The following is a 111,317-nucleotide window of genomic DNA, read 5'->3' as shown; positions in this document are numbered from 1 at the left end:
CGCGGCCGAGCCGCCGCTGGGCCTGACCGCCCGGCTGGCGGTGGCCCTGGGTGCGGGCGCGTTCGTCGGCGCCTTCATGTGGCTTTCCGCCTTCATCCTGCTCGGCTCGCGCGGGCTGACCATCGGCGGCGAGGCCGAGCCGGTCGACTCGGCCGAGGTGCCGGTTCCGGTGCTGCGCCGGGCCGATGCGCATCCCGATGCGCCGCCGCGCCCGCCGCTGCTCGCGACCCGCGACCTGGGCAAGCCGTTCCTCGAGATCCGCGCCGGCGCACCCGCCGTGCCTGCCGAGCCCGAGGACGAGCATGTCGATTTCGACGTGATCTTCCCGCCGCGCCCGATCAGCGCGCCGACGCCGACCGTGGTGCCTGCCGTGGCGCCGGAGCCGGTGGCCCAGGCCGCGGAAGTTTACGAACTGCACACTACTTCGGCCCCTGAACCGGCTCCCGAGCCCATCGCCGCATCCGCGCCGCAGCCGCTGATCGAGCAGGACATGCCGATCGATTTCGACCAGCCGCTCTCGGCCTTCGATCCGCAGGCGATCCCGGCCGTGCCCAAGCCCGCGCCGGTGCCGCTCGCGCCGCTGCGCCGCACGCCGCGCCCCTCGGTGTTCGATGCCAGCGAGCGGTTCGAGATCTTCGAGCTGACTCCGCCGGTGCGCGCGCACGTGCCGCCACCGCTGCCCGAGGCACCCGAGCCGGTGGCCATGCCGCCGCGCGAGCGGATCGTCCGGCCGGAGACCGATGCCTCGGTCCATGCCCTGCTCGAGCGGCTCGAGCGCGGCGTTGCCGACAAGCGGATCGCGCCGACCTCGCGCGCGGAAGCGAAGCAGCAGGAGCGCGGGCTGGAAGAGGCGCTGGTCACCCTGCGCAACCTGGTGCGGCGGACGGCCTGATTTCCCAGGCCGTCATTCCCGCGAAGGCGGGAATCCATTCTTCCTGAGAGTCGGAAAAGAGCCGCACCCGCAGCGGCAATGGATCCCCGTCTGCGTGGGGATGACGGGAGAGGGCGAAGGGGCGAACCTACCGCCCTTCCTCCACGGTCAGCACCTCGATCGACACCGTCACCCGATCCGCCGCGCGGCGGACATGCTCGACCGCGAGATCGGCGACCAGATGCCCGCGCAGGCGCAGTTCCGCCTCGGGCAGGCGCGCGATCCAGGCGTCGAGCGCGGGCGAGGGCGGGGCGGCCAGCTTGAGCAAGTGGCGCGCGCCGGTGAAGGTGGCGCTGGCCCAGCGGTTCCAGTCCGATTCGACCAGGGACACCGGGCAGCCCGCAGCTTCCGCCTGCGCCTCCAGCGCGCGGCGGAGCAGCGTTTCCGCATCGGGGCCGCGGCTCATGGACGGAGCCCCTGCTGGCGCTGGGCCTGCTGCGCGGCGAGGAACGCCTCGATCCGCGCGCTGATCCGCGGGCCGAGCTCGCGGCCGCGACGCAGGTCGTGGACCAGCCGCGGATCGCGCACCGAAAGCCGGCCGAATTTGGTGGGCGGCATGTCCGTCGCCCGGAGGAATTTCTCGATCTTGCGATGCACCGACATGCACTGGTCTCCCATCCGATTCGCTCAAGATCGTTCCTAATTTGTTCTCTATTTCCTACTTGTCTAGGAAAAATCCTAGATGTATTGCGCCACTATGGATCCGGATGCGCAACGAGCCGCGCTGGAGGCGCTGATCGCGGAGCAGGGGGCGAACCTCTCCGAGCTCTCGCGGCTGCTTGGGCGCAACCTGGCCTATCTCCAGCAATATCTGGTGCGCGGCACGCCGCGGCTGCTGGCCGAGGCGGACCGATCGCTGCTGGCGCGCTATTTCGGGGTACCCGAGGCGCGGCTGGGAGGGCCGGAGCCGCAGGGAATGGTCGAGGTGGCGCGGCTTGATGTCGGCGCCTCGGCCGGGCCCGGCGGGCTGGTCGACGGCGAGGCGCGGCGGCGGCCGGACCAGTTCAGCCCGGCGCTGCTGCGCGAACTGGGCGTGCGAGCCGAAGCGGCTTCGGTGATCCGGGTGAAGGGCGATTCGATGGCGCCGACGCTGGCGGACGGCGACCGCATCCTGGTCGACGGCGATCGGCGGCGGGTGGAAGGGCGCGGCGGGGTGTTCGTGATCCGGCTCGACGGCGAACTGATGGTCAAGCGGCTGCGGGTAAGCGTCGGCGGGATCGAGGTGATCTCGGACAATCCGGAGTGGGATGACCGGGTGGTGCCGGCGCGGGCGGTGGAGATTGTGGGGCGGGTCGCCTGGCTGGGGCGGGCGGTTTAGGCGGCGGCGCCTTGATATGCTTTCCCCGGCCTTCGCCGGGAAAAGGAAAGCAGCTGACCTTACCGCCCCACGCGCACGCGATCGACGACCCATATCGCGATCAGCAGCGCCAGCCCTACGCCGAGCCCGATCACGAAGCCGAACGAGGCCTCGCCCTTCGCGATGCCGGCGAACACGCCGACGAGCAGGCTGAGCGCGAGCAGGAAGCCGCCGGCCATCGGCGTCTTGGAAGGGGTCTTGGTCATGCGGTCCTGTCTGCCACGTCCCGGGCCGGGACGCTACCTGTGCCATGCCGGGGCACGCGGCACGGCGATTCCGGGATGGTTACCGCGAATTGACTCTCGTGTGGCGCGGAAACTGTTGAATCGCAGGAAGTTGGCACGCGTCGTGAGTCTCTCGCGCGCATGGATATGATGCCCTATCTCGGTGATCGCCGCGAAATCGCCGACGCCAATGAACTCATTGCCTGCTTCGGCGAGCGTGCCGGCAGCGAGGCAGCCGCGCGTGCCGATCGCAGCCGCGACCTTGGCAACCACATCCACTTCTGTCGCTGGCGCCAGATCGAGCGGCTGATCGTGCTGATGTCGGTGGGCAGGGCCGTGGGGACGGTGCACTGATTTCCTTCCCCTCCGTGAAAGGGAGGGGCTAGGGGTGGGTAGGGTCCTGGCGATACCGCCTGGGTGAGCCTTGCCGGCTTCGTAGCGCGTACATCCACCCACCCCCGACCCCTCCCTTTCAGGGAGGGGAGAAGAAGGCACGGACCCGAAACCATCGCGTGGCGTTCTCCCATGCGATGAACACGCCCCAATTGCTCTCCGTCGGCGTGCTCGCCGGCATGATGCTGCTCTTCATCTGGGGAAAATTCCGCTACGACATGGTTGCGGTGATCGCGCTGCTCGCGGCGCTGGCGCTGGGCATCGTCAGCCCGAAACAGGCATTTACCGGCTTTTCCGACGACATCGTGATCATCGTGGCGAGCGCGCTGGTGCTGTCGGGCGCGGTGCAGCGCTCCGGGGTGATCGAGCGGGCGATGCTGGTGCTGCAGAAGCGGGTCACCCATGTCCGTTCGCAACTGCTGCTGCTCAGCGCCTCGGTTGGCTTCGCCTCGGCACTGGTCAAGAATATCGGCGCGCTGGCGATGATGATCCCGGTGGCGCTGCAGATGAGCAAGAAGGCCGGGGTGTCGCCGGCGGCCTATCTGATGCCGATGAGCTTCGCTTCGCTGCTCGGCGGGCTGATCACGCTGATCGGCACCTCGCCCAACATCATCGTCAGCCGGGTGCGCGAGGAGATGACCGGCCAGCCTTTCGGCATGTTCGACTATGCCCCGGTGGGGTTGGGGCTGACCGTGGTCGGGCTGGTGTTCCTGCGCTTCGGCTACCGGCTGCTGCCGCGCGACCGCCGGGCGGCGCCGACCCTGGGCGAGGCGATCGACATCCAGGACTATGTGACCGAGGCGGAGATCCCCGCCGGATCGCCGGCGGTGGACGAGACCGTGGCGGCGTTCCGCGAGCGGCACGACGGCGAGGTGATGGTCACCGCGATCCTGCGCGCGGGCATCCGCTCGACGCCGTTTCCGGACGCGGTGCTCAAGCCCGAGGACGTGCTGATCCTCGCCGGATCGCCCGACAGCCTGGAGCGGGTGATCGCCAGCGACCGGTTGGAACTGGAAGGGGCGCATCGCGAGGCACCCGACGGGGCGAGCAGCGAAGTCGGGGTGATCGAGGCGGTGATCGGTACCGAGAGCCCGCTGATCGGGCGGACCGCCGGACGGCTGGGGCTGCACGAGCGCTTCGGGGTGAACCTGATCGCGGTGTCGCGCCGCGGTGACCGGCTGGCGCGGCGGCTGGGCGACGTGATGCTCGAGCCGGGCGATGTGATCGTGCTGCAGGGGCCGCTCGACCTGCTGTTCGAGCGGCTGGGCGAGCTGGGCTGCCTGCCGCTGGCACAGCGCACCCTGCGGCTGGGCAGCGCGCGCAAGGGGCTGCTGCCGATCGCGATCCTGGGCGCGGCGATGCTGGCGACGGCTTTGGGCTATGTGCCGGTGGCGGTGGCGTTCTTCGCGGCGGCGGGGCTGACGATCCTGAGCGGCGCGCTGCCGGTGCGCGAGGCCTATGACCATATCGAGTGGCCGATCCTGGTGATGCTCGGCGCGCTGATCCCGGTATCGGATTCGCTGCGGACAACCGGCGCCAGCCAGATCATCGGCGACTGGCTGGGGCAGTTCGCCGCGACGCTGCCGCCCTGGGGCGCGGTGGCGCTGATCCTGGCGGCGGCGATGGCGGTGACGCCGTTCCTCAACAATGCGGCGACCGTGCTGGTGATGGCGCCGATCGCCGCGACCTTCGCCAGCGAGCTCGGCTACCGGCCCGAGGCGTTCCTGATGGCGACGGCGGTGGGCGCGGGCTGCGATTTCCTCACCCCGATCGGCCACCAGTGCAACACGCTGGTGATGGGCCCGGGCGGATACCGGTTCGGCGATTATGCGCGGCTGGGGGCGCCGCTCTCGGTGATCGTGCTGGTGGTCGGCACGCCGCTGATCCTATGGGTGTGGCCGGTACATTAAAGGAGTCGCGTGATGGAACGGATGGCACGGATCGAACGGACCGGCGGGCCCGAGGTCATCCAGTGGGTGGATGTCGAACTGGCGCCGCCCGCACCGGGCGAAGTGCGGATGCGCAACACGGCGGTGGGGCTGAACTTCATCGACACCTATTTTCGCTCGGGCCTCTACCCGGTGCCGCTGCCGAGCGGGCTGGGCGGCGAGGCGGCCGGCGTGATCGAGGCGGTGGGCGAGGGCGTGACCGATTTCTCCGTCGGGGATCGCGTGGCGACCTTCGGGCCCGGGCTCGGCGCCTATTCGACGGCGCGCAACCTGCCGGCGGCGAACCTGTTCGCGCTGCCCGACGACATCAGCGACGAGACCGCGGCGGCGGCTTTGCTCAAGGGCGGCACGGTGGAGTTCCTGGTCGAGCGCTGCGCCCGGGTGGAGCCGGGCTGGCATGTGCTGGTCCATGCCGCGGCCGGCGGCGTCGGCCAGATCGCGGTGCGCTGGCTCAAGGCGATCGGCGCGACCGTGCTGGCGACGGTGGGTTCGCAGGAGAAGGTGGCGCTGGCCGAGGCGGCGGGCGCGGACCATGTGCTGGTCTCGCGCGGCGACGGCGTGGCCGAATGGGTGCGCGGTATCACCGGCGGCGCGGGCGTGGAAGTGGTGCTCGACGGCGTCGGCAAGGCGACCTGGGAAGGCTCGCTCGCCAGCGTGCGGCGGCGCGGGCTGGTGGTGAGCTTCGGCAATGCCAGCGGCCCGGTGGAGGGCGTGGCGCTGGGATCGCTGGCGCGCGCCGGATCACTCTATGTCACCCGGCCGACGATGTTCGATTATTATGTGACGCCCGAGGAGCGGGCGCTGGGCAGCGCGCGGCTGTTCCAGATGCTGCGGAGCGGCGCGGTGCGCGCGGACATCGGCCAGCGGTTCGCGCTGGAGGATGCCGCCGATGCCCACCGCGCGCTGGAAGCGGGCAAGACGACCGGATCGACGGTGCTGGTGCCGTAGTGCTTCCCTCCCCGGGCGGGGAGGGAAGGCGGTCAGATGCTGTTCGGATCGACGCGCTGCTTGATCGGACGGCGCTCGACGATCTCGGTGGTGGTGCGGGTTTCGCTCTGGCCGCCCCGGGTGATCGTCTGGGTGACGACCCTCGCGCGGCGGCGGACGTCGCCGGCGGTGTCGATTGTCACCTTGATCGTGCCCGAGACCTGGTCGGCGGCACGCGCCTTGCGGGCGGCCTCCAGGGTCAGCTTCTGGCCGTTGAGCTCGGCCAGGGCGACATCGCCCTTGGCCAGATCGTCGCGGAGGCGCGCGGGATCGATCGCCAGCTCGGCGGTGAAGCCCTTGCCGTCGGGCTTCGCCTTGAGCGGCACCGGGCGCTGGGCCTGGGCATCGGTATAGGGCGCGCCGTCGGCGAGCCTGATCTGGCCGATCGCGAAGGCGTCGATGGTGCGCAGCGCGGCCTCGGGGTCGCACTCGATGCGGAAGCTGTTCCAGCCGGCGACCCAGCGGCCACAGGCGGCGCGCGTCAGGTTCGCGCCCTTGAGCCAGCTGTCGATGCGCGTTTCCAGCTCGGCGCGGTTGCGGAGCTGGAGCGGGCCGGACTGCGGCTGGAAGACGCGCAGCGGGAAGGTCCAGTCGGCGGAGCGGCTGCCCGGCGGCAGGCTGTATTCGAGCTCGACCCCGGCGGGCGTGACCGAGACCACGCGCTCGACCAGCGCATCGCTGTTGCGCGAGCTGCTCATCGCGCCGGCGCTGCGCTGCTGGGTCTCGGTGGTGCGGACGAGCTGGAACTGGTCGCCCGCCTGCTGCGCCATCGCCAGCGACGGCGCGAGCAGGGCGGCGAGGAACAGGGCGGTCCGCATCAGGCGAGCGCGCCCACCACGGCCTTCACTTCCAGGAACTCGGCCAGGCCGAACTTGCCGTGCTCGCGGCCATTGCCCGACTGCTTGTAGCCGCCGAAGGGCAGGTTGGGATCGGGCTGGCCACCATTCACATAGACCATGCCGGCGCGCAGCCGCGGAGCGACGCGCCGGACCGCCTCGCCGCTGCCGAACACCACCGCGGACAGGCCGTAATCGGTGTCGTTGGCGATGCGGACGGCGTCTTCCTCATCCGCATAGGGGATGATCGTGACGACGGGTCCGAAGATCTCCTCGCGGGCGATCGTCATCTCGTTGGTGACGCCGGAGAACAGGGTCGGGCGGACGAAATAGCCGGTCTCGACGCCGTCGGGGCGGCCGGGGCCGCCGGCCTCGAGCTTCGCGCCTTCCTCCATGCCCTTGGCGATCAGGCCCTGGACCTTCTCCCACTGGGTCTTGTTGACCAGCGGGCCGATATGGCGGCCTTCCTCGGCCGGATCGCCGGTGTGGGTGGCCTTCATCACTTCGGTCGCGACGGCGGCGACCTGGTCCTGCAGCCCGGCAGGGACGAGCAGGCGGGTGGGCGCGATGCAGCTCTGGCCCGAATTGAGCAGCACGCTGAACAGGGTGGTCTGGACCGCGCGGCCCATGTCGGCGCCCTCGAGCATCAGCGAGGGCGACTTGCCGCCCAGCTCCTGATGGACGCGCTTCACGGTCTCGGCGGCATTCTTGGCGACCAGCACGCCGGCGCGGGTGGAGCCGGTGAAGCTCACCATGTCGACGCCCTTGTGGCGGCTGAGCGCGGTGCCGACGCCGGGGCCGTCGCCGTTCACGAGGTTGAACACGCCCGCGGGCACGCCGGCGGCGGCAAGCACTTCGGCGAAGATCATCGCGCAGCCGGGCGCCTCTTCCGAGGGCTTGAGCACCATACAACAGCCGGCGGCGAGCGCGGGGGCGACCTTGGAGACGATCTGGTTGAGCGGCCAGTTCCACGGGGTGATCATCGCCACGACGCCAATGGGTTCATGGACCACCAGCGAGTTGCCGATCTGCTCCTCGAACTGGAATTCCCTGAGCGCATTGGCGGCGGACATGAAATGGCCGAGGCCCGAGCCGACCTGCGCGGTCCTGGCCAGGCTGATCGGAGCGCCCATCTCGAGGCTGATCGCCTCGGCCATGTCGCCGGCGCGCTTCTTGTACTCGACCAGGATCGCCTCGATCAGCGCGATGCGTTCCTCGACGCTGGTGCGCGAGAAGCTCTCGAACGCCGTGCGCGCGGCGGCGACCGCCTTGTCGACATCGGCTTCGGAGCCGAGCGTGATCTCGGTGACCGCTTCCTCGGTCGCCGGGTTGATGACTTCGTGGCGGGTACCGCCGACGCTATCGACCCATTCGCCACCGATGAACTGCTTCAGATAGCTGCGCATCACTCTCGCCTCTCCGATTCGAACTTGTGGTATGGAGATGGCGGGGCGGGAGGCCGGTTGCAAGCCGCAACCGGCCCGGCGCCTGTTCAATCCATGCGGCGGAGCCAGATATAGGCGCGGCCGTCATTGTCCGAGAGCGACATGACCATCTTGTCGCCGTTCGGGCGGTAGTTCATCACCAGCTTGGAATCGACGAGATGCACCTGCTTCTCGTTGATCTCATAGTCTTCGGTCTCGTCGGGGGACTCGAATCCGCTCGCCTTGCGATAGGTGAGCAGCTCCATTTTCTTGGTGAATTCCATCCGGTCGCCGCGATGGATGTCCTCGAAGCCGGTCGCGCCGGTGACTTCCCAGCGGCCGACCACGGCAAGGTGGCGCATCGCCTTGGGCAGCTCGCCGCCATAGCCGGAATAGAAGGCGGCCTGGGCGCGCATGTTGCCGACCAGCTTGGTCTCGTCGTCCATGCCGGGCAGCGATGCCGCCTCGATGCGGCCGGCCAGCCCGTCGAGCAGGGCGAAGGCGGCCTTGGGGTTCTCCTCCTTGTGATAGGCGACCGAGGCGTCACGCACCGCAAGGAACTCGTCGACCAGCAGGTGTGCCGACTGGAGCGCCACGCTGGCCTTGCTTGCCGGCGCCAGGGCGGCGGCACGGTCGGTGCCGGGCGCGCCGGTCTTGGCGTCCTTCCAGCTCACCGACACATCGAGCACCGGCGTGCCGGCCGCGAGCTGGGCGACGGGAAGATCCCGGCGGTCCGATGCCTTGGCCAGCGTGGCGAAGATGCCGCCGCCATTGGTGCTGAGGAAAACAGTGGGCACGCGGACGGTGATCGTGCCCTCGGCGGTTTCCTCCATCACATCGGCGGGGACGCCGAACACGCCCGAGATCCGGTAGCCGGCGGCTGGCTTGAGCGTGAGCGCCAGATCGTGCGCGACTTCGGTGCCCATCGTATCGAGCTGCTTGTCGAACACGCTGGCGACTTCGGCGGCGTCCGCGATGAAGAACAGGTTGCCACCGCGGGTGCTCGACACCCTGGTGGCAAGCGCGGCATCGAACTGCACGCCGACGCCGATCGTGGTGAGGCCGATGCCCTTGTGCGAGGCTGCCTCGGCCATGCCCATGAAGCTTTCGGCGTCGGAGGCGCCGACATTGGGCTGCTCGTCGGTGAACAGCATCACGCGGGTGTTGCCCTTGAAGCCGGGCGCGTCGGCGATGGCGGTATCATAGCCGAGGCGCAGACCCGATTCCATGTTGGTCGCGCCGTCGATGTCGATGGCGCGGATCGCGGCTGCGATGCGATCGCGGTTGCCGGCGAAATCGAGCGGCTTCAGGTGCACATGCGCATCGTTTCCATAGAGGATGATCGACATCCGGTCGCCGGCCCGCATCTGGCCGAGGATCTTGAGCAGGCTCTGGCGGACCAGTTCGATCGGCTCGTTGCTCATCGAGCCGGACTGGTCGACCACCGCCACCAGATTGAGCGGTTCGCGCTTCCACTGGCTGGCATCGAGGTTGGATGCGAAGCCGACGCCGACGAACAGCTTGTCGTCCGCGCGTAGCGGCAGGGCAGCAGGCATCGATTCGGCGACGATGCAGAAGAGCTGGCGGCAGGCGGCGCTGCTGGGAAGGGTGAGGTCGTGCTCGCCCATCAGCCCCTCGACCGTGAGCCCTCCGGGAAGCGGCAGGCCGGCAGAGGCGGCGGCTGCACGGAAATGCTTGATGTCCTGCGCGCCGCCCTGGCGCACGCGCATCGAGCCGGTGACGATCAGCACCTCGGCATCCTGGCTCTGGTCCTGCTGATCGTCCTGCGGCGGCGGGGTGCTGGTCTGGGCGAAGGCCGGGGAAAGCGGCAGCGCAAGCGCGGCGAGGGCGATGCCCGACACGAGGGACAGAGACTTCATGGCAGTCCTCCCATTTTATTGCGGGAGCAGAATAACCTATCCGGGCTGGATCATGAAGATGCTGCCACCGATATCGACCAGATAGAGATTGCCGGCCGAATCCTCGCCAAAGGAGGACAGGCTGTTGATCGTTCCGGCATCCGGGGTGAAGTCGAGATTGCGGCGTTCGTAATTGGTGCTGGCGAAGAGCTGGCCCTGGACGAGCGAGGTGGCCGGCACGGTCCAGATATTGCCGCTGACGAAATCGCCGAAGACATAGCTGCCCTGGAGCGACGTGACCGGCCCGCGATAGACATAGCCGCCGATGATCGACGCGCCCTGCTTGGGACCGGAGCCGTGCGTATATTGGGTGACCGGCGCGGTGAGCCCGGCGGGCGCGGTGCCGCTGAACGGGTTGGTGCCTTCCAGGAACTTCCAGCCGAAATTGAGCCCGGGCTGGTTGGGACGTGCGACGTTGACTTCCTCGATCGCGCCTTCGCCGACATCGCCGATATAGAGCCGGCCATCGGGACCGAAGCTGTTGCGGAACGGGTTGCGCAGGCCGATCGCGAAGACCCACGGATCGCCGCCGCCCGCGATATAGGGATTGCCCGGCGCCGGCATGTAATAGCTGGGCGCGGCCCCCGCATAGGGATCGGGATTGGGCGCGATGCGCAGGATCTTGCCGAGCCGTGAATTGGGGTTCTGGGCGTTGTTCGACGGATCGCCACCGCCGCCGCCATCGCCGATCCCGACATAAAGATTGCCGTCCGGCCCGAAGCCGAGCCAGCCGCCATTGTGATTGTTGTTGGTCGGATGCGGGATGCTGACGATGTCGATCTGTGGCCAGGACGTGCCGTTGCGGGCGATCCGCGAGATCACGATCGTGCCGTCGGTGACCGTGCGGTGGATGAAGAAGGGGCCGTCGGTGGCGGTGCCGGCCTGGGGCTGGACGCCCTGGCCGAGCTGGGGCTGCACCGCCAGGCCGAGCAGGCCGCGCTCGCCATCGGTGGACAGGCCGGTGATCGTGGTGAGCAGCGTCTTGGCGCCGGTGGCCGGATCGAGCAGCCAGATGCCGCCGCCCTTCTCCGTCACGATCACCCGGCTGTCATTGGGAATCGCGGAGACCATGACCGGCTGGGTGAAACCGGTGCCGACCCGCTTCACCGCAATGCCTTCGCGGCTGTTGGTGACGGTGACGGCCAGGTCCCGCGTCGACGAAAGCGTTCCGTCGCTGGCGCGGAGCTGGACCTGGTAGACATTGTCGGCATCCGCATCGGCCGGTGCTTCGAAATTGGGGGCGGCGACGAAGCTCAACGCGCCGGCCGCGGTGATCGCGAAGCGCGCGGCATCCGCGCCGCCCGCAATCGTGAAGGTGATCGGATTGCCCTCGGCATCGGTCGCGGCCGCCTGATAGGCGGCGGTGGTGTTCTCCACCACGCTCGCGGTCGCGCCCGAGGTGAAGCTGGGAGCGGTATTGGTCGGAGTCGGCGTGGGCGTTGGCGCAGGACTACCGCCGCCACCTCCGCTGCTGCACGCGGTGACGAGAAGCAGGGCGGAGATGGTCGATAAGCTACGCATGGCCATCACCTTAGAAGCTATTGTTAAACTGGTGAGACGCGATTTCGCTCCGTGCCGCGGAAACGCGACCGTTTCGGGGTGATCGGACAATGTAAGATTTCGTTGCGCCGCAACATGGCTGTCATGATCCCGGGCCATCGGCCCTGATCAGGGGGCAGGGGAACGCTCCCGCAACAACAGGGAGCACATCATGTCCATCCGCTACGCGCTGCTCGCGCTTGCAAGCCCGATTGCCCTGCTCGCCGCCACCGACGCGGCCGCGCAGGAAGCCGCGCAGCCGGAAGCGGCCACGCAGAGCGAGGGCAGCGAGATCGTCGTCACCGCGCAGCTGGTCGAGCAGAAGCCGATGGACGTGCCGTTCGCGCTGACCGCGCTGCAGGGCCAGTTCCTCGACGACCTGGGCATCACCGAATTCGATCGGCTCGGCCAGTTCATCCCGGGCTTCGACGTGCAGAATCAGTCGCCCAACAACCCCGGCTTCGTGATGCGCGGCATCACCTCGGACTCGGGCGCGGCCTATAGCGAGCCGCGCGTCTCGGTCTTCCAGGACGGCGTTTCAATCTCCAAGTCGCGCGGCTCCTATGTCGAGCTGTTCGACATGGAGCGCGTCGAAGTCGCCAAGGGGCCGCAATCGACCCTTTATGGCCGCGGCGCGCTGATCGGCGCGGTCAACCTGGTCCAGGCCAAGGCCGACCCGAAGAACGCCTATGGCTATGTCTATGGGCAATACTCGAACTTCAACGGCTATCGCATCGACCAGACGGTGAACCTGCCGCTGAGCGACGATCTCGCCATCCGCGTCGCCAGCCGGATCAAGGAGCGCGACGGCTTTGTCACCAACCTGCTGGGCGGCGACGATTTCAACGGCATCAAGTCCGAGGCGGTGCGCGGATCGCTGCGCTGGGCGCCCGGCGCGCTCACCTTCGACCTGATCGGCAACTACCAGCACGACAAGGCGACCGGCACCTCGTTCAAGTCGATCGCCTACAATCCCACCAACCCGACCACCGGCGCGGTGATCGGCGATCGCGGGCGCAACAGCGGCGCGGCGCTGGCCAGCCCGTCGAGCTTCGAGCGCGGGCGGCCGCTGGGTCTCGACCGCGACGTGTGGGGCGTGACCGGCATCGCCAATTACGACTTCTCGCCCAACCTCTCGCTCAACGCGATCGGATCGTATCGCGAATTCGCCGGCATCGAGATCTTCGACGCCGACGGCATCTCGCTGCCGGCGCTTACCGCGGCCGAGGACGCGCAGGGCGACCAGACCATGGGTACGCTGCGCCTGACCTGGAAGAACGACCGGATGACGGCGTTCTTCGGCGGCACCTATTTCCGCGAGAACGGCTTCCAGCGCGCGCCGTCGCAGTTCGACGAGCGCGTCGCCCTGGCCCGCCTGACCAACACGCTGAACGGCGGCGGCGCGATCCCGGGCCGTGCGGCGAGCGACCCGGCGCCGCTGGCGCTGTTCTCGAACACCGCCTTTACCGGCCAGCTGCTCCAGGGTGTGGCGGGTGCGTACGGCGTGGCGCTGCCCACCGCCCAGGCCCAGGCGATCGCGGCGAATCTCAAGTCGGCGCATCAGGAAACCACGACGAACTACGGACGCACCGAGAGCTGGGACCTGTTCGGCGATGTCAGTTTCAACGTCACCGAGCGGCTGGAACTGGGTGCCGGCCTGCGCTGGAGCCATGACGCGAAGACCACCGGCTTCTCCTCGGCGGTGAGCAACGGCCGCTCGATCCTGGGCGGGTTCATCGGCGCGCTCGGCCAGCCGGCGGCGACCCGCACCGCGCTGCTCGGCGCGCTGGCGGCGCCCGGCGCGGCGAACATCCCGACCTCGGCGCTCTATCCGGTGCCGCTGTTCGGGTTGGGGGCACAGCCGACCGGCACCAACGGCCAGCTCTACAGCGCCGATCACAATGACAGCGGCTTCACCTGGCGCGCGGTCGCCAAGTACGAGCTTTCGCCCGAAGCGAATATCTACGCCAATTATGCGCGGGGCCGCCGTCCCGAGATCCTGGCCGTCGGCGCGCCTTCGGCCCCGGGCGGCGCGGCACGCTTCAACGTGCTGCCGTCCGAGACGGTGGACAGCTATGAGGCGGGCGTGAAGACCGCGCTCGCCAACCGCACGCTCTTCATCGACGGCTCGGTGTTCTATTATCGCTACTCGAACTTCCAGACGACCGAGCAGCAGGGCACGACCTTCGTCACGATCAATGCCGGCCGCGCCGAAAGCTATGGCTTCGAAGGGCAGGTCAACTGGCGCCCGGCCGACTGGGTCAACCTGTTCGGCAGCTATGCCTATAACCACAGCCGCTTCAGCGCCGGCGCGCGCGAGGGCAACCGCTTCCGCCTGTCGCCCGATCACAGCGCCGCGGTGGCGGTGCAGTTCAAGGTGCCGGCCGGCCCGGTGAAGATCGACTTCACCCCGAGCCTGACCTGGCAGTCCAAGGTGTTCTTCGACGACGACAACGACCTGCCGGCGCTGCAGGTGAACAACCTGGTACCCGACCTGGTGCAGGACGAGGTCCAGGGCAGCTATGCGCTGGTCGATGCGCGGCTCGGCTTCGAGACCGACAATGGCCGCTGGCGGATCGAGGGCTTCGTCACCAACGCCTTCAACCAGAAGTACATCAAGGACGCCGGCAACACCGGCGACGCGCTGGGCATGCCGACCTTCATCGCCGGCGAACCGCGCATCTATGGCATCGCCGCGAGCCTGAAGCTGGGCACGCGCTAACGGGTAAAAGGGGGAGCGCCCGGTATTCCGACAGGGAGCCGGGCGCTTATTTCTTCGGGGCCGGCTTTGGCTTGGCGGCAGTCCTGGGCTTTGCCGCGGCCTTGGGCCGGGGCGCTGCCCTGGCCGGCGGGGCGGCGCTGGCCAGCGTTTCCGGCGCGGGCTCGGGCTGCGTCACGGTGGCGGTCCGCGATATTGCCAGTGCTTCCTCCGCCACCGCGTTGGCGATCGCGGCATGGGCATCCATCAGGTCGTCGCTCATAGCCTGTCTCCTGCTGCCTGAGGCCGGCCTAGGCCGGGGCGAAGTGCTCGAGCGTGATCGCGCCCGTGGCATCGAGCTGCAGCCCGACTTCGCCGGGCTCGTCCGGCTCGCGCGCCGCGAAATGCGCCGTGCCGCCATCCTGGGCAAGCCGGGCGCGATCGAGCGAGGCACGGGTCAGGAACGCCTGGGCCTGATCGAGATGCGCATCGACCAGTGCCTGGCCCGCTGTGCCGGTCTCGCCGCGATAGCCGCCATGGACGACAAGCTGCCAGACGCCGCGCGACAGGCGGGGGAAGCCTATCCGGCGGCCCGTGCGGATCCATCCGGCGACCGCCCCGGCAACGGCTTCCGGCGCGACGAAGCCAGCGACCGCCGGGCAGTCGAGCGCATCGAACAGCATCGGCGCCACCGCGGCGAGCGCGGCGCGGGCATCGTCGGCGCCCAGCGGGGAGGTGCCGGTGGTGAGCGCGAGGAACGCGCCCAGATAGTCGACGAACTCGACCGGGCCATAGGCCCAGTCGATGGCGAAGCGGGCCGCGGCCTTCTGCGCCGCGGCGGCCGGTGCGCCATCGGCGGCGAGCTGGGCCTTGAGGTCGAGCAGCGCGATCCGCTCGCCCAGCGACAGCGCCTGGAACAGCGGGGTGCCCGCCACGCCGAGCGACTTGAGCAGCGTATCGACCGCTGCGAGATCGGCGGCGGTGTACAGCGCCTCGCCCGCCAGCAGCGTCTGCGCCGCGGCGGTGGTGGCCGCGTCCTCGCTGCCTGCCTCCACCGCCATCAGCAGCCGCAGGTCGGCGGCGGACAGCGCGATCAGCCGCGCCGCGCCGGCCAGCAGCCCGAGCTTTGGAAGCAGCACCAGCGGCATGCCGTGCAGCCCCTGCTGGGCGGCGACGACGAGCGCCATCTCGTCCTCGAACGCATAGACGCGCGGCGCCTGGATCGCATGGGCGAGCCATTCATTGCCGCCATCGATGCAGCTCAGCACGAGCAAAGCGGGCTGCGACAGCCCCGCCGGCTGGAAGACCGGCTTGGATGCGACGATCAGTGTCATCCCGGTTTCTCCTCAGGCGCTGGGAAAACCCTTGAGCGCGGTGGCGGCGGCTTCGCAGATCGTCGCATAGCTCCGCACCGCAGTGTCGAGCGTGGCCTGCGCCGCGGCGAGCGTTTCCCGCGCGCCGGCATCGCCCTCGAGCATCTGCGCCATCGCCACGCCGATCGCGGTAGTGGAGACGGTGGAGACGTTGCGCAGCATGTCGGTCGCGTCCTGCACCGCGATCGCGGCGGAGGCGGCGACCGACTGATAGGCACGCCCGGCACCGCTCGCCAGCAGCACCTGCGGCCCGAGCGTGGCATTCTGGGTCTGGTGGATCGCGTCGAGGATGGCGGGATCGATCGTGGATGCCTGGGGTTCGGCTTCGGTTTCGTCAGCGGCCATCGTTCAGCCCTCCTTGCTGGCGCGCGGGGCGGCGGATGGGGCAGGAGGGGACGGGGGCACGGGTGCCGGCGCGACGACCCTGCGCGCGGCGAGGATGCGCGTGCAGGCCGCGGTGGCGGCCGCCGCACCCGATATCGCCGATTGCTGGTGGCGATGGACCGCGCCGTGGAGCAGCGTGCCCAGCGCGTGGGCGGCGGCGAGGTCGACCATCGCCTGCGCGCCGGCCGGCGCGTGGCCGACGACGAGCGTGCTGGTGGCGGCGACGGAATCGACCACCTGGGCGTTCAACGTTGAGCTCATGATCGTGCTCCTGGGCGCAGTGCCCGGCTCAGGCCGACAGGATGTCGTGCGTCGCGATGCCGCTGGTCGTCGTGTCCAGCGAATAGAGCGTTGCCACGCCCATCGTCGTCGCGGCCTGGGCCGTCACATAGTTCTGCTGCTGAGCGTTGGTGGCGTTGTGCGCGGCATTGGCCAGCGCCTGCGCCGTCGCCTGGTAGAGATTGCCGAGCGCGATGGCCGGCGCATCGCCGAGCACCTTGACATTGGCCTGGGTAACGCTGTCGGTGATCTGGTCGTTGACCGAAGTGGGGAATGCCATCTTCCTGTTCCTTTCTGCGTTCAGGCCGCCGGGCGAAGGGCGTGGAGGAGATCCGTCAGCTCGACGCCTTCGGCGGTGTCGAGCGAATAGAGGGTGGTCACGCTCATCGTCGTAGCCGCCTGGGCGGTGACCCAGCTCTGCTGCTGGGCGGTGGTGGCGTTGTGCGCGGCGTTGGACAGCGCCTGCGAGGTGGCGACGAACAGATTGCCCATCGCGATCGCCGGGGCGTCGCCCAGCACCTTGGTGTTCGCCTGGGTGACGCTGTCGGTGATCTGGCTGTTGATTGCCGTGGGAAATGCCATGGGAGCTTCCTTCCTGGGCTGGTCTGGGGCGGGGTAAGCGGGCGATCAGGCGGGGCGGGCAGCGAGGGAAAGGCGCGCATGCATGTCGATGGAATCGACGATCTGACTGTCGAACCGGTTCTTCTCGGTCACCGCGATCCTCCCCTCTGGCGGCAGATGACGGATCCGTGGATCCGCAAGGCAGCAGCCAAATATCTGCAACTTTCAAATGGGTTCTCGTCGTTCGAAAGACTCGAAGCGTCATTCATCAAATTGCGGTGCCGAAACTATTCCACGGAAGTGGATTTGCAAGCTGGATTATATAATTGACGCACCGTTCATCTATTTGATGAAAATGACGCCATTTCGGTTTGAATGTTTTATTTCATCGGCATGTATGGTCGGAGCAAAGAAAAGGGGCGCAGGGATCGGATCCCGGCGCCCCTTTTTCCTTTTGTCCCGCTGGCTTACCAGACGTGGACCCGTTCCTCGGGCGGCAAATACAGCTTGTCGCCGGGCTTCACGCCGAAAGCGGCATACCATTCGTCCATGTTCCGCACGATGCCGTTGACCCGGTACTCCTCCGGGCTGTGCGGGTTGGAGAGCAGCTGCGCCCGCAGCGCGCCCTCGCGCGCCTTGCCCTGCCAGCTCTGCGCATAGGCGAGGAAGAAGCGCTGGTCGCCGGTATAGCCGTCGATCACCGCCGGTTCGCCGTGGCGCGAGACATAGCGGCGATAGGCGGCGTACGCCGCCTCGAGCCCGCCCAGGTCGCCGAGATTCTCGCCCAGGGTCAGCTGGCCCTTGATATGGACGCCGGGGATCGGCTCGTAGCTGTCGAACTGCTTGACCAGCGCCTGGGCATGCGCGGTGTAGCGATCGGCCGACTCCTTGGTCCACCAGTCGCGCAGCCTGCCGCTCGCGTCATATTGGCGGCCCTCGTCGTCGAAGCCGTGGCCCATCTCATGGCCGATCGTCGCGCCGGTCTCGCCATAGTTCACCGCCGGGTCCGCCGCCGGATCGAAGAAGGGCGGCTGGAGCTGCGCGGCCGGGAAGGTCACCTGGTTGAGAACCGGGTCGTAATAGGCGTTCACGGTCTGTGGCGTCATGTCCCACAGCGTGCGGTCGACCGGCTTGCCGAGGCGCGACAGCTGGAGGTTCCAGTCGAACCGCTCCGAGGCAAGGTTGTTGGCCAGCGGATCGGTCCGGCTGACCGGCATCGACGAATAATCGATATATTTGACCGGCCCGCCCAGGCGCGGATCGAAGGCGGCGAGCTTGGCGAGCGCTTCCTTGCGGGTGGGTTCGTCCATCCATTTGGCGGCGTTGATCTTGTCGGCATAGGCGGCCCGCAGGTCCTCGACCAGCTCGTTGGCCTGGGCGGCGGCTTCCCTGGTCCAGTGGCGCTCGGCGTAGATCTTGCCGATCGCCTCGCCGAGGCTGCCGTCAAGCAACCGCACGCCGCGCTTCCAGCGCGGGGACTGGGTCTTCACGTCGTTGAGCGTGCGGCTGTAGAAATCGAAGCGGGCGTCGTCGAACGCCTTTGGCAGATACTGGGCGTGATCGCTGACGAAGCGATAGGCGAGCCAGTCCTTCCAGGTGGCGAGCGGCACATCGGCCATGCGCTTGCCGGCGGCGGTGACGGCGGTCGTCTCGCGCACCACCACGGTCGGCATCTTCGCCAGACCCATATGCGCAAGCGTCGCGTCCCAGTCGAACTCGGGGGCGAGCTTCGCCAACTGGGCGCGGGTCATCGGGTTATAGGTTTTCTGCGGGTCGCGGCGCGCCTCGGGCGTCCACTGGTCCTGCGCCAGCCGGGTCTCGAGCGCCAGGATGGCGTGCGCCTTTGCCTCGGCATCCGCGATGCCGGCGAGCTGCTGGATCTTCACGACATAGGCGCGATAGGCCTTGCGGATCGTGTCGTACTTCTCGCCCTGGAGCAGGTAATAGTCGCGGGTCGGCAGGCCGAGCCGCGCCTGGCCGGCCATCACGGTGTACTGGGTCGGGTTCTTCTCGTCGGCCGAGATGCCGATGCCGATCGGTGCGGCATAGCCCGGCTCGGCCATCAGCAGGTTGAGCGCCTTGCGGTCCTTCACCGCCGTAATCCGCCCGAGATGGGACTTGAGCGGAGCGGTGCCGCGCGCCTCGATCCCGGCCTCGTCCATCCACGCGGCGTAGAAGTCGCTGACCTGGCGCATCACCGGATCGGCGGGGTGCGCGCCGGCACCCTCGACCAGGGTGCGGACCTCGACCTCGGTTTCGTCGGGCAGGTCGTAATTATAGCCGGCGCGCGACTTGTCCGGCGCGATCGGCGCATCCCGCAGCCAGCTGCCTTCGGCGAAGCGGAAGAAGTCGTCGCCCGGCTTCACGCTCTTGTCCATCGTCGCATAGTCGACGCCCCAGCTGCCATATTTCGGCTTGGCGGGGCTGGTCTGGGCAAGGGCGGGCATGGCGAGCGCGGACGTGCCGAGCAGCAGCGCGGCGGCGGCGAGACGGGATAGACGCATGCGGGGAAACCTCCGGGTGATGCAGCGGGCTATCACACTGGAACCGGCCCGATCAATCGCTCCCGGCGTACCGCGCAGTACGGCAAATGTTTCCGAAAAATGTCCCCGAACGAAGCTTCGTCCCGGATCGGTTCTATAAAGTCAAAATTACAAGAATTGCGCATTTAATGGGGAAGGGGCCGAAGTGAAATTACGTTACCTGTTGCTTGCCTTCGCGGCGAGCTGTGCTGCTACGCCTGCGCTGGCGCAGACCGAGACCGCGCCGAAGGAAACCGACGCGGCCAAGCCGGCCAAGCCTGCGACGCAGGATGTGTTCTCGACCGGTGTCGCCAAGGGGCGTGACCGGCTCGACAGCGCGACCTCGACCAGCGCGCTCAAGGCGAGCGAGATCGAGAAGCTCGGGCCGCGTCCGCTTGGCGATATCCTGCGCACCATGCCCGGCCTGCGCGTCGAATCCGCGATCGGCGAGGGCAATGCCAACTACACCGTGCGCGGCCTGCCGCTTGCGGCTGGCGGCTCCAAGTACATGCAGCTGCAGGAAGACGGCCTGCCGGCGCTCGAGTTCGGCGACTTCTTCAACTTCGGCGGCGACGTGTTCCTGCGCGCGGACTTCAACCTGGCGGCGGTGGAATCGATCCGCGGCGGCTCGGCCTCGACCTTCGCCTCGGACTCGCCGGGCGGCCTGATCAACCTGATCTCGAAGACCGGCGATCAGCCGGGCGGCGCGGTGCAGGTCACCCGCGGGCTCGACTATGGCGAGAACCGCATCGATGCGGACTATGGCGCGAAGCTCAGCGAGAATCTCCGCTTCCATGTCGGCGGCTTCTATCGCTGGGGCGAGGGCCCGCGTGAGATCGGCTTCACCGGCTATCGCGGCGGCCAGATCAAGCTCAACGTCACCCGCCAGTTCAGCAACGGCTATATCCGGCTGAACGCGAAATATCTCGACGATCGCTCGCCGACCTTCGCACCCTATTATTTCAAGCTGACCGGCACCGATGCCGATCCGGTGATCGCCAACCTGGCGAATTTCGACATTCGCAGCGACTCGGTGCTCTCGCCGAACATCAGCCCGGTGACGACGCTGGACGGCAAGAACCAGCTGCACCGCTTCCCGGTGAAGGACGGCATGCATCCCAAGTCCAAGTCGATCGGGCTCGAGGCCCAGTTCGACTTCGGCGGCTGGACGATCAGCGAGAAGGCGCGCTTCTCGAAGAACTCGGGCGACTTCCTGCGCGTCTTCGCCAATAGCGCGGACACGGTGGCGAACTTCGCCGTATCGCAGGGCGGCGCCGGCGCGACCGCGCGCTATGCCACCGGCCCCAAGGCCGGTCAGCTGGTCCCGGCCAACGCCAATGGCAACGGCCTGCTCGCGCTCTATTACATGGCCGAGACCCGCGCCCGCTCGCTCGACAACTTCACCAACGACCTGCGTGCCACCCGCGTCTGGGGCGTCGGCAAGGGCAAGCTGACGATGACCGCCGGCGTCTACAAGGCGATCCAGACGCTCAATTCCGAGTGGCTCCACTCGGCGATCGACGTCGATGTCGCCGGCAATGGCGAGACCGCGATGGTCAACATCTTCAACGCCGCCGGCGTGGCCCAGACCCAGGACGGCTTCTACGCCTATGGCCGGGGCCGCAGCAGCAAGTTCCGCCGCATCTTCGACGTGAAGTATGATGTCACCGCGCCCTATGGCTCGGTCAACTATCATGTCGGCAAGGTCGCGATCGGCGGCAGCCTGCGCTACGATATCGGAAAGGTGCGCGGGTCGCTCTACGGCGCTGATCTGGGCGGTCGGGGCACCGGGCTGATCTCGTACGACGTCAATGGCGACGGTACGCTGAGCGTGCCCGAGCGCAGCGTCGCCTGGCTGCCGCTGAGCCAGCCCGCGCCGGTGAACTATGACTATGGTTATCTGAGCTATTCGGCCGGCATCAACTACCGCGTCGCCGAGCCCTTCTCGCTGTTCGCCCGCTACAGCAAGGGCGGCCGCGCCAATGCCGACAAGATCCTGTTCACCCCGGTGGTGAGCACGACCGATGGCAGTGTAGCGAATGACAGCGACAAATATGACGCGGTTCGCCAGCTGGAAGGCGGCTTCAAGTTCCGCAAGGGCGGCGCCAATTTCAACGCCACCGCATTCCTCGCGCATGCCGATGATCACAATGTGCTCAACGGCTCGGCCAACCAGACCATCCGCAGCTACCGGGCCTATGGCCTGGAGATGGAAGGCGGCTTCCGCCGGGGTGCGTTCAGCATCACCGCGGGCGCGACCTATACCAAGGCGAAGATCACCGAGGACAAGCTCGACTCGACGCTGACCGGCAAGGAACCGCGTCACCAGCCGGCCTGGACCTTCGAGGCGACGCCGCAGTTCGAGACGAAGCACTTCACCGTCGGTGCGAACGTGGTGGGCCTGACCAGCAGCTATGCGCAGGACAGCAACCTGCTGCGGATGCCGGGCTTCACCGTGGTCAACGCGTTCCTGCAGGTGCGCCCGCTGCCGCGGGTCCAGCTGATGCTCAACGCGAACAACCTGTTCGACAAGATCGGCTTCTTCGAGATCTCGCAGAGCACCGTGCCGGCCAACGGCATCGGCTCGGGCCGCGCGATCAACGGGCGGACGATCTCGGGTTCGCTGCGCTACGACTTCTGAGGCGCGGCGCATGGGGGAGGGGCGCTCGGGAGACCGGGCGCCCCTTTTTTCATGCCGGGCGGATCAGGCGGCGCCGAGCTTGCGCGCCGCCTCGAGCAGTTCGGTGGGGAACATTGCGACGATCGTCGAATTATGCTCGACGCCGATCTCGGTGAGCGTCTGCAGCCGGCGCAGCTCGAGCGCGCCCGGGCTGGCGGCGATGACGTTCGCGGCATCGGCGAGGGTGCGGGCGGCTTCCTGTTCCCCCTCGGCCTTGATGATGCGGGCGCGCTTCTCGCGGATCGCCTCGGCTTCCTTGGCGATCGCGCGCTGCATCTGGGAGGGGATGTCGAGGTCCTTGATCTCGACCGCGTCGATCGCGACGCCCCAGCGCTCGCAGGTCTGGGCGAGCAGCTCGAGCAGGCGCTGGTTGATCGCGGTGCGGTCCTTGAGCATCCGGTCGAGGTCGCTCTGGCCGATCGCGTCGCGCATCGCTGTCTCGGCGGCCTGGATCACGGCGCTGCGCCAGTCGGCGACGGTGGTGACGACGCGTTCGGCCTGCGCGGCGCGGAACCATAGCACCGCGTTGACGCGCACCGCGACGCCGTCGCGGGTGACGGTCTCCTGCGTGTCGAGCGCCCAGGTGAGGGTGCGCAGGTCGACCTTCACGATGCGGTCGGCCAGCGGGATGCGCCAGAACCAGCCCGGCCCCTTGGTCTCGTGGAGCCGGCCGAGGCGGAAGACGACGCCGCGCTCATATTCCTGGTTGATGCCGAAAGAATTCAACGCAAACGCAAGCACGATCACCCCGATCGGGGCGAGAATTACCAGCGATGTCGGGAGCATTTCGAATGCCTTCGATGCCGCTTGCACGCGGCGAGGTGCGGCGATTGCCGCAGGCACCATTTACGCTCGTTGCGAAGACGAACCAAGCAGCGTCACGCGGATTTGCGGTTGCAGGAAATGCATGTTGCCGTTGCGGCCTGCCGGTGGATCAGAGATTGATCGGCGGCGTTTCCGGCAGGCGATTGGCGGGGAATCCGGCACCGGTCAGGATCGCGCGGACACCGCCCCAGAGCGCACCGGCGATCGCGTTCCACGCCTGCTCGATCGTCAGCGCCGACAGCATGACGACCGACTTCGCGGCGTTCTCGGCATTCTGCTGAAGGCCCTGGAGGAAGAACGCGAAGAGCTCGTCATCGTCCTTGAGCGATCCGGTGGCGCGCGAGGTGGCGATGTTCTCGGCCTGCCTGGCAAGCAGATTGCCCTGACTCTGCACGAAATTGCTGATCACCGAGTAGCCCTGGCCCAGTTCGCCCTTCAGCGCGGCGACCATGTTGCCCAGAATGTCCTGACTATTCATGGCTTCCCCCTTAGCGCTTCAAGGCGTTCTCGACGGTGAGCGCCTGGGCGATCGCCGGATCATAGTTGCCGCGGAACAGGACGACGATATCGGGCTGGAGACCGGCGCTCTTATGGGTGTCCCGCATCCGGCGGAAGGTGCTCAGGATCTGCGCCAGGCTGGCCGGCGAAGTGTTCACGCAGGCGGTGGGATCGGTTTCGCTCTTGCAGAGCTTCTCGACGAGTTTGAGCCCGGAAAGCCGCCTGGCGAGAGGCGGGATCTGACGGGTCATCGCCTGCTGGCGGAGGGATTCGAACTGGCCGATCAGCGCGGCATAGCGCGGCGCATAAGTGGGGAATTCCGAGGCCGGCGAGCCGGTTTCCAGCTCGGCGAAGAGCGTGAGCGCCTGGGTGTTGGTCTGGTCGAGTCCCTGGACCAGCGCCGGATCATAGGCGGGTGCCAGCTGGACCGTGCAGGCCGCGAGCACGAAGGCCCATAGCAGGACAGTGCGCTTCAAGATTGCCGGAACCATCATGCCCACCCCCCAAGGATGCCTCGATTCATCACAGGCGTGCTGCCGGGGGAAGCGGTTATTTGGCCAATTCCGTGCAATCGGCGGCGAGCGGATACGAAAACGCCCGGACCTTCCGGCCCGGGCGCTTCGCTTCTGGTCTGTCCGTAGGGATCAGGCCGAATAGTACATGTCGTACTCGACCGGCGACGGGGTCATCTCCCAGCGAGCGACTTCGCCGCGCTTGATGTCGATATACGCCGCGATCTGGTCCTTGGTGAACACGTCGCCCTTGAGCAGGAAGTCCTGATCGGCTTCCAGGCTGTCCAGTGCTTCGCGGAGCGAACCGCAGACGGTCGGGACCTGCTCGAGCTCTGCCGGCGGCAGGTCGTACAGGTTCTTGTCCATCGGGTCGCCCGGGTGGATCTTGTTCTGGATGCCGTCGAGGCCGGCCATCAGCAGCGCCGCGTAGCAGAGATACGGATTGGCCAGCGCATCCGGGAAGCGGAACTCGACGCGCTTCGCCTTGGTGCCCGCACCGTACGGGATGCGGCACGAAGCCGAGCGGTTGCGCGACGAATAGGCGAGCAGCACGGGAGCTTCATAGCCCGGGACCAGGCGCTTGTAGCTGTTGGTCGACGGATTGGTGAAGGCGTTGAGCGCCTTGGCGTGCTTGATGACGCCGCCGATGAAGTAGAGGCACGCGTCCGACAGGCCGGCATAGCCGTTGCCCGCGAAGGTGTTGGCACCCTTTTCCCAGATCGAGATATGGGTGTGCATGCCCGAGCCGTTATCTTCCTTGATCGGCTTCGGCATGAAGGTCGCGGTCTTGCCATAGGCGTTGGCGACCTGGTGCACGACATACTTGTAGATCTGCATGCGGTCGGCAGTCTGGACGAGCGTGCCATAGGTCAGGCCGAGCTCATGCTGCGCCGCGGCGACTTCGTGGTGGTGCTTGTCGCAGGGCAGGCCCATTTCGAGCATGGTGGCGACCATCTCGCCGCGGATGTCGACGGCCGAGTCGACCGGCGCGACCGGGAAGTAGCCGCCCTTGGCGCGCGGACGGTGGCCGAGGTTGCCGGCCTCATATTCCTTGCCCGAATTGCCCGGCAGCTCGATGTCGTCGATCGCGTAGTACGAGGTCGAGTAGCTGTTCTCGAAGCGCACGTCGTCGAACATGAAGAACTCGGCTTCCGGACCGACATAGACGGTGTCGCCGATGCCGAGCGACTTGAGATAGGCCTCGGAGCGCTTCGCGGTCGAGCGCGGGTCGCGGGCATAGAGCTCGCCGGTCGAGGGCTCGACGATGTCGCAGACCAGGATCAGCATCGGGGTGGCCGAGAACGGATCGATCCAGACGGCGTCCAGATCCGGCTTCAGGATCATGTCCGACTCGTTGATCGCCTTCCAGCCCTCGATCGACGAACCGTCGAACATCAGGCCGTCGGTCAGCTCGTCCTCGCCGATCACCTTGGCGACCATGGTGAGGTGCTGCCACTTGCCCTTGGGATCGGTGAAACGAAGATCGATCCACTCGATCTCGTTGTCCTTCACCATCTTCAGAACGTCGCTGGCCGAATTCGCCATTGTTGAACCCTTTCGCTCTCTTTCGTTGACCCGACGAATCGGGAAAGAATCTTGCCCCAGAGGGGTGCTACATCGACGCTATGTTGCGCCGCGTCAAATCGCGTTTTCGTTGCGCTCGCCGGTGCGGATGCGCAGCGCGGTCTCCACCGGGATCACGAAGATCTTGCCGTCGCCGATCCGGCCGGTCTGCGCCGCGGCGGCAACCGCCTCGACCACGCGATCGGCAAGCGAGTCCTCCACGACGACCTCGAGCTTCACCTTGGGAAGGAAGTCCACGACATATTCTGCGCCGCGATAGAGCTCGGTATGGCCCTTCTGACGGCCGAAGCCCTTGGCTTCGGTGACGGTGATGCCGGAAACGCCCACTTCATGCAGCGCTTCCTTCACTTCGTCGAGCTTGAACGGCTTGATGATCGCTTCGATCTTTTTCACGGTTTCCCCCGAGGCACATGAGGCTTGCCTGTCCGCGCGTCTGGCAAGGTTCGTGCCAGTGCGGGACTCGGCTTGCTCCCTCGGATGCACGCCGGGCAAAGCTTTAACAAGTGCCTATCAATTGAGCAGCGGGGCCCGTGGTGCCGGATTTGGGGGCAGCAGCTCGGTGCGAGGCTGAAACGGGGCGACCGGCAGGTCTTTTTGGGAACCGGCAAGGCTGGTCGCGGGTTGTACGCTGCTTGAGCGTACCGGGGTGTGACCCAAATGCAGACAATGCCGATGAACCTGCCCGCCGAGTTGCATCGGCGGGGAAGCGATGTGCCGGGTGGCGACGTGATCGTCGCCCGAGGGCCGCTGGTCATCATGGCGCAGGGCCTGCTCGCGCTCGACCCCGAAGCGCGCAAATGCTGCTGGATTCACAGCGAGGCGGGTGACCTGGACGCGGCCGGCGCCGAGGAGCAGCTCGAAGGCTGGGGCAGGCTGCCGCATTGAAACGCCCCCGGAAGCGCGGGCTTCCAGGGGCGTCTCGTAACCTGAAAAGGCAGGATCAGCGGGTGGCGGGGCCGCCGCCCGGGATCTGGACGTTGAGCGGCTCGGTGGTGAACACCTTGTACTCGCGGCCCTGTTCGACGATCGCGCTCTTGCCGGTGACGAAGGCGCCGAACACGCCGACCGCCACCGCCGCACCGACCGCGGCGCCGGTATTGCCCTGGCCCTCCTGGCGGAAATGGCCCTTGAGCGGGATGCGATTGCCGTTGAGCTCGATATGAGTGATGTCGAACTCCATCTTGGCCGACTTGCCGAACGCACCCTTGCCGGTGCGATAGGTGACGATGCCAAAGGCCGGCGTGCCCTTCGGGATCACCACAAAGTCGCCGATCATCACATTGTTCGCGACGCTCAGGTCGAACTTGTGGCCTTCCTTCTTGAACTTCTTCGAGTTCAGCTCGGCGTTCATGCTGACGGTGACTTCGGTGTTCGGGGCCAGCGTGGCCGTGGAGCCGGCGATGGCGGTTTCGATCGGGCGTGCGACGATCGGTGCGGAGCCCCCCGGCGTGGCGGTAACCACCGCAGGCGTGGTCTGCGGTGCGCTCTGCGGCGCATCCTGCGTGCCGGACACGAGCAGCATCATCCCAATAACGATATTCATGATTCCCCCCAGTGCAAAGAATTGCCCCCAATTGGTTGCGCGGGTCGTTGCAAAGGTCAAACAATATTTGGTCCGCGTTCCATGCGGTTAGATGGTTACCCCGCAGTTGCGAAAGAAAAGCGGGCGTGAGGACTGGTCCGCTTCGGTTCGAACCGGTATTCGGTCCTGCGACCCCAAAGGGGCGGTCGCTTTCCTTGAAACAGGGCAGGAAAAACCGATCATGAACCTCCGCATGATGTTCGGTGCGGCCGTTGCGGCCGGACTTCTCTTTTCCGTGGCGCCGGCACAGGCGCAGTTCGGCAGCATCGGCAAGCTGGTGAAGAAGGCCGGCGTGAGCATGCCGAGCCTGCAGAAGGAGCCGATCACGACGAGCCTGCCGGACGCGAAATGGGGCGATCCGAGCCAGGACGGCTTCGTGCCGCGTGAACCCAAGAAGCCGCTTTCGCAGTTGCAGCGCACGGCGGCCGGCGGGTTCGTGCTGCAGCCGGGCTATTACAGCTTCCACGACCAGAGCTATTGCCTGAAGGCGGGCACCCACGGCCCGGGCGGTGGCGACGGCTATCTCTACGCGCCGCCCAAGGGACCGGCCGAGGATGTGGTGCTGGCGATCGTGCGCAATTCGGTGAGCCATCCCGAGATCGACCAGCACATCATCCAGACTTTGCTCTGGGCGATCATCGCGCGGGCGAAGTTCGAGGATCTGTCGACCGAGCACAAGGCGGTGGCGGCACAGCTGCTCACTCCGCGCCAGCTCGCCTCGCTCAACCGCAGCGCGCTCGACCTGCTCAACCAGGGGCCGATCGCCGACAATCTGCCGAGCGGCGTGCGCCAGGCGCTGCGCGCCGAGGCGGACCTGCGGCGGATGCTGGCTTCGGGCGGCAGCTATGCCGATCTTGAGCGGGTGGCGGTGCTCGCCGGCGCGGCCGGCGTGGGCGAGGGCAGCGAGGACGTGCCGAGCGGGCGCTGGAGCAAGCACCCGGACGGCTATTTCATCCGCTACCTGCCGCAGAGCTACACCAACACGATCGTCGAGATCTGGGTGCCGCAGGGCAGCCCCGCCGCGGGCCGGGAATATGACCCGGCGACGCACATTGCGGTGCCGGGCAACACCAACCGCCAGAGGCTGATCCAGTCGGGCCGGCCCTACAAGTCGTGAGATGAGGGGAGGGGCGGTGCGGACCGCCCCTCATTCCCCGCGCTTCAATAGGGCGGGTGGTCGAGGCCCTTGGGGCTCTTCGTGAAGATCTCGCAGCCGGTTTCGGTGATGCCGATCGAATGCTCGAACTGGGCCGAGAGCGAACGGTCGCGGGTGACCGCCGTCCAGCCGTCGTCGAGCAGCTTCACGTCGGCGCGGCCGATATTGATCATCGGCTCGACCGTGAAGAACATGCCGGGGCGCAGCTCAGGGCCGGTGCCGGGGCGGCCGACATGGACGACCTCGGGCGCGTCGTGGAAGACCTGGCCAAGGCCATGGCCGCAGAAATCGCGGACGACGCCGTAGCGATGCTTCTCGGCATGGCGCTGGATCGCGTGGCTGATGTCGCCGAGATGATTGCCGGGCTTGGCCTGCTCGAGGCCGAGCATCAGGCACTCATAGGTCACGTCGACCAGGCGGCGCGCCTTGATCCCGACATCGCCGACCAGGAACATGCGGCTGGTGTCGCCGTGCCAGCCGTCCAGCATCGGCGTCACGTCGATATTGACGATGTCGCCGTCCTTGAGCGCCTTCTCGCTGGGGATGCCGTGGCAGACGACATGGTTGCTCGAGATGCAGCAGCTGTGCGTGTAGCCGCGATAGCCGAGCGTGGCGGGGACGCCGCCGGCGGCGATCGTCATCTGGCGGACGATGTCGTCCAGCTCGGCGGTGGTGACGCCGGGCACGACATGCGGGACGAGCGCATCGAGGATCTCGGCGCCGAGGCGGCCGGCGCGGCGCATGCCCTCGAAGCCCGCCGGGCCATGGAGCTTGATCGCGCCATCGCGGGCCTGCGGCATGTCGGCAGTAACGGTCACATATTCGGTCATCGGGGCCATATAGGCCGATCGGCCGGGTTTTTCGAGAGGCAGAAACGCTAGGCGCGGGCACCGCATGCGGCTATGCCGGTGCCATGGGAGAGCGCATCTGGACGGCTGGGCTGGTGGTGATCGGCGACGAGATTCTCTCGGGCCGCACGCAGGACAAGAACATTGCCCAGATCGCGACCTGGCTGAACGTGCAGGGCATCCGCCTGGCTGAGGTGCGGGTGGTGCCGGACGTGCAGGAACGCATCGTCGAGGCCGTGAACGCGCTCCGCGAGCGCTACGATTATTGTTTCACCACCGGCGGCATCGGGCCGACGCATGACGACATCACTGTCGATGCCATTGCCGTAGCCCTGGGCGTCGGCGTGGTGATCCATCCCGAGGCGCGCGCGGTGCTGGAGCGCTATTACGAGACGCGCGGCGGCATCACCGATGCGCGGCTGCGCATGGCGCGGGTGCCCGAGGGCGCCGAGCTGATCCCCAATCGCATGTCCGGTGCGCCGGGCATCCGGGTGGGCAACCTCTTCATCCTGGCCGGCGTGCCGCATATCACCGCGGGTATGCTCGACGCGCTGACCGGCACGCTGGAGGGCGGGCGCCCGGTGCTGTCGCGGACGATCGGATCCTGGGCGGCGGAGAGCGAGATCGCCGACATGCTGGCCGCTACCGAACGCGCGCATGAAGGCGTGTCGATCGGCAGCTATCCCTTTTTCCGCGACGGCAGGATCGGCGCGAACTTCGTGGTGCGGGCGACCGAGCAGGGGGTGCTCGATGCCTGTGCGGAAGACCTGATCGCGGGGCTGGCCGCCAAGGGGCTGGAGGCAGTCGACGGCGGCATCTGAGGGGGACGGGCATATGGGCGAAGGCAAGCGACCATTCGGCTTCTGGACGGCGGCGGCGCTCGTCGTCGGCGGGATGATCGGATCGGGGATCTTCGTGCTGCCCGCCCAGCTCGCCCCGTTCGGCTGGACCGGGGTTGCGGCCTGGGTCTGCGCGATCGCCGCTGCCGCATTGCTCGCTACCGTGCTCGCCGCGCTGGCCAGGGCGATGCCCGAGGAACCCGGCGCGGTGGCGATCTGCGCGCGCGCGCTGGGGCCGCTGCCTGGCGTGCTCGTCGGCTGGGCCTATTGGGTGGGCGTGTGGTGCGCCAATGCGGTGATCGCGCTCACCGCCATACGCTATCTCGGCGTATTCTGGCCGGCGATGACCGCGACCGCGCTGTCGAGCGCGCTCTGGGCGGTGGCGCTGATCTGGCTGCTTACCGCGCTGAACCTGCAGGGCGCCAGGGCGGCGGGCAACTTCCAGCTGGTGACGACCGCGCTCAAGCTGCTGCCCCTCCTCGCCGTCGTGGCGATCCTTGCCGGGCTGGCGCTGTCCGGCGGCAGGCAGTTCGGCACGGAGGCGCATGCGCCCTTCGCGGCGGGCCAGCTGACGCCCGCAATTACCCTGGCATTCTTCGCGCTGGTCGGTTTCGAGGGGGCGAGTGTCGCCGCCGAGCGGGTGCGCGATCCGGCGCGCAACGTGGTGCGCGCGACCCTGGCCGGGCTGGCGCTGACGGCACTGCTCTACCTTGTCATCTGCTCGGGCATCATCTTCGCCATGCCGGTGGCGGCGGTGGCCGAAGCCCAGGCGCCGATAGCGCTGTTCGTCGCGCATTATGGCGGTGCCGCCGCGGGCTATGCGGTGGCGGGGTTCGCGGCGGTGGCGGCGATCGGCTGCCTGAACGGCTGGGTGCTGCTGCAGGGAGAAGTGCCGCTGGGAATGAGCCGGGCGGGACTGCTGCCGCGCTGGGTGGCCGTGACCAACAAGCGCGACGTGCCGGTGGGCGTGCTGCTGGCGGCGAGCACGCTGGCCTCGCTGCTGGTGCTGAGCAATGCCACCCGCTCCACCGGTGGCCTGCTCGACTTCATGCTGCGGCTGACCACCGCGGCGACGCTGTGGCTCTATGTCGGGGGCTGCCTGGCGGCGATCCGGCTGGATGTGGCGCGGCCGGTGGCGGTGCTGGGGCTCGGCTTCGCGCTGTGGGTGCTGTGGGGATCCGGGCTGGAGGCGGTGCTGCTCAGCATCGGACTGATGCTGACGGCGGTGCCGCTCTATTTCCTCGCGTTGCGGCGGGGATCAGCCGAACAGCCGGCCTAGCAGGCTGCGATCGCGCAGGATTTCGTGCGCGGCATTGTGCCCCGGCGCGCCGGTGACGCCGCCGCCGGGATGGGTGCCGGCGCCGCACATGTAGAGGCCGCTGATAGGCCCGCGATAATCGCCATGCCCCAGCACCGGCCGCGCGGCCCAGAGCTGATCGAGCGACATGTGCCCGTGCATGATGTCCCCGCCGATCAGGCCAAACTTGCGTTCGAGATCGAGCGGGGAGTGGAGCTGGCGCGCGATCACCGATGCCTTGAAGTTCGGAGCATGCGCGGTGACCGTGTCGATGATCCGGTCGGCGGCTTCTTCCCGGCGCGCGTCCCAGTCGAGGCCGGGGGCGAATTGCTGGCAGAACAGCGCCGCGACATGGCAGCCCGGCGGGGCAAGGCTGTCGTCCACCGTGCTTGGGATCGTCATCTCGACGATGGGTTCGTCGGACATGCCGTTGGCCTTCGCGCTGGTATAGGCGCGGTCCATGTAATCGAGCGTCGGGCAGATCATGATGCCGGCCGTGTGATGCTCCCCGGTGCCGGGAAGCACGGTGAAGTCGGGCAGCTCGGAGAGCGCGACGTTCATCCGGAAGGTGCCCGAGCCGGTCTTGTAGTGGTCGATGCGGCGAGCGAAGTCGGCGGGCATGTCGGCGCGGTCGACGAGCTGGCGATAGAGCAGGGCCGGGCCGACATTCGCGGCGACCACCCCGGACGCGATCTCTTCGCCGCTCTCCAGCCGGACGCCGGCGACCTTTCTCCCATCCACCAGCAGCTTCGCGACCGGCGCTTCCACGCTGATCTCGACCCCGGCCTCGGCGCACGCCTCCGCCATCAGCTGGGTGATCGCGCCCATGCCGCCGACCGAATGGCCCCAGGCGCCCTTCTTGCCGTTCACTTCGCCGAAGACGTGGTGGAGCAGCACATAGGCGCTGCCCGGCGTGTCGGGGCTGGCATAGTTGCCGACCACCGCGTCGAAGCCGAACGCAGCCTTGATATAGTCGTTCTCGAACCAGCTATCGAGGAAGTCGCGCGCCGACTTGACGAACAGGTCCATCGTGTCGCGCTGGGCCTCCAGCGACATGCCGGCGAGCTTGCGGCCCTGCGCGGCGGCGGCGAGCAGGGCGCGGATGCCGCCGCCGGCATTGGGCGGAGTCTTGAGCGCCATGTCGCGCAGCACTTCGGCGACGCGCTCCAGCGCTTCCTCGTAGCGCGGAAAGGCCTCGGCATCCTTCGCGGAAAAGCGGGCGAATTCGGCGCGGGTGCGCTCAAAGCCGCCGCCCAGCTTCAGATAGCCGCCGTCATGCGGCAGGAAGTTGGAGATCTGTCGCTCGACCACGCGCCAGCCCCGGGCGTGGAGCTTCATGTCCGCGATCACCTTGGGGCGAAGCAGGCTGACCGTGTAGCTGGCGGTGGAATTGCGGAAGCCTGGGTGGAATTCCTCGGTCACCGCCGCGCCGCCGACGATGTGGCGCCGCTCGAGCACCCGGACCTTGAGGCCGGCGCGGGCGAGGTAGAAGGCGCAGACCAGACCGTTATGGCCGCCGCCGATGATGAGCGCGTCGTATCTGCTGGTCATGCCGGCCTATCCCCTTCCGGACGCAGTAGACGGCGAAAGCGGACACGCCGCAAGCCGGCTATCCTCGCTTTCTCCTTGGCTTCTGCACAACGGCGCAGGCGATCCGTGCCATGATGCGGGCAGGATGGATTGTGGAAGGCAGGCAGATGACGGGATCGCGGGAATTGGCCGGTGCCGGCCCCTGGAATGGCTGGCGGATCGCCCGCTGGAGCGTGGCGGTGGCGCTGCTGCTGACGCCGCTGGTGATGATGCAGATCAGCGACGAATGGCATTGGGAAGCGGGCAGCTTCGTGATGGCGGGTATCATGATCGGCGGGGTCGGGCTGCTCTACGAACTGGCCGAGCGGGCGAGCGCGAGCCGGGCCTATCGCGCCGGTGCCGCCGTCGCGCTGATTGCGTCGTTCCTGAGCGTGTGGGCGGTGTTTGTCCGCGATGACGGGACGGGGATCGGCTATTTCCTGGTGGTGATGGCGGCAGGCGTGGGCGCCTTTGCCGCCTGGTTCCGCCCGGCCGGCATGGCGCGGGCGATGCTGGGCGTGGCGGTGATGCAGGCGCTGCTCGGGCTGGCGATCTCGACTGCGCCCGACACCGCGCGCGTGGCGGACGGGCCGTTCAAGGCGATGGTGTTCGGCGGGGTGTTCGCGGCGCTTTGGCTGATCTCGGCGCTGTTCTTCCACGCTGCGGCGAAGGGGGCGAGCCGGTCCACGGGATAAATGTACGCTGAAACCCGCCCGGACGAACGGGTCATCTATATTTCAAAGTTTGCAAGTCACCCATTTTGGCGAAACCCCGGGCAATTGGTTACCCAAAATTAGCCCTTCGGCCCCTAGCCGAATTGCCAATGGTGCAATCTCTTTCTTCCGATCAGAGCCGTGCGGTGGCCGCCTGGGCGGCGATCTCGCGCTCGCAGGCGATCATCGAATTCGACCTGCGGGGCAATATCCTGTGGGCCAACGACCGGTTCCTTGCGACCCTGGGCTATACGCTGCCGGAGATCGCCGGGCGGCACCACCGGATCTTCTGCGCGCCCGATATCCTCGGCTCGCAGGCCTATGCCGATTTCTGGGCCAAGCTCGGCAACGGCCATTATGATTCCGGCGTCTATCCGCGGCTCGCCAAGGATGGCAGCGCGGTGTGGCTGCAGGCGACCTACAACCCCATTCTCGACGCGCGCGGATGGCCCGAACGGATCGTGAAGTTCGCGATGGACATCACCGACCAGGTGGCGCTGCGCGATGCGCTGGGCGAGCAGAAACAGGCGCTCGAGGAGACGATGGGGCAGCTGGCCGAGATCGTCGGATCGATCAGCGACATTGCCTCGCAGACCAACATGCTGGCGCTGAACGCGACGATCGAGGCGGCGCGTGCCGGCGATGCCGGGCGCGGCTTCGCGGTAGTGGCGGGCGAAGTGAAGAAGCTGGCGGGGGATACCAGGCTGGCGACCGAGCGGGCGACGCGGATGATGGCAGCGCGCGCGCTGGCTGCCTAGGGGCGGAAGTCTGAGCATTCTTGCTCCCCTCCCTGCAAGGGAGGGGTTGGGGGTGGGTTGCGCCTCCGGTCTTCCGGAGGCGCCCGGCGAGACGGCCTGCGGAAACAGAAAAGGCCGGGCATCGAGCCCGACCTTTTCTAACCCACCCCTAGCCCCTCCCTTGCAGGGAGGGGAATTGAGTATCGCCCTCTCTAGGTCGCCCGCGGCCGCCGCGACCACCCGGCAGGCGGTGGCCGATGCAGCCGCGCTTCGGGGATCAGGCCGCGGATCTTCCGCGCGAAGCTGCGCAAACACACCTCGCTGTCGCCGATCGGGCCGACCGTGTAGCTTTTCGAGGCCATGCCCGTCTGGACGTTGGTGATCAGCCAGGTGTCCTCGGCGTTGACCATGCGATTGATCCGCCAGTTGGCGTAGCGGACCAGCTTCATCTCGCGGCTGTCGTCGGGCAGGGCGAAGGCCATCTCGCGCAGCACGCAGCTGGTGGGGCCGGTGGGGAGCCACTGCATGAAGTCGATCTGGTCGGCATAGAGGTCGAACGCCTGGTTGGGCCAGAGCTTGTAGTAGAGCCATAGCCGCTGGTGGCTGTCGGGCAGGTGCGGGGCGTGCGGCAGGCGCTCCTGATAGAAGCGCTCCCAGAAGTTCGAACGCGGACTGTCCGCCAGATAGCCGGACATGCGATCGACCCAGGGCATCGCCTCGATCCGATAGCTCTTGCCGAACAACCGGGTGAGGCCGGGATGGGCTACGGGGATGTGGAGCCCGTCCGAATAATTGTCGCCGACATTCTTCCAGTTGACCGCGCGGTCGCGCAGGCGGACCGGGCTGATCGTGCGCATCTCCTCGAAGCGATAGGGTGCGATCTCGGCATCATAGGGCGCCATCATCTCGGCGACCGAGGGCCCGCCGCGATCCTCCAGCCGGACAAAGACGAAGCCGCGCCAGATCTCGACATCGACCGGGGCGAGGCCGTGCTGTGAGGGATCGAGGGTGGAATAGTCGGCGCGCGAGGGGACGCCGCTAAGGCGGCCGTCGGTCTCATAGGTCCAGGCATGATAGGGGCAGACCAGCTTCCTGGCGCAGCCGCTCGGGCCCTCGACCAGCCGCATCGCGCGGTGGCGGCAGACATTGGTGAAGGCGCGGACCGCGCCGTCCTGGCCGCGGATCGCGATGACGCTCTCGCCGAGATAATCGAGCGTGTGGAAGTCGCCCGGGCCGGCGATATCGCTTTCATGGCAGACGATCTGCCAGGACGGGCGGAGCACCGCGTCGAGCTCGACGGCGTAATATTCCGGATCGGTGTAGAGCCAGCCGGGCAGGCTCAGATGATCGTCCGGATCGGCTCCCACCGACGCGAAGCTGTGCGCCACCTTCGGTCTCCCATCACTTCGTAAGGCCCTTGAGCAGGAGCTTGTAGTACACGATCGAGGGCGCGATTTCACTGAGCGGGGTGCGCTCGTTGAGGCCGTGCGCGAAACTGTCCGACCCCTTCATGAAGATCGGGCTGACGCCGTAGCTCGGCACGCCCTTGGCGCGGAACCACATCGAATCGCTGGCGCCGGCCGACATGGCGGGGACGATCGGCACGCCGGGGAAGCGGGCATGGATGCCCTCCGCCACCAGCTTCATCAGGTCCGGGCGCAGCGGCGAGGCCGGGCTGGCGATGCTGCCGCTGTCGAGCGTCTTCAATTTGAGCTCGGGATCGCCGACCACCTTGGCGAGCGTCGCGGCGACGGCCTCGACCGAGGTGCCGGGGAAGATGCGGCAATTGATGTTGGCGGTGGCGCGTTGGGGCAGGGCGTTGGTGGCGTGGCCGGCATTGACCATCGTCGCGACGCAGGTAGTGCCGGTCTGGCCGATCAGGCCGGGCTCGGAGCGCAAGGTGGCGAGTGCCTTGGGGTCCTGCTGGTTGGCAAGGAAGGCGCGCATCGCACGGGCCATCTCGGGATCGGCGGTCTTGGCGCCCTGGACGAAGCCGGCGCGGGTGATGTCGTTGATCTCGCCGGGGAACTGGTAGGCCTCGATCTTCGCCAGCGCATGGGCGAGCGAATAGATCGCGTTGCTGGCGCCGGGCGCGCTCGAATGGCCGCCGGGATTGGTGAAGGTCAGCTCGTAATCGGCATAGGTCTTCTCGGCGCCCTGCAGCCCGAAGATCTCCGGCTTGCCATTCTCGTCGAGCCCGCCGCCGCCGCCATCGACGTTCAGCAGCAGCTCGGCGTCATGGTACTGCTCGGCCATGGCGGCGGTGGTCTTCATGCTGGTCTCCTCGTCGCCCGAGGCGAGGAGGATGATGTCGCGGGACGGCTTATAGCCTTCGCGCTTGAGCTGGATCAGCGTGGCGACGACCGTGGACAGGTCGTACTTCATGTCGGTGGCGCCGCGACCGAAGATATAGCCGTTCTCCACGATCGGCTTGAACGGATCGCGGGTCCAGTCCTCGGGCTTGGCCTCGACCACGTCCATATGGCCCGAGATGTAGATCGGCTTGGCGGTCTTGCCGGTGCCCGGATAGCGGGCGGCGAGCCACGCGGTGTCGCCCAGCTTCTCGATACGGATATCGGCTGGATCGAAGCCGCCGGCGACCAGCTGCTCCTTGAGATAGGCGGCGTATTCGGGCGTCTGGTTGCCCGGGCCGGCGACAGTGCGGAAGGCGATGCCGCGCTTGAGCAGCTCGAGCGCCTGGGCTTCCGCCTGGGGGTTCTGCTGCGCATGGGCGTGCCCGGTGAACGCCATCGCGACCAGCGCCGCACCTGCCAGAACCCGCTTCATTCGTATCTCCTTGCTGTGCGGGCAGGCTAGCGGGCGTGAGGTCAGGGGGGAAGCCGTCATCCCGACGAAAGTCGGGATGACGGTGGTGGCGCAGCATGATGGGAGCTACACCGCGACCTTCTGGGCGATGCGGCCCTCCTCGCCGAAGATGCGCAAATAGCGGGCGATCTCGGCCGGATCGCCGGTGGCCTTGGACGGGTTGTCCGAGAGCTTGACGGCGGGGCGGCCATTGGCGCTGGTCACCTTGGCGACGAGCGAGATCGGCTCGAGGGCGTGACCGCCCGCCGGATCGCAACCGCGGAAGTCGTTGGTCAGGTTTGTGCCCCAGCCGAAGCTCATCCGGACGCGACCGTGGAAGTGGCGATAGGTCGCCTCGATGCTGTCGACGTCCATGCCGTCGGAGAAGATCAGCAGCTTGGTGCGTGGATCGCGGCCGCGCGCCTGCCACCAGGCGATGATCTGCTCACCGCCTTCGATCGGGGGCATGGAATCGGGGCGGAAGCCGGTCCAGTCGGCGACCCAGTCCGGAGCATTGCGCAGGAAGGCAGTGGTACCGAAGGCATCGGGCAGGGCGACCAGCAGGTTGCCGTCATAATGCGCCTGCCATTCCTCGAGCACACGATAGGGTGCGGCTGCGATCGCTTCGTCGGTTTCGGACAGGGCGGCGAGGACCATGGGCAGCTCGTGCGCGTTGGTGCCGATAGCCTCCAGGTCATTGTCCATCGCGAGCAGCACGTTTGAGCTGCCGATGAAGCGGTTGCCCAGGCCTTCCTTCAAGGCCTCGACGCACCAGCGCTGCCACAGGAAGCCGTGGCGGCGGCGCGTGCCGAAGTCCGAGATGACGAGATCGGGGAGCTGGCGTAACCGCTCGACCTTGTCCCACATCTTGGCCTTGGCGCGGGCATAGAGCACGTCGAGCTCGAACCGTCCCTTGCCCTTCAGGGCGGCGCGCGAGCGTAGCTCGTTGACGATGGCCAGCGCAGGAATCTCCCACATCATCGTGTGGGTCCAGGGGCCAACGAAATGCAGCTCGAACTGGCCGTCGACCTTGTGCAGGTCATATTCCGGCAGCTGGAACTCCGCGAGCCAGGCGATGAAATCCGGCGCGAACATGCGCTGTTTGCCATAGAAGCTGTTGCCGGCGAGCCAGATCAACTCCTTCTTCGAGAAGCGCAGCGTGCGGGCATGATCGAGCTGGGCGCGGAGCTCGGCCTCGTCGATCACCTCGGCAAGGCGGACGCTTTTGCTGCGGTTGATCAGCGAGAAGGTTGCTTGCACGTCCGGATGAAGGTGGCGGATCATCTGCAGCATCAGCAGCTTGTAGAAATCGGTATCGAGCAGGCTGCGGACGATCGGATCGAGGCGCCAGCCATGGTTGTAGACGCGGGTGGCGATGTCGGTGACGGGCAAGGCTTCCTCCGGGTTCGGCCGGTGACGATAGACGGGGCAGTGCGGCTCAGCGAGGGGCTTCGCCGGGCGGGTGGTAGCGATAGAGCTCGGCGGGGCGGAACGAGGCACCGGTCTCACGCTCGCCGGTTGCCGCCAGCCAGCCGCGATCGAGCATGCGGCGGCGGAAGGCGGGCTTGTTGAGGCGCGTGTCGAGAATCGCCTCGTACACGTCCTGCAGCGCGCGCAGGGTGAAGCGCTCGGGAAGCAGCGCGAAGGCGATGCCCGAATAGTCGAGCTTGCCGCGCAGCCGCAGCATCGCGACGCCGAGCATCGCGCCATGATCGAAGGCGAGGGTGAGTATCTCGCCCTCGGCAAGCCGGGCCTCGACCAGGCCGCCGGCCGGGACGGTCAGTCTGGCAAGGGCGAGTTCGGGCGCGGCCCGGAGTGCGGCGGCGAAGACAGTGGCGGGGATCAGCGCGAAATAGGCGACGCTGATGATCCGCATGCGCGGATCCCGGTCCACCGCGCCGAAGGTGTAGAGCTGCTCCACATACGCATCGGCCATGTGCGCCTTTTCGGCGAGGATACGGTGGGCGGCCGCGTCCAGGCTCTCGCCGATGCCGACGAACCCGCCGGGAAGTGCCCAGTCACCCTGGAAGGGATGCTGGTCGCGCCGGGTGAGCAACACCGCGGGTGCACCCTCGACCACGCTCATCAGGATCAGGTCAACCGCCACCGACGGACGCTCGAACGCGGCCGGGTCATAGCTTTCGAGGAAGGTCGCTTCGTCCATCGGTGGGGCCTTATATTCACTGTGCGCTTTACTTATGTGCGAATCGGATATATGTCAAATCCGGAAAGTGAGATGGATCATGCCGAACTTCGTGATCGTGGTGGACATGCAGCGGGACTTCGTGGCGGCGGACGGTGCCTTGCCGGTGCCGGGCGCTGAGGAGATCGTCGCGCCGATGCAGGCCTGGCTGGCCGGGCTGCATCCCGGGGACACCGCCGGCGTGCTGTTCACCTTCGATACGCATGTACCCGAGGTCTATGCGGTATCCGAGGAAGCGAAGCAGTTCCCGCCGCATTGCGTGCAGGGGACGCCGGGCTGGGAACTGATGGTGGATCCCGGCGCGGTGGGTCCCGCGATCCCGGTGCTGCGGCTGGAGAAGGGCGTGTTCGACATGTGGGCCGAGCCGGGCCTTGCGGTGGAGCGGATCGGCGGCGGGGAGGCTGCGGACCGCGACGGCTTCTTCGCCGGGCTGATCGGTGCGGGGATCGAGGAGGTGACGGTGATCGGCGTCGCGGCGGACTATTGCGTGCGCTGGGCCGTGGAAGGGCTGATCGCGCGGGGCTTCCGGGTGACCGTACCCATCGGGCTGACGCGCGGTATCGCCCGGCCGATCTCCCAGGTCGCCGCCGAGGAATGGCCGGGCGCGGCGGTGGCGATCGAGGAGGTGGCGTGATGCGTGCCGACCGCGTCCCCTCTTTATGGGAGTGGCTGTTGCTCTGGGTTTGCCTGAAGCTGCTGTTCCGCAAGCGCCGGCCGCCGCTGCATCACCTCAAGCTGCGGCACTGAGCGGAGCCGCTTGACAGAATCGGCAAAAGCGGGGATTTCGGCGGGCCCGAGCGGGTATGGTGAAATGGCATCACAGGAGCTTCCCAAGCTTCTAGCGCGGGTTCGATTCCCGCTACCCGCTCCAACTTCCCCACGCTTCAGTCGATCACCCGGCCTTCGCCGATGAAGCGGCCTTCCCACAAATAGAAATGGCCCGCTTCGCGCAGCGCGCGGACCGCGGCGTCGCCCGAGAGGAAGACGAAGCCCAGTTCGCGGGTCTCGCCGGGATGCAGCGGCGCATCGCGGAGCAGCGGCAGCGCGTCCCAGCCGACCAGTGGCTTGGTCGTCTCGGTCATCACCGGGCAGGTCCAGCCCGGCTGCGCCGGGCTCTCAAGGCCGCCTTCGGCCGTTTCGTACATGCGCACTTCCGCCGTCAGCTGGGGCGGCGCGACGCGCTGGAATTCGGCTCGGGACATAGGGGCTCCAATCTTCGACCCGCCGGTTGGCCCACCCGGGCGATCGGCGCAAGCTCGGCCTTCCCACGGGCTAATAACTCTGACTATTGTGCAGGTCATGCTTCGCTGGCTCACCACGCTCGCCCTTTTCCTTGCCACCCCCGCGCTCGCGCAGGCGCCGCATCTGGAGGGGGGGCGGCTGATCGTGGACGGCAAGCCGTGCCTGATCCGCGGGGGCGAGCTGGGGAACAGCTCCGCGACCGATCGCGCCTGGCTCAAGCCGCATTGGCAGCGGTTGAAGGCGCTGCACCTCAACACCGTACTGGCGCCGGTAACCTGGGAAGCGATCGAGCCGGAGGAGGGGAAGTTCGACTTTTCCAGCCTCGACTGGCTGGTCGAGGATGCCCGTGCCAACGACATGCGGCTGGTGCTGCTGTGGTTCGGTACCTGGAAGAACAGCATGTCGACCTACGTGCCCGCCTGGGTGAAGCGCGACGGCAAGCGCTTCCTGCGCTCGACCGGCAAGGACGGGCAGCCGCAGGATATCCTCTCGGCGTTCGGCAAGGCGACGCTCGACAGCGACGCGCGGGCATTCGCGGCGGTGATGAAGCATCTGAAGGCGATCGACGGCGACCGCCATACGGTGCTGATGGTGCAGGTGGAGAACGAGATCGGCTTCCTGCCGAGCGCGCGCGAGCATGGCCCGCTCGCCGATGCCGCCTTCGCGAAATGGAGGGGCAGCGAGGAAGGCTTCACCGCGCACCATTATGCCCGCTTCGCCAATGTCGTCGCCGAGGCGGGGAAGCGCGAATACAGGCTGCCGATGTACGTCAACGGCGCGCAGGGACGGCCGGGCAAGCTGCCGGGCGAATATCCCAGCGGCGGGCCGCTGGCGCATCTGATGCGCGAATGGAAGGACGCCGCGCCGGCGATCGACATGCTCTCACCCGACATCTATTTCCCGAACTTCGCCGGGATCGCCGACGGCTATGTCGTGCCGGGCAATGTGTTGTTCGTGCCCGAAGCGAACCAGGCGGGCGACCTGCGCGCACCGGCCAATGCGATGCGGGTGATCGGCAAGCACAAGGCGATCGGGTTCAGCCCCTTCGCGATCGAGCAGATCGGCGACAAGGACCGGCTGGGCGGCTTCTATGCGATGCTCGAGCAGCTGACGCCGGCGTTGTTCGCGGCAAAGGCGCAGGACGGCTTCTCGCCGGTAGTGAGCTTCGAAGGCGTGGTCGACAGCAGCCCGCAGGTGGCGAGCATGGGCGGCTACCGGATCACCGCGAACTTCGTCGATCCCTGGACGCCCAAGGACAAGCAGGAGCCCGGTGAGCATGGCGCGATCCTGCTCTGGCTGGGCGGCGAGGATTATCTGGTCGCCGGCAGTGGGGTGACCTTCACCTTCGAGCCGCGGGTCGGACTGGACCTGGTCGAGGAAGGCGGGTTCGAGGATGGCAAATGGGTGGCCGGGCGCCGGCTCAATGGTGACGAGACGCACCAGGGGCGGCATGTCCGCCTGCCGCCGGGGCAGTATGGCATCCAGAAGGTGCGGCTGTATCGGTATTGAGTGGGCCGCTCTTCCCGCTTTTTCGTCATCCCCGCGAAGGCGGGGATCCAGAGTGGCGGAGCGATGACCTGTTTGGCTCTGGATCCCTGCCTGCGCGGGGATGACGCTTAAAGAGGGATCAGGTTGAGCCATTTCGTATCCCGGGCGTTACGACCGGGATGGAAAGACTCTGGTTCATTACCAACCCCGGCTCGGGATCGACCACCAAGGCCAAGTGCGATGCGCTTGAGGCTGTGTTCGAGGAACGCGGGCTGACGCTGGTCGGCCGCACCGAATTCCCGGCGGAGGAGCTGCCCAAGGGAGCGTCGCTTACGCGGAAGAAGGTGGACACCGTCGTGCTGTTCGCCGGTGACGGGACGATCAACACGACGCTTTGCGCACTGGAGAAATGGAAGGGCAGCTTCCTGATCCTGCCGGGCGGGACGATGAACCTGCTCGCCAAGTCGCTGCATGACACGCTCGATCCCAAGACGATCATCGAGGCGGCGCATGACGAGACGACACGGGTGGCGCTGCCCTATATCGAGGCGGGCGAGCATCGCGGATTTGTCGGACTGATACTGGGGCCTGCGACCGCGTGGTTCCGGGCGCGCGAGGCGGCGCGCAAGGGCGCCATCAAGAAGCTGTTCCAGGCCGCGCATATCGCGTGGAACCGCACCTTCGGCGGCAGCGGCATCCGCATCGGCGGGGTGCCGGCGCTCAGGGACAAATATCAGGCGGTGTTCGTCCGGCCCGAGGGCAAGGAGCTGCATGTGGCAGCGGTGGACGCGCGCGACTGGGGTTCGATCGTCCAGCTCGGCTGGGAATGGCTGACCGGCGACTGGGTGGCCGCACACGCGGTGAGCGAGAGCCTGACCGATGAACTGCGCACCACGGGCAAGAAGCCGGTGCTCGCGCTGTTCGACGGCGAACCGGTGTCGCTGGCGCCGGGTACGGCGGTCACCGCGGGGATGAGCCGCGAGGTGTTCATCGCGACGCGGGCGGCGCTGGGGTGACGCGGCTTTTCCACGTCAGCGACGTCCATTTCGGCTGCGAGGATCGCGCCGCCATCGACTGGTTCGGCGCGCGTGTGCGGGAAGAACAGCCCGATGCGGTGATCATGACCGGCGACCTGACGATGCATGCGCGCGCGAAGGAGTTCACGGCGGCGGCGGCGTGGCTGCAGGGGCTTGGGCGGCCGGTGACCGTGGAAGTGGGCAATCACGACCTGCCCTGGTTCAACCTCTGGGCGCGGTTCGTGACGCCCTACAAGCGCTACCGGGCGCTGGAGGCGATGATCGAGCGGCCGCTCGACCGCCGGGGCGTGGCCGTGGTGCCGCTCAAGACCACGGCGCGCTTCCAGTGGCGGCTCAACTGGGCGAAGGGCTATGTGAGCACGCGGGCGCTGCAGGAATCGCTGGCGAAGGTTGAGGCGGTGCCGGCGGGCGACCTGGTATTCGTCGCTTGCCATCATCCGCTGGTGGAAGGCGGCACCCGGATGACCAGCGAGACGCGGCGCGGGCCCGAGGCGCTTGCGGCGCTGGCCCGGGCAGGTGCGCATGCGGTGCTGACCGGGCATGTCCATGACCCGTTCGATGTCGAGCATCAGGTCGAGGGGCGGACCGTGCGGCTGATCGGAGCGGGGACGCTGTCCGAGCGGGTGCGCGCCAGGCCGCCCTCGTTCAACGAGATCACGGTGGAGGGTGCGAGCTTCTCCACCCGGGCGCGGTTCATGGGAGAGGGAAGCGTCCCCCTCTAGTCACCGCTTCGAGATATCCTGCCCGAACACCAGCAGGTTCCCGTCCGGGGCCACCACCATCAGCTCGCGCTGGCCGTACATCTGGTCGATCGGGCCATAGATATCGCCGTCGTTGAGCAGTGGCGCCTTGGGGGCGAGCTCCTCGGCGATGGCATCGACATCCTCGACGTCGATATAATAGCAGAAGGGGCGGTTGCCCGGAGGCGCGCCGTCGTCGCCCATATTCTCGAGAATGCGGAAGGCCGCCTGCTCGCGCCGGACATAGGCATAGTTGGGCGTCCGGAAATAGAGTTCGAAGCCCAGCACGTCCGTGAAGAACCACAGCGCCTTCTCGAAGTCCGGCACATGCATGAACGGCGTAATGCGATAAAGATTGGCCATCACTCGCCTCCCCGAAAGGCGCGCCCCATTACCTGGGCGCAACGATAGCGCAATCCGGATACGCAGTTAAGCGCGCAGGAACCGTATGCGGTAGATCGAATGCTCCCATTTGCACGTCATCCAGGCTCAAGGCCGGGGTGACGGCGGGAATGAGGTCCGCTTAGGTTCGAAACAGGCTCAGCGGCGCGCGCCCGCCGGTGCTCCAGGTCGACCAGTTGGGGAAGACATAGGGCATGTCCGCGTCGCTGACGCCATGCCAGCGGGCGATCGCGCCGATATATTCCTCCTGCGAGACGGCGGGGACGAAGCGGCCCTCGCTGCTGACGTCGGTCGCACCGCCGAGCACCGGATCCGGATAGGCGCCGAAGATCCCGCCGGGGGCGACGTTGCCCCCGACCACCAGGTGGTTGCCGCCCCAGGCATGGTCGGTGCCGTTCTGGGCATTGCCGCGATAGGTGCGGCCGAAGTCGCTCATCGTGAACGCCGTGACGTTCTCGGCCATGCCGATCGACTGCATCGCGCGGTGGAAACCGGCGAGCGCCATGGCGAGGTCGCCCAGCAGGTTGGCGTGGGTGCCGGTGTCGTTGGTGCCGCCATTCACCTGGCCGGAATGATTGTCGTACCCGCCCTGGCTGACGAAGAAGGTCTGGCGGCCATGGCCGAGCGAGCCGCGCGCATCGATCATCCGGGCGACGCGCATCAGCTGACGGGCGACGTCGCTGGTCAGCGCGGCGCCGGTGGTCGGGTTGACGAAATAGCCGTCGAGCGAACTGGTCGCCGAGATGATGGTGTTGGCGGTGGTCGCCTGGGCATAGCTGCCGTTTACGTCGCGCGCGGTGGCTTCGGACAGGTCGCCCAGGCCGGTGGCCGAGGAGAAGGTGCCGAGCGCGTTGTTCTTGGCGGTGTTTGCGGCGTTCGACGCGGTGGAGTAGCCCGAGCGCGACAGCGTGCCGGTGGAGGGCAGGACGAGCGCCGAGCTGGTCTTGCCAATCACCGCGAGCTGCGAGCCCGCGATCGATATCATCGAGGGGACGCTGCTCGCGCCCATCTTGTCGGTGAGGCGCCCCATGAAGCCGTCGGTGGCGAAGTCCCGAGCGCGCAGGCCCTGCCAGTGCGCCTGCTCGTCGGAATGGCTGAGCAGGTTGGTTGGGCGGAGATCGGCCCGCGATTGGTAGGTCGCCTTGGTCAGCGGCGCGTAGAGGGTGCCGGCGTTGAGCACCAGGCCCAGGCTGCCCTCGTCCCAGATCGGGCGGAGCGCGGCCATCGCCGGATGCAGCGCATAGGCAGTGCCGGTGAGCGCGGTGAGGCGGCTGGCGGCGATGCCGACGCTGCCGCGCGCGGCGAGATAGGCAGCGTGCCGGGCATCGGTGGGGATCACCATGTTCCAGCTGTCATTGCCGCCGAACAGGAACACGCCGACCATCGCGCGGTAGCTGCCGTTCGGGGCAGCCATGGCGGTGGTGCGGCCGAGCTGGCCGATTGCGGCGAGTGCGCCGGCACCGGCGGTGACCTTCATGAAGTCGCGTCGGGAAAACGTCATCGGTCCGGCTCCTCAGCGATCGACCAGGAACATCGGGCTCGAGGCCGCGACGTAGAGCATCATCTGGGCGCGGCGGCGCGCCTGGATGGCGACATCGGTATTGGTGATGGGGGTGGCGGCCGCCTTGAGCGCATCCTTCTGCGCCTGGCTGAGCGTGTTCGCGAACATCGTCAGGTCGATCCGCGCCACCATCGCATCGAGGTCGACGCCATACGCTTCCCAGCTCGTCCAGAGCGGCTGGGTGAGCGAGGACATGGGCAGTCCCGAATCCAGCGCGTACTCGCTGCGGCTGGCATCGCCCGAGACGGTCCAGTCATAGACGAAATTGTGCCAGCGCAGCACGTTCGAGGTGTTGAGCAGCTTCGAGGCCGGGCTCTTCAGCGTGGCCGAGCCGGGCAGCGGGAAATCGTCCGGATAGAAATTGAACACCGAAGGCGCGCGGAACACCGGCTGGCCGAGGCTGGTATCGCGCGTGGTGAAGACATAGCCATCGGTCGCGAAGCCGATCGCGCGGGCGAGCGCGGTCATCAGCAGCACCGGCTCCTTGAGCTTGCCGCCGGTCGCGGTGGGCGCCGAGCGGGCCTCGCTGTCGAGCAGGATCGCGCGGACCACGGCCTTCATGTCTCCGCGCACGCCCCTGCCATTATCGGCGAACACCTGCGCGACGCGGCCGATATAGGCCGGGCTGGGATTGGCGGTGACGAGGTGGATGATCATGTGACGCGCGACGAAGGGCGCGGTCGACGGATTGTTGAACGCGGCATCGACCACCGCGGCGACGCTGGCGTCCTGGGCGGCGCCCGCGGCGACGCTGGTGCCGAGGAAGCTCTTCTGGGTGGTGTCGTAGCGTGCCGCCACCTGGATCATCGGCTTGGAATAGTCGCGGGCATTGCCATCGGTGATCGCCGCGCCGCCGACCCGGGCATAGGTCCAGCCGGTAAGCGCCTTGGCGACGCCCTTGATGTCGTCGGTCGTATAGTTGGGGATGGCGCCGCCGGCGCTGTCGCGCTTCAGGCTGCCGTCCATGTTGAGCGCGTCCGGGCCCATCGAGAAGAGCTGGAGCAGCTCGCGGGCGTAATTCTCCGAGGGGCCGGACTTGTTGCTGTCCGCCATGTCGAGATAATCGCCCATATATCCGCTCATCGTCACCTGGGCGAGGATGTCGCGGTAATTGCCGAAGGCGTTGGCGAGGAAGATCTGGTTGAAGGTCGCGATGCCGGCGGTGGAGTTCACCTCCGCTTCCGAAGCGACGATCATCTGGCCGAGCGCGAAGGCGGTGCGCTGGCGCAGCTGGTCCGATCCGGCAACGGCATTGGCGAAGAAGCGCATCGCCACCGGCGTGCGGCTGAAATGCGCGCGGTTGCACACCGTATCGGTGCTCACGCAGAAATCGCGGCGGACCTCGGTGGTGAGATCGGCATAGCTGCTCGACGAGGCGGCAAGCTGCTCGTCGACCCAGGCGGTGGCGCCGAGCGACTTGATGCGGGCGACCAGGTCGGTGGTCGGGCCGAAGCTCGCCTGCCGCGCGAGGCGGGCGGCATCGCCATCGGTGAACACCACCGGTGCCGGCGTGGGGCTGGGCGTGGTGACCACGCCGCCGGCGCTGCCGCTCGACGACGAACCACCCCCGCCGCCGCCATCGCAGCCGCCGAGCACAAGCAGACCAAGCGCCGCGCCAAGCACGGCCGTCCTGTGATTTTGGAACACCCCGAATTTCCCCCGAGGCCGCGGAACCGCCGCAACCTGCACTTCCATGAATAATTTAGAGGAAGAATCCGAACAACCTGCAGAAATACCTAAGGAAATCTTCATCGCGATTGCGCCGTGCGCAAACGTCGCAGCCCAGGCCGCTAGTTGCGCTGCCGCAACGGCGTGCATGGCGGCGAAGCGAGGCTGGGGCGCGATGGACCGCGAAGGCGATTGACTCCCGTGCAATTCTGTCTCATATTTCTGTTATGACAGAAATTACGGACAGCGCTGTTCAGTTGCCGATCGCGGTGCAGCAGTTCGTGCTGCACTGGGGCGAGATGGGCGGGCAATGGGGCGTCAACCGCTCGGTCGCCCAGATCCATGCGCTGCTCTACCTCTCCGACCGGCCGCTCAACGCCGAGGAGATCAGCGACACGCTGCGCATCGCGCGGAGCAACACGTCGAACAGCCTGAAGGAACTGCTGGGCTGGAAGCTGATCCGCCGCGTGCCGGTGATGGGCGACCGGCGCGATCATTACGAGGCCGAGGTTGACCTGATGCAGATGCTCACGCGCATTGCCCAGGGCCGCAAGGAGCGCGAGATCGATCCGGCGGTGGCGGCGCTGCGCGTCTGCACCGAGGAAGCGAGACGCGATGCGGCGATCTCCGACACGGCGCGTAGCCGGATCGTGGCGATGCAGGACTTCGTCGTGACGATCGACGATTGGTACCAGCAGATGATGAGCGTGCCGCCGGGACGGCTGATGACGCTGATCCGGCTGGGCAAGAAGATTCTGGCATTCCTGCCCAAGGGCAAGAGCGAGTAGGCGAAAGGAGCGGTCCCATGGGAGCGGCATTCGGATATGCGCCGGGTTCGCTGGCCCGTTACGCCGATTGGCACCGTGTCGCGGCGCCGCGTTGGGACGATGCCGAGAGCCCGTTCGCGCGGCTGCTCGGCGAGCGCTGGCTGTTCCTGCCGCCGGCGACGCGCCGCCGCTTCCTGCGCAAGATCAAGGCCGGCGCCTGTGTCTCCTATCTGGGCGAAGTCGCCGAATGCCGGATGAGCCGGGTGGGGTGGCTGCTGGCGCAGCTTTCCCGCGCGATCGGCGCACCGCTGCCGCTGGGCACGGACGTCGGCGTATCGGCCAGCGTCAGCGTGACGGCGGATGGCGACGGCCAAGGGCAATACTGGACGCGGCAATATGGCCGTGCACAGGGTTTTCCACAGGTTATCCACAGCGCCAAGCGCTTCGCCGGGCCGACGGGAATCGAGGAATATCTGGGGCTTGGCGTGGGGATAGCGCTGCGGCTGGAGGAGGATGGCGGGGCGCTGTTGTTCGTCAGCGACCATTATTTCCTGAAGCTCGGCAGGCTGCGGGTGAAGCTGCCCAACTGGGCAATGCCGGGCAAGCTGACGGTGGGGCATATCGACATCGGCGATGGCCGCTTCGTGTTCAGCCTCGACCTGGTGCACCCGCTGCTCGGCGAGCTGGTCCACCAGCTCTGCGTGTTCGCGGATCCGGCGGAGTGAGGCGATGAACCAGGACCAGCCCTCCGGACGACGCCTGCTGGCCGCCATCCTGTCCGCGGTTCTTGTCGGGGCGAGCGCGTTTCCCGCCTATTTCATCGTGACCGGCGTGATGGAGGGCGTCGTCGAGCAGGCCTGGTTCATGGCGGTGGCATCTTTCATCGTCGGGGCGATCCTGGCCGCAGGGCATGTGGCGCTGCTGGGCCTGCCCCTCTACGGCCTGCTCAGCCTGCGCTGGCGGTTGCGCTGGTGGAGCGCCGCGATCGGTGGCTTCCTGGTCGGCGGGCTCCCCTATCTCGTGCTGCTCAACAATCCGGGCGAATATTCGCAGATCGGCGGCACCGTGCTGTCCGAGCATGGACGCTATACCGCGGCGGGTTGGCGCCAGCTGTTCGAGGTGTGTGCCTGGCTGGGCCTAATTGGGGCGCTGGCGGGGCTGGCATTCTGGGCGGCCCTGAACTGGCGGCGGGAAGCACCCGAATGAACCCGATCATCCTGTTCGATGGCGTCTGCGTGTTGTGCACGACGAACGCGCGCTTCGTGCTGCGGCATGACCGGCGCGGGCATTTCCGGCTCGCCTCGGTGCAGAGCGAGGCGGGGCAGGCGCTGTGCAAGCGCTTCGGTGTCGATCCCGACGATCCGGATACGATGCTGGTGATCGACGGTGACCGTACCCGGCGGGACAGCGACGGCGTGCTGGCGATCGCCGAAGCGCTGGGCTGGCCGTGGCGGGCGCTCGGCGTGATGCGGGTGATCCCGCGCGGCTGGCGCGACGCCGCCTATCGCCGGATCGCGCGCAACCGCTACCGGCTGTTTGGCAAGCATGATGCCTGCTGGGTGCCCAGCCCCGAGCAAAGGGCGCGCATCCTGTGAGCCGCATCCTCGTCATCGGCGGCTATGGCGGCTTTGGTGCGCGGCTAAGCCGGCGGTTGCTGGGCGCCGGGCACGCGGTGCTGGTGGCGGGGCGAAGCTTCGAGCGCGCCTCGGCTTTCTGCACCGGGCTGGCGGGCGCGGAGCCGGTGGTGGCGGACCGGACCAACGGCATCGGCATGGTGCTGGCTCGCGAGCGGCCGGACCTTGTGATCGACGCGGCCGGGCCTTTCCAGGGTAGCGGCACCACGGTGCCCGAGGCCTGCATCGCGATGCGCATCCCCTATCTCGACCTGGCCGATGCGCGCGATTTCGTCACCGGGGTCGGCGCGCTCGACAAGGGTGCAGCGGTTGCGGTGCCGATCATCAGCGGAGCCTCGAGCCTGCCGGCGCTGTCGGGCGCGGTGGTGCGGAAGCTGGCGGAGGGGCTGGACCAGGTGGAGCGGGTCGATATCGCGCTGAGCGCATCGAACCGGGCGGTGGCAGGTCCGGCGGTCGCGGCGGCGATCCTGTCCTATGTCGGCAGGCCGGTGCGGCTGTGGCGCGGGCGCCGCTGGATCGGGGCGACCGGCTGGCAGGCGCTCCGGCGCGTGCGGTTCATGGTGGACGGGATGGCGCCGCTCCATCGCTGGGTTGCGCTTGCCGAGGTGCCCGATCTGTCGCTGATGCCCGATGCGCTGCCCGGCCGCCCGGCGGTGACCTTCCACGCCGGTACCGAGTTCGGTCTCCACATGCTCGGACTATGGCTGATGAGCTGGCCGGTGCGTTGGGGCTGGATCGGCTCGCTCGGTGGGACGGCGCGCTGGATGCATAAGCTCCAGACGCTCACCGGGCGTGGTGGCAGCGACCGTTCGGCCATGACCGTGACGCTGACCGGATCGGGCATCGCGCGGCGCTGGACGCTGATTGCCGAGCGGGGCGACGGGCCCGAGATTCCGACGCTGGCGGCGGAGCTGCTTGCAGAGGATATCCTCTCCGGAAAGGTGCCGCCGGGCGCGCGCGACGCGAGCGGGCTGTTGACGCTCGATCGGTTCGAGCCGCTGTTCGCCAGGCTCGCGATCCGGACCGAAGTGGTCGAGCGTGCGGTCGATCCGCTCTATGTCCGGGCGATGGGCTCGCGCTTCGGCAAGCTGCCGGAGGCGGTGCGTGGGATGCACGACTTTATCGGCGATGCCGGGGCGTCGGGGAAAGGCGAGGTGCGTCGGGGCAGGGGGCTGGCCTGGCTGGTGGGGCGCGTGATGGGCTTTCCGCCCGAGGGCAGCTGGTCACTCCGCGTCGCTTTCTCGGCGGAACATGGCAAGGAACGCTGGACGCGCGACTTTGGCGGCCATGCCTTCTCCAGCGAACTCAGCCAGGCAGGGCAGGGTGTCGCCGAGCGGTTCGGGCCGCTGCGCTTCGCCTTCGACCTGCCTTCGGATGGGCAGGGGCTGAAGATGGTGCTGCGCGGCTGGACCGCCTTCGGCGTGCCGATGCCGCGCCGGCTGGGGCCGCGCATCGATGCGCGCGAATGGCAGGAGGATGGACGCTTCCGTTTCGAGGTACGGGTGCGCCTGCCGATCATCGGCGACGTGGTGCACTATACCGGCTGGCTGGAGCGGGCATGAGAGAACCGGCGCCTTTCGGCAAGGTGATGGGCGCGTTCCTGGTCGCCTCGATCGCGGCATCCCTTCTTGCCGGTGCAATCCTCTGGTTGCTGTTCGCACGCGAAGCGCCGTTGTCGGCATTCACGGACACGCCGGCCATCCTGTTCTATGCGCTGGTGCTGGGCTTCCCATTCGCCTTCGGCCATGCGCTGGTGCTGGGATTGCCGGCTTATCTGTGGCTCGAGCGCCGCTATCGGCTGCATTGGTGGAACGCGATGGCCTCGGGTGCCGTGGTCGGCGTCGTGCCGATGCTCATCTGGATCGGGCCCGCATCGGCATGGGAAGGCATCGCGCTCCTACTGATAGTCGGAGCGAGCGGTGCGGGCGGCGGGCTGGTGTTCCGGCTGGCGCTCTATGACCTGATGCGCAAACCCTAGCGCAGCCATTTCGCCATTTGTGGATAGACCGGAAGGCCGAGTTTCTCGGCCTGGTGCGGCTCGGCGGCCATGCCGTAAAATTGGAGCATGGGCGGGCCGGGGCCCTTGCCGCTGTCGAAGGCGATCGCAAGCGCCTCGCCACCACCGAGATAGCCGTCGGCATGGAACAGCGCGCGCGTGTCGATCCCGATCGCGCGGGCAGCGGCATAGGACCAGGCGATCGCCGCCATTTCCTCGCCCGGATCGTCACGGACTTCGCACAGCGTCGGGCGGTCCGCGGGATCGGTGCAGGCGATATGCCCCGCTTCATGGAGGAGGTCGCCGGGATAGAAGGGGCGCTCGGGGTCTAGCAGCAGTCCGCCGTCGCGCACTTCGATGCCGGGCAGGAAGCTGTCGCCGGCGATCGTCCCCTGGGACACGGGAATGCCGATCTCGCCCAGAAAGGCGAGGATACGGATCGTGTCGGGGTGATCGAGCGCCATGGCGCAAGGCTAGCCGCGCATTCCCCAAACGAAAAGAGGCGGCCCGTTGCCGGACCGCCCCAATTCGTTGGCAGTTGCCGAGGCGCTTAGCGCTTCGAGAACTGGAAGCTACGACGGGCCTTCGCCTTGCCGTACTTCTTACGCTCGACCGTACGGCTGTCGCGGGTCAGGAAACCAGCGCGCTTCACCGGGGTGCGCAGGATCGGCTCGTACTTGGTGAGCGCCTGACTGATGCCGTGCTTCACCGCGCCGGCCTGGCCCGAAAGACCGCCGCCCTTGACGGTGGCGATCACGTCATACTGACCTTCGCGCTCGGTGATGCCGAACACCTGGTTGATGACGAGACGCAGCGTCGGACGCGCGAAATAGACTTCCTGGTCACGACCGTTGATCGTGATCTTACCGGTGCCGGGCTTCAGCCACACGCGGGCGACGGCGTCCTTACGACGGCCGGTCGCATAGGCGCGGCCGAACTTGTCGAGCTCCTGCGCACGAAGCGGGGCGGTGTTGACCGGCTCGTCGAGCTGGCCGGCGAGATACGCATCGGCGCGGGTATCGGAATCAGCCTGCGCCTGGGCGGCCACGGCCTGCTCACCGGCGGCGATGGCGCCGAGATCGGAAAGGGACTGGCGGTTGTCAGACATTATGCGCCCACCTTGTTCTTGCGGCTCATGCCGGCGATGTCGAGGACCTCGGGGTTCTGCGCTTCGTGCGGATGCGCAGCGCCGGCATAGATGCGCAGGTTGCGCATCTGCTGGCGACCCAGCGGGCCGCGCGGGATCATGCGCTCAACGGCCTTCTCGAGGACGCGCTCCGGGAAGCGGCCTTCGAGGACCTTGCCGGCGGTGATGCCCTTGATGCCGCCCGCATAGCCGGTGTGCTTGTAGTACACCTTCTGGCCCAGCTTCTTGCCGGTGAACTTGATCTTGTCCGCGTTGATGACGATGACATTGTCACCGCAATCGACGTGCGGGGTGAAGCTCGTCTTGTGCTTGCCACGAAGCACATTGGCGATCACGACGGCAGCGCGGCCGACGATGAGGCCGTCGGCATCGACGATATGCCACTTCTTCTCCACCTCGGCCGGCTTCGCCGACTTGGTGGTCTTCATCAGCGCCTTCATGGGCTGGGACCTTTCGAGTATGAAACGCGAGCGCGCCACCCTTTCGGGCAGCGCGGTTGAAGGCCCTCTGACGATTCGCTCGGGAAAAGTCAAGAAAAGTGGGGCTTTGCTGACGGGTATCTGAATACCGTGGGTCGTTTTCCCCTCAGCGCAGCCAGGTAAGTGCGAGCGATTCCACAGGAACGGTCTTGCCGTCGATGGTGGCGATGCGCCTGTTTTCGTAGCGCAGCGGCATGCCGCTGGGCAGGTCGATCAGCGTGGTGCCGGTTTCGCTGAGCAGCATCTCGGGCAGCATCTGCTCGAGCTCCTGCGTACGCGCGGCCTTCTCCGCCGGGGTGAAGCGATCGGCGAGCTGGGTGAGCAGCCGCTTGAAAGAATCGGGATCATAGTCGGAGCGGGAGGTGAGCGTGGCGGTGCGGCCGGGCTCGGCGGCGCTCAGGGTGATGGTGACGTCCATCGCGACGCTGCCGCCGAGCAGCGGCACCGGCTGCTCGATCGGTGTGCTGATCTCCTCGCCGACATGCATCGACAGCCCGCCACCGCCGAACAGCGGCTCGACGTTGCGCAACAGGGCCGAGGGTGCGGTCTCGGCGGTGAGGCCGGTGAACATCGCGCGGACCTGGGGCATCACCTTGTCGCGATCCGCGGCGGGGATCAGCTGCCCGGCGGCATCGACGGCGGCCAGGATCCGGACCTGCGCCGCCGGCCAGTCGCGGACGCGCAGCACGGTGCCTTCCGCGTCGAGATCGAAGGCGATCGGCTCGCCGGTGAAAGGGGCGATCATCGGGGCGATCCCGGGCGCGCGCATCTCGGGCGGTAACGAAGCGGCCTCCATCCGCCAATGCGCGATGAAGCCGTCGCCGGCCCTGGTGAAGCGCAGTTCCTCCACCCAGCTGGCCGACATTCCCGGGCGACTGGTCCGGGCGGCGCGGTCGCGGGCGACGCGGTAGCGCATCGGCGCGTCGGTCGGCGGGTTGAAGACGATATCGATCGTTGCGGGTTCGGCCCTGGTCGATGCCTGGGCCGCTGCGGGCGGTGCGGCCGCAAGGCAGGCGAGCAGAGCGGCGGCAAGAATCGAGCGCATGGATTTCCCCTTTGCCCGGCGTTCGGCCATGCGCGGCACGGCGAGTCAATCGGCGAGCGGTTCGACCGTTAGCCGGGTGCGGCTGATCCTTTCCAGGCCGCCGGTGCGGATGCGCAGCGTCTTGCTGTTGCGGGTGATCAGGCCGGTATGGGGATCGACTTCGGTGATGCGTTCGAGGGTCACGTTCTCGCCGCTGGCGACGGTGGTGCTGCGGAGCAGGCCGCCGGGCGAAGCTGTTACACTGCGCATGCCCTCGAGTGGCCTGGCGCTGCCATAGGCCGAGCTGCCGGGCAGCCGGACCGGGGTGGTGCCCGGCACCAGCGGCTCGTCGGGGACCACCGCGAGCACCAGCGAGCCGAGCATCGCGCGCCGGCGGCTGTCGGGCAGGGCCCGGATCGGAGCAGCGACGCGCTCGGCGAATTTGGGGCGCTCGGCAGGGGCGAGCGCGCGGCGCGCGGCGGCGACTTCGGCGACGCGGCGGCAGAAGCGCTCCCACAATGCGGGGAGGTCGTCGATCGCGGTGACCGTGCCGGCCTTGTCGAGGTGGAATATCAGAGGCGTACCGGCGAGCGCGGCATAGCCTGCCTCGAACAGCGCGCCGCTGCTGTCGCTGGTCTCGCCTTCCGCTTCGGCGAGCACGACTTCCGCGCGATAGCCGCCGTCCTCGCGTGCGAAGCGGATGCGGCGCTCCATGCGGTAGAGGCGGGTATCGTCATGGCGCTCGGTCACGACCAGCAGGGCCCGGTCGAGCGGCGGGGAGAAGCTGGCCGCGCTTGCCTGGAGGACAATCGCGGCGAGCAGCATCAGCGCGTCTCGCCTTCCACCCAGGCGGCGACATCGCCGCCGACGGTGGCGGTCCAGCTCTCGATCACCGGCAGGTCGTAGGGATGGAGCGCGGCGATCCGCTCGCGCAGCCGGGTGGAGAGCATCGGGCGGGTCTTGAACAACACCGGCACTTCCTCGGCGCGTTCCAGCTCCCCGTGCCAGAGATAGAGCGAGGTGCAGGGCGCGAGGATATTGGCGCAGGCGGCAAGCTTCTCGGCCAGCACCGTCTCGGCCACGTGCTCGGCATCCGCCCGGGTGGCGAAGGTCACGTAGAAGAGCGCCAGCTCGCTCAAGCGCCGGCCCGGCTGCCCGCGACATGCGCGCCCCAGACGGTGGCGATGACGACCAGCGCGCCGGTGAGCTGGTGGAGCGCGGCGAGCCAGATCGGCATGCCGGCCATCACCGTGGCGATGCCGAGCAGGATCTGGGTGCCGAACGCGCTGTGGATGGCGATCGAGGCGCGGCGATCGGCGGCGCGGACCTTGCGGGAGAGGATCACCAGCGCGGCGACCGTGATCCAGGCCCACCAGCGGTGGATGAAGTGCACCACCGCCGGATCGGAGAAGAGGATATGGCCCAGGCTCTGCCCCGCCTGGCTGACGCCGGGGAAGAAATGGTCGTTCATCAGCGGCCACTGGTCGGTGACCAGCCCGGCGCGCAGCCCCGCGACCAGCGCGCCGTAGAAGAGCTGGACGGCGAGCACCGCCAGTACCGCGACCGCCAGGCCGGTGAGGCGGGCGGGGCGCGCCATCGGGTTGCGCCTGAGCGCGAGCAGGTCGAGTGCGGTCCAGATGATGCCGCCCAGCGTGAACAGCGCGGTCATCAGGTGCGCGGAAAGCCAGAAATGGTCGACCGCGGTGCTGGTCTTGTTCAGGCCCGACTTGACCATCCACCAGCCGAGCGCGCCCTGCAGCCCGCCCAGCGCGAGCAGTGCGATCAGCCGCCAGCCATAGCCCCTGGGGATCGCCCGGCGGATGGCGAACCAGAGCAACGGCAGCGCGAAGGCCATGCCGATCACCCGGCCGAGCAGCCGGTGGAGATATTCCCAGAAGAAGATGTTCTTGAACTCGGCCAGGGTCATGCCCTGGTTGAGCTGGGTGTACTGGCCGATCTCGCGGTAGCGGGCGAACTCCGCCTGCCACGCCGCTTCGGTGAGCGGCGGGATGGTGCCGGTGAAGGGCTTCCACTCGGTGATCGAGAGTCCCGATTCCGTCAGGCGGGTGATGCCGCCGATCACCACCATCAGCACGATCAGCGCCGCGACGGCGAAGAGCCAGGTGGCAAGCGCGCGGGGGCGGACGGAGGCGGGCAGCGAAGTCATCTTGAGCACGGGCGGTGGTGTAATTCCGAACCGGGGGGATGGCCAGTCCTGCGCGGTCGCCGCGCGCACGGCTTTGACCGGCGGCAAACCGGTGCCCCATGCGTTGAGGCCATGACTTTATGCAGCCTTGGTGATTCGCGTGCGCCGCGCTTGTGCGCATAGTCCGGCAAAAGCGATCGGGGAGCGGCATGAAGCAACGTTTGACACGGCGACAGGCATTGGGCGGAGCGGTGGCGGCGGGCGGGCTTTCCGCATGGCCGATGGTCGCGACGCTGGCGGCGCAACCGGATACCCTGTTCCGCGAAGTGCTGCTCGTCGACGGCACCGGCACGGCGCCGCGGCTCGCCAATGTGCTGGTCAGCGGCGATCGGATCGCGCGGATCGATCCGCCTTCGGCCGGGGGCGATGCCCGGCGCGTCATCGCGGGCGAGGGACGGGTGCTGGCGCCCGGCTTCATCGACATGCACAGCCATGGCGACCCGTTGAAGGACAGCTATGAAGCCTTCCTGGCAATGGGTGTCACCACGATCACGCTCGGCCAGGACGGCAGCGGCCCGCGGTTGGGCAAGGACCTCGACCCGCGCAGCTGGATGGCGGCGATCGACCGGGCACCGATCGACCTCAACGTCGTGCTGCTCGCCAGCCATGGCACGCTGCGCCGCGCAGCCGGTGTGCCGGATTCGGTGCGCGTGCCCGATGCGGCGGGGCTGGCGCGGATGGCGGCGCAGCTCGACAGCGAGATGCGTGCCGGTGCGTTCGGCCTGTCCTATGGCCTCGAATATGTGCCGGGCATCTATTCAGAGACCGCGGAGCTGACCAATCTCGGCAAGGTGGTGAGCCGCTATGGCGGCGTGGTGATGAGCCATATGCGCTCGGAGAATGACGAGGACATCAAGACGTCGATCGACGAGCTGATCGCCTCGTCGCTGCCGGCGCGGCCGCATATCTCGCACCTGAAGGTGGTGTTCGGGAAGGGCGAGGCGCGGGCGCGTGAGCTGCTCGCCTTCCTGGCGGACAAGCGCCGCCAGGGGATCGAGCTGACCGCCGATCAATACCCCTATGAGGCGGGCTATACCGGCATCGCCATCCTCTTCCCCAAATGGGCGTTGCCGCCGACGGACTACGCCAGGGTGGTGGCCGAGCGCCGGCAGGAGCTGCGCGACTATCTGGTGCAGCGGATGACGCGGCGCGGCGGTCCCGAGGCGCTGCTGATCGGCACCGCCCCCTATGCCGGCAAGACGCTGGCCCAGGCGGCGCGGGAGGCGGGGCTCCATTTTGCCGATTTCCTGATCAAGATCGGCCCGCAGAGCGGTTCCGGCGCGCATTTCACCCAGGACAAGGCGCTGCAGGACGTGCTGCTGCTCGATCCGTATGTCGCCTTCTCGACCGATGGCGGCCCCGGCATGCGCCATCCGCGCGCGACCGGCACCTATGCCAAGCTGGTCGAGGAATATGTGGTGCGGGACAGGAAGCTCGGCATCGCGGAGATGGTACGCAAGGGCAGCGGCCTGCCCGCGCATATCCTGCGGCTCGGCGATCGCGGCGTGATCCGGCCGGGCATGCAGGCGGACCTGATCCTGTTCGATCCCGCGAAGGTGAAGGCGCGGTCGAGCTATGTCGATCCGTTTGCGAAGGCCGAGGGCTTCGACCTGGTGATGGTCGGCGGGCAGGCGGCCTATGAAGGTGGCGCGCGAGTGGCGAAGCGGGGCAGGCTGCTCCGGGCGCGCTGACGGCTTTCAAGAATGGCCGCTTCCCCGGCGAAGGCCGGGGCCCAGGGTTTCTCCGCCGTATCGCTCTGTTACCCTGGGCCCCGGCGTTCGCCGGGGAGCAGTTCGGAAGCCGATCGCAACTGCGGTCGTCTACTTCCCGCCCTTCGCAACCGCCTTGCAAAGCCCATCCGTCGCCAGCGCGACCCGAGACTCCGGCATGTCGCGGTTGCCCGGCGCATTCTCGACGCCGCGCGTCTCGGTGTTGAAGGTGAGCAGCGTGCCGAGATGCTGGTCCGGGCACAGGCTCAGATAGGCGCGGAAGCCGTTCTGGTCGCCATTATGCCCGACGATGCGGATGCCGTCGGTCTTGTCGAGGAAGAAGGACAGCCCGCTCCAGGTCGTGCTGGCCATCCGGCCCTGGGTGAAATCCTCGCCGGCGCTGATCCGGGGCTGCCACATCTCGTCGAGCGAGGCGCGCTTGAGGATCAGGTCATACTCGGCCGCCCGCTTCGGGTCGCCGAGCAGGAAGGCGACATATTTCGCCATGTCCGGCAGCGGCGCGTTGAGGCCGCCGTTCGAGACGGTCACGCCGGTATCTGCATCGAAGGGCGCGGCCACGCGCTTGCCGTCCTCGATGTAGTAGCTGTGTGAGCGGTGCGGCAGGAGGAAGGGCGGGGTGCGGTCGAAATAGCTGGCGTGCATGCCGAGCGGGCGCAGGATGTTCTTGTCGATATAGACTTCGAAATCCTCGCCCGAGAGCCGCTCGATCACCTGGCCGAGATAGACGATGCCGGGGTTGGAATAGCTGAACCTGCTGCCCGGCTTGAACAGCACTTCCGTATAGGGAAGCATCGCCTTGAGCTGTTCCCAGGCGGGCGGCTCGAAGGGCTGCCAGGGCTTGTTGCGCCACGGCCAGGTGCCGTTCCGGAAGCCCGCGCTATGGCTCATCAGCTGGCCGATGGTGATCTCGGACACGTCGCCGAACGGGTCATGGACCCGGGCGAGTTCCGGCACATAGCGGATGATCGGGTCGTCGAGCTTGAGCAGGCCGCGGTCGCGCAACTGCAGGATCGCGATGCCGGTCATCGTCTTGGTGATCGATGCCCAGTGATAGATGGTCTGCGCGTCGACCGGCACATGCGCATCGGCATCCTGCTCGCCGAGATGGTCCGCCACCACCGTGCGGCCGTCGCGGATCACATAGAAGCTGCTGCCGGCGATCCCTGCCTTGGTCACCTCTGCGCGGTGGAGCGCGCGGAACGCGGTAACCGCCTTGTCGAAGCCGCGGTCCTGCGCCGCTGCCGGCGTGGCGAGGATAAGCAGGAGGAGGGCCGCGCGCCTCATGCGGGGTTCAGCGTGGTGCGGGTGGCGGCACGGGCGTCGACCGCGGCGCGGCTGAACGGCATGGGCTGCATCCGTCCGTTCGCCCAATTACCATATTGGTCGCGGTAATGCGGCGAGCGCGGGTCGATCGACTGGCCGGGCAGGCTGAGCATCAGCGAATTGTCCCAGGCGCCGACATCGATCACCTGCAGATAGCTCGCGCCGCCGCCGACCTGCCAGCCCGGGCCGGAGCCGAGCCAGCGCGCCATCACCGTATAGCCGTCGCCGCCCGATCCTTCGCCTTCGATCGCCGGGAAGGCCCTGGCGATGGCGGGGATCGCCGAGAGCGGGTGGCGCAGGCGGACCTGGTGGAGCGCGCCGTAGCGCCAGGCCGCCGGATCGGCGCCGAGTTTGTCGCGGATTGCCGCCCAGCCGGCGACAAGCGCGGCGTCGAGCAGCGCGTCGCGGGCGGCGACCGGGTCGGGGCCGAGCCGGCTGTCCGGTTTCGCCAGCGCATCGAGCAGGATCGAGGGCGCGATGCTGGAGACCAGCCCCTTTGCCCGGGCCGGCACGATCGCGGCGAGCATGCGCTTGCCGGCTTCGCGCCACACCGCCTCGAACAGGGCGGCGGCACCGCTGTCGCGGTCGATCCGCGCATCCCAGCCGCGCAGCATGTCGACCGCCGGCCTGGCCGCGGGTGAGGGGACTTGCGGGAGCAGGGCCACAAACTGGCGCGCCGGAGTGGAGAGCGTGTCGTGCTGGAGCGCTACGCTGTCGGCCAGCGTGTGCTTGGGCTGCGAGGTCAGCACCTCGGCGATGCGATCATAGCGATAGGGATCGCGGAACGAGAAGGCGGGGATGCGGTCGCGCGGCCAGTCGGCGGGCAGGTTGTTCTGGTTGGCCGAGGCGAACCAGCCCTTGGCGGGGTTGTACTCGCTCGGCAGCGACTCATATTTGCGCACGCCGGTCCAGTCGTAGCGGCCGTCGCCCGGCACCGGGAGCAGCCCGTCGCCCTTCTTGCGCACCGGCACGAAGCCGATCACCTGCCAGCCGGTATTTCCCTCGACATCGGCATAGTGGAAATTGGTCGGCGAGGGGTGGAGCTCGAACGCCTTGCGCAGGCCCTTCCAGTCCTTCGCCAGGTTGATCGCGATCATCGCGAAGGCGCCGTCGCCGCCCGGCTGCATCGCGATGGTGGCGAGCGCGGTGGCGCGGCGCTTGGCCGGATCGTACGAGATCACCGGCCCCTGCACCGAATAGCGCAGCGTCACCATGGACGGCGCGCCGTCCTTCACCGCGATCGCTTCCTCGACCTTGTCGAACCGCTTCCAGCCGCCGTCATGGCGGTAGCGCTCGGGATCGGTGGGATCGAGCTCGAGGATGAACAAGTCGCCCTGGTCGATATGGAAGTTGGTGCGGCCGAAGGCGAAGCGATCGGTATGGCCCTGCATGATCCCGGGCAGGCCGGGCGCGCCGCCGCCGATCAGGTCGAGACCCGGCGCGGTCAGGTGCGCATTGTGACGCGGGCTGAATCCGCCGATGCCGAGATGCGGGTCATTCGCCAGGATCGGCCGGCCGGTGGCGGTGCGCGACGGCGAGACGGTCCAGGCATTGCTGCCGGCATTGGCGCGCTCGGCCGAGGCGGCGGCGGGGTCCTGGCCGGTGAGGTTGGCCCAGGGCAGGCCGTCGATATTGAGCACGCCGAGATCGGCCGGGCTGATCGCGGCGGCGTCGAGGCCCTCGGGCACGGCCATCTTCCAGGCCGGGCGCAGCGGGGCGACGATCGCGTCGAGATCGAGCATCCCGATCGCCGCGAGGCGGGCACGGCGGATCTCGTCGTCGACATTGCCGCCGGCGGCTTCGCGGGCGCGGACCATGTCGCGCAGGTCCCAGCGGATGGGCATGATCTGCAGGATGCGATATTCGAGCGGGAGCAGCGCCGGGTTGGCGATCACTTCCTCGATGCGCGCATTGATCCCGGCGACATAGGCCCTGGCGCAGGCGAGCACATCGGCCGGCACGCGGCGCAGCTCGGCGTCGATGTCGCCGCGATAGTGGAACAGCCGGGCATTGGCGTCGTGCCTGGCGAAGCTCGGCCCGAACGCCTCGGCGAGCCGGCCGAGCTCGCGGCGATGCGCCAGGTCGATCTGGAACAGCCGGTCGCGCGCCACGACATAGCCCTGGCCGAAGAACGCATCGGGGATGGTGGCGGCGCGGATATGCGGCGTGCCCCACAGGTCATCGACGATCTCGATCGGCGCGCCGGCCCCGCGGACGCGCGTTTGCTGCCGGGTGACGGCGGCCGCGGCGGCACTGCCGGAGAGAAAAGCCGCGCCGGAGCTCAGCAGGAAGGCACGGCGGTTCAGCATTGGACAATCCCCGGGGTTACGCTTTGCCGGGGATGCTGGTCCGCGCGGGCGGCGCTGTCCATCGGAACAGGCGTTCGACGGACATAACCAGGGGTTATCGGAAGAACCTCAGGCCCGCGCCCCGTCGGTAACCGCCGCCTCGTTCCAGCGCAGCGCCTTGAGCACCGTGTCGACGATATTGTCGGCGTTGAGGCCCGCCTCGGCATATTGCAGCTCGGGCTTGTCCTGGTCCTGGAACACGTCCGGCAGGCGCAGCGTGCGCAGCTTGAGGCCGGCATCGATCAGCCCCTGATCGCTCGCCATGGTCAGCACATGCGCGCCGAGCCCGCCGACAGCGCCTTCCTCGATCGTCACCGCCACCTCATGCGTGGTGAGCAACCGGCGGATCAGCTCCTCGTCGAGCGGCTTGGCGAAGCGCAGGTCGGCGACGGTGGTCGAAAGACCCTTGGCCTCCAGCACATCGGCGGCCTTGAGCGCCTCGGCCAGGCGGGTGCCGAGCGAGAGGATCGCCACGGTCTTGCCCTCGCGGACGATGCGGCCCTTGCCGATCTCGAGCCGCTGCGCGACTTCCGGAAGCGCCACGCCCGTGCCGTTGCCGCGCGGATAGCGCAGCGCGATCGGCCCGCTGTCGTGCAGCACCGCGGTATGCGTCATATGGACCAGCTCGGCCTCGTCGGCCGCGGCCATCACCACCATGTTGGGCAGGGTGGCGAGATAGGTGATGTCGAAGCTCCCCGCATGCGTCGCGCCGTCCGCGCCGACCAGCCCGGCGCGGTCGATCGCGAAGCGCACCGGCAGGTTCTGGATCGCCACGTCATGCACGACCTGGTCGTACGCGCGCTGCAGGAAGGTCGAGTAGATCGCGCAGAACGGCCGCATCCCCTGCGCGGCCAGGCCGGCGGCGAAGGTCACCGCATGCTGCTCGGCGATGCCGACGTCGAAGGTGCGGTCGGGGAACGCCCTGGCGAAGCGGTCGACGCCGGTGCCCGAGGGCATGGCGGCGGTGATCGCGACGATCCGCGGATCGCTCTCGGCATCCTTGATCAGCTGGTCGGCGAAGACGTTCTGATAGGCCGGCGGGCCCGGCGGCGCCTTGGCCTGGGTGCCGGTGATCACGTCGAACTTCTGGACGCCGTGATATTTGTCCGCCGCCGCCTCGGCCGGGGCATAGCCCTTGCCCTTCTTGGTGACGACATGGATGAGGATCGGCCCCTCCGCGCTGTCGCGGACATTCTCCAGCACCGGGATCAGGTGCTCGAGATTATGGCCGTCGATCGGGCCGACATAATAGAAGCCCAGCTCCTCGAACAGCGTGCCGCCGGTGACGAGCCCGCGCGCGAACTCCTCGGTCTTGCCCGCCGCGGTGGTCAGCCGGCGCGAGAATTTGCGGATCGCCCGCTTCGCGAGGCTGCGCAGCCCCATATATTCCGACGACGACACCATCCGCGCCAGATAGGCGGAGAGGCCGCCCACCGGCGGCGCGATCGACATGTCGTTGTCGTTGAGGATCACCACCAGGCGATTCCCCGCCGCCTCGGCATTGTTCATCGCCTCATAGGCCATGCCGGCGCTCATCGCACCGTCGCCGATCACCGCGATGCCCTTGCCGGGCTTGTCCGAGAGCTTGTTGGCGACCGCGAAGCCGAGCGCGGCGCTGATCGAGGTCGACGAGTGCGCGGCGCCGAACGGGTCGTACTCGCTCTCGCTGCGCTTGGTGAAGCCCGACAGGCCGCCGCCCTGGCGCAGCGTGCGGATGCGGTCGCGGCGGCCGGTGAGGATCTTGTGCGGATAGCATTGGTGCCCGACGTCCCAGATCAGCCGGTCGTCGGGGGTGTTGAAGACGTAATGGATGGCGACGGTCAGCTCGACCACGCCCAGGCCCGAGCCGAGGTGCCCGCCGGTGCTGCCCACGGCGGAGATCGTCTCCGCGCGCAGCTCGTCGGCGAGCTGGCGGAGCTGGTGCGGCTGGAGCTTGCGCAGGGCATCGGGCGTGTCGACGGTATCGAGCAGCGGGGTGCTGGGTAGATCGGCCATCCGACTGCCCTTACTCCTCCGTTTTCGCGAAGTCGAACGTTGCGGTCATGGATTTTTGGTGCAGGTGTCCGCGCGGGGCGCGATCAGTCGCAATCCGCGCATTTGCCGCGCACTTCGATCACCGGGCGCTCGGGCGAGAAGCCCGCGCCCTTGGCGGCGGCGCGCACCGTCTTGGTGATCGAGTCGTCGTCGATATGCGTGGTCTGCCCGCAATTGTCGCAGACCAGGAAGATGCAGTCGTGCAGGCAGTCGGGATGCGTGTTCGCCATATAGGCGTTGGCGCTCTCGACCCGGCGGGCGAGGTTCGATCCGACGAACAGGTCGAGGATCCGGTAGACGCTGTTGGCCGCGACTCGGCGGCCCTCGGCCTTGGAGACCGCCTCGGCGATGTCATAGGCCGAAGCCGGCTTGTCGAAGCCCGCCAGCGCCTCGAACACGCGCTCGCGCATCGCCGTCCACTGCTCGCCGGACTTCTCCAGCGTGGTCTGTGCGGCCTTGGTCAGGTCGTTGCCGTGATGCTCATGATGATCGTGCGCGTGCATGGCGCCAATGTAGGCGTCCGGGGGGCTTGCGGCAAGATTCAGTAGGTGGCGCGCCGGTTCAGGTCATGGCCCAGCGCGACGAGGCTGACGCCGACGAGCGTCCAGAAAATCTCGAATTCGCCATGCGGCAGGGAGAGCGCACCGGCCATGATGCCGAGCCCGAAGGCGCCGACGATCGCGGGGGCCATATAACCGTGCGACATCACGCCGCGGACCAGCGCGAAGGCGCCGAGGCCGATCGCAAGCGTGAGGCCGACTTCGTGAATCGCCGGGTTGAGCAGGCCGCCGGCCGAGGAAATGATGGTGAGCAGGATGGTCGTGGTGACGCAGTGGACCAGGCAAAGGCCACTGACCCCGATCGCGATGCGATCAAGGCGCCCATCGAGATTGCCCCATACACGGGCTAGCGGAAGACTCACCGGCATGGGCGGGATATAGGGCAAGCGAGTTAAAGATACAACATAACATGCGGCGAAAATGAATGGGCCGTCATTCGCGTTCTTACCCCCTCCCTGCAAGGGAGGGGTCGGGGGTGGGTTGCGCCTCCGGTCTTCCGGAGGCGCCCAGCGAGACGGTATCGGAAAACAGAAAAGGCCGGGCATCGAGCCCGACCTTATTCTAACCCACCCCTAACCCCTCCCTTGCAGGGAGGGGAATGTTGAGCCCTGCTACCCCAGCAGCCCATGTCCCCTGGCCCATGCCAGGAACAGCTCGGGCCACAGATGCGCCGGCTTGCCCTCTGTCCGCTTGCCCCAGCCGAAGCCATGGCCGCCCTGTTCGAACAGATGCGTCTCCACCGGCACCTTGGCCGCCACCAGCGCCGAGCGCAGTGCCAGCGCGTTCTGCACCGGCACCGTCGCGTCATCCTCGGCATGGCAGAGGAAGCAGGGCGGGGTGTTCGGGCCGACCTGGCGCTCGGGCGAATGCTCGGCGGCCAGTTCGGGCTTGGGATCCTTGCCGATCAGCTGGGTGCGCGAGCCCATATGCGCGAAGCCCGGGTCCATCGAGACGACCGGGTAGGTCGGCGCGGCCAGGATCGGCCGGGCGTCGAGCGTGTCGGCGGCATCGACCGGTGCATAGACCTTCCGGTCGAAGCGGGTGGCGAGATCGGCGCAGAGATGGCCGCCGGCCGAGAAGCCCATCGCGCCGACGCGCTTCGGGTCGATCTTCCACTTCGGTGCCTGGTGGCGGATCAGCCGCATCGCGCGCTGGGCATCGGCCAGCGCGACGTTGCTCGGTTCCTGCCACGGGTCGCCGGGCAGCCGGTAGAACAGCACGAAGGCGGTGATCCCGCGCGCGGCCAGCCAGGGTCCCAGCTCATAGCCCTCCTTGTCGACCACCACTCGCGCATAGCCGCCGCCCGGGATGACCAGCATCGCGGCGCCGTTCGGCTCCTTCGCGCGGAACACGTCGAGCCGCGGCGTGCGGATGTGATCCATCGCGCGATCGGGGAAAGCGGGGTCGGGATGGCGGACGACGACATGGTCCTGGAGGGCCTTGTCGAGCAGCCCGGGCGCTTCGCCGGGCCAGAGCGGGAAGCTGGCATCTGGAGTGGCCGGGCCGGCAGGCGGCGCTACGCTGGCCCTGGCGGCAAGCGGCAGCAACGGGCCGGCAATTCCGGCGGCGGCGAGCAGGTCTCGGCGATCCATGGCGCCGGTCTAACCGCAAGCAGGACGTAAGGGAAAGGGGCGCGGGTAGGCCGGGTGACGCTCTAGGGTACGTCACCCGGCCACGCCCGCATTTCCTATGTAGAGGATTTGCGGGCAGTTACCAGAGGCGGCTGGCCGAAAGCACCGGCCGGCCGCCGATTCTTCACGCATGGCTCCCCAGATAATGGGCCTGGGCAGCCTCGGTTGCGTTGATCGCCAGGATCGAGCGGGCATCGGCGGCGGAGCGGACGCGGCCGCTGCGGTCCGATGCGGCGTCGAGCACCCGGTCGAGCAGCTCCTGTCCCTCATGCCACCAGCCGATTCCGCTGGCGGCGTTGAGATGGCCCTGGGGGCCGGCATCGACGAAGAAGCTGCCCCAGCTCTTGGCGAGATCGCGGGCGCGCTCGATCGAGATCCAGGGGTCGTCCTGGCTCGCGACGGTGATCGAGGGGAAGGGCAGCGGCCTCGCCGGGGCGGGGGAGAAGCCCGCCAGCTCGGACTTCACGTCCGGCCGGTCGACATCCGCCGGGGCCACCAGCAGCGCGCCGGCGACGGGCCAGCCGAACGGCTGGGGCGAAAGCTCGGCCCACCAGGCGACGGCAAGGCAGCCCAGGCTGTGGGCGGCGAGCACCACCGGCGCCTGCGCGCCGCGGATCGCCTGGTCGAGCCTGGTCACCCAGGCATTGCGATGGGGCGTATTCCACATGCCGAGTTCGACTCGGCTGGTATCGGGGCGCGACTGCTCCCAGAGCGTCTGCCAATGTGAGGGCCCCGAGCCACCGAGCCCGGGGACGGTGAGAACGATCGGCGAATGATCGTCAAACGGAGCAAAGATACTCATCAATTGCACTCCAAGGGAGGGCAGGCCGGAGCTCCAATTTATTCCTACTAGATAGATAGGCAATAGGCTCTGCGCCGGATTGAAGTCCGATTGCGCCGAGCTGTTGGGGAGGTTCCAAGACATTGAATTCTCGGTTCCCGGGCTTTCGCCGGGGAACAGCTGACCAACCTTCGGCATCTTGAACGCCGCCGCTCCCCTTACGTCCTCTCGTAGAGCGCCTGCTCGGCCGCGCGGCGCTTCTGCAGGCCCGGGAGCACCTTGCCGTCGGCATGGTCCCACAGCGGAAACTGCGCCGCGGCGCCGGCATAGTCGCCGGCCTTGTGGAGTCGCAGCAGCGTGCTGCTCTCGAGATTGGTGACGCCGATATTGTAGGCGAAATCGACCAGCGCATCGAACTGGTTCTGGCTGGTCGGCGCCGATCCGAGCAGCGAGGAGACCTGGGCGGAGAAGCTGGTGAGGTTCGCTTCCAGCCGGGCATCGCACTGCGCCTGGCTCCAAACCGTGTTCTCGACGATGTCGGCACCGGTCGAGCCCCAGCCGATCGTCCAGGGCAGCTTGCCGGTGCCGGGATCGGGATAGGCCTTGAAGCTGCCGTCGGGCTGCTTCTGCGCGCAGCCTTCGAACTCCTGGACGAGCGCGATGCAATTCTGGCTGGGCGTCACGGCGATGCTCTCCCCCTCTCTGGCCCTCTCTTTGGCGCAATGTGCCCCAGCCGGGGTTTGAAGGCGCGCGGCTTTGCATCCGAAGCGGTTGGACCTAAAGGCGCTGCATGCCCAAGCAACGTGCCGACCAGATGCTCGTCGATCGCGGCCTGGCCGAGAGCCGTACCCGCGCCCAGGCGCTGATCATGGCCGGCCTGGTCTCTGCCGGCGACCGCAAGGTCGACAAGCCCGGCCAGCAGCTCCCCGAGGAGACCGTGCTCGACGTGAAGGGCCGCGACCATCCCTGGGTGTCGCGCGGCGGCATCAAGCTGGCGCACGGGCTCGAGCATTTCGGCTGGGACGTCACCGGCGCGGTGGCGATCGATGTCGGTTCCTCGACCGGTGGGTTCACCGATGTGCTGCTGAGCAAGGGCGCTGCGCGCGTCTATGCGGTGGACAGCGGCACCAACCAGCTCGCCTGGAAGCTGCGCCAGGATCCCCGCGTGATCGTCCATGAGCAGACCAGCGCGCGCATCCTGACCGAGGCGCAGATTCCCGAGCCGGTCGACGTGATCGTCTGCGACGCGAGCTTCATCTCCCTCGCCAAGGTGCTCGAAGTGCCGTTCCGCTTCGCCCGGCCGGGCGCGCATCTGGTCGCGCTGATCAAGCCGCAGTTCGAGGCGGGGCGCGACGAAGTGGGCAAGGGCGGGGTGGTCCGCGATGCCGCGGTGCACGAGCGCGTCTGCCGCGAAGTGCGCGATTGGGTGGCGGCGCAGGGCTGGGACGTTGCCGGCATCGCGACCAGCCCGATCACCGGGCCCGAGGGCAATGTCGAATTCCTGATCGGAGCGACCCGCGGCTGATGTACAAGCTGTGGACACCCCATATGGCAACGCTTGCGTTTCGGCGCGCTGCAACATAGCCCTTTCGCCGCACACATAACCGGAGGCCGCATTGAGGGAAATCGCATCGAAGGGGCAGCTGAGGCTCGCCTATCTGCGATGGGCCGTGGTCACGGTGCCGTTCATCCTGTTGCTGGGCATCACCTCGGCGCGGCTGGCGCCCTCGGGCAGCGACAATCCCTGGTTCGCCCGGCTGGTGAAGCCGGCGATCATGCCGCCCGAATGGGCGTTCCCGGTCGCCTGGACGACGCTCTACGTGCTGATGGGGCTGGCGCTGGCGATGATCATCAACGCGCGCGGGTCGGCGCTGCGCGGGCCCGCGCTGGTCGTCTTCGCGGTGCAGATGGCGGTGAACCTGGCCTGGTCGCCGGTGTTCTTCGGCATGCACCAGGTCGTGGCGGCGCTGGCGATCATCGGCGCGCTGTTCGTGCTGGCGCTGGTCACCTTCATCCTTTTCGCCCGCATCCGCACCTTTGCGGCGGTGCTGCTGGTCCCGTATCTCGCCTGGATCGCGTTCGCGGGCTTTCTCCTCTATCAGATCCACGAGCTCAACCCGAACGCCGGAAGCCTTGTATCCGCGCGTCCGGCTGACGAAATACAGATCAAGTGATCGCGTAAGGAACACGACAATGCAGACCGACAACCGCCTGTTCGACGATTTCGTGAAGTTCGTGAACGGCGCGGCCGGCACGCTCGCCGGCGTCGCCCGTGAGACCGAAGGTGCCGCGCGCGAGCGTGCCCGCGAGTGGATCGGCGGCATGGACTTCGTTTCGCGCGAAGAATTCGAAGCCGTAAAGGCAATGGCGGTGGCCGCCCGAGACGAGAACGAATCCCTCGCCGCACGCCTGGCGGCACTTGAATCGCAGCTCGCAGCGGCTCCCAAGGCGGCGAAATCGCCTAAAAAGACGGAAGGGCAAGCATAAACACCTTGTCCACAGCTTTTGCGCAGGGTTGCGAACCCTGCGCTTGTGCGGGCCCGGTGCGATTGGCAGATTCTGGCCAAGCAATCCGGCCCCAGTGGAGAAACTGATGCTCGACGAAGCGGAATTCGACCGCGACGACGCAGCCCCTATCGACATGCTCGAAAGCTATTTCGCCGCCCATGGCTGGACCCACAGCCGCGAGGACGACGAGATCGTGGCGAAGGTCAAAGGCAGCTGGACGGAGTATGAGCTTCGCGCGATCTGGCGCGAGGACGACGGCGTGCTCCAGTTCCTGGCATTCCCGGACATCCGGGTGCCGGACGAGCGTCGCATGGCACTCTACGAGACGGTGGGCCTGGTCAACGAGCAGCTGTGGATTGGCCATTTCGAGCTCTGGTCGCAGAGCGGCATCCTGCTGTTCCGCCACGCCGCGATGATCGATGGCGACGAGCCGACGCTCAGCCTGCCCCAGGCCGAGCTGCTGGTCGAAAGCGCCGTCGATGAGTGCGAGCGCTTCTACCCCGTCTTCCAGTTCGTGCTGTGGGGCGGCAAGACCCCGGCCGAGGCATTGGCCGCCGCCCTGATCGAAACGCAGGGCGAAGCGTGAGCGCCGCTCCGCCGGCCCGCTTGTGGCTGGTCGGCTGCGGCAACATGGCCGGCGCGATGCTGCGCCGCTGGATCGAAGCGGGGACGATCGACCCCGCCAATGTCTTCGTCGTCAACCGCCAGGACCGCGAACTGCCCGCGGGCGTCCGCCAGGGCCGCGCATTCCCTGCCGGTCCGCTACCCGATGCGGTGATGCTCGGCATGAAGCCGCAGCAGATCGACGCGATCGCCGAAGCGCACGGCACCAGCATCGCCGGCGTGCCGCTGCTGCTCTCCATCCTCGCTGGCGTCGAAATCGCCACGCTCGCCTCGCGCTTCGATGCGGGCGCGATCGTGCGCGTCATGCCCAATCTGCCGGTCGCGATCGGCAAGGGCGTGGTCGCGCTGCACGGGCCCGCCAACGGCTCGGTCGAGGCGCTGATGCAGCCGCTCGGGCTGGTCGAGTGGATCGCCGACGAGAAGCTGTTCGACGTGGTCACCGCGCTCGAGGGCTGCGGGCCCGGCTTCGTCTATCGCTTCATCGATGCGCTGGCCTCGGCCGGCACCGCGCTCGGCCTTCCCGAGGATCAAGCGCAGCGGCTTGCCATCGCCACCGTGGAAGGCTCCGGCCTGCTCGCCGGCGCTGCGGAGGTCTCGCCTGCGGTGCTGGCGGACCGGGTGGCCAGCCCGGGCGGATCGACCCGAAAGGGGCTCGATGTGCTCGATGCCGACGACGCGCTGAAGAAGCTGCTGCTCGCCACGCTCACCGCTTCCGCCCGGCGTAACGCCGAAATGGCGGCGGAAGCCCGCGGATAGGCCGGAACGCCCGCCGCGCTCCTCCGTTGTTGCGCTGACAGCGAAACATTGGAGGCGTAGCCATGACGACCACCACCGCAACCCGCGACAGCAAGGGCCGTTTCACCGGTTCGAAGCGCACGAGCACGACGCACAATCTCGGGGTGATCGCCGGAGCCGCCGCCGGCGGGGTGGCGCTGGGGGTGCTGGCGCTGCTCGGCCGCAAGGCGGTGATCCAGGCACCCACGGCGCTCGCCGGAAACTGGGACGAAGCGCTTGCCACCGAGCATGAGGCGGTTCGCAAGGTGTTCGACCAGATCGAGGCCAGCGACGAGCATTCGACGACGAAGCGCAACCTGCTGCTCGCGCACCTCAAGCACGCGCTGATGAAGCATGCGGTGGAGGAGGAGAATGTCATCTACCCGGCGCTGCGCGAGGCAGGCCAGAAACAGGCGGCCGACGAACTCACCAGGGAACATGGCTATGTGAAGCAGTATCTCTACGAGTTGGAGAACACGCCCACCGCCTCGCCCGACTGGATCGCCAAGGTCCGCCAGTTCCGCGGTGAGATCGAGGAGCATATGGCCGAGGAGGAGATGCGTCTCTTCCCGATGCTCCGCGCCCAGCTGAGCGACGAGAAGAACAAGGCGCTGACGCTGACGATGAACAAGGAAGGGTTCAAGGTGGCGTGAGCCAATTCCTCCCTCGTCCCCCCAGCGGCAAGGGAAGGGGCGCCAGCCCGGTTGCACTCATATCGGCGCCCCAGTCGGTCGTTCAGCCGATAACAGGTTGACCCGAGCCCTGCGCCGGCTCACCGCACGGGCCCGCGCAACCGATGTCGCCTCTTGCAATCCTGTGAGGCGAATTTTGTGCCAGCAGATTGAATTTGATGCGATTTTCTCGTTTGTTCTCGAGCGGTTCCTACGATCTTGCGATTGACCTCGGCACGGTAAACACAGTCATCTATCTGAGGGACCGCGGGATCGTCCTCAGCGAGCCCTCGGTGGTTGCGATGGAAACGACAGGTGGCATCTCGCGCGTCCGGGCGGTCGGCGCCGAAGCGAAGCTGATGCTGGGGAAGACGCCCGACAACGTCCGCACGATCCGTCCCATGCGCGATGGCGTCATCGCCGACGTCGATGTCGCGGAGCAGATGATCAAATATTTCATCGACAAGGTCCGCGGCCGTTCGATGCGGATCGGGCGCCGGCCCGAGATCGCGATCAGCATCCCGAGCAGCGCCACCCAGGTGGAACGGCGTGCCATCCAGCAAGCGGCCACCAATGCCGGCGCCGGCAAGGTCTATCTGATCGAGGAATCCATGGCAGCGGCGATCGGTGCCGGCTTGCCGATCACCGAACCGCTCGGCGCCATGGTCGTGGACATTGGCGGGGGCACGACCGAGGTGGCCGTCCTGTCCCTCAAGGGCCTGGCCTATAGCGCATCGATTCGTGTCGGCGGAGACCGCATGGACGATGCGATCGCCTCCGCGATCCGCCGCAAGCACAATCTCATGGTCGGCGAAGCGACCGCCGAGCGGATCAAGGTCGAGATCGGCACTGCCCGGCTTCCGGAGGACGGCATCGGCCAGACCACGAAAGTCAGGGGACGCGATCTGGTGAAGGGCATGCCTTCCGAAGTGGAGGTGAACCAGGGCGAGATCGCAAATGCCCTTGCGGACCTGACCGCCCAGATCGTCGAGGCGGTGCATTCCGCGCTCGAGAAAACCGAACCGGAACTGGCCTCCGACATCTTCGATCAGGGTATCGTGATGACGGGTGGCGGCAGCCTCCTCGCGCATCTTGACGATGTACTGTCCAAGGCAACCGGATTGCCGGTCGTAGTCGCGGAGAATGCCCTAATGTGCGTGGCTATGGGTGCGGGGCGTGCGCTCGAGGATCCGGTCTATCGGGGCGCAATGTCATCCACCTGATTGGTCGCCCCGGCCCTGTGCGGTCGGGATGCCTGCCACATAGCCGCACAACATGTCCGCCAGCGCGTCCGACCACGCTGCGATCTCCGCCTCCGTGCGCGGGTTCTGTGAGAAGCGCTCGCCGACGCCGCTCAGCGTCATCTTGATCAGGCCACCCGCCAGCTTCCGTTCCTCCTCGCCCACACCGGGCAGCGCCTCGCGCAGGAACGCGTCGTAGATCCCAGCATTCTCCGCCCGGGCGTGGATCGCCTCGGGCGCGTCGCGGTAGAGCGGGGCGGCGTCGGTCAGCGCGGTGCGGATCGCCGCTTCCTCGCATTCGGACTGGATGAAGGCGTGGACCAGCCGGCGCAGCCGGTCGAGCGGCGGGATGCTCGCATCTTCCAGGATCGCGCGCAGCATCGCCGAGGTCTGCTGCCACTCGTCGCTCTGCAGGCGGAACAGGATCGCCGCCTTGTTGGGGAAATACTGGTAGAGCGAGCCGACGCTCACGCCGGCCCGCTCGGCGACTCGCGCGGTGGTGAAACGCTGCGCGCCTTCCTTCGTCAAAACCTGAACAGCGGCGTCGAGCACGGCCTCGACCAGCTGGTTCGAGCGCGCCTGTCTGGGCTCTTTCCGCGAGGCGACGCGGGTGGTGCGGGCAGGGGGCATACGGGGCTCCGGCCAATGCGAATAGTCAAACCTGACGAACTAGTCGTATTTTCCGGATCAGCAGGCAAGCCCCTGCTTCCACATGGAGAACCCCAAGATGACGACGCTTTCCAGCGCCCCTGTGGCGCCCCTGCTCGCGCGCCTGTTTGCCGAGGTCGATGCCAACCCGCCGGCCGCGAGCCCGCTCTTCGCCGGCACGACCAGCGAGGATCACCGCGCGATGATGCGCAGCAAGACCGGGTATCGTGACTTCTACGCCAAGCTCGCCGATTTCGCCCTGCCGGTCTCGCCTGAGGTGGGCGGGCTGCTCTACATGCTGGTCCGCGCGACGCGTGCTACCTCGATCGTCGAGTTCGGTACCTCGTTCGGCCTGTCTACCCTCCATCTCGCGGCGGCGCTGCGTGACAATGGCGGCGGCCGGTTGATCACCACCGAGTTCGAACCCGCCAAGCTCGCCCGTGCCAAGGCGCATCTCGCCGAGGCCGGCCTGTCCGACCTGGTCGAGTTCCGCGAGGGCGATGCGCTGGAGACACTCTCGACCGAGCTGCCCGAACATATCGACCTGCTGCTGCTCGACGGCGCCAAGGCGCTCTATTCGGACATTCTCGACCGGGTGGAGGCCCGGCTGCGCCGCGGCGCGATCCTGGTGGCCGACAATGCCGATTACTGCCCGGAATATCTGGAGCGCGTCGGTGATGTGGCGAACGGCTACATGTCGATGCCGTTCAGCGACGAGGTGGAGCTTTCGATCCGGCTCTAATTCCCCCGTCATCCCCGCGAAGGCGGGGATCCAAGGTCGCGGGCGATGTCCTGTTTGGTTCTGGATCCCCGCCTTCGCGGGGATGACGGGGTTACTCGCGGATATGACGGGGATGCTACCGCCCCAGCGCCGCCACCACCTGTTTCTCGCTCTCGGGCACCAGTCCTTCGAGCACCGCCCAGAAGCCGCCCACCGCGCCGGGGCCGGCGCTCGAATAGGCCGCCGCCATTTTGCCGCGCAGCGCGTCGAACAGCTCGCCTTCAAGCTTGGCGCCCGCCGGGGTCAGTCGCAACAGCCGCTGGCGGCGGTCCTTCTCGCCGGTGCGCGTCTCGACAAAGCCGCGGTCGCCCAGCTCGGTCAGCACCCGGCCGAGCGACTGCTTGGTGATCGAGAGGATCGCGAGCAGCTCGCTCACCGTCAGGTCCGGCTTGCGGGCGATGAAATAGAGCGCACGGTGATGCGCGCGGCCCAGGCCCTGTTCGGCGAGGCCGGCATCGATCGAGCGGGTCAGATGGGCGTACCCGAAATAGAGCAGTTCCACGCCGCGCCGGATCTCGGGCTCGCGCAGGAACAGCGGGGAGGCAGGAATTGGGGCAGCCATGTTGACGCTTTCTGCCACCGCGCCTAACCCGCTGCAAGCCGCTCAAGGCAGAGTCGGGAAGAGTAAGATGAACACCACCACCAATCTGGATTTCGAGTTCGAAGCGCACACCAACCCGGTCAGCGATGCAGACCGCGCCGTGCTCCTCGCCAATCCGGGCTTCGGCAAGGTGTTCACCGATCACATGGTGGTGATCAAATATTCGGTAGAGAAGGGCTGGCACGACGCGAAGGTCCAGCCGCGGGGGCCGATCCAGGTCGATCCGGCAATGGCCGTGCTGCATTATGCGCAGGAGATCTTCGAGGGCCTCAAGGCCTATCGCACGCCCGATGGCGCGGTCACGCTGTTCCGTGCCGACGAGAATGCCCGCCGCTTCCGCGAGTCCGCCGAGCGGATGGCGATGGCGCCGCTGCCGGAGGAGCTGTTCCTCCAGTCGATCCGCGAACTGGTGAAGATCGACGAGAAGTGGATCCCCGAGATCGAGGGCGGCTCGCTCTATCTGCGCCCCTTCATGTTCGCGAGCGAAGTGTTCCTCGGCGTGAAGCCGGCCAGCGAATATCTCTACATGGTGATCGCCTCGCCGGCGGGCGCCTATTTCAAGGGCGGTGCGCCGTCGGTCACGCTCTGGGTCTCGGAGCATTATACGCGCGCGGCGCCGGGCGGCACCGGTGCGGCCAAGTGCGGCGGCAACTATGCCGCGAGCCTGGTCGCGCAGAAGGAAGCGATCGGCCATGGCTGTGACCAGGTCGTGTTCCTCGATGCGGTGGAGAACCGCTATGTCGAGGAACTGGGCGGCATGAACGTGATGTTCGTGATGGACGACGGCTCGATCATCACCCCGCCGCTGGGCGGCACGATCCTGCCGGGCATCACCCGTGCCTCGCTGCTCACCCTGGCGCGCGAGCAGGGGATCGAAGTGCGCGAGGAGCGCTATTCGATCGACCAGTGGAAGGCCGATGCCCAGAGCGGCAAGCTGCGCGAGGCCTTCGCCTGTGGCACTGCGGCGGTGCTCACGCCGATCGGCCAGGTGCGCGGCAACGGCTATGAATTCATGATCGGCAATGGCGGTCCGGGCATCGTCACGGAGAAGCTCCGCGCCGAGCTCGGAGGCATCCAGCGCGGTACCGTGCCGGACACGCATGGCTGGGTTGAACGGCTGGGCTAAGGCCCTATAAGCCGCCGCTCTGCTGGGGCGTCGCCAAGTGGTAAGGCAACGGTTTTTGGTACCGTCATTCGCAGGTTCGAATCCTGCCGCCCCAGCCATCCGAATCCTCGTGATTCGGTTCCAATGCCTTGAAACGGCTACAGATATTCGGATTCGATGACGGCAATCAGTTGGACTCGGTTGGACCGGGTTCGTCTGGATTCGACGGCTATTGTATCCCGATTTGTATCCCGATTTTCTGGTGCCTTGGAGCCGGCTGGAGTCGGTTATGGCACGGAAAATCAAGGTTATGACGCCTGCTGCGGTCGACGCACTGGCGAAAGGATGTATCTCGGATTCACAGACCCCGGGGCTGTCCATTGCGGTGCTTGGTAGCGGTAAGAAGGTCTGGAGGTTCTATCGGCGGCTAGCCGGCGGCCAAGGTTCGCTGAAACGTACGCTCGGGCAATTCCCGGCCTACAGCATTGCCGATGCGAGGGCATGGGCAGCTGAACTCAACCAGCAGATTGAGGCTGGGTGCGATCCTCGTGAGCTCGAGCGTGCACAGATCGAAGCACAGCGTGTCGCGGATCTGCGGGCGACAATGACAGTTGCGCGAGCGCACGGGTTATACATGAAAGCGGCGCATCAGGGACGGGCCTCCCGAGCGAAGCGCCAGAACAAGCCCCGGACCATATCCGACAAAATGTATATCTACTCGGCGGACATCGCTCCGGCCTTGGCGGATAAGCCCATCCATGATGTGACCGAGGCCGATCTCGTAAAGCTCGTTCAGGCCAAAGGGGCTAACGCCCCGGTCCGGGCAAATCGCCTCGCTGCTGAACTGAAGGTTTTTTTCGGCTGGTCAGCCTCGCTCCGGGGGAGCGAAATCGGCCTCGATGTCGATCCATCGAGGCGTCTTGGTGATCTGCGGTTTCCGGAAACGCCACGCTCTCGCAAGCTCAGCTTGCAGGAGATTGAGTGGTTCTTGAAAGCTGTGGCGGAGGAAGAGCCCGATTTCCGCCGTGGAATGATACTTTGCCTACTGACCGCCGCACGGATCTCCGAAGTGGTTCGGGCACGTCCGGAGGAGATTATTGAGGGCGTATGGACGATCCCCGCAAGCCGTACGAAGAATTCATGTGCGCACCGTATCGCGCTGGGACCTTGGGGAATGCGCTTGATGCGGACAGATCGCGATTGGGTATTCCCGGCGAAGCGCGTTGAAGGGCCTCGCACGACCGGTTGGTATAAGGCGCGTGACCGCGTGCTCGCTCGAATGGAGAAGCTTGCGGGAAGAACGCTGGAAGGCTTCACGCCACACGATTTTCGACGCACCGCTCGATCGAACACGAAGCGCCTGGCCGTCGATTGCGAGACCGCGGAAGCAATGATGAACCATGTGAAGAAGGGCCTGGAACGCACCTACGATCTCTACGAGTTGGAGGATGAGAAGCGCGCATGGTTCATCAAATGGGAAAATGAGATCCTCGGCATTGCTCGTCGCGCCCGCGTGGCCGAACTGCTCGATTGTCCGGTGCAAGAAACGGCAAACGACAACGGTCACCAGAGCGCCCGAGAATCGAGCCAGCGCTGAACCTCGACCAGTCTGAAGCGAGGACAGTTGCGGTGCTTGCTCTGGCCCGTGCCAAGTTCGTACTCTTTGGGGAAGCCCGAAGGCCTGCGGGCTCGCAACCTATCGATCTGTCGGCGAGACAGTCTAGCCAGTTCGGCGAACTCAGAGACCGTGATTAGCGCAGCCGCGCCGAGCCGCTCATCGGTTGCGATCCTGTCGGCACGCATCCTCAACTCCATCACTAGCCTTCGGCTTGATGGACTGAGTGGGCGCTAGGTCTGAGTGCGCTAGTTTGCGTTATCGCCGCAGAGCGGTGCTCGGTACTTCGCTGCACGGGCAGATGGCGAAGTGTTCAATGGAAAGTGGTAGTTTGGTTGCGCGGGAGGAATCTCAGATTCTGACATATCTATTTGATTTCAATAGATAAATTATGAAGACGCCTCTGTCTTCCCCACATTTTCTCCCACACTTGCGGTGAGATTTTATGGACCGATCCCACACGGTTATGTGCACGATCCGATAGATCCCATCCGCCGGCCGCCCAAGATTTGGGCTAGAAGCTAAGGCGAGTTGCCAATTCCCCTTCGCTCAGCGGCGAACTCTGAACGACCCGCTCTTCTGCGCGGCGTTCTGTCCCTCCATAAAAGGTATATTGCAATCGGTGCGATCATCGAGGAACGTCTCGGCGAAATACTTCAAGAGACGAGAATCTCGCATTACTTCCAGATCGCCGGGGAGATGGTTGATCACCTCTTGGCTCGCCAGGACAATTAATTTGGCGCGAGGCCGCGACGCCATGACATTGAAGCGATTAAGCGAAAGAAGAAACTCATCCTCGTCTGCGATCGCATCCGGATCGCCTAGAGCATAGCTGGCGATGATGACGTCGCGTTGTTGTCCCTGGAAACGCTCCACGGTGTTCACCGCCTCCCGGATAAGTCCGCGGTTATCGCCTAGCGGTTCGAACAGCGCCTGCAACTTCGACACCACCAATGCCTTGTGAGCGCGGTGTGGTGTTACAACGCCGACGGCATCGGTCCAGAAGCTGGTACCATCATGCAGCCCAGTTCCGTTCGCTTGCGGATCGCCTTCGAGACCGGCGCCCAGATGACCCCGAAGCATCCAAAGCAGGGCTGCCACGGTCTGCGCCTCAAAGTCATTCCATTGGCTGCTGCGCCCCTCCGGATAAATGAATGCTGAGATGGGCTGATTAGGCTCAAGGAGACGAGCAAACTCAGCACCGAAAGCAAGATTTGCAGGCCAATTCGACGGTGTCGTCGTGGGAAGTGGCGTCTCCAGCCGTACGCGCAGATCCGGAAAGCGAGCAGTAAGACCGGCGGGATAGCCGGCGAAGCGTCCGAGTCCAACGATGGTGCTGTTCGAACGATAGTTCTCCAATAGGTCCTTCGAAGCTACACCACGATGATCCGCGATAAAGTCGTACACGGAGCCAACGAGCTTTTCCAAACCAAGCGGCGCTTGCACCGCCTGGATTGGAGGTAGTTGCTTCGGATCGCCGACAATTATCGCGGAACCGCCTTCGGCGATCGGTGCCAAGGCGAGCACGGCATTAGCCATATCCATCTGGGAGGCTTCATCGATCAAGACAACATCGAAGAGTGGTTGTGCGACGTTACCTTTGAGGCCAGCGAATTTTGTCACCTGTTGCGGTGGCGCGGACACAATAGCGGATGTTGTGCCGCCAGCCAAAAGGTCGTGAAGATCGCTAATACCAGGCGCATCCTTGGCGTTCAGGAGATTAACGCCCAGCGGTAGGTTCGGAGCATCTTCTTTTGCGCTAGAACGGAGACGGGCAAGTTTGACCTTGCCAGTGGCTGCTTGCCCAAGAGCTTCAATTTTGCGGAAGGAGCGCAAAACGACGTTGTCGGTTGCGTCATAGGTGTTACTTGTCACCAAGATCCGGATCACCTTGCTGGCGGCATGAGCTTCCAGCAGCAGCCCGAGCAGTATGGCGCGCAGCGTTTGTGATTTTCCGGTCCCGGGCGGTCCCCAAATAAGGGCGATGCGCTTCTCCAGCGCCTCACGCCACGCATCCCATTGGCTCTCGTTCAGCTCAACGCCCAAGGACTCCAAAGTTGTTCGCGTTGCCGCAGCGTTCCTGCCTGTAGGAGTTGTCGCAGTCTTTCTCGTGTCCCACAGCACATCTGCTACCGGAACGTGGCTTGTGGCTGTCTTAGGGGCTGCTTTCCCGATAACGTTTGCCGTCGGGGTGCCCGCGCTAATCGCTAAAGGCGGATTACCGATGGCTTTTAGTGCGGTCTCGAGCCTTCCTGTTAGAAAGTCCTGGACTCGCTTGTCGAGGACCACGTCGCTGCTCAAGTCGAGCGTGCCCTGGATTTTTCGCAAATAGGCGTCGACCTCAGGTGCGAAATATATAGCGACAAGTTGGGCATCGCGATCAATAGCGAGTAGTTGCGTGGCCGTTAGGGTCCCAGCGAAGCCGAATTCTCTGATCCAGCCTGGCAGGTCAGGCGCTAGCGGTAAGCCGCCAGTGAACTCATTTATCCGGCGCGAGTAGAAATCTGGCTCAGAAGCAGGAGACAGTGCGCAGAGGAAATCCCCCTCTTCGAACTTGGCTTCGCGAGACCCCTCAGCAAGCGTATAAATTCTCACCCCGGGGCGCAGTACCACGCCAAGCGCAGCCGCGGCGACCGCTAGCTGGGTGCCTGTCAATTCCCCCTCTAGCCGCGCAGCGAGATATTTCGCCTCTCGCTCATGCACAGGCATCGCCAAGGAGATGCTATGCTGCAGGCCGACCACCTGCGCATTGAGCCCCGCGAAAGCATACCAGATCTGCCCGTCGGCACTTACTCTTTGCAGTGACGCCGGTGCCTTGATTTCCGTAATCTTCGGCGCACGGCTACGCAGTTGCCCCTGAAGGTCTAGGCGTAGACGCCACATTATCGAATGGAGGGCGTGCAGCTTAGTCGTCACGGTTGACCGAAGCTGCGTGATCTGTTGGCTCCAAGGGCGAGGTTGGCCCATTTTGGTCCAGATTTCGTGCGCGCGCTCTGAGGGGACCTGATCGGATAGTGGATCTTCGAAGATCACCGGCACGCGAAACTCAAACGGCGTCCCACCCGGCTTCGGGGGCGGCGCATAGGTACGTGCCAGCCCGAGCAATGAGTAATAGTGTGGGATGGGTGCTGCTACGAGAGCTTGGATCGCGCTGCGCACGATAGTGATAGGCGCGTTCGCCGAACGCAGCTTAGCATTTTCAATGATTTCTTCCGGCGGGAACAGCCACGCCAGCTTCTTCAGGTTGCCGTCGGCGAGGACGTGCTGAAGATTGCGTCCGATTACGCGCAACATATGCTCGTAGGTGACGCTATCCCAGATGAAGATTTGGACGGTCGCATCGGGCTTTGACTTCGTCGCGTCCGAGAGTGCCTTCTCCAGATAAGCCAAGAAGCTCTTCAATTCCCGGGTTTCGCTGTGGACGCTGCGAGTATCATTTACGAAGACCTGCGCCTCGATTTTCTCGCGCTGGCCGCTGGCGAAAGAGTACCCGCCGACACCGAAGGCCAAGGTTAGGCCGCTGCCAACATCGAAGTCTGCAGAGAGATAAAGATTGAGATCTGCCCAATTTGGAATGACCGCCGATGTACCCGATCCGGCGGGAATGTCGCTGGTTCCGGTCGCAAGCGATTGGGCGCGCCCGGCTACAACTGTTCGGGTAGCGCGCAACTTTGGATGACAGTCGAACACCGCGTCATCAGAGTGCAGCGGCGCAAGCGAAACGGTGGTATCGATGTTGCGGTCGCCCAGTGCGCGTCTTGCCCCGCGAGGCAGGAATGCAATGGAGCTTAGGTGGCCCAGCGTCTTTGCCATGGGCATGCAATGATCTGGATGTTCCGCCGTGTTCGAATTCCAAACGTAGCCGAGATACTCGCAACCGCTGCAACTCGTACCAACGTGCCAGTCCAGATCTTTCCAGGGACTGGCCAGTGCATTCGGAAGCTCAACTACAAAAAAATGCCGGAGACGCGGCGAGAAAACGTCGATCTCAAGCGTCTCGATGTCCTCGTTCAGAGCTGCAGCTAGTTCTTCCGCTGTTGCAACGGTTCCTGCGCTTAGTCGCTCGGCCTTGAGGCGAACGATTGCTGCCGCATCGTGCGATCCTGGCCAGATAGCTGCCTCCGCAACGACCGCGTATCGGTCGGCATAACCGTTGTCGGCAAGCCAGCCCGCTAGCGCCAGCGAGTAGTACGTTATTTCCGCGAAGTAGGATGCGCTAGGTTCAGCCGTCATCTTAATATCAATGACACGCAGACCAATCCGGTCGTCCGCGTCGTGGACGGAGCCATCCGCCTGCACGATCCGACCTACATCTGCGGGAGAAAGCACCTGGATCAGGTCGGGTACCAGCTTAGCGAAGCCGAGCGAGTGCGTTGCCACCAGCTTGTCGATACCTATGGCCGTCTGGAATTCTGGGCCAACATCGAACTCGGGCCGTACCAAAAACACCCCAGGTTGCGCTCTGGACATTATGTTCTGGAGCTTCTGATCCTGGAACTCCGTTCCCGTCACTGTGCCAATGACCGAAGCGCTGCCAAAAGTACTCTGAAGATCCTTCAGTTTATCCTGCTCCCAGCGGCTACCTTCCTGGGTCAGTGCTGCCATTCCCGCGCGGGCGACGGTCTTCGGCGGCATGCCTTGAGCATCGCGCTCTGGCTGGTACTGCTTATTCTCAGGCGAAAGGAGGAGGCGAAGCTGACGAGGGCAGTCGGTTCTGAAATAATTGCTGACGACGCGTTTGCTGAGATACGGCACCGACTTCCCCCAGATTACGAAATTAAGTTCAGCGGAGTGCGTCCTGAAGCGCGATTATCCCCGATCGTCCCTGCTTTCGCCTCGGTGCCAGCGCCCTGCCGACCAAAGCGGCTCGGCGTAGCGCAGCCGCGTCGATAGCGTTGAATGGCAGAGCCAGCTCACCGTATCGCTCTCGCCAGACTGCGACCTCCGCCTCGACCTCGGCAACCTCCCTTTCGAAAACTTGGAGGGCGGATGTCGATCCGGTGCCGTGCCGAAGGACGAAGACCGCATCCCAGAGCCCGCGCTCGCCCTGCGCATGTAGGCCATTGCCTGCCTCCCCGGGCATGGGCAGGACGCTGGTGACTCGCAAATCGGTGCGAGCGATCGCTTCCGCGAGTGCTTGCCAGGCAGCGGCGTCGGTGTGCCGGTAAGAGAATGCGACGATACCGTTGCGTTTGAGTACGCGGGCGATTTCCCGAAAAGCCTGACCTAGTCCCTCGGTATAGCGTTCGACGCTCCCGGAGCGCGATTTGTTGGCAACGAGGCTATTGAACAAGATATCCCGCTGCGTGCGCGTATCAAGCATATCTAGGCATTTTAGCCAGGGGCTGAAGAAACGCGCGAGTTCGGAATAGGCAATATTATCGAAATATGGTGGATCCGTCATGACTACATCGATGGATCCATTCGCGAGAAATGTAAGATTGCCGGCCGTCCCCATGTGTATTTGGTTCTTCCGTCGACGCGCCCGTGTGGGCACGTCTACGAAAGCCTTTGAGCCGATTGGTTCCTTAGGGCTACGCGCATAGGCGGCGGCGGCGGAGAGTTTACGAATCGCGTTTGGGAACGTGCCCCGACCCGCACGCTCGATCCACGGATTGAGTTCGACCGGGCGCTGGATATGGCGGAACGCCCGAAGCGAAAAAAGTGGCGTGAGACGACGCCAGCCACCGGCGTATGACGCCATCATGCAATTTGTGGTCAAATGGTCGCTGAACGCCATTGCGACCGCGCCGCGTAGGGGCTGTCCGAGAAGCGAGATTTCTTTAGCCAACAAGCCAAGGTGTAGCAGTTGGCGGGCGTTGAAGAGATCCCGCCAGCGAGCGTAGCCATAGGCGCTCAAGCGCTCGTCCGACCAGCCAGACGTGTCTATTTCGTCATCTGGAATTAGTACTTCTCCGGCCCGCTCAGCCTCCGCAAGTGCTGCTTCCGCACGTTCGTACTGGAGCACATCTGTCTCGGTCGCCTTGCGGAAAGTGCGTTCCGACATGGGTACGATCCGCGTCCCGGAGCCGCGCGCGATAGTCTCCACTGCGAATAGTCGCCATCGAGGAGGTCCGTCTCGCCGGCCATATTCTATCAACTGTTCACGATGATCGCAGTTCGGGCATTCGGCTCGCCCTCGCAAGACGGCGCCGTGATCGCAGTCAGTATGATGTCCGCAGCTTGTGCAATCGAAAGAGGCGGTGTTCGCCGGTAAGTCATGGATCGCTCCGCATGCAGAGCAGAAGGCATGGCGTGTCTTGCCATCGTCAGCTAGCACGTGACTCGGATGGGCATCGAAGCGGATTCCGCAGCCAGCACAATCTACGACCTGCACCCAAAAATGGTGGAGCACCAAGTCGTCATCGCTGACGTGAAATTCAGCCAGCCTTGCTCCAACCTTCGCCTTCAGTTCGATGAGGGTGGATCCCAAATCCGGTAGGTCTGCCGCGCCCAACTCCATACGGCTAACCGCACAAGCGACGGGATCCACGTCGCAGCCATACGCTGTAGCGCCGAGCCGCGATGCCTCGAACACTGAGGTGCCGCCGCCGACGAACGGGTCCAGCACCTTCATGTTAGTAAGGTCGGCTCTTCCGTAGTACAGGTCGCTGAAATCGGAATCCGGCTCGGCTGTGACGCCGATGAGCAAGCTACGGAAGACCGATCCAAGCCGGCGCGCGAACCATTTGTGCGCCGTATAAATTGGACGTGGTCGACGCCCTTCTCGAATGGCAAATGCAGCAAGTAGTTCAATTGGGAGCTGTCCAGCTTCCACAAGGGACTGCCGAGGAACCCGGGTGCCACCACGCCCCTTTTTAGTATTTTCTTTTAGGGTCGTAGGCATCTTTTCTTGCGTCGTTCCCCCCAGCGCTGCCGTGCAAGAGGTGGCTTATAAGCGTTGTTGGCTCGCGTCCAGCCTGCCGTCATTGCAGTTATCGGCTCGTCGCTGGAGGCCTGCGATGGAAGAGCGCGTTTCCATACGCTTGATCTAGTTCGCTATTCTACCAAGCGCCGAGAACTATATCGTTGTCGAGAAGGGGAGCTGCGCCTTGGTTATGGAGATTTCGTTCGATAAGCTGACAAACTAACTCGATGAGACGTAGATGCCCCGTATCCCTGCCGACTCCGACATTCCCATCTACCTTTCGCTTTCGCGTGCGGGGGCACAACAGCGGGCCATCGAAGGGCGCGCGCTTGTCATCGTACCGGATGATCGTGGCTTCAACGACTTCGGCGCCATCTATCGTGCCGACCTGCATCTCGTTGGAGTGATGGATACAGGCGCGCCACTCCGCATGCGCTTGATGATCGAAGGGCATCCGCGCACTCGAAGCTATTTGATCGATCAACTCGGCTTAACGGATATGCATGGCAATCGCCCGCGGCGGCGTCTTGATCGAATCCAATCGCCCTTTGTTTCGGTGTTGCAGAGTGAAAGCGACTATCGGCGCCTGGTAAGCCTCCTCGGCTTCGACGACGCGATCGGATGTCTGCGGCGGATGCATGACGCCGTGCTGGCGCGGCTTGAAAACGAAGCGGGCGACGCGGCGACGCTTCAACTCACCCGGACGATCGACTTTCATCAGGGTGCGTTGCGGGACGAGGGTACCTGGGCAGCCTTCCGCCAAGGCGACCGTTATCTGACGCCAAATCGTCCACCAGACGTTGATGAGGCAGCGGGTTCGTTTACCGTGAAAGCAGACCTTCGCGGCATGGTGGGCGAGCATGTGCTCGACGCCGATTTTGGCGAGGATTTTCCATTGGCACGGCGCACGCTGGTGTTGGTGGGGCGAAACGGTACCGGCAAGACGCGTCTGTTCGAAGCGATGATAGATGGGTTGCGGATCGCGCCTCCTTGGGAGGCGGAGTTCGATATCGACCGCGCCGCGACATTCAATCCTCGACCCGATTTTTCGCGATTGATCGTTTTTTCGTCCGTGGCGTCGGATCCGTATCCCCAGTCGCTCCCCCCTTGGGAAGGAATCGACTATCGCTATCACCGGATGATCGGCGCACGCGGCGGCGAGGGTGGCGGTCTGACTATGGCGCTGGTCGATTGTTTACGTGCGGACACGGATATCCAAGGCTTTGGCCGCTCGGGGGCCATGGAATTGCTGAATACTGTGCTCGAACCCCTTGGCATCAGCGACAGCTTGTATGTCGAGTTGAGCGAAGCGACGGAGCCGGACACATTGCCACCGCCGACGCGCATAAACGGACGCGATTATTTTCCGCTGCTTCGGCGCATGAATGAGCAGCGCAATTTGCAGCTGTACGCCCGGATCAACACTGACCGCCCTCCCATCGTGATGGCCGGCCACGCGCGCCCGCGTCACCTGAGTAGCGGCGAGGTAGCATTGATGCGTTTTGCTGCCTACGCCGTGGCGTCGTTGCGTCGCGGGACCATTTTCTTGTTCGACGAGCCTGAAACACACCTGCACCCAAACTACATCTCACAGTTCATGGAAATGTTGGACGAGTTGCTCGAACAATCGGGTTCGATCGCCCTGATCGCAACGCACTCGGCTTACGTTGTGCGCGAGGTTCCGGCGCGACGGGTGCGGATGATAACGCGCGATCCCGATGACGACACAATCATGATCGACCCGCCAACAATGCAGACTTTCGGGGCCAGCGTTGATACCATTTCGCAGTTCGTTTTCAGCGACATCGGTCCTAAACACCGGTTCCAGCACCTCCTCGAGCAATATGTTGAGGACAATCCGGAGGCGACGCTGCCCCAGATTCGACGCCGCTTCGCTGAGGATCTCAACCCAGAGACCTTGTCCTATCTTGCCGAGCTTGTTGGACGGCGAGAAGCGTTGTGAAGTTCCTGCCATTCCCCGCAGACGCGGGCGATGCGATCATCGTCAAGCAATGCCGCAAGCCCGGTTGGGCTGCGCGCGAGGCTCAGTGGCTGGCTGCGGCAGCGAACTATCGCCGGTTTCGGGGCAACCCATGGCGGGTACGCCCTGCCGGCTTTACAGGTGCCGACGCAGAGGCACTGTTCGCGTTGTACGATACGCGAGGCGCCTCTGGACCGATCAATCGAATTCGTCGTCCGGCCGTGCCTTTCAAGAGTTGCCCGATGTGCGGATCTCTAGGCGGTCGCTCACTGGATCATGCCTTGCCGCGGCAACGCTTTCCTGAATTCTCGATCTTGCGAGAGAATCTCGTTCCGGCCTGCGAGAGTTGTAACAGTGGCGAGAAGGGGACTACTTACCGTGGCACTTGGCCCGCGCGCTTTATCCATCCCTACTATGACCGTTGGGCTTCGCGGGCATTGTGGCGTGTTGAATTCGACCCGGATCTAGACGTTCTGCAATTCGGGCCGGCGGCACTTCCTCACCTACCACGCGGCCGGCGTCGCATAGTTGATTTTCATGTGAAGACTCTGCTGGGAAAGGATTGGCGTGACTCCGTCAGGCGCGAATGGAGTCCGCTCCCGGCTAAATTACGCCGTCGTCTCGGTCCGAATCCAACAGCGGAAGAAGTGCGGACTGAGCTTGAAATTCGCCTACAGGACGCGGCAGACACGTACGGCATCAACAGTTGGGATGCTGGATTCTTGCGCGGCGCGCTCGCTGATCCGCTGGTCATCGAAAAACTTGTCGAACGGATCAACTCGCTTCCGGCTTGAATTTCCGCCTGATATTCTTTCAGGAACCATCGACCTTCCCGCTGCAAGTGGGGATGCTATGGTCTCCGGTCATACTCCTTGCAACCATTGCGGGCATAGTCGCAAAGCGGAGAGGCGCTTTGGAAGCATACAGACGGCTGATAACTAGCTGACAACAAACCATTCTCTTCCAACCATGGCGCCATTTTGAGCCAGGGTCTGTAGGTTGGCACTAAGAAAAGGATGTGCAGACAATAACTTATGGCGACTTGGCGCCATCCTTTCATCTTGCCTTCGCCCCAAATCCTGCCTCTCAACGTGATCGCTCCAAAACGGTGTAATCATCAACACCTCCGCAAGCCGGCGGTGAGATCCTGCCCGGCATGCAGCGCGGTCCACCCACCAGAAGACCACGATCAGGACGACGCTATTCGTCCAGGCGTCGCGAAGCCGGCGGCAGCTTTCTCGGAACGGTCGTCTCGCTGTCGCTGATGACTGCCGCCGCGACCTGGCTTTTCGCGCCCGACATTCAGTCGATCTGGGCGCAGTCGACGATGCCTCCCGAAGCGCTGAGAGCGAGGGAGGAATCGGTGTTCTATCGACGGTGCGACGAGGCCCGCGCCGCAGGGGTAGCGCCGATACACCGCGGCGAGCCCGGCTATCGCGAGGGTCTCGATGGCGATGCAGATGGCCTCGCCTGCGAGCCCTATCACTGAGCTCGTAACCGATGAGGCTGTGGGCTTTCCGCTCGCCGCTTTTCCACTTCCGGCGTGGCGGTGCAGGTCTATAGCCGCCCGCTTGGGGGTAAGAATGTCAGTCTTGGATCAGGTTCGCCGGCTCATTGAGCGGCTCTCGCCGGAGCCGATCTGCGATGACTGCATCGCGTCCCGGCTGGAGCTCAACGGCGACGAGCCGGTCGAGCAGCATACACATGAGCTCGTCGGCGCGCATGGTTTCGAGCGCCGGATCGATGCCTGTTCGCTGTGCGGAGAGGTCCGGAAAGTGACGCGGTCGGGATCGGCAAAAACCGCCTAAGCGGCTCGGGGTTGGCCGGGGCTATTCGCCAGCCTGCGCCTGCAACTCGGCCAGCCGCTCTTCGCTAAGCGTCGCGACGATGCCGCGCAGCTGGGCGATGGAGGCGGCTAGCGCCTGCAGGTCCTGTACCGTGATCTCGTAGCTCGCGGAATAGCGCGCCTCTACATAGGCGCGCTTGAGGCGCTCGAACCGCGATCGATCGATCCTCGTTTCACGAGGCCAAGCCTCGACCAGCCGAGGGTCTTTATCCTCGGCGAGCGAGCGCAGGAATTTGATGTTGTGCGAGCGCGGAAAGTAGAGGGTCCGCACCAGCAGGAAGCAGATGTAGAGCCGTTCGGCTGCCTGATGCAGCATGAAGGCCGCGTCGCGCAGTACGCCGTTTTGAACGCTCGTGTCTGAAAGAGACCGCGCGTGGTCGGCGAGGGGCAACCAGTAATCGAAATATTCCTGCGCCATCCGGTAGGCGTCGGCTGCCGTCAGCGGCATCGGCGTAGCGAGCGGGTGGCAGGGAAGCTCGTAGACCGCGACACCGTCGCGGGCGATGTCGGTCCAGAAATACTCGCCACGCTTGAGCGCGGTGTTCACCTCGTGGAGCGAGTGAACGATGATGTTGACCGGCCGCGCGATGGTGGGATCGCGGGCGATCCGGTCCTCGGCGACGTACCAGTAGTCGGCGATATCGGTGAGATCCTCGTGGCTAACGACGATCAGCAGATCGAGGTCGGACTGGTATCCGTTCTCGGGCTCATCGACCCAATCATCCCGCGCATAGCTGCCGAACAGGACGATCTTCAGGACCTTGCCGTTCTTCTTCCAGGGCTGGGTCGCGTTGGCGATCGCCTTGCCGAACTCCTCCAGCAGGATGTCGCGCACGCGTGCCAGCTCGTGCTGCTGTTTCTCCGGCAGATGGTCCAACTCGGTCTTCATGGAAAGCACTTCTAACCGGGGTTGCGCGAAGCGCAAACTCGCCGGGCGTGAGCCCGGCGAGCGAGAGGCTCAATGGCGGCGCCACCAGCGCTTCGGCGGCTTGCCCATCCGGCGGTCGATGCTGATCAGCGCTTTCGCGACGTGCCGCTCCACGTCGCGCACCTCGAGCCCGGTGCGTTCGGCGATCTCGGCATAGCTCAGATCGTTGAGCCGGGCGGCGAGGAAGATCTCGCGCCGCAGCCGGGGCAGCTTGCAGACCGCCCGTTCGATCCGCCGCAAGGTCATGGGATCGGGATCATCGGTCATGATGTCCTCCGGTCGTTGGAAAGCCCGGCGCAAAGGCCGCCGGACAAGGGGCTCAGGCGGCTTCCCGCAGCGGCTGCGGCTCGGTCTGCGGGGCAGGGTCCGCAGCGAGCCCCGCGACCTTGGCCGAGCGGGCGACCGTGCCGACCCCGCCGCGCGCGGTGTAGGCGGCAGGCGGAAAGGCCATCCATTTCGGCACCCAGCCTTCGAGCTTCGGGCGCCCGTTCTGGCCGGTCAGGCTGTCGCGGATGATCTGGCGCTTCACCTTGCCGGTCGCGGCCTCGTTGGCGGCGGCGATCTCCGGCCCGGCGGTGTCGGCCAGCACGCAGCCCAGCACCTCGCGGTCCTTGACGAGGTCGAGCAGCGCGTCGTCGGCTTCCCAGACTTTCGCTATGTCGGTGCCGAGGATCGGCCCCAGCATTTCGACCAGCGCGCTGCCCGCCTCCAGCGTCTCGGCCATGACGATGGCGAGTGCCTCCATCACCGCCGCATCGGGAAGCTCGATCAACCGGGCCAGCAGGGCAGGCAGGCCGTCGCCTTCGAAGCCGCGCGTAACGGTCGGCGTCTCGGGGTCGAAACCGAGCAGCGCGAGCACCGCCCGCCGCTTCGCGTCGAACGCGGCTTCCGCCATGCTGTTCTCGACGCTCTCGGCGATGGCATCGCACCGGGTATGCTGTTCCTCGATCCGGACCTGCCAGAGCGGCGAGCCGACGATCGCGTGCGCAACCATCACCCGCAGCGCCAGCGAAGGCTGGGCCGCAAGGTCGGCACGGACGGCGGCATGCCGGTGCAGATCGACATAGTTCTGGATCGGCGCACTCAGCTCGGGCCGTACCGGCTTCTCGTCCTGGCTGGCCTCGCCACGCTCGCGCAGACGCGCCTCTTTGGTCGAGATATAACCTTCATGGACGGTCACCTCGCCGCGCGCACTGACCGCTAGGAAGACCTTGCCGCCCTTGCGCTTGGGACAACGCTCATGCTCCCAGCTATGGAAGGTGTCGCCGGTCGGAAGGATCACCACCTCGGGCCAGCCGGCTTCGCGATAGCCCTCGGCCTTGGCCTCAATGGCAGGCGTCTGCGCCGCCCAGAAGCTGGCCGTATCGGCGAAGAAACGCTCCTCGCCGAACAGGTCCGACACCACCTCGCCGGGATAGTCGGCCAGATCGAACAGCGCCGCGCTGAGCGGAATCGTCGCCCCGCCGAACAACCACGCCTTGAGCTGATGCCCGGTCGGGCAATGCGCCTCGGGATCGTCCAGCAACGCCAGCCAGTCGCGCTGCCTTGCCTTGGACGCGAGGGTCAGGTGCCGCACGGTGCCCACGTCGATATCACCCTTGCGATAGAGCGAACGAATGCGCGGAAGCAGATTGCCCAGCGCCAGCGTCCGCTTCACCTGAAGCTCGGTAAGCCCAAAGGTCGGGGCGATGTCCTCGGGCGTGCGCCCCTCCCGAACCAGCCGTGTGAAGCTCTCCCACAGCGTCACCTCGTCCGGGTCCAGCCGCGCGACGTTCTCGATCAGCGATGCTTCCAGCGCCGCCGCATCGTCGCCCGCTGCCATGACCGCACAGGGAAGCGCCTCGTCCTCGCCGTTCTCCGCCGCAACTGCCAGCGCCGCATGGTAGCGTCGCTTGCCCGCCACGATCTCGAAGCGCTCGGCTTCCTCGGTCGGCCGCACGATCAGCGGCACCAGCACGCCCCGCGCCCGGATCGACGGCAGGATGTGCGACAGGTCGGCCTTGCCCCTGGCCCGCATGTTCACAGCGGAGATGCAGAGCTTGGCGGTATCGATATGCTTGAGTTCCATCTGTCCTACTCCTCTTCAAACACCGCACCGGCCCCGGAAAAGGGGGGTGGGCGGCAAGGAGCAGACCGGCAGTCCCGCTTGAGCGGCGGGCAGCACCCCCGGGGTCCCCATTGCGCCTGCGCAATGGGGTGGCTTGCAGGGCCGAAACACAGTGGAGGACCCGCGCAGCGGGTTGCGGCGCGCCGCGACGGGACTAGAGGGAGCGACGCCCACCCCCCTTGGCCGCGGCCGGCAGGCAACGCCGGCGCACCAGCGCCGACCGCAGATCTTCAGAAGCGCAGCGCCCGGCGCCAGCGGCGCCCATCAAAGGAGCACTCTCGTATCCGGCCGGCCGTCGCGGCGGCGTGCGCGCGCAACTGTGCGCCAGCCGCCGCCGCGCCCTCCGACCGGATCGAGTGTGCCACGCGGAAAACAGGAAGCACCGCGGACCCTGGCGGCTGCGCAGCAGTCCGTCAGAGAACGCCCATCAGACATCGCGTTCGACTAAATGGCATCGCCGTTTCACGTCATGCGATCGTCACCCGAATGGGCCGAGACGCACAGCGACTCGGGGCCGTGCAAGCGGCGTAGAGCGCGGCCACGCGGAGCGTGGGACGCCCTGGCACGACCGCCCTGATTCCAGCGACCTACGCTATCCTACGTTTGTGCACGCTGTGGCCGCAAAGGCGCCTTCTGACACCCAAGAGGCCCTTTTCACCTGCCTGGATTCCTGCCCAACTTACCCTGGTGAGCACCACTCAACAGCACCAAGTGCAAGGTGATACCAATGCAGACCGATACCCCCGACCGAATCCTCCGGATCAAGACCGTCCTCGAGCGCACCGGCCTCAGCCGCTCGACCATGTACCGCAAGATGCAGGACGGCACCTTTCCCAGGAACATCCAGATCAGCACCCGCTGCGCTGGCTGGCGCGAGTCCGCCATCCTCGAATGGCTCAAGAACCCGATGTTCTACGTTGCGGACCAAGAGGCTGACGCGGGCGGCGCCGTCCTCAGATAAATTTCGTCCCGCGCCTAAACTATCCTGAAATTCCACCGACAAGGCTTTGTCAGGGCGACGAAAAGTCTGGTTGCCCGCGTTGGATTGGGTGGGGGAATAGATGGTTGCAATCTTCACGGGCGCCGGCACGGGTTTCGAGCGCGGCTCGGGGAGTGTGCTGGGCGGTGCGGGGCTGCTGGGCTCGGCGGGTTTCGGGCGAAGCGGTTCGCAGGTCCTCCTGAACGCGGCCAACGGCAACCTGCTGATCAACCGGCAGGACGAGTTCCTGGCCGGGCGCGGCCCCGATGCCGGTGTCGGTCGGACCTATAACAGCCTGGGCAGCCAGAGCGACGACAATGGCGACAACTGGCTGCAGAGCACGGACCGCCGTGTCTTTGGCCTGACGGGGACGGCAAACAGCTGGGGGAGCACCGTCAAGCGGCGCTCGGGCGATGGCAGCGAGATCACCTATAGCTGGGACGGCACCAGCTATGTCGCGACCGATGGGGCGGGGAGCTTCGACCGGCTGACCTATAGCGGCTCGGTCTGGACCTGGACGGACGGCGACAGCCGGGTCACCGAGACCTATGCGGCCTATGGCAATTACTGGCGGATCACGTCCCAGGCCGACACGAGCGGCAATGCGCTGAGCTATGGCTATACCGACGACAAGCTGACCACGCTCAGCACCGCCAATGGCGAGACGCTCACCTATAGCTGGAGCGGTAACCACATCACCACCGTGAACTCCGGCGACGGCACGCTCACGCGTTATTTCTATGACAGCTATGACCGGCTCAACCGGGTCGAGATCGAGCTCGCAGGCGGCGGTGCGGTCTATTCGACCAGCTACACCTATGTCGGAACCTCGAAGCTGGTCGCCACGATCAGCGAGACCGACGGCTCATCCCTGACGATCGGCTATGATACCTCCAATCGCGTCACCAGCCTGACCCAGGCAACTTCCTCCGGCGTACCGCGTACCACCATCATCGCCTATGGTTCCGGCTATACCGATGTCACCGATCCGCTCGGTGTGGTCACTCGTCTCGAATATGCCAACGGCAATCTCGCCGCGCCGGTCGAGACCTGGGAATCCTGGAATCTCGACAAGCAACCCGCCACGATCGACGGCCGTGCGGCCACCCAATATACCGTCCAGGCCGGAGGTGCATGGTCCGCGGCTTCGCAGTGGATGACAAGCGCCGGGGAGACGCTCACCTTCGCGCTTACGCTGCAGGCGGTGGGTATCTACACCAGTCAGGATCTCGGGCTGTATGCGGATCTCGAGGGCTGGGGCAGCCCGGACATATCCTCCGCGCGCATCGTGTCCGGCCCCGGGCACCTCGAGCAGGTGGCTGGTGGTCTGTGGCGCGTGGTCGGCCTTTCGACCACCACAGGTACGCGAGTCGAGATTACGCGTACCTACAAGCAGGCCCAGTCGGTGGGGGCCTTCTTCTATGGAGACAATCCCGGGGGATACCGCACTGGTGCCTCACTGATCGTCGCCGATGCGACATTGGTCCGCAAATCTGGGGGGCTGTTCGCCAGCCAGCAGAACATAGCCAACTGGGACTTTGGTGGGGTGACCGTCACTCCGACCGGCAACCTGATCGATGGGTCCCCGGCCTCGCAGCTCAGCGTCAACGCCGGCGTCTGGGCGGGTGGCTCGGCCTATTTCGGTTCTGTGAGGAAGGGCGAGCAAATCAGCCTGTCCTTGAGCCTGCAGGCCGTTTCCGGCAGCGCGATCGCGCAGAGTCTTGGTCTCTATGGCAATTCGAGTGCCTGGGGCACGAATGGCAACGCGGTTGCCCGGATCGTCTCCGGGCCCGGAACCATTGTACAGAATGATGGTGGGCTATGGACCGTTACCGGCCTGTCCGCCACCCAGGTCACCCGCGTCGAGATCGTCCGGACCTATGACCAGGAAGAGAATGCCGGCGCCTATATCTATATCGACAACCCGGGAGGTTTCCGCGTCGGTCAGGCCATGATCGCGGGCGCGCCCTATGTGGCGCGCCTTGGTACCGAAGGTGCGCAGGCCAACCAGCTGACCAAGATAACCACCGCTTTTGGTACCGCCCAGGCGCAAACGGTGCAGTTCGGCTATAACGGCAATGGTGATCTCACCAGCGTCACCGACAGCTTGGGCAATGCCACCAGCTATACCTATGATGCCAATGGCAATCTGCTGACAACGACGGACCGGCTCGGCAATGTCGTCACGCGGACCTACAATGCCCAAAACCAGCTCCTGACCGAGGCGCGCACCGGATCCGACAAGGATTCGGCCGCGGGCATTCATACCGCGCGCTATGTCTATGACAGCGCCAACCGGCTGCGTTTCACGATCAGCGCCGAAGGCGATGTGGTCGAATATGCCTATGGCGGTAATGGCCTGTTGTCGGCGACCCGGACCTATCGCACCCGTTATGATCTGACCGGCCTTGCGGCCTCGGCGGTCCCGACCGAGGCGCAGATGGCGACCTGGACCACCAATACCGCCAGCCCGAGCGAGATCGAGATCGTCCTGCATTATTGGGATGTCCGCGGGAATCTTCTGGAGCGTGTGACCTATGGTGCATCCAACGGTCCGAACGGCCCTTCGACCGCGGGTGGCTATACGCACGAACATTTTATCTACGATACCGCCGGACGACTCCTGCAGACGAACGTGTCCGGCAAGAATACCGAATATTTCGTCTATGACGGCCTGGGCCGGGTTACCTCCAGGACCGACATCAGCGGCGGCACCGTCAGCATCGCGTTCAACGACACCGCGCTGCAGACGGTGGTGACGCTGTCCAACGGACTGGTGCAGACCTCAAGCTACACAAAGGAAGGTGAGCTCGCCAGCTATACCGAGACGGGGACTGCCGTCACGGCCGGGACGGCGATGTCCTGGTATGACAAGGATGGCCGGCTCCGGAAGTTCACCGATGCTACCGGGCGCATCTCCTATTATCTGTACGACGCTGCCGGTCGGAAGGTCGCGGACATCTCGCAAGCCGGCGAGGTCACCGAATATCGCTATGATGCCAATGATCGCCTGGTCGCTACGGTCCGCTATACCCTGATCGTAGGCGGCAGCTCGACGCTCACGCTTCTGAACGATCCGAATTCGACCATCGACCTGGCCTCGATCCGGCCGGCCGCGAACGCCTCCGACATCTGGACCTGGACGGTGTACGACAAGGAAGGCCGGGAGATCGAGACGATCGAAGGCGACGGCTCGGTCACCACCTATGAATATGATGCCTCCGGGCGGCTGGTGAAGACCATAGGCTATGCCAACAAGCTTTTGCCGGCACAGATAAGCGCGTTCCAGTCCGCGGCACCGACGAGCGTGGTGACGCTGGCTGCGCATGCGGACGACCGTGTGTCGCGTGTCTTCTATGACCGCGCGGGCCGGGTGATCGGCACCCTGAACGCAGAGGGCTTCCTCACCCGGACGGTCTATGACGGCGCTGGGCAGAAGGTGCAGGAGACCGCCTTTGTCGTCCAGACCAACGGAGCCTATAGGGCGAGCGGCACCTTCCAGGAGCTGCTGAACAGCGTTGGTACCAATTCGGTCGATCGTACGGTCCGCTATGTCTACGATCAGCAAGGCTATCTGCGCTTCACGATCGACGCGCTCAACCACATCACCGAATATATCTATGAATATTCGACATCGGCTACCACGGCATTCGGACCGGTGCGGCAGACCGTCCAATATGCGGCGCCGCTCCCGGCGCTGAGCAGCTACACCTACACGTCGGTAAAGAATGCCACCTACACCTTAGGTAACCCGGCCAACCGTACCAGCTTCGCTGTCTATGATGCTGCCGGAAGGCTTGCCTATTCGATCGATGCCGGCCGCGCGGTCATCGGCTATAGCTATGACAGCTTCGGCAATGTGATCCGCAAGACTGCCTATGCCACGTTGAGCCTGGCCACGAGCCTGCCCAGCATGGATGACATGGTCAGCTGGGCCGGGTCGGCGGCGACGGCGTCGGATCGCATCACTCGCTTCTATTACAATTCGAAGAGCGAGCTGCGCTACACGGTCGATGCCGAAGGCTATGTCAGCCGGACCGACTATGATGCCGAAGGCCGGGTCACCGCGACGGTACGATGGGAAGCAGCGGTTTCGCCTGGCGACAGCTGGATTCTGTCGGACGTCGCCGGCGCCGCCACTGGCAGCTGGATCGCTACCAGCACCTATTATGATTCAAAGGGGCGGGTGACGCTCAGCGTCGACGGCGAGGGCCATTCGCGACGCTATTATTACTCGATGAATGGCACCCTTGCCTGGGATATTGTCGCGGAGGGCACCCCGGACGAGAGCCGCACCTACTATGCCTATAGTGCGGCGGGGAGCATGACCTATCGGAGCTTCGCGCATGGGACGGCGCAGCAATCGCTGACGATATATACCTATAACGGCCTGGGGGATCTGATCAGCGAGACCGATCCTGCCGGTCATGCAACCACTTATACCTATGACCATCTGGGCAGGAAGCTGACGCAGACCGACGCGTTGGAAGGGGTGACCCGCTACCAGTATGATTCCTTCGGTGACCTGGTCGGAGTGACCGACGCGCGCGGCAAGGCGTCCTACAGCTATTATGACAATCTCGGACGCGTGGTTGCTACCCGCGATGCGGGGAATTTCGTCACCGAGACCGGGTACACGGTCTTTGGCGAGGTGGAATGGGTAAGGCTCAACTACAACCCTGCAACGAACACCGCCAGCGCCTCTGTCTGGCCGACCGGTTTTGCCGCGAACGCCAAGGATGCGCTGACCCAGTTCAGCTATGACAAGCTGGGCAGGTTGCTCACCACGACGGACGCGGAGGGCGGCATCGAGAAAAGCTGGTACGACGCCTTTGGCGGCGTGGTTCAGTTCCAGAACAAGCTGGGTGGGATCACCGAATATGCGCTCAGCCGCAGGGGCCTGCTGCGGTATGAAATTGTCGCGGCCGTCAAGGATGCGAGCGGCAATGAGATCTCTGCCAGCTATGTCCGCAACATCTACGAATATGACGCACGCGGGAACGTCGTGCACCAGGTCGAGGCCTTCGACCTGCCCGAGCGCCGCGATACCTGGTTTGAGTATGACAAGGCCAATCGCCTGATCAAGAAATGGGGCGAGGCGGTCTCGGTGGGCCTGTCGCCGACCACGGTCACGCCGACCGAATATTACTACTATGACAGGCGCGGCAACCTGATCGAAACCGTCGATGCGGCAGGTGCCCACACCTATTGGGTGTATGACGCGCTCAATCGCAAGACCGCGGAGCTTGGACCGACCGGGGCCGTGCGGACCTGGTCCTATGACCTGGCTGGTAACCTGAGCAGCGAGCGGGCCTATGCGAGCTTTGCGAAGGCTCCGGCCACGACCGGTCTGCTCGAGCTCCAGGTCCGCCGCATGTACGACCTCGCGCTCGGTCGGCAGCCCAACCAGGGTGAAATCGACAACTGGTCCTGGCGTATGGCGAACCTCTATCCGGGGCCGAACGCGGTGGCTTCGGCGTTCGCGGAACTGCTGGGCGATAGCAGTGTGCAATCGCGGTTTCCGTCTTCGAGCACGAACGAGGCGTTCATCCGCTCGGTATACTTCCTTGCCTTTAGGCGCGAGCCGATCGGGGATGAGGTCGGCATCTGGCTGGGGAACATGTCCGGCGGCATGAGCCGAGCTCAGGTCCTGGCCTTTTTCAGCGAGCATCCGGACCATGTCGTGATCGGCGCCGCCGAGATGGTGGAGCAGCAGGTCGCGGCCCTGGCTGGCAGCGCCTCCCGCGAGACGAGCTACACCTATGATGAACTCGGTCGCCTCAAGACGAGCAGCGTCGCGGGCCAGTCCTATGGCTATTGGGACGGGAGCAACTATGTCTATTCCAGCGGCACGCTGACGACGACCTATGACTATGACGCAGTCGGGAACCTGGTCTCGGTCACCGACCCGACCGGTGCGGTAACACGCTCCACTTATGACTCGCTCAACCGGCGGATCCGTCAGGTCGATGCCGAAGGCTATATCACCACCTGGGCCTATGACGCCGAGGGCAATGTCTATCACGAGCGCCGCTGGGCACTGAAGGAACTCGCAGGAGGCGGGGACCCGGATTTCACGGGCGCCGACCGCATCACCGAGTTCGAATATGACAAGATGGGCCGCCGCATCGCTGAGCGGCGCTTCTATGTCGAGGCCTGGTCGCTCAACAGCAACAATGGCCAGCTTTCCGGCATCTATGGCACTTCGCTGATCCGCTACACCTACAACGCATTGGGCGAGGTCCTGACCAAGACCGAGGCGCGCTATGAGGCGGGCGGCGTCCCCCAGGGGCCGAGCGACACTACCAGCTACACCTATGACAACGCCGGCCGCCTGATCATGGAGACGCGCCCGGCAATCGCGCTCTCGGGCGGAGGCAGCGATACCCCGACGATCCGCTACACCTATAACGCGCTCGATCAACTGACGATCACGCGGCAGGGCGGTGCATCGATATCCCCCAGCGACCGGATTACCCGCAATCTGTACGATGGGGTGGGGCGCCTCACCGGGGTGGTTGATGCGCTCGGGCAGACGCGCAGCTATGTCTATGACGCGGCAGGCCGGAAGATCGGCGAATATTACACCCGCGAGCTTGGCAATGGAGCGTCGCTCGGCGGCGGCTCGACGATCGTCGAGGGCATCTCCTACGAATATGACCTGGCGGGCAACCTGGTCGGCCAGGCGGTCAATACGATCAGCGGTGGCACCTGGTCCGCGGTCAGTTCCACCCGGAGCGCGTACAACGCGTTCGGCGAAATCACCGACCGCGGCACCAATGTCACGGCGGGCAGCGCTGCCTCGGGCTGGGCGGAGCATTTCGTCTATGACACCAGCGGGCATCTGATCCGCTCGAATGCCGGAGACGGCGTGTGGCGCGTCTATGCCTATGACAAGGCAGGCCGGCAGACGCTGAGCATCGAGAGCAACGGCACGGCCGATCTGTCGAACATGACCCAGTCCACCGCGGTCGGCCTTGTCGCAGGCGGCACGGTCACCGCGACCGCTACGATGTTCGACAGGCGTGGCCAGGCGACGCAGGTGGTGCAGATGCTACGCCGTACCGCAGTTGGTGGGTCCGCCCAGAACCTTGTCGCCGAACGCGGCTACACTGCCTTTGGTGAACTGTTCTGGGAGCGGGACGCCCTCGGTCGCCAGACGGACTATAGCTACAATACCATGGGCCGAGTGGTCGAGATTCGGCGCCCGACCGTCTCGGTCACGGCCGAGAACGGCACGGTATCGGACATTCGTCCAACCGAGAAAATGCTCTACGACATTGCAGGGCGGCTGATCGGCACCCAGGACGCCAATAGCGTCTGGACGGGCTCCGGGGTCAGGACGACGCGGCAGCTGATCGCTGGTACAGGCTATGGCGACAGCGCGGCTCTGGTCGCAAAGGAATGGCATCCCGACGGCGGCATCGTCAGCAACGGCTACAATATCTTCGGCGATCTCGTGTCGACGACCGATGAGATCGGCCGCACCACCACCATGGCTTATGACAAGCTGGGCCAGCTCACCCAGGTGACGCGCCCGGCCACCGCCGCCGGGACCCTGGTCGAGGAACATTCCTACGACATCCTCGGCCAGCGCATCGGCCACTGGAATAATGTCGTCGGCTATGCGGGGCGTGAACGCACCGAATATGACACGCTGGGCAGGGTCACTCTCCAAAGGGCGTTCGGTGGTGACTATACTGCCACCAGCTATAGCTGGCAGGCGGCGATGGCGACTTCCGGCATGGGAACGTTCGGAGGCTGGATCGCTACCACGGCCTATGTGAACGGTCGCAGCGGCACCGAATATACCGATATCTTCGGGCACCTCACCTGGAAGAGCGACCTTGGAGGGCATGTCACCACCGCCAGCTATGATCTGGCGGGGCGGATGACCGAGCGCCAGATCAGCGGCGCGCAGGGTACGGAGAGTTCCAGTTACACCTGGCTCAACAATGGTCAGCTCGGCACGGTCAGCACGACCTCGGGCGGGTTCAGCTATGTCCAGAGCTCGACCTATGATCTGGTCGGTAACAAACTCACCGAATATGGCACCCGGAACAGCCTCGTCATCCAGAACGCCACTTCGGTCTATGACGCGCTCAACCGGCTCATCAGCTGGAGCGAGGCGGGCGACAATCCCGCGATCACGCCGCCGGCCAGCTCCACCTATCAGTATGACGCCAATTCGAACGTCATGCGGACCAACAGCAGTTTCCGCTATCTCGACCAGCAGGGTGTGGCCATGAGCTTCACCGCGGCCAAGAACGACGTCTACCGCTATGACAGCATGAACCGCATGGTGCAGGGCGGCGATACCACGATCGCCTATGACCTTGCCGGCCAGCGTGTTCAGGTCAGCACCTATTCGGACGGGCTGGTCTGGACCGGATGGCGCGCGAACGCCTCGGGTACGACCATCTATGCTGACGATCCTCTGGAGTATGACGGCTATAACTGGGTCAATGTCGGCCGGGTGGTCTATACCGGCCGCGTCGTCGAGACCTATACCTACAATGCTGATGGACAGATCGACCAGATCTGGGTTTCCGGCGAGCAGGCAAGCGCCAATGGCTCGATCGACGTAACGCCCAATGGAAGCTTCGGTGCGTCCGTCAAGCGCGCGGACTATGACTATGATCTGCTGGGCCGCGTCACCAGCCAGACCGACTATGAGGCGAATGGCACCACGGTGGCATTCAACCGCTCGTCGATCGCCTATAACGACAAGGGCCAGATCACCAGCGAGACCCAGACCACGCGCCAGGGCAACAACGTCCTGGTTTCCTATATCGCCAACAAGTACGACGCGGGCTCGCTGGCGACCTATGCGCTGGGTACGGTGGTCTCGACGACCAGCGATACCTGGAAGAACGGCTCGGACTCCGATGTTCCCGATACCGTCACCGCCAATGGCTTCGAATGGTGGGACGGCGCCGTGCTCTCCGCGGTCGCCTATCGCCCGGATGCAAGCAACACCAATGTCCAGTGGAACACCACCTATTCGCTGACTGCCGGCGGGCTCACCAACAGCGCCCATATCGCCGACGGTCGCCCGCGCACGGTGAGCTTCACGCTCAATGCCGTCGGCCAGGTGCTCCGCCGCGACGAATCCGACAACAACAGTTCTGCCGGCGATCCGCATCAGGTCTGGTACCGCTTCAACGGCCGCGAAATGGGCAAGGTGACCAACGACAGCGTCGATACCGCCTATCTCGCCTCGATCAACAGCCGCCAGACTGCTGGGGGCACCGGGCCATTCCGCAACGGCGCGACGATCGGCCAGGGCTATGCTGTGTTCGGCGAGGCCTATCAGGCGCTGACCAGCTTCAGCCAGGGCTCGTCGGGCGGCAGCTACGAGGCACAGGGCGGCGAAACGCTCGAGGCCATCGCCACCCAGCTCTGGGGCGATTCCAGCCTGTGGTACCGCCTGGCGGAAGCCAACGGCCTCTCCGCGTCGGCGACGCTCTCCGCAGGTCAGCGCATCACCATCCCGACAGGCGTGGTGCGCAACACCAACACCGCGACGACGTTCAAGCCCTATGACCCGGCGGAGGCGCTTGGCAGCCTCAGTCCGACCAACCCCAAGCCCAATCAGAAGGGCAACAAATGTGGGATGTTCGGGCAAATCCTGCTTGCCGCAATAGCGATCGGAGTGAGCGCACTCTTGCCGGTAGGAGGGTCGTTCATCGGTCTTGCGATCAGCGGGGCGATCGGCAGCGCAGTGAGTCAGGGTGTTGGTGTAGCGACTGGCATCCAGGACAACTTCAGTCTCAAGGGAGTCGCGATGGCCGCGCTGAGTGCCGGGGTTGCTGGTGGGGTCAGCGAAGCGGCCCGGGCCCTTGGCGGAGTGGGCGGTACGATCGGGAAGGTCGGCGACTTCCTGGGGCGGGGCGGCTTCGTCTCCTCGGCTGTGCGCGGCGCGTTGACGAGTGCGGTCACCCAGGGGGCGGCGATCGCCGTCGGCCTTCAGCGCAAGTTCGATTTCGCAGGCGTGGCGGCGGCCGGGATCGGGGCCGGCGTGGGCAACGCCGTCGGCGCGAAGCTTGGCTACAACCCGAACCAGAAAGGCTTCAACCTCGAGAATTCGGCCAAGGGCTTTGTGGCTGGAATGAGCCGCGCCATTGCCAATGCTGCGGCGCGTTCGCTTATCGATGGAACAGACTTCGGCGATAATGTGATCGCGGCCCTGCCGGATACGATCGGGCAGACCATCGGAGGAGCGCTTGCAGATCGACTTGATGGTCCAGGAGCGAATGCAAGATTGGCCGGATCGACTTCTGCGATCGATGATATGGAGCACGGCACGTCCCATTCGGCTCAGGCAGCCGTGAAGGCGATTGAATCGCTCGGCGTGGGAATAGGCGCTGGAAAGTATCAGGGGAACGAGAACGAAATAATTGTCGTCGCGCAGGAGCGTACAAAGGCAAATCTAAAAAAGCTCTCCTACCGAGAATTCTCTGTTCTTCATTCCCTCTCGGAATACAAAAATTGGGAACCCAGCCAGGAGAACTGGCTGATCAATAGATATGCTGAGACCAAGCCGGTCATGCAGCAGCAGACGATCAGTAGCGCTCAGGCCGGATCGTCTAACGCCGCAGTGGCATCGACTAGCCAACCTTCGACCTTCTTGGGGGGCGTCGCGAAGGGGTTTGGCGATAGATTTGGCTGGCTGGCCACATCGGAGGGGCGGGCTGCGGTCGTAAATAGCTTGGCTGGCACTGCGGTGGATGGGTTTCGGCAGGTCGCGTTTGGTGGAGCCCTTTCCGATTTCGGAGTGGTGGAGCGCAACCGCCAGCGTGCTCTGGGCATGGCGGTCGGCACGGCAAAACTGGTACCAGAATTCGGCATGGCCGCTGCCACATTCGGCGATGGACTTGCGACCGGTAACTATGGTCGGGCCGGTGAAGGCGCTTTCGGTACAGGAATAACCCTGTTTGAAATCATTAGCGTTAAAGGTGCAAGCCGTCTCGGTAGTCTCACAAAGGCGGAGTCAGCGGTTGGCGCCGCAGAGAGTGGAGTATGGAAACTCAACCCATTCCAGCGCGGCCAGCAGATCGAACAGGCGCTCGGGCACAATCTGCCGAGCAATTTCCCGACAATCGACCGGTTTGAGAATGGCATTGCGACTAGCATCAAGAGCATCGATCTGGATGCTGCATCCTATCTCAACGACGCTACGCTGAGCCGTACTTTAACTGGCTACGTCGATAAGGCGGCAGGTTTCAACGGGCGGACATGGGCCGGCCGCACCATTGAAAGTGACGATATTTTAGGGCGTGGGCTCGACTTAGCGATCCCCCATAGCGGGAACGCGAGTCAGCAGGCTATCATCAATCAGGCTGTCAAATATGGCGCTACGCGCGGCGTGGTCGTAAAACCGGTTATCTATCCTTGAAGGGCGAAGCTGAATGCCAAAGCGAGTTAGCATCTATGAACGATCAGGCACAGTTTACGTGGTCACTTCCCATCAAACTCAGGCTGGGTTCTGGGTAGATGATGAAGGTGTTGAGGTGCTTCCCGGCGCGCAACCCGTCGATGTTGGAAATGCGGTAGAAGCTGCGTTGGCACGCTCGCGTGAAGGTGTTCCAACGCCCCCGCCATCGGCCGATCTTTCCGCTCCGCTATTAGCTGCCGCTGGCGTGGCATCGTGGAACACCTTCGCAAAAGTGGCGAAATATGTTGGTGTTCGTCAGAATGGCGACGCGATCAAAGTGACCCCGTACCGAAACTTGGGCGGTAAGGATGGCTTCGATCCCATGCAGGATAAGGCCATCTCGCTTCCGGCCGGAGATACTGGGTTGGCAGCTACGTTGGTTCGTGCGCTTGAGATCGCAGAATAGTGAAGGCAAGAGAAAGGCAGTGCCTCTGAGGTACTGCTAAGCTGTTGTCTGCACATCGTTATTTAGGGAGATGGACGGCACTGGGGAGGGGCCTCCCGGTGCCGTTCTGGTGTCGGATCGCCGGTAAGCGCTTGGAACTCTTCCCTCTCTAGCTGCCCGCCGTTGGAGAATGGCGCGTCGGAGGGACGAGGCGCGCCGAGTCGCGGCCATCCTTTTTGCCAAAACGGCTGTAATCGCCCCTCGACAGGGCTCGCGCGATTTGCATCCAAGTGGGTTGCGTTTCCTGCGACTCGTGGTTTCTCTTCAGCTGCCCGGAAGTGCCTTCAAAACCGTGGAAAACTCGACGAATTGGCTTGACGGGAGATGATCCTGAATGTCTCATATTGGGACATTAGGGGGATTTCATGTCAGGGCTCGTCGATGCTGCGACGGCTATTCTCGGTGCGTCCGAGAAGAAGCTGGAGATTGCGGCGCATAACGTCGCGAATATCTCAACGCCAGGCTTTAAGCGTCAAGTTGGCTTCTCGCAGCTGTTGCGTGCCGCCGAGAGCGATGTGTCGGCGCTGCCCGAGGTGGCGGTGCGCCGCAGCTTTGCGCAGGGCAAGCTCAGCGAGACGCGCAATCCGCTCGATCTGGCGATCAGCGGCGATGGCTTCTTCCAGCTGCGTGCGGGTGATCGGATCCTCTATTCTCGCCAGGGGCAGTTCAAGCTGTCGGTGGACGGCAATCTGGTGACACCCCAGGGCTATGTTCTCCAGCAGCAAGGCGGCGGCGACCTGGTAGTCGACAATGCCCAGGTGACGATCCAGCAGGACGGCGCCGTGCTCGATGACGGGCGTCCGGTTGCGCGGATCGATGTGTTCGCCGCGGCGGATGCGGGGTCGCTCGCTCCGGTCGGAGAGTCCTGCTTCTCCGCCGGTGGCGCGGCGATGGATGCGGTCAGCAATCCGGTGATCCGCCAGGGCATGGTCGAAAGCTCGAATGTCGAGCTCGGTGACGAGATGGTTTCCATGATGACGGCGCTGCGCGAGTCCGAGGGCGGGGCCAAGCTGATCCAGGTCTATGACGATCTGATTGGTCGTGCGATTTCCAGCCTGGGACAGGCGCGATGAGCGACGCATTCTATGTCGGGGCCGTGGGCCTCCAGACCCAGCAGCGAGCGCTGGACGGCATTGCCAACAACATCGCCAATGTAAACACGCCGGCCTTCAAGCGCGTCCAGCTGCGCTTCGCCGATGTTGTGGCGAGCCGGCCGGTCGATACAGTGACGACGGACGTGGTCCGGGCAACCGCCGATGCGAATGCCGATACCGCCGGCGTGATGCTCGACAGCCAGTTCATGCTCAATGAGACCGGGCAGCTCGAGCGCACTGGGCAGCAGCTCGATCTGGCAATCGATGGCAGCGGTTTCATCGAGCTCATGGGGCCGGCTGGCGAGTCGTTGCTGTGGCGCGGCGGCACGCTCAGGGTGAATGAGGATGGCCAGCTGGCCACCAGTCACGGCATCGCACTGCGCGCGGCGATCAACGTGCCGGCGGATGCGAGCGCGATCACCATTGGCAGCGATGGCATGGTTCGGGTGACCGTGCCCGATAGCGCCGATCCGGTCGAGCTCGGTCAGATCCAGCTGGTAAAGATCGCTGATCCTTCGTCGGTTTCGCGCCTCGATGGCGGGCTCTACCGCGTCGAGGATGCCAGCCTTCTGAGCGAAGCGGTGCCGGGCGAGGACGGGGCGGGGCTGCTCGTCCAGGGCTCGATCGAGCAGTCGAACGTCGCGCTTACCGACGAGATGGTGCGGCTGATGCTCGTGCAGCGCGCCTATGCCGCCAATGCGCAGATCGTGCAGGCCGCGGACCAGCTGATGGGCATAGCGAACGGTCTGCGGCGCTAGGGGGATTCAATGCGGGGGATTATATTGGGGCTGGCGCTTGCCTTCCCCGCGCCGGCATTAGCTGGCCCCGAACAGGCGGTGGGGCTGAAGCGGGCGGTGATGCTCGAGGCGGCGGAACTGCGTGTCCGCGACCTGGTCGAGCTGCGGGGCGTGAGACTGCCCGCCCGGATCGCGGACATGATCGTGATGCGCTTGCCATTAGGCACGGCAAAGCTGGACCTGCCGGCGGAGCAGGCCGCCGCGCTGGTGCGTCGACGCGTGCCGGGGCTGCGCCCCGCAGCGGTTCGTGGCGCGGTTGTGCGGATCCGCACGACTGCTACGCGCCCGGGCACTGAAGCCGCAGAATTGCGCGTGCCGGGCAGGTGTTTCGAGGCGGCGGCGAGCCTGGCTGCGGGCGCCACGCTGACCCAGGCGGATATCAGTGAAGCTGGATGTGATACAAGGCCGGTGGCGCGGATGCGTTATAGCTCGGGCGGTCTTGTCTCGGCGGTCGAGCCGGTAGCTGCTGGAAGCTATCTTGGCCGCTTGCCCCGGTTGCCCGAGCGCGCGATCGGCAAGGGGGCTTCGCTCACGCTGCGCTCCAGCGCCGGACCGGTCACGATCGAACGCTCCGTCGTCGCGATGCAGCCGGCGCGTTCGGGCGGAAAGTTGTTCGTGAAGGACGAGAGCGGCAAGGTCTTCCCGGCACCACTGATTCTCGCTGGCGAAGGGCGGTCGCAATGATCCGCTCGGCCTTTTTCGTTTTGGGAGCGGGCCTGCTGGCGACCCCTGCCGCGGCGCAGGATCTCTATCGGGGCGGCAACTGGTCCGCCATGGCGGCCGATCGTCGCGCCAGCAGCGTGGGCGACTCCATAACCGTGGTCGTCCAACAGGCGGCCGAGGCGTCGAACACCACCCAGAACGCCACGCGCAAGTCGACCGATCTCGGCGGAAGCGTCAACGGAGGCTCGCTCAACGAGCGTGGACAGCTGTCGCTCGGCGGCGGTTATACGGGGCGCGGGGAGATGCGGCGGAGCGAGCGGCTGGTCGCCCAGCTCAGCGTCACCATCACCGAAGTGCTGTCCAATGGCGATTATCGGATCGTTGGCGAGCAGCGCATGCATGTGAATGGCGAGAAGACGCTGATCGCGGTGCGCGGCCGCATTCGTCCCGAGGACATCCGCAGCGATAACAGCGTACTTTCGGGCCGCATCGCCGAGGCGGAGATCAACTATGACGGCAAGGGCTTTGTGTCGCGGAGCGCCCGCCCGGGGCTGCTGAACCGGCTCTTCTCGCTGTTGGGGCTCGGTTGATGCGCGCCTTTGGACTGGCTGCCGCCGCGTTGCTGGCACTTGCGCTGCCGATGACGCCTGCCGCCGCGCAATCGGTACCACTCAAGGGGTTGGGCCGCTTCGACGGCTGGCGCGAGAATGCGCTGGTCGGCTACGGCCTGGTGACCGGCCTTGCCGGCTCGGGCGACACGCGGCGAAGCGTTGTCACGCGCCAGGCGCTACGCAACGTCCTCAGCCGCCTGGGCACCAGCGTGACCGAAGCGGATATCAGCAGCCGCAACGTCGCCGTTGTAATGGTGACGGCGGTGCTGCCGCCCTCCGCCAATGTCGGCGACCGGATCGATGTCACCGTTTCCTCGATCGGGGACGCGCGCAGCCTTGCCGGCGGGACGCTGATCATGACGCCGCTCCTGGGCCCGGATCAGCGCGCCTATGCGCTTGCCCAGGGCCCGCTGCTCGTCGGTGGATACCGGTTCGACAGCGAGCTCAACCAGCAGCAGCGCAACTATCCGACCACCGCGTTGCTTCAGGGTGGCGCGACGATCGAGGCGGCAGTGGAATCAACGCTGCTGCACGCCGGTAACGAAGTCTCGTTCCTGCTCTCGCGGCCGAGCTTCTCGACCTCGCAGCGCATCGCCGAGCAGATCAACGCCCAGTTCGGTTATGGTACGGCAACGGCGCGCAATGCCGATGAGGTCCGCATACGCTATTCGGGCGGAGCGGCCGAACTGACCGGCTTCATCGCGCGGCTGGAGAATGTCACGGTCGCACCCGATGTCTCGCCGCGCGTGGTGATCAACGAACGCACCGGCACCGTCGTGGCAGGCGGCGACGTGATGATCTCGAGCGTCGTGATCGCGCAGGGTGACATCAAGGTGACCGTCACCGCCGAGAATATCGCTTCGCAGCCCAATTTTCTCGGTGGTTTCGCCAGCGATGTGCGCAGCCTTGTCGTTACCAATACCAAGCTCGAGGTGGACCAGGGATCGGCCGACCGCTCGTTCCGGTTTCCCAACACCTCGGTGGCCGACCTCGTTCAGGCTCTTTCGCGCGTGCATGTCGATACGCGGCGGATGATCAGCATCCTTCAGGCAATTCGGACCGCGGGCGCGCTGCACGCGGAAATCATCGTTCAGTAGCGTAACGGGTGGGGGTAAGATGGAGAGTATTTCTACCGCGCTGATCTCGAAAGCGCTCGACGGGCTGACCGCTCGCTACGAGGCGACCGCGCAGAATATCGCGAACGCCAATTCGCCGGGATACCGGCCGATCCGCGTGAGCTTCGAAGACAGCCTGCGCCGGGCCGCGGCCGAAGGGCCGGCGGCGATCGCCGGCGTGAAGCCCGAGATCGAGCTTGCTCCCATGCCGCGTATCGCCAGCGAGATGCGCCTGGACCTCGAGATCGCCAACGCCTCGCAGACCGCGATGCGTTATGGCGCGCTGCTCTCGATCCTTGGCCGCCAGATGGAAATCGCGCGCAGCATCGTGTCGGGAGGCCGCTGATATGGACGCCATGGCAATCAGCCGCACCGGGCTCGACGTCGAGTGGCAGCGCCTCCAGGTGATCGCGGAGAACCTCGCGAACATCAACACGACCCGCACGGGCAGCGGCGATCCCTTCCGCCCAATGCGTCTGCTCTCCGGGCCGCAGGTGGATTTCGCGCATCTGGTAAAGGCCGACCAGAAGCAGCCGGCGGGCGTCGAAGTCCTCGGTCTCGAGCCGATGGCGGGCGGTGGCACACGCCGGGTTTACGAGCCGGGCCATCCGCATGCCGATCCGGATGGTTTCGTCACTTATCCCGACATCGATCACGCTTCGGAGATGACGCTGCTGATCCGTACCTCGCGTGCCTATGAGGCCAACCTCACCGCGATGAGCATCGCGCAGCAAATGTACTCGCGCGCCGCCGAACTGGGCAAGCAAGCATGACCGGCCTTGAGGGCGTGGCCGCGATCGGTGCGGTCGATGGCGCACCAGTCGCAATGCGGCTTGGTGACGCGGCGCAGGTCTCGACGGGAGCAGGCCAGGGTGTCGGCTTTGGCGATGTACTGATGCGCGGGCTGCAGGGCGTCGACGAGAAGATCGCCACCGCCGACAAGCTCGTCCAGCAATTCGCGGTCGATGACAGCGTGCCGGTCCACCAGGTGACGATGGCGCTCGAGCAGGCGCGGCTCTCGGTCGAGCTGGCGATGCAGGTTCGTTCGCGGCTGGTCGAGGGCTACCGCGAAATCATGAACATGCCCCTGTGACGGGCTGAGCTTCGATGGAACCCACACAATCCGGCTGGGCGCGCGACCATATGTTGCTGCTTGGCGGCATGTTCGCACTCGTGCTGGCGGTACTGCTGATAGGATATTTCCTGTTTGGGCGCCCCGAATATGTGGTGCTCGCACAGGACCTTCGCCCTGCGGATGCCTCGGCGGTCGTCGCCGAGCTCGACAAGCGCGGCGTCTCCTATCTCTTGCGGAATGGCGGGAGCACGATCCTGGTTCCCGAGAACCAGGCGAATGCCACTCGCGTGGCAATCGCAGGGTCGGATGCGGCGGCGCGCGGGCAGATCGGCTTCGAGCTGTTCAACAAGTCGGACATGGGGCTCACCAACTTCGCGCAGAAGATCAACTACCAGCGCGCCCTGCAGGGTGAACTCGTGCGCACGATCATGGCTATGGACGGGGTGGAGAGCGCGCGCGTTCATCTGGCCTTGCCGGAGAAGGCACTGTTCCGCGGCGACCGGGTGGAACCGCGCGCCGCGGTGACGATCGCGATGAAGCCGGGCCAGACCGCCGATCCCGCGCGCGTCGTGGGGATACAGCAACTGGTCGCCGCGGCGGTGCCCGATCTTCCGGATGCACGGGTGGTGGTGCTTGATGCCTCGGGCCATGTGATCAGCGCCGCGCCTGCTCCGGGCGTGACAAATTTGGGCCCGGGCATGGAACGCCCCGCGGATATCGAGGAACGCGCGGCGATCGAGAATTATTATCGCGCGCGGGCCCGCGGCGCGATCGAACGCCAGATGCCCGGCCTGCGTTTCAGCCTGCGCGTGCTGGTTTTCCCGAGCGCCTCCGGGCCGGAAACGGCGGCCGGCGATGCCGCAGCCCCGGCAGGCTGGGCGCCGAGCGGAGAGGGCGCCCAGCGCAATTTCCGCGTGCGGATGGTATTTGTGAGCCTTGCCCCGCTCGGCAGCGAGGACCAGCAGGTTGCCCGTGCGGCGATCATGCAGGCGGCCGGGATGAGCGACCCGGCCGGCGACAGTCTCTCGTTTGAGACAGGTCCGGTCGATGCGGCTGTCGCCGCGCCGGCGATGCAGCAGCACCCGGTCACGCCGGTCGCCGCGCCGCCCGCGACTGCTTCGGTTTCGAAGACGCCGGCGGGTTTCAGCTGGCCGCCGGTGTGGATGTGGATCGTCGCGGCCGTTGCCATCGCCGCCGTGCTGGTTTGGCGTTTTCGCGGCCACGGAACCCGGCTCGATCCCGAAGTCCATGACGCTTTCGCCCAGCGGCTGCGGCGTCAGCTGAACCTTGCGGAGGAGGGTGACGATGCTGTTGCCTGAAGACGGGCTCGATCGCCTGGTCGAACAGCTTCGCACCATGCCGGGCGCTGACCGGAAGGCGATACTTTCCCGGCTTGGCGGCGAAGAGCGACGCCGGATTCGTGCCCAGCTGTCACGCCGCCCGGAACCGACCGGCGAGCCCAGCTCGCCCTATTCGCCGGACATCGCGGCACGTATCGCGGCGCCAGACAATGTGCTCACTCCGCGGGGGCGCAGGGCGCTCGAGATTTTCCTCAATCCGGCAGACAGGCAGAGCGTTCGACAGGAAAGCCGCGGCGCTTCGCTTGCAAATGCGATGGGTGGATTGCTGCGTCCGCGCGGGAAGCGGCCATGAGCAGTCTGCTCAAATCCGGCGCGGGGCGCGATGTTCGTCGTTTCGCCGGGGTGCCAGTGCCGGAACCCGTGGGGGAGTTCACTCCAGGGAGGGCTCCCGAGATCGATCCACGCGATCTGGAGCTGGCG

General features: G+C 65.8%; 105 protein-coding genes and 2 tRNA genes (2 of these 107 running past the window's edge). 55 read left to right on the top strand and 52 right to left on the bottom strand.

Annotated features, from left to right (window positions below; translation table 11 throughout):
• A protein-coding gene (locus O3305_RS11085; protein ID WP_269572624.1) for a hypothetical protein crosses the window boundary here: on the top strand, window positions 1–892 show its 3' portion. It extends 155 nt beyond the left edge of the window; the window shows 892 of its 1,047 coding nt (coding positions 156–1,047); the start codon falls outside the window, past its left edge; the stop codon is at window positions 890–892.
• Window positions 893–1,019: 127 nt separating this feature from the next.
• Here O3305_RS11085 and O3305_RS11080 read toward each other — a convergent pair whose 3' ends face one another.
• Both O3305_RS11080 and O3305_RS11075 read right to left on the bottom strand, forming a co-directional pair.
• Complete coding sequence (locus O3305_RS11080) at window positions 1,020–1,337, bottom strand: hypothetical protein (protein ID WP_269572623.1); 318 nt, start codon at window positions 1,335–1,337, stop codon at window positions 1,020–1,022.
• The gene (locus O3305_RS11075) at window positions 1,334–1,534 is read right to left on the bottom strand and encodes a hypothetical protein (protein ID WP_269572622.1); all 201 of its coding nucleotides are present in this window, start codon (window positions 1,532–1,534) and stop codon (window positions 1,334–1,336) included. Before O3305_RS11075 ends, O3305_RS11080 begins: the two co-directional genes overlap by 4 nt.
• Before the next feature lie 79 nt (window positions 1,535–1,613).
• Between O3305_RS11075 and O3305_RS11070 the strand changes: the two genes are divergently transcribed.
• On the top strand, window positions 1,614–2,249 hold the full coding sequence (locus O3305_RS11070) for a S24 family peptidase (RefSeq protein WP_502958125.1): 636 nt from the start codon (window positions 1,614–1,616) through the stop codon (window positions 2,247–2,249).
• 59 nt (window positions 2,250–2,308) lie between these two features.
• Here O3305_RS11070 and O3305_RS11065 read toward each other — a convergent pair whose 3' ends face one another.
• Window positions 2,309–2,494 (bottom strand): hypothetical protein, encoded by a 186-nt coding sequence (locus O3305_RS11065; protein ID WP_269572621.1) that lies wholly within the window; start codon window positions 2,492–2,494, stop codon window positions 2,309–2,311.
• Window positions 2,495–2,653: 159 nt separating this feature from the next.
• On the opposite strand from O3305_RS11065, the gene O3305_RS11060 reads away from it, so the two are divergent.
• The 3 genes from O3305_RS11060 (at window position 2,654) to O3305_RS11050 (ending at window position 5,802) form a co-directional block, all read left to right on the top strand.
• Entirely contained in the window at window positions 2,654–2,866 is a 213-nt protein-coding gene (locus O3305_RS11060; protein ID WP_269572620.1) for a hypothetical protein, read from the top strand.
• 176 nt (window positions 2,867–3,042) lie between these two features.
• Window positions 3,043–4,815 carry an SLC13 family permease gene (locus tag O3305_RS11055; RefSeq protein ID WP_269572619.1) on the top strand — a complete coding sequence of 591 codons (1,773 nt, stop codon included), beginning with the start codon at window positions 3,043–3,045 and terminating at the stop codon, window positions 4,813–4,815.
• A gap of 12 nt (window positions 4,816–4,827) precedes the next feature.
• Window positions 4,828–5,802 carry a quinone oxidoreductase family protein gene (locus O3305_RS11050; RefSeq protein WP_269572618.1) on the top strand — a complete coding sequence of 325 codons (975 nt, stop codon included), beginning with the start codon at window positions 4,828–4,830 and terminating at the stop codon, window positions 5,800–5,802.
• Window positions 5,803–5,834: 32 nt separating this feature from the next.
• Here the strand turns inward: O3305_RS11050 and O3305_RS11045 are convergent, their stop codons facing one another.
• The 4 genes from O3305_RS11045 to O3305_RS11030 form a co-directional block, all read right to left on the bottom strand.
• Complete coding sequence (locus tag O3305_RS11045) at window positions 5,835–6,659, bottom strand: hypothetical protein (protein WP_269572617.1); 825 nt, start codon at window positions 6,657–6,659, stop codon at window positions 5,835–5,837.
• A complete protein-coding gene (locus tag O3305_RS11040) occupies window positions 6,659–8,083 on the bottom strand; it encodes an aldehyde dehydrogenase family protein (protein WP_269572616.1) in 1,425 nt (474 codons plus the stop codon). Before O3305_RS11040 ends, O3305_RS11045 begins: the two co-directional genes overlap by 1 nt.
• Window positions 8,084–8,169: 86 nt before the next feature.
• On the bottom strand, window positions 8,170–9,981 hold the full coding sequence (locus tag O3305_RS11035; protein WP_269572615.1) for a vWA domain-containing protein: 1,812 nt from the start codon (window positions 9,979–9,981) through the stop codon (window positions 8,170–8,172).
• Between the two features lie 36 nt (window positions 9,982–10,017).
• The gene (locus O3305_RS11030; RefSeq protein ID WP_269572614.1) at window positions 10,018–11,541 is read right to left on the bottom strand and encodes a PQQ-dependent sugar dehydrogenase; all 1,524 of its coding nucleotides are present in this window, start codon (window positions 11,539–11,541) and stop codon (window positions 10,018–10,020) included.
• Between the two features lie 190 nt (window positions 11,542–11,731).
• On the opposite strand from O3305_RS11030, the gene O3305_RS11025 reads away from it, so the two are divergent.
• Window positions 11,732–14,281, top strand: a complete 2,550-nt coding sequence (locus O3305_RS11025; RefSeq protein ID WP_269572613.1) for a TonB-dependent receptor — start codon at window positions 11,732–11,734, stop codon at window positions 14,279–14,281.
• 46 nt (window positions 14,282–14,327) lie between these two features.
• On the opposite strand, the gene O3305_RS11020 is transcribed toward O3305_RS11025, so the two are convergent.
• Genes O3305_RS11020 through O3305_RS10995 form a run of 6 tightly spaced genes read right to left on the bottom strand, consistent with a single transcriptional unit; the run spans window position 14,328 to window position 16,875 of the window.
• Window positions 14,328–14,540, bottom strand: a complete 213-nt coding sequence (locus O3305_RS11020; protein WP_269572612.1) for a hypothetical protein — start codon at window positions 14,538–14,540, stop codon at window positions 14,328–14,330.
• A gap of 28 nt (window positions 14,541–14,568) precedes the next feature.
• Window positions 14,569–15,591 (bottom strand): hypothetical protein, encoded by a 1,023-nt coding sequence (locus tag O3305_RS11015; protein ID WP_269572611.1) that lies wholly within the window; start codon window positions 15,589–15,591, stop codon window positions 14,569–14,571.
• A 12-nt stretch (window positions 15,592–15,603) separates the two neighbouring features.
• On the bottom strand, window positions 15,604–15,975 hold the full coding sequence (locus tag O3305_RS11010) for a hypothetical protein (RefSeq protein ID WP_269572610.1): 372 nt from the start codon (window positions 15,973–15,975) through the stop codon (window positions 15,604–15,606).
• A gap of 3 nt (window positions 15,976–15,978) precedes the next feature.
• A complete protein-coding gene (locus O3305_RS11005) occupies window positions 15,979–16,275 on the bottom strand; it encodes a RebB family R body protein (RefSeq protein WP_269572609.1) in 297 nt (98 codons plus the stop codon).
• Window positions 16,276–16,303: 28 nt separating this feature from the next.
• On the bottom strand, window positions 16,304–16,573 hold the full coding sequence (locus tag O3305_RS11000; RefSeq protein WP_184168906.1) for a RebB family R body protein: 270 nt from the start codon (window positions 16,571–16,573) through the stop codon (window positions 16,304–16,306).
• Between the two features lie 20 nt (window positions 16,574–16,593).
• Window positions 16,594–16,875 (bottom strand): RebB family R body protein, encoded by a 282-nt coding sequence (locus tag O3305_RS10995; RefSeq protein WP_184168905.1) that lies wholly within the window; start codon window positions 16,873–16,875, stop codon window positions 16,594–16,596.
• A gap of 78 nt (window positions 16,876–16,953) precedes the next feature.
• Between O3305_RS10995 and O3305_RS10990 the strand changes: the two genes are divergently transcribed.
• Entirely contained in the window at window positions 16,954–17,184 is a 231-nt protein-coding gene (locus tag O3305_RS10990) for a hypothetical protein (RefSeq protein ID WP_269572608.1), read from the top strand.
• A gap of 137 nt (window positions 17,185–17,321) precedes the next feature.
• On the opposite strand, the gene O3305_RS10985 is transcribed toward O3305_RS10990, so the two are convergent.
• A complete protein-coding gene (locus O3305_RS10985; RefSeq protein ID WP_269572607.1) occupies window positions 17,322–19,358 on the bottom strand; it encodes a M13 family metallopeptidase in 2,037 nt (678 codons plus the stop codon).
• A gap of 184 nt (window positions 19,359–19,542) precedes the next feature.
• Between O3305_RS10985 and O3305_RS10980 the strand changes: the two genes are divergently transcribed.
• Window positions 19,543–22,017 (top strand): TonB-dependent receptor domain-containing protein, encoded by a 2,475-nt coding sequence (locus O3305_RS10980; protein ID WP_269572606.1) that lies wholly within the window; start codon window positions 19,543–19,545, stop codon window positions 22,015–22,017.
• A gap of 63 nt (window positions 22,018–22,080) precedes the next feature.
• Here the strand turns inward: O3305_RS10980 and O3305_RS10975 are convergent, their stop codons facing one another.
• From O3305_RS10975 to O3305_RS10955, 5 genes are all read right to left on the bottom strand, one after another.
• Window positions 22,081–22,842, bottom strand: coding sequence for an SPFH domain-containing protein (locus O3305_RS10975; protein ID WP_184168901.1), 762 nt, complete (start codon window positions 22,840–22,842; stop codon window positions 22,081–22,083).
• 148 nt (window positions 22,843–22,990) lie between these two features.
• A complete protein-coding gene (locus O3305_RS10970; RefSeq protein WP_269572605.1) occupies window positions 22,991–23,359 on the bottom strand; it encodes a hypothetical protein in 369 nt (122 codons plus the stop codon).
• Between the two features lie 10 nt (window positions 23,360–23,369).
• Window positions 23,370–23,855: a hypothetical protein gene (locus O3305_RS10965; RefSeq protein ID WP_269572604.1), complete on the bottom strand. Its 486-nt coding sequence runs from the start codon at window positions 23,853–23,855 to the stop codon at window positions 23,370–23,372.
• 168 nt (window positions 23,856–24,023) lie between these two features.
• Window positions 24,024–25,436 carry a type I glutamate--ammonia ligase gene (gene glnA / locus O3305_RS10960; protein WP_269572603.1) on the bottom strand — a complete coding sequence of 471 codons (1,413 nt, stop codon included), beginning with the start codon at window positions 25,434–25,436 and terminating at the stop codon, window positions 24,024–24,026.
• 93 nt (window positions 25,437–25,529) lie between these two features.
• Window positions 25,530–25,868, bottom strand: coding sequence for a P-II family nitrogen regulator (locus O3305_RS10955; RefSeq protein ID WP_086131131.1), 339 nt, complete (start codon window positions 25,866–25,868; stop codon window positions 25,530–25,532).
• 264 nt (window positions 25,869–26,132) lie between these two features.
• Between O3305_RS10955 and O3305_RS10950 the strand changes: the two genes are divergently transcribed.
• Complete coding sequence (locus tag O3305_RS10950; RefSeq protein WP_269572602.1) at window positions 26,133–26,360, top strand: hypothetical protein; 228 nt, start codon at window positions 26,133–26,135, stop codon at window positions 26,358–26,360.
• A gap of 55 nt (window positions 26,361–26,415) precedes the next feature.
• Here the strand turns inward: O3305_RS10950 and O3305_RS10945 are convergent, their stop codons facing one another.
• Window positions 26,416–27,018, bottom strand: coding sequence for a hypothetical protein (locus O3305_RS10945; protein WP_269572601.1), 603 nt, complete (start codon window positions 27,016–27,018; stop codon window positions 26,416–26,418).
• A 220-nt stretch (window positions 27,019–27,238) separates the two neighbouring features.
• On the opposite strand from O3305_RS10945, the gene O3305_RS10940 reads away from it, so the two are divergent.
• Window positions 27,239–28,174 (top strand): 6TM ABC transporter family protein, encoded by a 936-nt coding sequence (locus tag O3305_RS10940; protein ID WP_269572600.1) that lies wholly within the window; start codon window positions 27,239–27,241, stop codon window positions 28,172–28,174.
• 44 nt (window positions 28,175–28,218) lie between these two features.
• Here O3305_RS10940 and map read toward each other — a convergent pair whose 3' ends face one another.
• Window positions 28,219–29,043, bottom strand: a complete 825-nt coding sequence (gene map / locus O3305_RS10935) for a type I methionyl aminopeptidase (protein ID WP_269572599.1) — start codon at window positions 29,041–29,043, stop codon at window positions 28,219–28,221.
• An 83-nt stretch (window positions 29,044–29,126) separates the two neighbouring features.
• Here map and O3305_RS10930 point away from each other — a divergent pair, with 83 nt between their 5' ends.
• Together O3305_RS10930 and O3305_RS10925 are read left to right on the top strand one after the other, a co-directional pair.
• Window positions 29,127–29,882 carry a competence/damage-inducible protein A gene (locus tag O3305_RS10930; protein ID WP_269572598.1) on the top strand — a complete coding sequence of 252 codons (756 nt, stop codon included), beginning with the start codon at window positions 29,127–29,129 and terminating at the stop codon, window positions 29,880–29,882.
• Window positions 29,883–29,895: 13 nt separating this feature from the next.
• Complete coding sequence (locus O3305_RS10925) at window positions 29,896–31,179, top strand: APC family permease (protein ID WP_269576423.1); 1,284 nt, start codon at window positions 29,896–29,898, stop codon at window positions 31,177–31,179.
• On the opposite strand, the gene O3305_RS10920 is transcribed toward O3305_RS10925, so the two are convergent.
• Complete coding sequence (locus O3305_RS10920; protein WP_269576422.1) at window positions 31,159–32,748, bottom strand: phytoene desaturase family protein; 1,590 nt, start codon at window positions 32,746–32,748, stop codon at window positions 31,159–31,161. The two genes, O3305_RS10925 and O3305_RS10920, sit on opposite strands and share 21 nt — an antisense overlap.
• A gap of 146 nt (window positions 32,749–32,894) precedes the next feature.
• Between O3305_RS10920 and O3305_RS10915 the strand changes: the two genes are divergently transcribed.
• A complete protein-coding gene (locus O3305_RS10915) occupies window positions 32,895–33,461 on the top strand; it encodes a hypothetical protein (protein ID WP_269576421.1) in 567 nt (188 codons plus the stop codon).
• A 128-nt stretch (window positions 33,462–33,589) separates the two neighbouring features.
• The gene (locus O3305_RS10910; RefSeq protein WP_269576420.1) at window positions 33,590–34,237 is read left to right on the top strand and encodes a methyl-accepting chemotaxis protein; all 648 of its coding nucleotides are present in this window, start codon (window positions 33,590–33,592) and stop codon (window positions 34,235–34,237) included.
• Between the two features lie 191 nt (window positions 34,238–34,428).
• On the opposite strand, the gene O3305_RS10905 is transcribed toward O3305_RS10910, so the two are convergent.
• The 4 genes from O3305_RS10905 to O3305_RS10890 all read right to left on the bottom strand — a co-directional run bounded on the left by O3305_RS10905 (window position 34,429) and on the right by O3305_RS10890 (window position 39,185).
• A complete protein-coding gene (locus O3305_RS10905) occupies window positions 34,429–35,604 on the bottom strand; it encodes an aromatic ring-hydroxylating oxygenase subunit alpha (RefSeq protein ID WP_269576419.1) in 1,176 nt (391 codons plus the stop codon).
• Between the two features lie 13 nt (window positions 35,605–35,617).
• On the bottom strand, window positions 35,618–37,003 hold the full coding sequence (locus O3305_RS10900; protein WP_269576418.1) for a M20/M25/M40 family metallo-hydrolase: 1,386 nt from the start codon (window positions 37,001–37,003) through the stop codon (window positions 35,618–35,620).
• 105 nt (window positions 37,004–37,108) lie between these two features.
• The gene (gene pncB / locus O3305_RS10895; RefSeq protein ID WP_269576417.1) at window positions 37,109–38,413 is read right to left on the bottom strand and encodes a nicotinate phosphoribosyltransferase; all 1,305 of its coding nucleotides are present in this window, start codon (window positions 38,411–38,413) and stop codon (window positions 37,109–37,111) included.
• A gap of 46 nt (window positions 38,414–38,459) precedes the next feature.
• Entirely contained in the window at window positions 38,460–39,185 is a 726-nt protein-coding gene (locus tag O3305_RS10890) for an NUDIX hydrolase (RefSeq protein ID WP_269576416.1), read from the bottom strand.
• A 79-nt stretch (window positions 39,186–39,264) separates the two neighbouring features.
• On the opposite strand from O3305_RS10890, the gene O3305_RS10885 reads away from it, so the two are divergent.
• Together O3305_RS10885 and O3305_RS10880 are read left to right on the top strand one after the other, a co-directional pair.
• On the top strand, window positions 39,265–39,858 hold the full coding sequence (locus tag O3305_RS10885; RefSeq protein WP_269576415.1) for a cysteine hydrolase family protein: 594 nt from the start codon (window positions 39,265–39,267) through the stop codon (window positions 39,856–39,858).
• Window positions 39,859–40,021: 163 nt separating this feature from the next.
• A tRNA-Gly gene (locus tag O3305_RS10880) sits at window positions 40,022–40,095 on the top strand.
• A gap of 13 nt (window positions 40,096–40,108) precedes the next feature.
• On the opposite strand, the gene O3305_RS10875 is transcribed toward O3305_RS10880, so the two are convergent.
• A complete protein-coding gene (locus O3305_RS10875; RefSeq protein ID WP_269576414.1) occupies window positions 40,109–40,426 on the bottom strand; it encodes a hypothetical protein in 318 nt (105 codons plus the stop codon).
• A 97-nt stretch (window positions 40,427–40,523) separates the two neighbouring features.
• Here O3305_RS10875 and O3305_RS10870 point away from each other — a divergent pair, with 97 nt between their 5' ends.
• From O3305_RS10870 to O3305_RS10860, 3 genes are all read left to right on the top strand, one after another.
• The gene (locus O3305_RS10870) at window positions 40,524–41,975 is read left to right on the top strand and encodes a DUF5597 domain-containing protein (RefSeq protein WP_269576413.1); all 1,452 of its coding nucleotides are present in this window, start codon (window positions 40,524–40,526) and stop codon (window positions 41,973–41,975) included.
• Between the two features lie 158 nt (window positions 41,976–42,133).
• Window positions 42,134–42,970 carry a diacylglycerol/lipid kinase family protein gene (locus O3305_RS10865; protein WP_269576412.1) on the top strand — a complete coding sequence of 279 codons (837 nt, stop codon included), beginning with the start codon at window positions 42,134–42,136 and terminating at the stop codon, window positions 42,968–42,970.
• Window positions 42,967–43,713, top strand: a complete 747-nt coding sequence (locus tag O3305_RS10860) for a metallophosphoesterase family protein (protein ID WP_269576411.1) — start codon at window positions 42,967–42,969, stop codon at window positions 43,711–43,713. Before O3305_RS10865 ends, O3305_RS10860 begins: the two co-directional genes overlap by 4 nt.
• Here the strand turns inward: O3305_RS10860 and O3305_RS10855 are convergent, their stop codons facing one another.
• From O3305_RS10855 to O3305_RS10845, 3 genes are all read right to left on the bottom strand, one after another.
• On the bottom strand, window positions 43,714–44,094 hold the full coding sequence (locus tag O3305_RS10855) for a bleomycin resistance protein (protein WP_269576410.1): 381 nt from the start codon (window positions 44,092–44,094) through the stop codon (window positions 43,714–43,716).
• Between the two features lie 160 nt (window positions 44,095–44,254).
• Window positions 44,255–45,634 (bottom strand): DUF1501 domain-containing protein, encoded by a 1,380-nt coding sequence (locus O3305_RS10850; RefSeq protein WP_269576409.1) that lies wholly within the window; start codon window positions 45,632–45,634, stop codon window positions 44,255–44,257.
• Window positions 45,635–45,646: 12 nt separating this feature from the next.
• The gene (locus tag O3305_RS10845) at window positions 45,647–47,341 is read right to left on the bottom strand and encodes a DUF1800 domain-containing protein (protein WP_269576408.1); all 1,695 of its coding nucleotides are present in this window, start codon (window positions 47,339–47,341) and stop codon (window positions 45,647–45,649) included.
• A 248-nt stretch (window positions 47,342–47,589) separates the two neighbouring features.
• Between O3305_RS10845 and O3305_RS10840 the strand changes: the two genes are divergently transcribed.
• From O3305_RS10840 to O3305_RS10815, 6 genes are read left to right on the top strand one after another with little or no spacing between them, the layout of a single operon-like run.
• Window positions 47,590–48,150 carry a GbsR/MarR family transcriptional regulator gene (locus O3305_RS10840; RefSeq protein ID WP_269576407.1) on the top strand — a complete coding sequence of 187 codons (561 nt, stop codon included), beginning with the start codon at window positions 47,590–47,592 and terminating at the stop codon, window positions 48,148–48,150.
• A 17-nt stretch (window positions 48,151–48,167) separates the two neighbouring features.
• Complete coding sequence (locus O3305_RS10835; RefSeq protein ID WP_269576406.1) at window positions 48,168–48,854, top strand: DUF4166 domain-containing protein; 687 nt, start codon at window positions 48,168–48,170, stop codon at window positions 48,852–48,854.
• Between the two features lie 4 nt (window positions 48,855–48,858).
• Window positions 48,859–49,335 carry a hypothetical protein gene (locus O3305_RS10830; protein WP_269576405.1) on the top strand — a complete coding sequence of 159 codons (477 nt, stop codon included), beginning with the start codon at window positions 48,859–48,861 and terminating at the stop codon, window positions 49,333–49,335.
• Window positions 49,332–49,724 (top strand): thiol-disulfide oxidoreductase DCC family protein, encoded by a 393-nt coding sequence (locus O3305_RS10825; RefSeq protein WP_269576404.1) that lies wholly within the window; start codon window positions 49,332–49,334, stop codon window positions 49,722–49,724. The genes O3305_RS10830 and O3305_RS10825 overlap by 4 nt, the downstream gene beginning before the upstream one ends.
• Window positions 49,721–51,325 (top strand): saccharopine dehydrogenase family protein, encoded by a 1,605-nt coding sequence (locus tag O3305_RS10820; RefSeq protein ID WP_269576403.1) that lies wholly within the window; start codon window positions 49,721–49,723, stop codon window positions 51,323–51,325. The genes O3305_RS10825 and O3305_RS10820 overlap by 4 nt, the downstream gene beginning before the upstream one ends.
• A 26-nt stretch (window positions 51,326–51,351) precedes the next feature.
• Window positions 51,352–51,741 carry a hypothetical protein gene (locus tag O3305_RS10815; RefSeq protein ID WP_269576402.1) on the top strand — a complete coding sequence of 130 codons (390 nt, stop codon included), beginning with the start codon at window positions 51,352–51,354 and terminating at the stop codon, window positions 51,739–51,741.
• On the opposite strand, the gene O3305_RS10810 is transcribed toward O3305_RS10815, so the two are convergent.
• From O3305_RS10810 to O3305_RS10780, 7 genes are all read right to left on the bottom strand, one after another.
• On the bottom strand, window positions 51,738–52,223 hold the full coding sequence (locus O3305_RS10810) for a hypothetical protein (protein WP_184168869.1): 486 nt from the start codon (window positions 52,221–52,223) through the stop codon (window positions 51,738–51,740). The genes O3305_RS10815 and O3305_RS10810 overlap by 4 nt on opposite strands.
• Before the next feature lie 86 nt (window positions 52,224–52,309).
• On the bottom strand, window positions 52,310–52,867 hold the full coding sequence (gene rpsI, locus O3305_RS10805; protein ID WP_269576401.1) for a 30S ribosomal protein S9: 558 nt from the start codon (window positions 52,865–52,867) through the stop codon (window positions 52,310–52,312).
• Entirely contained in the window at window positions 52,867–53,346 is a 480-nt protein-coding gene (gene rplM / locus O3305_RS10800; RefSeq protein ID WP_184168867.1) for a 50S ribosomal protein L13, read from the bottom strand. Before rplM ends, rpsI begins: the two co-directional genes overlap by 1 nt.
• A 145-nt stretch (window positions 53,347–53,491) precedes the next feature.
• Window positions 53,492–54,430: a hypothetical protein gene (locus O3305_RS10795; protein WP_269576400.1), complete on the bottom strand. Its 939-nt coding sequence runs from the start codon at window positions 54,428–54,430 to the stop codon at window positions 53,492–53,494.
• Window positions 54,431–54,475: 45 nt separating this feature from the next.
• Entirely contained in the window at window positions 54,476–55,234 is a 759-nt protein-coding gene (locus O3305_RS10790) for a hypothetical protein (RefSeq protein WP_269576399.1), read from the bottom strand.
• Window positions 55,234–55,548 carry a divalent-cation tolerance protein CutA gene (gene cutA, locus O3305_RS10785; protein WP_269576398.1) on the bottom strand — a complete coding sequence of 105 codons (315 nt, stop codon included), beginning with the start codon at window positions 55,546–55,548 and terminating at the stop codon, window positions 55,234–55,236. The genes O3305_RS10790 and cutA overlap by 1 nt, the downstream gene beginning before the upstream one ends.
• A complete protein-coding gene (locus tag O3305_RS10780; protein WP_269576500.1) occupies window positions 55,545–56,576 on the bottom strand; it encodes a COX15/CtaA family protein in 1,032 nt (343 codons plus the stop codon). Before O3305_RS10780 ends, cutA begins: the two co-directional genes overlap by 4 nt.
• Before the next feature lie 188 nt (window positions 56,577–56,764).
• Here O3305_RS10780 and O3305_RS10775 point away from each other — a divergent pair, with 188 nt between their 5' ends.
• Window positions 56,765–58,306 (top strand): N-acyl-D-amino-acid deacylase family protein, encoded by a 1,542-nt coding sequence (locus tag O3305_RS10775; RefSeq protein ID WP_269576397.1) that lies wholly within the window; start codon window positions 56,765–56,767, stop codon window positions 58,304–58,306.
• A 129-nt stretch (window positions 58,307–58,435) separates the two neighbouring features.
• On the opposite strand, the gene O3305_RS10770 is transcribed toward O3305_RS10775, so the two are convergent.
• The 8 genes from O3305_RS10770 to O3305_RS10735 form a co-directional block, all read right to left on the bottom strand.
• On the bottom strand, window positions 58,436–59,629 hold the full coding sequence (locus tag O3305_RS10770) for a serine hydrolase domain-containing protein (RefSeq protein ID WP_269576396.1): 1,194 nt from the start codon (window positions 59,627–59,629) through the stop codon (window positions 58,436–58,438).
• Window positions 59,626–61,977 carry a penicillin acylase family protein gene (locus O3305_RS10765; protein WP_269576395.1) on the bottom strand — a complete coding sequence of 784 codons (2,352 nt, stop codon included), beginning with the start codon at window positions 61,975–61,977 and terminating at the stop codon, window positions 59,626–59,628. Before O3305_RS10765 ends, O3305_RS10770 begins: the two co-directional genes overlap by 4 nt.
• Before the next feature lie 108 nt (window positions 61,978–62,085).
• Window positions 62,086–64,011, bottom strand: coding sequence for a 1-deoxy-D-xylulose-5-phosphate synthase (gene dxs / locus O3305_RS10760; protein WP_184168860.1), 1,926 nt, complete (start codon window positions 64,009–64,011; stop codon window positions 62,086–62,088).
• Window positions 64,012–64,094: 83 nt separating this feature from the next.
• Window positions 64,095–64,553, bottom strand: coding sequence for a Fur family transcriptional regulator (locus tag O3305_RS10755; RefSeq protein ID WP_184168859.1), 459 nt, complete (start codon window positions 64,551–64,553; stop codon window positions 64,095–64,097).
• Window positions 64,554–64,591: 38 nt separating this feature from the next.
• A complete protein-coding gene (locus O3305_RS10750; RefSeq protein WP_269576394.1) occupies window positions 64,592–64,978 on the bottom strand; it encodes a MerC domain-containing protein in 387 nt (128 codons plus the stop codon).
• A 243-nt stretch (window positions 64,979–65,221) separates the two neighbouring features.
• Window positions 65,222–66,202: an alpha/beta hydrolase gene (locus O3305_RS10745; protein WP_269576393.1), complete on the bottom strand. Its 981-nt coding sequence runs from the start codon at window positions 66,200–66,202 to the stop codon at window positions 65,222–65,224.
• Between the two features lie 163 nt (window positions 66,203–66,365).
• Entirely contained in the window at window positions 66,366–67,043 is a 678-nt protein-coding gene (locus tag O3305_RS10740; RefSeq protein WP_269576392.1) for an RBBP9/YdeN family alpha/beta hydrolase, read from the bottom strand.
• A 197-nt stretch (window positions 67,044–67,240) separates the two neighbouring features.
• A complete protein-coding gene (locus tag O3305_RS10735; protein ID WP_269576391.1) occupies window positions 67,241–67,705 on the bottom strand; it encodes a lysozyme in 465 nt (154 codons plus the stop codon).
• A gap of 107 nt (window positions 67,706–67,812) precedes the next feature.
• On the opposite strand from O3305_RS10735, the gene O3305_RS10730 reads away from it, so the two are divergent.
• The 7 genes from O3305_RS10730 to O3305_RS10700 all read left to right on the top strand — a co-directional run bounded on the left by O3305_RS10730 (window position 67,813) and on the right by O3305_RS10700 (window position 72,822).
• Entirely contained in the window at window positions 67,813–68,547 is a 735-nt protein-coding gene (locus O3305_RS10730) for a TlyA family RNA methyltransferase (protein WP_269576390.1), read from the top strand.
• Between the two features lie 91 nt (window positions 68,548–68,638).
• Window positions 68,639–69,196 carry a TspO/MBR family protein gene (locus O3305_RS10725; RefSeq protein ID WP_269576389.1) on the top strand — a complete coding sequence of 186 codons (558 nt, stop codon included), beginning with the start codon at window positions 68,639–68,641 and terminating at the stop codon, window positions 69,194–69,196.
• Between the two features lie 19 nt (window positions 69,197–69,215).
• Complete coding sequence (locus tag O3305_RS10720; protein WP_269576388.1) at window positions 69,216–69,509, top strand: accessory factor UbiK family protein; 294 nt, start codon at window positions 69,216–69,218, stop codon at window positions 69,507–69,509.
• Window positions 69,510–69,612: 103 nt separating this feature from the next.
• Entirely contained in the window at window positions 69,613–70,116 is a 504-nt protein-coding gene (locus O3305_RS10715) for a type III secretion system chaperone family protein (RefSeq protein ID WP_446745949.1), read from the top strand.
• Window positions 70,117–70,160: 44 nt separating this feature from the next.
• Window positions 70,161–70,910: a pyrroline-5-carboxylate reductase family protein gene (locus O3305_RS10710; protein WP_269576499.1), complete on the top strand. Its 750-nt coding sequence runs from the start codon at window positions 70,161–70,163 to the stop codon at window positions 70,908–70,910.
• 62 nt (window positions 70,911–70,972) lie between these two features.
• Window positions 70,973–71,581 carry a hemerythrin domain-containing protein gene (locus O3305_RS10705; RefSeq protein WP_269576387.1) on the top strand — a complete coding sequence of 203 codons (609 nt, stop codon included), beginning with the start codon at window positions 70,973–70,975 and terminating at the stop codon, window positions 71,579–71,581.
• 197 nt (window positions 71,582–71,778) lie between these two features.
• Window positions 71,779–72,822 carry a rod shape-determining protein gene (locus O3305_RS10700; protein ID WP_446745948.1) on the top strand — a complete coding sequence of 348 codons (1,044 nt, stop codon included), beginning with the start codon at window positions 71,779–71,781 and terminating at the stop codon, window positions 72,820–72,822.
• Here the strand turns inward: O3305_RS10700 and O3305_RS10695 are convergent.
• The gene (locus O3305_RS10695; protein ID WP_269576385.1) at window positions 72,811–73,470 is read right to left on the bottom strand and encodes a TetR/AcrR family transcriptional regulator; all 660 of its coding nucleotides are present in this window, start codon (window positions 73,468–73,470) and stop codon (window positions 72,811–72,813) included. The two genes, O3305_RS10700 and O3305_RS10695, sit on opposite strands and share 12 nt — an antisense overlap.
• Before the next feature lie 97 nt (window positions 73,471–73,567).
• Between O3305_RS10695 and O3305_RS10690 the strand changes: the two genes are divergently transcribed.
• Entirely contained in the window at window positions 73,568–74,230 is a 663-nt protein-coding gene (locus O3305_RS10690; protein ID WP_269576384.1) for an O-methyltransferase, read from the top strand.
• A gap of 115 nt (window positions 74,231–74,345) precedes the next feature.
• Here O3305_RS10690 and O3305_RS10685 read toward each other — a convergent pair whose 3' ends face one another.
• A complete protein-coding gene (locus O3305_RS10685) occupies window positions 74,346–74,831 on the bottom strand; it encodes a MarR family winged helix-turn-helix transcriptional regulator (protein ID WP_269576383.1) in 486 nt (161 codons plus the stop codon).
• 67 nt (window positions 74,832–74,898) lie between these two features.
• Between O3305_RS10685 and O3305_RS10680 the strand changes: the two genes are divergently transcribed.
• The 3 genes from O3305_RS10680 (at window position 74,899) to O3305_RS10670 (ending at window position 77,572) form a co-directional block, all read left to right on the top strand.
• Window positions 74,899–75,996, top strand: a complete 1,098-nt coding sequence (locus O3305_RS10680) for a branched-chain amino acid aminotransferase (protein WP_184168846.1) — start codon at window positions 74,899–74,901, stop codon at window positions 75,994–75,996.
• A 23-nt stretch (window positions 75,997–76,019) separates the two neighbouring features.
• Window positions 76,020–76,094, top strand: a tRNA-Gln gene (locus O3305_RS10675).
• A gap of 170 nt (window positions 76,095–76,264) precedes the next feature.
• The gene (locus tag O3305_RS10670) at window positions 76,265–77,572 is read left to right on the top strand and encodes a tyrosine-type recombinase/integrase (RefSeq protein ID WP_269576382.1); all 1,308 of its coding nucleotides are present in this window, start codon (window positions 76,265–76,267) and stop codon (window positions 77,570–77,572) included.
• 567 nt (window positions 77,573–78,139) lie between these two features.
• Here the strand turns inward: O3305_RS10670 and O3305_RS10665 are convergent.
• Together O3305_RS10665 and O3305_RS10660 are read right to left on the bottom strand one after the other, a co-directional pair.
• Window positions 78,140–82,195 (bottom strand): DEAD/DEAH box helicase, encoded by a 4,056-nt coding sequence (locus O3305_RS10665; RefSeq protein ID WP_269576381.1) that lies wholly within the window; start codon window positions 82,193–82,195, stop codon window positions 78,140–78,142.
• Between the two features lie 178 nt (window positions 82,196–82,373).
• Window positions 82,374–84,167 (bottom strand): hypothetical protein, encoded by a 1,794-nt coding sequence (locus O3305_RS10660; protein ID WP_269576380.1) that lies wholly within the window; start codon window positions 84,165–84,167, stop codon window positions 82,374–82,376.
• 529 nt (window positions 84,168–84,696) lie between these two features.
• Between O3305_RS10660 and O3305_RS10655 the strand changes: the two genes are divergently transcribed.
• The 4 genes from O3305_RS10655 to O3305_RS10640 all read left to right on the top strand — a co-directional run bounded on the left by O3305_RS10655 (window position 84,697) and on the right by O3305_RS10640 (window position 88,247).
• Window positions 84,697–86,421, top strand: coding sequence for an ATP-dependent nuclease (locus O3305_RS10655; protein WP_269576379.1), 1,725 nt, complete (start codon window positions 84,697–84,699; stop codon window positions 86,419–86,421).
• Entirely contained in the window at window positions 86,418–87,233 is an 816-nt protein-coding gene (locus O3305_RS10650; protein ID WP_269576378.1) for an HNH endonuclease, read from the top strand. Before O3305_RS10655 ends, O3305_RS10650 begins: the two co-directional genes overlap by 4 nt.
• Window positions 87,234–87,802: 569 nt before the next feature.
• Window positions 87,803–87,928 (top strand): excalibur calcium-binding domain-containing protein, encoded by a 126-nt coding sequence (locus tag O3305_RS10645; protein WP_269576377.1) that lies wholly within the window; start codon window positions 87,803–87,805, stop codon window positions 87,926–87,928.
• Window positions 87,929–88,022: 94 nt separating this feature from the next.
• Complete coding sequence (locus O3305_RS10640; protein ID WP_269576376.1) at window positions 88,023–88,247, top strand: hypothetical protein; 225 nt, start codon at window positions 88,023–88,025, stop codon at window positions 88,245–88,247.
• Window positions 88,248–88,268: 21 nt separating this feature from the next.
• Here O3305_RS10640 and O3305_RS10635 read toward each other — a convergent pair whose 3' ends face one another.
• The 3 genes from O3305_RS10635 to O3305_RS10625 all read right to left on the bottom strand — a co-directional run bounded on the left by O3305_RS10635 (window position 88,269) and on the right by O3305_RS10625 (window position 91,281).
• Complete coding sequence (locus tag O3305_RS10635) at window positions 88,269–89,174, bottom strand: nucleotidyltransferase and HEPN domain-containing protein (RefSeq protein ID WP_269576375.1); 906 nt, start codon at window positions 89,172–89,174, stop codon at window positions 88,269–88,271.
• Window positions 89,175–89,243: 69 nt separating this feature from the next.
• Complete coding sequence (locus O3305_RS10630) at window positions 89,244–89,480, bottom strand: sigma factor-like helix-turn-helix DNA-binding protein (RefSeq protein ID WP_269576374.1); 237 nt, start codon at window positions 89,478–89,480, stop codon at window positions 89,244–89,246.
• Window positions 89,481–89,532: 52 nt separating this feature from the next.
• Entirely contained in the window at window positions 89,533–91,281 is a 1,749-nt protein-coding gene (locus O3305_RS10625) for a ParB/RepB/Spo0J family partition protein (protein WP_269576373.1), read from the bottom strand.
• Between the two features lie 766 nt (window positions 91,282–92,047).
• Here O3305_RS10625 and O3305_RS10620 point away from each other — a divergent pair.
• The 14 genes from O3305_RS10620 to O3305_RS10555 all read left to right on the top strand — a co-directional run.
• Window positions 92,048–92,281 carry a helix-turn-helix transcriptional regulator gene (locus tag O3305_RS10620; protein WP_269576372.1) on the top strand — a complete coding sequence of 78 codons (234 nt, stop codon included), beginning with the start codon at window positions 92,048–92,050 and terminating at the stop codon, window positions 92,279–92,281.
• 100 nt (window positions 92,282–92,381) lie between these two features.
• On the top strand, window positions 92,382–103,697 hold the full coding sequence (locus tag O3305_RS10615) for an endonuclease toxin domain-containing protein (protein WP_269576371.1): 11,316 nt from the start codon (window positions 92,382–92,384) through the stop codon (window positions 103,695–103,697).
• Between the two features lie 13 nt (window positions 103,698–103,710).
• Window positions 103,711–104,142 (top strand): hypothetical protein, encoded by a 432-nt coding sequence (locus O3305_RS10610; RefSeq protein ID WP_269576370.1) that lies wholly within the window; start codon window positions 103,711–103,713, stop codon window positions 104,140–104,142.
• 404 nt (window positions 104,143–104,546) lie between these two features.
• Window positions 104,547–105,254 (top strand): flagellar hook-basal body protein, encoded by a 708-nt coding sequence (locus tag O3305_RS10605; protein WP_269576369.1) that lies wholly within the window; start codon window positions 104,547–104,549, stop codon window positions 105,252–105,254.
• Window positions 105,251–106,033: a flagellar hook-basal body protein gene (locus O3305_RS10600; RefSeq protein WP_269576368.1), complete on the top strand. Its 783-nt coding sequence runs from the start codon at window positions 105,251–105,253 to the stop codon at window positions 106,031–106,033. Before O3305_RS10605 ends, O3305_RS10600 begins: the two co-directional genes overlap by 4 nt.
• A 24-nt stretch (window positions 106,034–106,057) precedes the next feature.
• On the top strand, window positions 106,058–106,756 hold the full coding sequence (locus O3305_RS10595; protein ID WP_269576367.1) for a hypothetical protein: 699 nt from the start codon (window positions 106,058–106,060) through the stop codon (window positions 106,754–106,756).
• Window positions 106,753–107,325, top strand: a complete 573-nt coding sequence (locus O3305_RS10590; RefSeq protein WP_269576366.1) for a flagellar basal body L-ring protein FlgH — start codon at window positions 106,753–106,755, stop codon at window positions 107,323–107,325. Before O3305_RS10595 ends, O3305_RS10590 begins: the two co-directional genes overlap by 4 nt.
• Window positions 107,325–108,443, top strand: a complete 1,119-nt coding sequence (locus tag O3305_RS10585; RefSeq protein ID WP_269576365.1) for a flagellar basal body P-ring protein FlgI — start codon at window positions 107,325–107,327, stop codon at window positions 108,441–108,443. Before O3305_RS10590 ends, O3305_RS10585 begins: the two co-directional genes overlap by 1 nt.
• 19 nt (window positions 108,444–108,462) lie before the next feature.
• The gene (locus tag O3305_RS10580; protein ID WP_269576364.1) at window positions 108,463–108,807 is read left to right on the top strand and encodes a flagellar basal body rod protein FlgB; all 345 of its coding nucleotides are present in this window, start codon (window positions 108,463–108,465) and stop codon (window positions 108,805–108,807) included.
• Window position 108,808: 1 nt separating this feature from the next.
• Window positions 108,809–109,234, top strand: coding sequence for a flagellar basal body rod protein FlgC (gene flgC, locus O3305_RS10575; RefSeq protein WP_269576363.1), 426 nt, complete (start codon window positions 108,809–108,811; stop codon window positions 109,232–109,234).
• Window positions 109,231–109,554 (top strand): flagellar hook-basal body complex protein FliE, encoded by a 324-nt coding sequence (gene fliE, locus O3305_RS10570; RefSeq protein ID WP_269576362.1) that lies wholly within the window; start codon window positions 109,231–109,233, stop codon window positions 109,552–109,554. The genes flgC and fliE overlap by 4 nt, the downstream gene beginning before the upstream one ends.
• A gap of 14 nt (window positions 109,555–109,568) precedes the next feature.
• The gene (fliF, locus tag O3305_RS10565; protein ID WP_269576361.1) at window positions 109,569–110,855 is read left to right on the top strand and encodes a flagellar basal-body MS-ring/collar protein FliF; all 1,287 of its coding nucleotides are present in this window, start codon (window positions 109,569–109,571) and stop codon (window positions 110,853–110,855) included.
• Window positions 110,842–111,189 (top strand): hypothetical protein, encoded by a 348-nt coding sequence (locus O3305_RS10560; protein WP_269576360.1) that lies wholly within the window; start codon window positions 110,842–110,844, stop codon window positions 111,187–111,189. The genes fliF and O3305_RS10560 overlap by 14 nt, the downstream gene beginning before the upstream one ends.
• Window positions 111,186–111,317: the beginning of a FliH/SctL family protein gene (locus tag O3305_RS10555; protein ID WP_269576359.1), read on the top strand. The gene runs 543 nt beyond the window's last position; 132 of the gene's 675 nt are visible here — the first part of the coding sequence; it begins with the start codon at window positions 111,186–111,188; its stop codon lies beyond the right edge, outside the window. The genes O3305_RS10560 and O3305_RS10555 overlap by 4 nt, the downstream gene beginning before the upstream one ends.

The organism is Sphingomonas sp. NIBR02145 (assembly GCF_027359115.1).
In the GTDB taxonomy this organism is placed as follows: Bacteria; Pseudomonadota; Alphaproteobacteria; order Sphingomonadales; family Sphingomonadaceae; genus Sphingomonas; species Sphingomonas kyeonggiensis_A.
Note: the sequence above shows the minus strand (reverse complement) of the source record. Positions and strands in the feature narration are given on the sequence as shown.

What these genes read in the sequence shown, in the direction of transcription:
- O3305_RS10810 (WP_184168869.1), bottom strand. Translation starts at nt 52,223, where the DNA reads ATGGCGCTCGATCACCCCGACACGATCCGTATCCTCGCCTTTCTGGGC.
- O3305_RS11040 (WP_269572616.1), bottom strand. Translation starts at nt 8,083, where the DNA reads ATGCGCAGCTATCTGAAGCAGTTCATCGGTGGCGAATGGGTCGATAGC.
- O3305_RS10610 (WP_269576370.1), top strand. Translation starts at nt 103,711, where the DNA reads ATGCCAAAGCGAGTTAGCATCTATGAACGATCAGGCACAGTTTACGTG.
- O3305_RS10985 (WP_269572607.1), bottom strand. Translation starts at nt 19,358, where the DNA reads ATGCGTCTATCCCGTCTCGCCGCCGCCGCGCTGCTGCTCGGCACGTCC.
- O3305_RS11015 (WP_269572611.1), bottom strand. Translation starts at nt 15,591, where the DNA reads ATGACACTGATCGTCGCATCCAAGCCGGTCTTCCAGCCGGCGGGGCTG.
- O3305_RS10730 (WP_269576390.1), top strand. Translation starts at nt 67,813, where the DNA reads ATGCCCAAGCAACGTGCCGACCAGATGCTCGTCGATCGCGGCCTGGCC.
- flgC (WP_269576363.1), top strand. Translation starts at nt 108,809, where the DNA reads ATGGACGCCATGGCAATCAGCCGCACCGGGCTCGACGTCGAGTGGCAG.
- O3305_RS10695 (WP_269576385.1), bottom strand. Translation starts at nt 73,470, where the DNA reads ATGCCCCCTGCCCGCACCACCCGCGTCGCCTCGCGGAAAGAGCCCAGA.
- O3305_RS10655 (WP_269576379.1), top strand. Translation starts at nt 84,697, where the DNA reads ATGCCCCGTATCCCTGCCGACTCCGACATTCCCATCTACCTTTCGCTT.
- O3305_RS10770 (WP_269576396.1), bottom strand. Translation starts at nt 59,629, where the DNA reads ATGAGGCGCGCGGCCCTCCTCCTGCTTATCCTCGCCACGCCGGCAGCG.
- O3305_RS10710 (WP_269576499.1), top strand. Translation starts at nt 70,161, where the DNA reads ATGGCCGGCGCGATGCTGCGCCGCTGGATCGAAGCGGGGACGATCGAC.
- O3305_RS10670 (WP_269576382.1), top strand. Translation starts at nt 76,265, where the DNA reads ATGGCACGGAAAATCAAGGTTATGACGCCTGCTGCGGTCGACGCACTG.
- O3305_RS10840 (WP_269576407.1), top strand. Translation starts at nt 47,590, where the DNA reads ATGACAGAAATTACGGACAGCGCTGTTCAGTTGCCGATCGCGGTGCAG.
- O3305_RS10680 (WP_184168846.1), top strand. Translation starts at nt 74,899, where the DNA reads ATGAACACCACCACCAATCTGGATTTCGAGTTCGAAGCGCACACCAAC.
- O3305_RS10795 (WP_269576400.1), bottom strand. Translation starts at nt 54,430, where the DNA reads ATGCGCTCGATTCTTGCCGCCGCTCTGCTCGCCTGCCTTGCGGCCGCA.
- O3305_RS10875 (WP_269576414.1), bottom strand. Translation starts at nt 40,426, where the DNA reads ATGTCCCGAGCCGAATTCCAGCGCGTCGCGCCGCCCCAGCTGACGGCG.
- O3305_RS10920 (WP_269576422.1), bottom strand. Translation starts at nt 32,748, where the DNA reads ATGACCAGCAGATACGACGCGCTCATCATCGGCGGCGGCCATAACGGT.
- O3305_RS11080 (WP_269572623.1), bottom strand. Translation starts at nt 1,337, where the DNA reads ATGAGCCGCGGCCCCGATGCGGAAACGCTGCTCCGCCGCGCGCTGGAG.
- fliE (WP_269576362.1), top strand. Translation starts at nt 109,231, where the DNA reads ATGACCGGCCTTGAGGGCGTGGCCGCGATCGGTGCGGTCGATGGCGCA.
- O3305_RS10775 (WP_269576397.1), top strand. Translation starts at nt 56,765, where the DNA reads ATGAAGCAACGTTTGACACGGCGACAGGCATTGGGCGGAGCGGTGGCG.
- O3305_RS11005 (WP_269572609.1), bottom strand. Translation starts at nt 16,275, where the DNA reads ATGAGCTCAACGTTGAACGCCCAGGTGGTCGATTCCGTCGCCGCCACC.
- O3305_RS10930 (WP_269572598.1), top strand. Translation starts at nt 29,127, where the DNA reads ATGGGAGAGCGCATCTGGACGGCTGGGCTGGTGGTGATCGGCGACGAG.
- O3305_RS10830 (WP_269576405.1), top strand. Translation starts at nt 48,859, where the DNA reads ATGAACCAGGACCAGCCCTCCGGACGACGCCTGCTGGCCGCCATCCTG.
- glnA (WP_269572603.1), bottom strand. Translation starts at nt 25,436, where the DNA reads ATGGCGAATTCGGCCAGCGACGTTCTGAAGATGGTGAAGGACAACGAG.
- O3305_RS10835 (WP_269576406.1), top strand. Translation starts at nt 48,168, where the DNA reads ATGGGAGCGGCATTCGGATATGCGCCGGGTTCGCTGGCCCGTTACGCC.
- O3305_RS11050 (WP_269572618.1), top strand. Translation starts at nt 4,828, where the DNA reads ATGGAACGGATGGCACGGATCGAACGGACCGGCGGGCCCGAGGTCATC.
- O3305_RS11075 (WP_269572622.1), bottom strand. Translation starts at nt 1,534, where the DNA reads ATGTCGGTGCATCGCAAGATCGAGAAATTCCTCCGGGCGACGGACATG.
- O3305_RS11010 (WP_269572610.1), bottom strand. Translation starts at nt 15,975, where the DNA reads ATGGCCGCTGACGAAACCGAAGCCGAACCCCAGGCATCCACGATCGAT.
- map (WP_269572599.1), bottom strand. Translation starts at nt 29,043, where the DNA reads ATGACCGAATATGTGACCGTTACTGCCGACATGCCGCAGGCCCGCGAT.
- O3305_RS10580 (WP_269576364.1), top strand. Translation starts at nt 108,463, where the DNA reads ATGGAGAGTATTTCTACCGCGCTGATCTCGAAAGCGCTCGACGGGCTG.
- O3305_RS10825 (WP_269576404.1), top strand. Translation starts at nt 49,332, where the DNA reads ATGAACCCGATCATCCTGTTCGATGGCGTCTGCGTGTTGTGCACGACG.
- O3305_RS11035 (WP_269572615.1), bottom strand. Translation starts at nt 9,981, where the DNA reads ATGAAGTCTCTGTCCCTCGTGTCGGGCATCGCCCTCGCCGCGCTTGCG.
- O3305_RS10790 (WP_269576399.1), bottom strand. Translation starts at nt 55,234, where the DNA reads ATGCTGCTCGCCGCGATTGTCCTCCAGGCAAGCGCGGCCAGCTTCTCC.
- O3305_RS10865 (WP_269576412.1), top strand. Translation starts at nt 42,134, where the DNA reads ATGGAAAGACTCTGGTTCATTACCAACCCCGGCTCGGGATCGACCACC.
- O3305_RS10690 (WP_269576384.1), top strand. Translation starts at nt 73,568, where the DNA reads ATGACGACGCTTTCCAGCGCCCCTGTGGCGCCCCTGCTCGCGCGCCTG.
- O3305_RS11055 (WP_269572619.1), top strand. Translation starts at nt 3,043, where the DNA reads ATGAACACGCCCCAATTGCTCTCCGTCGGCGTGCTCGCCGGCATGATG.
- O3305_RS10885 (WP_269576415.1), top strand. Translation starts at nt 39,265, where the DNA reads ATGCCGAACTTCGTGATCGTGGTGGACATGCAGCGGGACTTCGTGGCG.
- O3305_RS10855 (WP_269576410.1), bottom strand. Translation starts at nt 44,094, where the DNA reads ATGGCCAATCTTTATCGCATTACGCCGTTCATGCATGTGCCGGACTTC.
- O3305_RS10560 (WP_269576360.1), top strand. Translation starts at nt 110,842, where the DNA reads ATGCTGTTGCCTGAAGACGGGCTCGATCGCCTGGTCGAACAGCTTCGC.
- O3305_RS10970 (WP_269572605.1), bottom strand. Translation starts at nt 23,359, where the DNA reads ATGAATAGTCAGGACATTCTGGGCAACATGGTCGCCGCGCTGAAGGGC.
- O3305_RS10745 (WP_269576393.1), bottom strand. Translation starts at nt 66,202, where the DNA reads ATGGATCGCCGAGACCTGCTCGCCGCCGCCGGAATTGCCGGCCCGTTG.
- O3305_RS10700 (WP_446745948.1), top strand. Translation starts at nt 71,779, where the DNA reads ATGCGATTTTCTCGTTTGTTCTCGAGCGGTTCCTACGATCTTGCGATT.
- O3305_RS10740 (WP_269576392.1), bottom strand. Translation starts at nt 67,043, where the DNA reads ATGAGTATCTTTGCTCCGTTTGACGATCATTCGCCGATCGTTCTCACC.
- O3305_RS10600 (WP_269576368.1), top strand. Translation starts at nt 105,251, where the DNA reads ATGAGCGACGCATTCTATGTCGGGGCCGTGGGCCTCCAGACCCAGCAG.
- O3305_RS10755 (WP_184168859.1), bottom strand. Translation starts at nt 64,553, where the DNA reads ATGCACGCGCACGATCATCATGAGCATCACGGCAACGACCTGACCAAG.
- O3305_RS11060 (WP_269572620.1), top strand. Translation starts at nt 2,654, where the DNA reads ATGGATATGATGCCCTATCTCGGTGATCGCCGCGAAATCGCCGACGCC.
- O3305_RS10615 (WP_269576371.1), top strand. Translation starts at nt 92,382, where the DNA reads ATGGTTGCAATCTTCACGGGCGCCGGCACGGGTTTCGAGCGCGGCTCG.
- O3305_RS11025 (WP_269572613.1), top strand. Translation starts at nt 11,732, where the DNA reads ATGTCCATCCGCTACGCGCTGCTCGCGCTTGCAAGCCCGATTGCCCTG.
- O3305_RS10850 (WP_269576409.1), bottom strand. Translation starts at nt 45,634, where the DNA reads ATGACGTTTTCCCGACGCGACTTCATGAAGGTCACCGCCGGTGCCGGC.
- O3305_RS10940 (WP_269572600.1), top strand. Translation starts at nt 27,239, where the DNA reads ATGAACCTCCGCATGATGTTCGGTGCGGCCGTTGCGGCCGGACTTCTC.
- O3305_RS10975 (WP_184168901.1), bottom strand. Translation starts at nt 22,842, where the DNA reads ATGCTCCCGACATCGCTGGTAATTCTCGCCCCGATCGGGGTGATCGTG.
- O3305_RS11070 (WP_502958125.1), top strand. Translation starts at nt 1,614, where the DNA reads ATGTATTGCGCCACTATGGATCCGGATGCGCAACGAGCCGCGCTGGAG.
- O3305_RS10900 (WP_269576418.1), bottom strand. Translation starts at nt 37,003, where the DNA reads ATGAAGCGGGTTCTGGCAGGTGCGGCGCTGGTCGCGATGGCGTTCACC.
- O3305_RS10665 (WP_269576381.1), bottom strand. Translation starts at nt 82,195, where the DNA reads ATGGCAGCACTGACCCAGGAAGGTAGCCGCTGGGAGCAGGATAAACTG.
- O3305_RS10635 (WP_269576375.1), bottom strand. Translation starts at nt 89,174, where the DNA reads ATGAAGACCGAGTTGGACCATCTGCCGGAGAAACAGCAGCACGAGCTG.
- O3305_RS10870 (WP_269576413.1), top strand. Translation starts at nt 40,524, where the DNA reads ATGCTTCGCTGGCTCACCACGCTCGCCCTTTTCCTTGCCACCCCCGCG.
- O3305_RS11045 (WP_269572617.1), bottom strand. Translation starts at nt 6,659, where the DNA reads ATGCGGACCGCCCTGTTCCTCGCCGCCCTGCTCGCGCCGTCGCTGGCG.
- O3305_RS10910 (WP_269576420.1), top strand. Translation starts at nt 33,590, where the DNA reads ATGGTGCAATCTCTTTCTTCCGATCAGAGCCGTGCGGTGGCCGCCTGG.
- O3305_RS10765 (WP_269576395.1), bottom strand. Translation starts at nt 61,977, where the DNA reads ATGCTGAACCGCCGTGCCTTCCTGCTGAGCTCCGGCGCGGCTTTTCTC.
- O3305_RS11030 (WP_269572614.1), bottom strand. Translation starts at nt 11,541, where the DNA reads ATGCGTAGCTTATCGACCATCTCCGCCCTGCTTCTCGTCACCGCGTGC.
- O3305_RS10945 (WP_269572601.1), bottom strand. Translation starts at nt 27,018, where the DNA reads ATGAATATCGTTATTGGGATGATGCTGCTCGTGTCCGGCACGCAGGAT.
- O3305_RS10705 (WP_269576387.1), top strand. Translation starts at nt 70,973, where the DNA reads ATGACGACCACCACCGCAACCCGCGACAGCAAGGGCCGTTTCACCGGT.
- rpsI (WP_269576401.1), bottom strand. Translation starts at nt 52,867, where the DNA reads ATGTCTGACAACCGCCAGTCCCTTTCCGATCTCGGCGCCATCGCCGCC.
- O3305_RS10925 (WP_269576423.1), top strand. Translation starts at nt 29,896, where the DNA reads ATGGGCGAAGGCAAGCGACCATTCGGCTTCTGGACGGCGGCGGCGCTC.
- O3305_RS10590 (WP_269576366.1), top strand. Translation starts at nt 106,753, where the DNA reads ATGATCCGCTCGGCCTTTTTCGTTTTGGGAGCGGGCCTGCTGGCGACC.
- O3305_RS10815 (WP_269576402.1), top strand. Translation starts at nt 51,352, where the DNA reads ATGGGCGCGTTCCTGGTCGCCTCGATCGCGGCATCCCTTCTTGCCGGT.
- O3305_RS10720 (WP_269576388.1), top strand. Translation starts at nt 69,216, where the DNA reads ATGCAGACCGACAACCGCCTGTTCGACGATTTCGTGAAGTTCGTGAAC.
- O3305_RS10625 (WP_269576373.1), bottom strand. Translation starts at nt 91,281, where the DNA reads ATGGAACTCAAGCATATCGATACCGCCAAGCTCTGCATCTCCGCTGTG.
- O3305_RS10950 (WP_269572602.1), top strand. Translation starts at nt 26,133, where the DNA reads ATGCAGACAATGCCGATGAACCTGCCCGCCGAGTTGCATCGGCGGGGA.
- O3305_RS10585 (WP_269576365.1), top strand. Translation starts at nt 107,325, where the DNA reads ATGCGCGCCTTTGGACTGGCTGCCGCCGCGTTGCTGGCACTTGCGCTG.
- O3305_RS11065 (WP_269572621.1), bottom strand. Translation starts at nt 2,494, where the DNA reads ATGACCAAGACCCCTTCCAAGACGCCGATGGCCGGCGGCTTCCTGCTC.
- O3305_RS10660 (WP_269576380.1), bottom strand. Translation starts at nt 84,167, where the DNA reads ATGAAGGTGCTGGACCCGTTCGTCGGCGGCGGCACCTCAGTGTTCGAG.
- O3305_RS10750 (WP_269576394.1), bottom strand. Translation starts at nt 64,978, where the DNA reads ATGCCGGTGAGTCTTCCGCTAGCCCGTGTATGGGGCAATCTCGATGGG.
- O3305_RS10630 (WP_269576374.1), bottom strand. Translation starts at nt 89,480, where the DNA reads ATGACCGATGATCCCGATCCCATGACCTTGCGGCGGATCGAACGGGCG.
- O3305_RS10640 (WP_269576376.1), top strand. Translation starts at nt 88,023, where the DNA reads ATGTCAGTCTTGGATCAGGTTCGCCGGCTCATTGAGCGGCTCTCGCCG.
- rplM (WP_184168867.1), bottom strand. Translation starts at nt 53,346, where the DNA reads ATGAAGGCGCTGATGAAGACCACCAAGTCGGCGAAGCCGGCCGAGGTG.
- O3305_RS10990 (WP_269572608.1), top strand. Translation starts at nt 16,954, where the DNA reads ATGCATGTCGATGGAATCGACGATCTGACTGTCGAACCGGTTCTTCTC.
- O3305_RS10995 (WP_184168905.1), bottom strand. Translation starts at nt 16,875, where the DNA reads ATGGCATTTCCCACGGCAATCAACAGCCAGATCACCGACAGCGTCACC.
- O3305_RS10620 (WP_269576372.1), top strand. Translation starts at nt 92,048, where the DNA reads ATGCAGACCGATACCCCCGACCGAATCCTCCGGATCAAGACCGTCCTC.
- O3305_RS10605 (WP_269576369.1), top strand. Translation starts at nt 104,547, where the DNA reads ATGTCAGGGCTCGTCGATGCTGCGACGGCTATTCTCGGTGCGTCCGAG.
- O3305_RS10685 (WP_269576383.1), bottom strand. Translation starts at nt 74,831, where the DNA reads ATGGCTGCCCCAATTCCTGCCTCCCCGCTGTTCCTGCGCGAGCCCGAG.
- dxs (WP_184168860.1), bottom strand. Translation starts at nt 64,011, where the DNA reads ATGGCCGATCTACCCAGCACCCCGCTGCTCGATACCGTCGACACGCCC.
- O3305_RS10915 (WP_269576421.1), top strand. Translation starts at nt 32,895, where the DNA reads ATGACGGGATCGCGGGAATTGGCCGGTGCCGGCCCCTGGAATGGCTGG.
- O3305_RS10780 (WP_269576500.1), bottom strand. Translation starts at nt 56,576, where the DNA reads ATGACTTCGCTGCCCGCCTCCGTCCGCCCCCGCGCGCTTGCCACCTGG.
- fliF (WP_269576361.1), top strand. Translation starts at nt 109,569, where the DNA reads ATGGAACCCACACAATCCGGCTGGGCGCGCGACCATATGTTGCTGCTT.
- O3305_RS11020 (WP_269572612.1), bottom strand. Translation starts at nt 14,540, where the DNA reads ATGAGCGACGACCTGATGGATGCCCATGCCGCGATCGCCAACGCGGTG.
- O3305_RS10890 (WP_269576416.1), bottom strand. Translation starts at nt 39,185, where the DNA reads ATGGACGAAGCGACCTTCCTCGAAAGCTATGACCCGGCCGCGTTCGAG.
- O3305_RS11000 (WP_184168906.1), bottom strand. Translation starts at nt 16,573, where the DNA reads ATGGCATTCCCCACTTCGGTCAACGACCAGATCACCGACAGCGTTACC.